Origin of the sequence: Streptomyces atratus (genome assembly GCF_014648655.1) — a bacterium.
Classification (GTDB): Bacteria; Actinomycetota; Actinomycetes; order Streptomycetales; family Streptomycetaceae; genus Streptomyces; species Streptomyces atratus.
The window spans coordinates 261284-372085 of the sequence record NZ_BMRN01000003.1 but is presented as its reverse complement, the minus strand read 5'-3'; the positions used below and the strand labels follow the sequence as shown (position 1 = coordinate 372085).

At 70.0% G+C, this 110802-nt stretch carries 112 protein-coding genes, 3 pseudogenes and 1 riboswitch (2 of these 116 only partly in view); of the genes and pseudogenes, 36 read left to right on the top strand and 79 right to left on the bottom strand.

Annotated features, from left to right (window positions below):
• A protein-coding gene (locus tag IEZ15_RS07370; RefSeq protein WP_189275142.1) for a DUF5691 domain-containing protein crosses the window boundary here: on the top strand, positions 1 to 370 show its 3' end. The gene continues 1223 nt to the left of window position 1, outside the view; only the last 370 of its 1593 coding nucleotides appear in the window; its start codon lies off the left edge, out of view; the stop codon is at positions 368 to 370.
• Between the two features lie 520 nt (positions 371 to 890).
• Here the strand turns inward: IEZ15_RS07370 and icmB are convergent.
• Complete coding sequence (gene icmB / locus IEZ15_RS07365; RefSeq protein ID WP_093899677.1) at positions 891 to 1304, bottom strand: coenzyme B12-dependent isobutyryl CoA mutase small subunit; 414 nt, start codon at positions 1302 to 1304, stop codon at positions 891 to 893.
• Positions 1305 to 1736: 432 nt separating this feature from the next.
• On the opposite strand from icmB, the gene IEZ15_RS07360 reads away from it, so the two are divergent.
• Entirely contained in the window at positions 1737 to 2636 is a 900-nt protein-coding gene (locus IEZ15_RS07360) for an esterase/lipase family protein (RefSeq protein ID WP_189275140.1), read from the top strand.
• Positions 2637 to 2886: 250 nt separating this feature from the next.
• Complete coding sequence (locus IEZ15_RS07355; protein ID WP_189275138.1) at positions 2887 to 4425, top strand: M23 family metallopeptidase; 1539 nt, start codon at positions 2887 to 2889, stop codon at positions 4423 to 4425.
• A gap of 50 nt (positions 4426 to 4475) precedes the next feature.
• Here IEZ15_RS07355 and pcrA read toward each other — a convergent pair whose 3' ends face one another.
• Positions 4476 to 6914 (bottom strand): DNA helicase PcrA, encoded by a 2439-nt coding sequence (gene pcrA, locus IEZ15_RS07350; RefSeq protein ID WP_189275136.1) that lies wholly within the window; start codon positions 6912 to 6914, stop codon positions 4476 to 4478.
• Between the two features lie 257 nt (positions 6915 to 7171).
• Positions 7172 to 7337, top strand: a riboswitch (cyclic di-AMP (ydaO/yuaA leader).
• On the opposite strand from pcrA, the gene IEZ15_RS07345 reads away from it, so the two are divergent.
• Positions 7336 to 8493 carry a C40 family peptidase gene (locus IEZ15_RS07345; RefSeq protein ID WP_189275133.1) on the top strand — a complete coding sequence of 386 codons (1158 nt, stop codon included), beginning with the start codon at positions 7336 to 7338 and terminating at the stop codon, positions 8491 to 8493. (Overlaps the previous riboswitch by 2 nt.)
• Before the next feature lie 81 nt (positions 8494 to 8574).
• On the opposite strand, the gene IEZ15_RS07340 is transcribed toward IEZ15_RS07345, so the two are convergent.
• Entirely contained in the window at positions 8575 to 8928 is a 354-nt protein-coding gene (locus IEZ15_RS07340) for a hypothetical protein (RefSeq protein WP_114246172.1), read from the bottom strand.
• A 353-nt stretch (positions 8929 to 9281) separates the two neighbouring features.
• Here IEZ15_RS07340 and IEZ15_RS07335 point away from each other — a divergent pair, with 353 nt between their 5' ends.
• Both IEZ15_RS07335 and IEZ15_RS07330 read left to right on the top strand, forming a co-directional pair.
• Complete coding sequence (locus tag IEZ15_RS07335) at positions 9282 to 10328, top strand: C40 family peptidase (RefSeq protein ID WP_189275131.1); 1047 nt, start codon at positions 9282 to 9284, stop codon at positions 10326 to 10328.
• 75 nt (positions 10329 to 10403) lie between these two features.
• Positions 10404 to 11177 carry a GNAT family N-acetyltransferase gene (locus IEZ15_RS07330; RefSeq protein WP_189275129.1) on the top strand — a complete coding sequence of 258 codons (774 nt, stop codon included), beginning with the start codon at positions 10404 to 10406 and terminating at the stop codon, positions 11175 to 11177.
• 1 nt (position 11178) lies between these two features.
• On the opposite strand, the gene IEZ15_RS07325 is transcribed toward IEZ15_RS07330, so the two are convergent.
• The gene (locus tag IEZ15_RS07325) at positions 11179 to 11874 is read right to left on the bottom strand and encodes a LuxR C-terminal-related transcriptional regulator (RefSeq protein ID WP_114246169.1); all 696 of its coding nucleotides are present in this window, start codon (positions 11872 to 11874) and stop codon (positions 11179 to 11181) included.
• Positions 11858 to 13156, bottom strand: coding sequence for an ATP-binding protein (locus IEZ15_RS07320; RefSeq protein WP_189275127.1), 1299 nt, complete (start codon positions 13154 to 13156; stop codon positions 11858 to 11860). The genes IEZ15_RS07325 and IEZ15_RS07320 overlap by 17 nt, the downstream gene beginning before the upstream one ends.
• A gap of 203 nt (positions 13157 to 13359) precedes the next feature.
• Here IEZ15_RS07320 and IEZ15_RS07315 point away from each other — a divergent pair, with 203 nt between their 5' ends.
• Positions 13360 to 14697, top strand: a complete 1338-nt coding sequence (locus IEZ15_RS07315; RefSeq protein ID WP_189275125.1) for a PspC domain-containing protein — start codon at positions 13360 to 13362, stop codon at positions 14695 to 14697.
• A 156-nt stretch (positions 14698 to 14853) separates the two neighbouring features.
• On the opposite strand, the gene IEZ15_RS07310 is transcribed toward IEZ15_RS07315, so the two are convergent.
• From IEZ15_RS07310 to guaA, 4 genes are all read right to left on the bottom strand, one after another.
• Entirely contained in the window at positions 14854 to 15372 is a 519-nt protein-coding gene (locus tag IEZ15_RS07310) for a DoxX family protein (RefSeq protein ID WP_189275123.1), read from the bottom strand.
• A gap of 126 nt (positions 15373 to 15498) precedes the next feature.
• Complete coding sequence (locus IEZ15_RS07305) at positions 15499 to 16767, bottom strand: hypothetical protein (RefSeq protein ID WP_189275376.1); 1269 nt, start codon at positions 16765 to 16767, stop codon at positions 15499 to 15501.
• 113 nt (positions 16768 to 16880) lie between these two features.
• Positions 16881 to 17651 carry a class II aldolase/adducin family protein gene (locus IEZ15_RS07300; RefSeq protein ID WP_189275121.1) on the bottom strand — a complete coding sequence of 257 codons (771 nt, stop codon included), beginning with the start codon at positions 17649 to 17651 and terminating at the stop codon, positions 16881 to 16883.
• A 187-nt stretch (positions 17652 to 17838) separates the two neighbouring features.
• Positions 17839 to 19437 carry a glutamine-hydrolyzing GMP synthase gene (gene guaA, locus IEZ15_RS07295; RefSeq protein WP_114246163.1) on the bottom strand — a complete coding sequence of 533 codons (1599 nt, stop codon included), beginning with the start codon at positions 19435 to 19437 and terminating at the stop codon, positions 17839 to 17841.
• Positions 19438 to 19799: 362 nt separating this feature from the next.
• Between guaA and IEZ15_RS07290 the strand changes: the two genes are divergently transcribed.
• Positions 19800 to 20132: a chorismate mutase gene (locus IEZ15_RS07290; protein ID WP_114246162.1), complete on the top strand. Its 333-nt coding sequence runs from the start codon at positions 19800 to 19802 to the stop codon at positions 20130 to 20132.
• A gap of 426 nt (positions 20133 to 20558) precedes the next feature.
• Here the strand turns inward: IEZ15_RS07290 and IEZ15_RS07285 are convergent, their stop codons facing one another.
• Complete coding sequence (locus IEZ15_RS07285; protein WP_189275119.1) at positions 20559 to 22286, bottom strand: COG1361 family protein; 1728 nt, start codon at positions 22284 to 22286, stop codon at positions 20559 to 20561.
• Positions 22287 to 22566: 280 nt separating this feature from the next.
• Here IEZ15_RS07285 and IEZ15_RS46690 point away from each other — a divergent pair, with 280 nt between their 5' ends.
• Positions 22567 to 22812, top strand: a complete 246-nt coding sequence (locus IEZ15_RS46690; RefSeq protein WP_189275117.1) for an LAETG motif-containing sortase-dependent surface protein — start codon at positions 22567 to 22569, stop codon at positions 22810 to 22812.
• 82 nt (positions 22813 to 22894) lie between these two features.
• Here IEZ15_RS46690 and IEZ15_RS07275 read toward each other — a convergent pair whose 3' ends face one another.
• The 5 genes from IEZ15_RS07275 to IEZ15_RS07255 all read right to left on the bottom strand — a co-directional run bounded on the left by IEZ15_RS07275 (position 22895) and on the right by IEZ15_RS07255 (position 33287).
• Positions 22895 to 24724, bottom strand: a complete 1830-nt coding sequence (locus tag IEZ15_RS07275) for a GMC family oxidoreductase N-terminal domain-containing protein (RefSeq protein ID WP_189275115.1) — start codon at positions 24722 to 24724, stop codon at positions 22895 to 22897.
• A gap of 48 nt (positions 24725 to 24772) precedes the next feature.
• Complete coding sequence (locus tag IEZ15_RS07270) at positions 24773 to 26401, bottom strand: succinic semialdehyde dehydrogenase (RefSeq protein WP_189275113.1); 1629 nt, start codon at positions 26399 to 26401, stop codon at positions 24773 to 24775.
• Positions 26402 to 26541: 140 nt separating this feature from the next.
• Positions 26542 to 28206, bottom strand: a complete 1665-nt coding sequence (locus tag IEZ15_RS07265) for a serine/threonine-protein kinase (protein ID WP_189275111.1) — start codon at positions 28204 to 28206, stop codon at positions 26542 to 26544.
• Between the two features lie 130 nt (positions 28207 to 28336).
• Positions 28337 to 31093, bottom strand: coding sequence for a serine/threonine kinase C-terminal domain-containing protein (locus IEZ15_RS07260; RefSeq protein ID WP_189275109.1), 2757 nt, complete (start codon positions 31091 to 31093; stop codon positions 28337 to 28339).
• A gap of 184 nt (positions 31094 to 31277) precedes the next feature.
• Complete coding sequence (locus tag IEZ15_RS07255; RefSeq protein ID WP_189275107.1) at positions 31278 to 33287, bottom strand: serine/threonine-protein kinase; 2010 nt, start codon at positions 33285 to 33287, stop codon at positions 31278 to 31280.
• Between the two features lie 120 nt (positions 33288 to 33407).
• Between IEZ15_RS07255 and IEZ15_RS07250 the strand changes: the two genes are divergently transcribed.
• Entirely contained in the window at positions 33408 to 34490 is a 1083-nt protein-coding gene (locus tag IEZ15_RS07250; protein ID WP_189275105.1) for a serine hydrolase domain-containing protein, read from the top strand.
• Here IEZ15_RS07250 and IEZ15_RS07245 read toward each other — a convergent pair.
• The gene (locus IEZ15_RS07245; RefSeq protein ID WP_114246153.1) at positions 34487 to 36193 is read right to left on the bottom strand and encodes a glycerol-3-phosphate dehydrogenase/oxidase; all 1707 of its coding nucleotides are present in this window, start codon (positions 36191 to 36193) and stop codon (positions 34487 to 34489) included. The two genes, IEZ15_RS07250 and IEZ15_RS07245, sit on opposite strands and share 4 nt — an antisense overlap.
• 300 nt (positions 36194 to 36493) lie before the next feature.
• Between IEZ15_RS07245 and IEZ15_RS07240 the strand changes: the two genes are divergently transcribed.
• On the top strand, positions 36494 to 37756 hold the full coding sequence (locus IEZ15_RS07240) for a nucleotide sugar dehydrogenase (protein ID WP_189275103.1): 1263 nt from the start codon (positions 36494 to 36496) through the stop codon (positions 37754 to 37756).
• 127 nt (positions 37757 to 37883) lie between these two features.
• Positions 37884 to 38486: a hypothetical protein gene (locus tag IEZ15_RS07235; RefSeq protein WP_189275101.1), complete on the top strand. Its 603-nt coding sequence runs from the start codon at positions 37884 to 37886 to the stop codon at positions 38484 to 38486.
• 79 nt (positions 38487 to 38565) lie between these two features.
• Here the strand turns inward: IEZ15_RS07235 and IEZ15_RS07230 are convergent, their stop codons facing one another.
• The 4 genes from IEZ15_RS07230 to IEZ15_RS07215 all read right to left on the bottom strand — a co-directional run bounded on the left by IEZ15_RS07230 (position 38566) and on the right by IEZ15_RS07215 (position 42910).
• On the bottom strand, positions 38566 to 39690 hold the full coding sequence (locus IEZ15_RS07230; protein WP_072486665.1) for a GuaB3 family IMP dehydrogenase-related protein: 1125 nt from the start codon (positions 39688 to 39690) through the stop codon (positions 38566 to 38568).
• Positions 39691 to 39795: 105 nt separating this feature from the next.
• On the bottom strand, positions 39796 to 41298 hold the full coding sequence (guaB, locus tag IEZ15_RS07225; protein WP_114246150.1) for an IMP dehydrogenase: 1503 nt from the start codon (positions 41296 to 41298) through the stop codon (positions 39796 to 39798).
• A gap of 128 nt (positions 41299 to 41426) precedes the next feature.
• Positions 41427 to 42002: a sigma-70 family RNA polymerase sigma factor gene (locus tag IEZ15_RS07220; RefSeq protein ID WP_093893485.1), complete on the bottom strand. Its 576-nt coding sequence runs from the start codon at positions 42000 to 42002 to the stop codon at positions 41427 to 41429.
• 296 nt (positions 42003 to 42298) lie between these two features.
• Complete coding sequence (locus IEZ15_RS07215) at positions 42299 to 42910, bottom strand: response regulator transcription factor (RefSeq protein WP_003948568.1); 612 nt, start codon at positions 42908 to 42910, stop codon at positions 42299 to 42301.
• A 413-nt stretch (positions 42911 to 43323) separates the two neighbouring features.
• On the opposite strand from IEZ15_RS07215, the gene IEZ15_RS07210 reads away from it, so the two are divergent.
• Positions 43324 to 43659, top strand: coding sequence for a WhiB family transcriptional regulator (locus IEZ15_RS07210; RefSeq protein WP_093893461.1), 336 nt, complete (start codon positions 43324 to 43326; stop codon positions 43657 to 43659).
• Between the two features lie 87 nt (positions 43660 to 43746).
• On the opposite strand, the gene IEZ15_RS07205 is transcribed toward IEZ15_RS07210, so the two are convergent.
• On the bottom strand, positions 43747 to 44637 hold the full coding sequence (locus tag IEZ15_RS07205; protein ID WP_114249251.1) for a LysR family transcriptional regulator: 891 nt from the start codon (positions 44635 to 44637) through the stop codon (positions 43747 to 43749).
• Between the two features lie 90 nt (positions 44638 to 44727).
• Between IEZ15_RS07205 and IEZ15_RS07200 the strand changes: the two genes are divergently transcribed.
• Together IEZ15_RS07200 and IEZ15_RS07195 are read left to right on the top strand one after the other, a co-directional pair.
• Positions 44728 to 45402 carry an MOSC domain-containing protein gene (locus IEZ15_RS07200; RefSeq protein ID WP_114249250.1) on the top strand — a complete coding sequence of 225 codons (675 nt, stop codon included), beginning with the start codon at positions 44728 to 44730 and terminating at the stop codon, positions 45400 to 45402.
• Between the two features lie 35 nt (positions 45403 to 45437).
• Positions 45438 to 46211, top strand: a complete 774-nt coding sequence (locus IEZ15_RS07195) for an SDR family NAD(P)-dependent oxidoreductase (RefSeq protein WP_189275099.1) — start codon at positions 45438 to 45440, stop codon at positions 46209 to 46211.
• Positions 46212 to 46216: 5 nt separating this feature from the next.
• On the opposite strand, the gene IEZ15_RS07190 is transcribed toward IEZ15_RS07195, so the two are convergent.
• Positions 46217 to 47761 (bottom strand): right-handed parallel beta-helix repeat-containing protein, encoded by a 1545-nt coding sequence (locus IEZ15_RS07190; RefSeq protein WP_189275097.1) that lies wholly within the window; start codon positions 47759 to 47761, stop codon positions 46217 to 46219.
• Positions 47762 to 47959: 198 nt separating this feature from the next.
• Here IEZ15_RS07190 and IEZ15_RS07185 point away from each other — a divergent pair, with 198 nt between their 5' ends.
• The 5 genes from IEZ15_RS07185 to IEZ15_RS07165 all read left to right on the top strand — a co-directional run bounded on the left by IEZ15_RS07185 (position 47960) and on the right by IEZ15_RS07165 (position 53386).
• Positions 47960 to 49045 (top strand): substrate-binding domain-containing protein, encoded by a 1086-nt coding sequence (locus IEZ15_RS07185; RefSeq protein WP_189275095.1) that lies wholly within the window; start codon positions 47960 to 47962, stop codon positions 49043 to 49045.
• Positions 49046 to 49249: 204 nt separating this feature from the next.
• Positions 49250 to 50578, top strand: coding sequence for an ABC transporter substrate-binding protein (locus tag IEZ15_RS07180; protein WP_189275093.1), 1329 nt, complete (start codon positions 49250 to 49252; stop codon positions 50576 to 50578).
• Entirely contained in the window at positions 50578 to 51471 is an 894-nt protein-coding gene (locus IEZ15_RS07175) for a carbohydrate ABC transporter permease (RefSeq protein WP_114246145.1), read from the top strand. Before IEZ15_RS07180 ends, IEZ15_RS07175 begins: the two co-directional genes overlap by 1 nt.
• Positions 51468 to 52322, top strand: a complete 855-nt coding sequence (locus IEZ15_RS07170; protein ID WP_189275091.1) for a carbohydrate ABC transporter permease — start codon at positions 51468 to 51470, stop codon at positions 52320 to 52322. The genes IEZ15_RS07175 and IEZ15_RS07170 overlap by 4 nt, the downstream gene beginning before the upstream one ends.
• A gap of 35 nt (positions 52323 to 52357) precedes the next feature.
• Entirely contained in the window at positions 52358 to 53386 is a 1029-nt protein-coding gene (locus tag IEZ15_RS07165; RefSeq protein ID WP_114246143.1) for a hydroxyacid dehydrogenase, read from the top strand.
• Between the two features lie 155 nt (positions 53387 to 53541).
• Here the strand turns inward: IEZ15_RS07165 and groL are convergent, their stop codons facing one another.
• Complete coding sequence (gene groL, locus IEZ15_RS07160) at positions 53542 to 55167, bottom strand: chaperonin GroEL (protein WP_114246142.1); 1626 nt, start codon at positions 55165 to 55167, stop codon at positions 53542 to 53544.
• Positions 55168 to 55266: 99 nt separating this feature from the next.
• A complete protein-coding gene (groES, locus tag IEZ15_RS07155) occupies positions 55267 to 55575 on the bottom strand; it encodes a co-chaperone GroES (protein ID WP_093540722.1) in 309 nt (102 codons plus the stop codon).
• A gap of 318 nt (positions 55576 to 55893) precedes the next feature.
• Here groES and IEZ15_RS07150 point away from each other — a divergent pair, with 318 nt between their 5' ends.
• Positions 55894 to 56367, top strand: coding sequence for a DUF6234 family protein (locus tag IEZ15_RS07150; RefSeq protein WP_189275089.1), 474 nt, complete (start codon positions 55894 to 55896; stop codon positions 56365 to 56367).
• Positions 56368 to 56581: 214 nt separating this feature from the next.
• Here the strand turns inward: IEZ15_RS07150 and IEZ15_RS07145 are convergent, their stop codons facing one another.
• Entirely contained in the window at positions 56582 to 57547 is a 966-nt protein-coding gene (locus tag IEZ15_RS07145) for a polysaccharide deacetylase family protein (RefSeq protein WP_229845769.1), read from the bottom strand.
• A gap of 136 nt (positions 57548 to 57683) precedes the next feature.
• Here IEZ15_RS07145 and IEZ15_RS07140 point away from each other — a divergent pair, with 136 nt between their 5' ends.
• Positions 57684 to 58949 (top strand): THUMP-like domain-containing protein, encoded by a 1266-nt coding sequence (locus tag IEZ15_RS07140; protein ID WP_189275084.1) that lies wholly within the window; start codon positions 57684 to 57686, stop codon positions 58947 to 58949.
• 16 nt (positions 58950 to 58965) lie between these two features.
• Here IEZ15_RS07140 and IEZ15_RS07135 read toward each other — a convergent pair whose 3' ends face one another.
• Positions 58966 to 59331, bottom strand: coding sequence for a hypothetical protein (locus tag IEZ15_RS07135; RefSeq protein WP_114246137.1), 366 nt, complete (start codon positions 59329 to 59331; stop codon positions 58966 to 58968).
• Positions 59332 to 59384: 53 nt separating this feature from the next.
• Entirely contained in the window at positions 59385 to 60050 is a 666-nt protein-coding gene (locus IEZ15_RS07130) for a hypothetical protein (protein ID WP_189275082.1), read from the bottom strand.
• A 96-nt stretch (positions 60051 to 60146) separates the two neighbouring features.
• Here IEZ15_RS07130 and IEZ15_RS07125 point away from each other — a divergent pair, with 96 nt between their 5' ends.
• Complete coding sequence (locus IEZ15_RS07125) at positions 60147 to 60767, top strand: class I SAM-dependent methyltransferase (protein ID WP_189275080.1); 621 nt, start codon at positions 60147 to 60149, stop codon at positions 60765 to 60767.
• Between the two features lie 19 nt (positions 60768 to 60786).
• On the opposite strand, the gene IEZ15_RS07120 is transcribed toward IEZ15_RS07125, so the two are convergent.
• From IEZ15_RS07120 to IEZ15_RS07105, 4 genes are all read right to left on the bottom strand, one after another.
• Positions 60787 to 61251, bottom strand: a complete 465-nt coding sequence (locus IEZ15_RS07120) for a VOC family protein (RefSeq protein ID WP_189275079.1) — start codon at positions 61249 to 61251, stop codon at positions 60787 to 60789.
• Between the two features lie 77 nt (positions 61252 to 61328).
• The gene (locus tag IEZ15_RS07115; protein ID WP_189275077.1) at positions 61329 to 62600 is read right to left on the bottom strand and encodes an RNA polymerase sigma factor; all 1272 of its coding nucleotides are present in this window, start codon (positions 62598 to 62600) and stop codon (positions 61329 to 61331) included.
• 41 nt (positions 62601 to 62641) lie between these two features.
• Positions 62642 to 63007 carry a YciI family protein gene (locus IEZ15_RS07110; protein ID WP_114246132.1) on the bottom strand — a complete coding sequence of 122 codons (366 nt, stop codon included), beginning with the start codon at positions 63005 to 63007 and terminating at the stop codon, positions 62642 to 62644.
• Positions 63008 to 63048: 41 nt separating this feature from the next.
• Positions 63049 to 64533: an MFS transporter gene (locus IEZ15_RS07105; RefSeq protein WP_189275075.1), complete on the bottom strand. Its 1485-nt coding sequence runs from the start codon at positions 64531 to 64533 to the stop codon at positions 63049 to 63051.
• 114 nt (positions 64534 to 64647) lie between these two features.
• On the opposite strand from IEZ15_RS07105, the pseudogene IEZ15_RS07100 reads away from it, so the two are divergent.
• Positions 64648 to 65343 (top strand): annotated as a pseudogene (locus IEZ15_RS07100) (TetR/AcrR family transcriptional regulator); the annotation flags it as partial.
• Between the two features lie 94 nt (positions 65344 to 65437).
• Here the strand turns inward: IEZ15_RS07100 and IEZ15_RS44485 are convergent.
• The 4 genes and pseudogenes from IEZ15_RS44485 to tsaB all read right to left on the bottom strand — a co-directional run.
• A pseudogene (locus tag IEZ15_RS44485) lies at positions 65438 to 65701 on the bottom strand (hypothetical protein); the annotation flags it as partial.
• On the bottom strand, positions 65698 to 66798 hold the full coding sequence (gene tsaD, locus IEZ15_RS07090) for a tRNA (adenosine(37)-N6)-threonylcarbamoyltransferase complex transferase subunit TsaD (protein WP_093893479.1): 1101 nt from the start codon (positions 66796 to 66798) through the stop codon (positions 65698 to 65700). The pseudogene IEZ15_RS44485 and the gene tsaD, both read right to left, overlap by 4 nt.
• Complete coding sequence (rimI, locus tag IEZ15_RS07085) at positions 66798 to 67319, bottom strand: ribosomal protein S18-alanine N-acetyltransferase (RefSeq protein ID WP_114246129.1); 522 nt, start codon at positions 67317 to 67319, stop codon at positions 66798 to 66800. Before rimI ends, tsaD begins: the two co-directional genes overlap by 1 nt.
• Positions 67316 to 67978 carry a tRNA (adenosine(37)-N6)-threonylcarbamoyltransferase complex dimerization subunit type 1 TsaB gene (tsaB, locus tag IEZ15_RS07080; RefSeq protein WP_229845766.1) on the bottom strand — a complete coding sequence of 221 codons (663 nt, stop codon included), beginning with the start codon at positions 67976 to 67978 and terminating at the stop codon, positions 67316 to 67318. Before tsaB ends, rimI begins: the two co-directional genes overlap by 4 nt.
• Before the next feature lie 145 nt (positions 67979 to 68123).
• On the opposite strand from tsaB, the gene IEZ15_RS07075 reads away from it, so the two are divergent.
• Entirely contained in the window at positions 68124 to 68693 is a 570-nt protein-coding gene (locus IEZ15_RS07075; protein ID WP_373302514.1) for a hypothetical protein, read from the top strand.
• 396 nt (positions 68694 to 69089) lie between these two features.
• Here IEZ15_RS07075 and tsaE read toward each other — a convergent pair whose 3' ends face one another.
• The 8 genes and pseudogenes from tsaE to IEZ15_RS07035 form a co-directional block, all read right to left on the bottom strand.
• Positions 69090 to 69638 carry a tRNA (adenosine(37)-N6)-threonylcarbamoyltransferase complex ATPase subunit type 1 TsaE gene (gene tsaE, locus IEZ15_RS07070; RefSeq protein WP_189275069.1) on the bottom strand — a complete coding sequence of 183 codons (549 nt, stop codon included), beginning with the start codon at positions 69636 to 69638 and terminating at the stop codon, positions 69090 to 69092.
• Positions 69607 to 70881: an alpha/beta fold hydrolase gene (locus IEZ15_RS07065; RefSeq protein WP_114246125.1), complete on the bottom strand. Its 1275-nt coding sequence runs from the start codon at positions 70879 to 70881 to the stop codon at positions 69607 to 69609. Before IEZ15_RS07065 ends, tsaE begins: the two co-directional genes overlap by 32 nt.
• A 93-nt stretch (positions 70882 to 70974) precedes the next feature.
• Complete coding sequence (gene alr, locus IEZ15_RS07060) at positions 70975 to 72129, bottom strand: alanine racemase (protein ID WP_189275067.1); 1155 nt, start codon at positions 72127 to 72129, stop codon at positions 70975 to 70977.
• 98 nt (positions 72130 to 72227) lie between these two features.
• A complete protein-coding gene (locus tag IEZ15_RS07055) occupies positions 72228 to 72614 on the bottom strand; it encodes a DUF488 domain-containing protein (RefSeq protein ID WP_189275065.1) in 387 nt (128 codons plus the stop codon).
• A 61-nt stretch (positions 72615 to 72675) separates the two neighbouring features.
• Complete coding sequence (locus IEZ15_RS07050; protein WP_189275064.1) at positions 72676 to 74136, bottom strand: NAD(P)H-hydrate dehydratase; 1461 nt, start codon at positions 74134 to 74136, stop codon at positions 72676 to 72678.
• A 4-nt stretch (positions 74137 to 74140) separates the two neighbouring features.
• Entirely contained in the window at positions 74141 to 74509 is a 369-nt protein-coding gene (locus tag IEZ15_RS07045) for a holo-ACP synthase (RefSeq protein WP_093897275.1), read from the bottom strand.
• A 20-nt stretch (positions 74510 to 74529) separates the two neighbouring features.
• A complete protein-coding gene (gene glmS, locus IEZ15_RS07040; RefSeq protein WP_189275061.1) occupies positions 74530 to 76377 on the bottom strand; it encodes a glutamine--fructose-6-phosphate transaminase (isomerizing) in 1848 nt (615 codons plus the stop codon).
• Positions 76378 to 76661: 284 nt separating this feature from the next.
• Positions 76662 to 76992, bottom strand: a pseudogene (locus IEZ15_RS07035) (LysR family transcriptional regulator); the annotation flags it as partial.
• 139 nt (positions 76993 to 77131) lie between these two features.
• Here IEZ15_RS07035 and IEZ15_RS07030 point away from each other — a divergent pair.
• Both IEZ15_RS07030 and IEZ15_RS07025 read left to right on the top strand, forming a co-directional pair.
• A complete protein-coding gene (locus IEZ15_RS07030) occupies positions 77132 to 78376 on the top strand; it encodes an MFS transporter (RefSeq protein ID WP_189275059.1) in 1245 nt (414 codons plus the stop codon).
• A 99-nt stretch (positions 78377 to 78475) separates the two neighbouring features.
• Complete coding sequence (locus tag IEZ15_RS07025) at positions 78476 to 79075, top strand: cysteine hydrolase family protein (RefSeq protein ID WP_189275057.1); 600 nt, start codon at positions 78476 to 78478, stop codon at positions 79073 to 79075.
• Positions 79076 to 79210: 135 nt separating this feature from the next.
• Here IEZ15_RS07025 and IEZ15_RS07020 read toward each other — a convergent pair whose 3' ends face one another.
• Positions 79211 to 79417 (bottom strand): DUF397 domain-containing protein, encoded by a 207-nt coding sequence (locus tag IEZ15_RS07020; RefSeq protein WP_189275055.1) that lies wholly within the window; start codon positions 79415 to 79417, stop codon positions 79211 to 79213.
• Positions 79414 to 80286 (bottom strand): helix-turn-helix domain-containing protein, encoded by an 873-nt coding sequence (locus IEZ15_RS07015; RefSeq protein WP_189275053.1) that lies wholly within the window; start codon positions 80284 to 80286, stop codon positions 79414 to 79416. The genes IEZ15_RS07020 and IEZ15_RS07015 overlap by 4 nt, the downstream gene beginning before the upstream one ends.
• Positions 80287 to 80430: 144 nt before the next feature.
• Between IEZ15_RS07015 and IEZ15_RS07010 the strand changes: the two genes are divergently transcribed.
• Complete coding sequence (locus IEZ15_RS07010) at positions 80431 to 80850, top strand: ATP-binding protein (protein ID WP_189275050.1); 420 nt, start codon at positions 80431 to 80433, stop codon at positions 80848 to 80850.
• 299 nt (positions 80851 to 81149) lie between these two features.
• Entirely contained in the window at positions 81150 to 82034 is an 885-nt protein-coding gene (locus tag IEZ15_RS07005) for a helix-turn-helix domain-containing protein (protein WP_189275048.1), read from the top strand.
• An 87-nt stretch (positions 82035 to 82121) separates the two neighbouring features.
• Here the strand turns inward: IEZ15_RS07005 and IEZ15_RS07000 are convergent, their stop codons facing one another.
• On the bottom strand, positions 82122 to 83636 hold the full coding sequence (locus IEZ15_RS07000; protein ID WP_189275046.1) for an alpha/beta hydrolase: 1515 nt from the start codon (positions 83634 to 83636) through the stop codon (positions 82122 to 82124).
• Positions 83637 to 83795: 159 nt separating this feature from the next.
• On the opposite strand from IEZ15_RS07000, the gene IEZ15_RS06995 reads away from it, so the two are divergent.
• The 6 genes from IEZ15_RS06995 to IEZ15_RS06970 all read left to right on the top strand — a co-directional run bounded on the left by IEZ15_RS06995 (position 83796) and on the right by IEZ15_RS06970 (position 88194).
• Positions 83796 to 84023 carry a hypothetical protein gene (locus IEZ15_RS06995; RefSeq protein ID WP_189275044.1) on the top strand — a complete coding sequence of 76 codons (228 nt, stop codon included), beginning with the start codon at positions 83796 to 83798 and terminating at the stop codon, positions 84021 to 84023.
• A gap of 65 nt (positions 84024 to 84088) precedes the next feature.
• The gene (locus IEZ15_RS06990) at positions 84089 to 84688 is read left to right on the top strand and encodes an RNA polymerase sigma factor (protein ID WP_229845765.1); all 600 of its coding nucleotides are present in this window, start codon (positions 84089 to 84091) and stop codon (positions 84686 to 84688) included.
• Positions 84676 to 85656, top strand: coding sequence for a CU044_5270 family protein (locus IEZ15_RS06985; RefSeq protein WP_189275041.1), 981 nt, complete (start codon positions 84676 to 84678; stop codon positions 85654 to 85656). Before IEZ15_RS06990 ends, IEZ15_RS06985 begins: the two co-directional genes overlap by 13 nt.
• A 145-nt stretch (positions 85657 to 85801) precedes the next feature.
• The gene (locus tag IEZ15_RS06980) at positions 85802 to 86008 is read left to right on the top strand and encodes a hypothetical protein (RefSeq protein WP_189275038.1); all 207 of its coding nucleotides are present in this window, start codon (positions 85802 to 85804) and stop codon (positions 86006 to 86008) included.
• 86 nt (positions 86009 to 86094) lie between these two features.
• Positions 86095 to 87090 (top strand): type I pantothenate kinase, encoded by a 996-nt coding sequence (gene coaA / locus IEZ15_RS06975; protein ID WP_189275036.1) that lies wholly within the window; start codon positions 86095 to 86097, stop codon positions 87088 to 87090.
• Between the two features lie 27 nt (positions 87091 to 87117).
• A complete protein-coding gene (locus IEZ15_RS06970; RefSeq protein WP_189275034.1) occupies positions 87118 to 88194 on the top strand; it encodes a DUF389 domain-containing protein in 1077 nt (358 codons plus the stop codon).
• Here IEZ15_RS06970 and glmM read toward each other — a convergent pair.
• The 5 genes from glmM to IEZ15_RS06945 all read right to left on the bottom strand — a co-directional run bounded on the left by glmM (position 88191) and on the right by IEZ15_RS06945 (position 93703).
• Entirely contained in the window at positions 88191 to 89549 is a 1359-nt protein-coding gene (gene glmM, locus IEZ15_RS06965; protein WP_114246111.1) for a phosphoglucosamine mutase, read from the bottom strand. The genes IEZ15_RS06970 and glmM overlap by 4 nt on opposite strands.
• A 228-nt stretch (positions 89550 to 89777) precedes the next feature.
• Positions 89778 to 90305 (bottom strand): 30S ribosomal protein S9, encoded by a 528-nt coding sequence (gene rpsI / locus IEZ15_RS06960; protein ID WP_189275032.1) that lies wholly within the window; start codon positions 90303 to 90305, stop codon positions 89778 to 89780.
• Between the two features lie 44 nt (positions 90306 to 90349).
• Positions 90350 to 90793 carry a 50S ribosomal protein L13 gene (rplM, locus tag IEZ15_RS06955; protein ID WP_072486702.1) on the bottom strand — a complete coding sequence of 148 codons (444 nt, stop codon included), beginning with the start codon at positions 90791 to 90793 and terminating at the stop codon, positions 90350 to 90352.
• Between the two features lie 295 nt (positions 90794 to 91088).
• A complete protein-coding gene (locus IEZ15_RS06950; protein WP_189275030.1) occupies positions 91089 to 91979 on the bottom strand; it encodes a hypothetical protein in 891 nt (296 codons plus the stop codon).
• 95 nt (positions 91980 to 92074) lie between these two features.
• Positions 92075 to 93703, bottom strand: coding sequence for an ABC-F family ATP-binding cassette domain-containing protein (locus tag IEZ15_RS06945; protein ID WP_189275373.1), 1629 nt, complete (start codon positions 93701 to 93703; stop codon positions 92075 to 92077).
• A 58-nt stretch (positions 93704 to 93761) separates the two neighbouring features.
• Between IEZ15_RS06945 and IEZ15_RS06940 the strand changes: the two genes are divergently transcribed.
• Positions 93762 to 94616: a hypothetical protein gene (locus IEZ15_RS06940; protein WP_189275028.1), complete on the top strand. Its 855-nt coding sequence runs from the start codon at positions 93762 to 93764 to the stop codon at positions 94614 to 94616.
• Positions 94617 to 94731: 115 nt separating this feature from the next.
• Here the strand turns inward: IEZ15_RS06940 and truA are convergent, their stop codons facing one another.
• The 28 genes from truA to rplB all read right to left on the bottom strand — a co-directional run.
• A complete protein-coding gene (truA, locus tag IEZ15_RS06935; RefSeq protein WP_189275026.1) occupies positions 94732 to 95595 on the bottom strand; it encodes a tRNA pseudouridine(38-40) synthase TruA in 864 nt (287 codons plus the stop codon).
• Between the two features lie 87 nt (positions 95596 to 95682).
• Complete coding sequence (gene rplQ, locus IEZ15_RS06930; RefSeq protein ID WP_189275024.1) at positions 95683 to 96186, bottom strand: 50S ribosomal protein L17; 504 nt, start codon at positions 96184 to 96186, stop codon at positions 95683 to 95685.
• Between the two features lie 193 nt (positions 96187 to 96379).
• On the bottom strand, positions 96380 to 97402 hold the full coding sequence (locus IEZ15_RS06925) for a DNA-directed RNA polymerase subunit alpha (RefSeq protein ID WP_024491600.1): 1023 nt from the start codon (positions 97400 to 97402) through the stop codon (positions 96380 to 96382).
• A 107-nt stretch (positions 97403 to 97509) separates the two neighbouring features.
• Complete coding sequence (rpsD, locus tag IEZ15_RS06920) at positions 97510 to 98136, bottom strand: 30S ribosomal protein S4 (RefSeq protein WP_114246105.1); 627 nt, start codon at positions 98134 to 98136, stop codon at positions 97510 to 97512.
• Positions 98137 to 98167: 31 nt separating this feature from the next.
• Positions 98168 to 98572, bottom strand: a complete 405-nt coding sequence (gene rpsK / locus IEZ15_RS06915) for a 30S ribosomal protein S11 (RefSeq protein WP_003956432.1) — start codon at positions 98570 to 98572, stop codon at positions 98168 to 98170.
• 105 nt (positions 98573 to 98677) lie between these two features.
• Positions 98678 to 99058 (bottom strand): 30S ribosomal protein S13, encoded by a 381-nt coding sequence (gene rpsM / locus IEZ15_RS06910; RefSeq protein ID WP_018519286.1) that lies wholly within the window; start codon positions 99056 to 99058, stop codon positions 98678 to 98680.
• 194 nt (positions 99059 to 99252) lie between these two features.
• Positions 99253 to 99366: a 50S ribosomal protein L36 gene (gene rpmJ / locus IEZ15_RS06905; RefSeq protein WP_003956441.1), complete on the bottom strand. Its 114-nt coding sequence runs from the start codon at positions 99364 to 99366 to the stop codon at positions 99253 to 99255.
• 60 nt (positions 99367 to 99426) lie between these two features.
• Entirely contained in the window at positions 99427 to 99648 is a 222-nt protein-coding gene (gene infA / locus IEZ15_RS06900) for a translation initiation factor IF-1 (protein ID WP_003956442.1), read from the bottom strand.
• Positions 99649 to 100163: 515 nt separating this feature from the next.
• Entirely contained in the window at positions 100164 to 101006 is an 843-nt protein-coding gene (gene map, locus IEZ15_RS06895) for a type I methionyl aminopeptidase (protein ID WP_189275022.1), read from the bottom strand.
• Positions 101007 to 101140: 134 nt separating this feature from the next.
• Positions 101141 to 101797 carry an adenylate kinase gene (locus IEZ15_RS06890; protein ID WP_114246103.1) on the bottom strand — a complete coding sequence of 219 codons (657 nt, stop codon included), beginning with the start codon at positions 101795 to 101797 and terminating at the stop codon, positions 101141 to 101143.
• Positions 101797 to 103116 (bottom strand): preprotein translocase subunit SecY, encoded by a 1320-nt coding sequence (gene secY, locus IEZ15_RS06885; protein ID WP_093897253.1) that lies wholly within the window; start codon positions 103114 to 103116, stop codon positions 101797 to 101799. The genes IEZ15_RS06890 and secY overlap by 1 nt, the downstream gene beginning before the upstream one ends.
• 215 nt (positions 103117 to 103331) lie before the next feature.
• Positions 103332 to 103787, bottom strand: a complete 456-nt coding sequence (gene rplO / locus IEZ15_RS06880; RefSeq protein WP_018550610.1) for a 50S ribosomal protein L15 — start codon at positions 103785 to 103787, stop codon at positions 103332 to 103334.
• A gap of 1 nt (position 103788) precedes the next feature.
• Positions 103789 to 103971, bottom strand: coding sequence for a 50S ribosomal protein L30 (rpmD, locus tag IEZ15_RS06875; protein WP_030914154.1), 183 nt, complete (start codon positions 103969 to 103971; stop codon positions 103789 to 103791).
• Positions 103971 to 104576 carry a 30S ribosomal protein S5 gene (rpsE, locus tag IEZ15_RS06870; protein WP_030914151.1) on the bottom strand — a complete coding sequence of 202 codons (606 nt, stop codon included), beginning with the start codon at positions 104574 to 104576 and terminating at the stop codon, positions 103971 to 103973. Before rpsE ends, rpmD begins: the two co-directional genes overlap by 1 nt.
• Before the next feature lie 47 nt (positions 104577 to 104623).
• The gene (gene rplR / locus IEZ15_RS06865; RefSeq protein WP_030914149.1) at positions 104624 to 105007 is read right to left on the bottom strand and encodes a 50S ribosomal protein L18; all 384 of its coding nucleotides are present in this window, start codon (positions 105005 to 105007) and stop codon (positions 104624 to 104626) included.
• A gap of 2 nt (positions 105008 to 105009) precedes the next feature.
• Positions 105010 to 105549, bottom strand: coding sequence for a 50S ribosomal protein L6 (gene rplF / locus IEZ15_RS06860; protein ID WP_030914145.1), 540 nt, complete (start codon positions 105547 to 105549; stop codon positions 105010 to 105012).
• A gap of 21 nt (positions 105550 to 105570) precedes the next feature.
• A complete protein-coding gene (rpsH, locus tag IEZ15_RS06855; RefSeq protein ID WP_037688013.1) occupies positions 105571 to 105969 on the bottom strand; it encodes a 30S ribosomal protein S8 in 399 nt (132 codons plus the stop codon).
• A 224-nt stretch (positions 105970 to 106193) separates the two neighbouring features.
• Positions 106194 to 106379: a type Z 30S ribosomal protein S14 gene (locus IEZ15_RS06850; protein WP_003948630.1), complete on the bottom strand. Its 186-nt coding sequence runs from the start codon at positions 106377 to 106379 to the stop codon at positions 106194 to 106196.
• A 2-nt stretch (positions 106380 to 106381) separates the two neighbouring features.
• Positions 106382 to 106939, bottom strand: coding sequence for a 50S ribosomal protein L5 (rplE, locus tag IEZ15_RS06845; RefSeq protein WP_037688009.1), 558 nt, complete (start codon positions 106937 to 106939; stop codon positions 106382 to 106384).
• Positions 106939 to 107262 carry a 50S ribosomal protein L24 gene (gene rplX, locus IEZ15_RS06840; protein WP_003966949.1) on the bottom strand — a complete coding sequence of 108 codons (324 nt, stop codon included), beginning with the start codon at positions 107260 to 107262 and terminating at the stop codon, positions 106939 to 106941. Before rplX ends, rplE begins: the two co-directional genes overlap by 1 nt.
• A gap of 2 nt (positions 107263 to 107264) precedes the next feature.
• Positions 107265 to 107633 (bottom strand): 50S ribosomal protein L14, encoded by a 369-nt coding sequence (gene rplN / locus IEZ15_RS06835; protein ID WP_003966950.1) that lies wholly within the window; start codon positions 107631 to 107633, stop codon positions 107265 to 107267.
• 107 nt (positions 107634 to 107740) lie between these two features.
• A complete protein-coding gene (gene rpsQ / locus IEZ15_RS06830; RefSeq protein WP_030977953.1) occupies positions 107741 to 108025 on the bottom strand; it encodes a 30S ribosomal protein S17 in 285 nt (94 codons plus the stop codon).
• Positions 108025 to 108249 carry a 50S ribosomal protein L29 gene (gene rpmC, locus IEZ15_RS06825; protein WP_124716937.1) on the bottom strand — a complete coding sequence of 75 codons (225 nt, stop codon included), beginning with the start codon at positions 108247 to 108249 and terminating at the stop codon, positions 108025 to 108027. Before rpmC ends, rpsQ begins: the two co-directional genes overlap by 1 nt.
• Positions 108249 to 108668 carry a 50S ribosomal protein L16 gene (rplP, locus tag IEZ15_RS06820; protein WP_014047785.1) on the bottom strand — a complete coding sequence of 140 codons (420 nt, stop codon included), beginning with the start codon at positions 108666 to 108668 and terminating at the stop codon, positions 108249 to 108251. Before rplP ends, rpmC begins: the two co-directional genes overlap by 1 nt.
• A gap of 5 nt (positions 108669 to 108673) precedes the next feature.
• Positions 108674 to 109510, bottom strand: a complete 837-nt coding sequence (rpsC, locus tag IEZ15_RS06815) for a 30S ribosomal protein S3 (RefSeq protein ID WP_030914139.1) — start codon at positions 109508 to 109510, stop codon at positions 108674 to 108676.
• Positions 109510 to 109857: a 50S ribosomal protein L22 gene (gene rplV, locus IEZ15_RS06810; RefSeq protein WP_004571827.1), complete on the bottom strand. Its 348-nt coding sequence runs from the start codon at positions 109855 to 109857 to the stop codon at positions 109510 to 109512. Before rplV ends, rpsC begins: the two co-directional genes overlap by 1 nt.
• Positions 109858 to 109900: 43 nt before the next feature.
• Positions 109901 to 110182, bottom strand: coding sequence for a 30S ribosomal protein S19 (gene rpsS / locus IEZ15_RS06805; protein ID WP_003966956.1), 282 nt, complete (start codon positions 110180 to 110182; stop codon positions 109901 to 109903).
• A 12-nt stretch (positions 110183 to 110194) separates the two neighbouring features.
• A protein-coding gene (gene rplB, locus IEZ15_RS06800; protein ID WP_093773282.1) for a 50S ribosomal protein L2 crosses the window boundary here: on the bottom strand, positions 110195 to 110802 show its 3' portion. The gene runs 229 nt beyond the window's last position; only the last 608 of its 837 coding nucleotides appear in the window; the start codon falls outside the window, past its right edge; the stop codon is at positions 110195 to 110197.

Here is a 110802-nt window from a genome sequence, read left to right as displayed (position 1 = left end):
ACTTCCCGCAGCCGAACGGGCCGAATGGGTGGCCGACTTCATCGCGGCGCACGGACTTTCGGAGGCCTTCCAGTTGCTGGGCGTCTGCCCGACACCCTGGGCCGAACCACTCGGCCGCTCGGTCGTCGACGCCCTGGACATCGCCCGGGACGCGGGCAGCTATCCCTGGAGTTTCAGCGGCGTGATGGGCCTCGCCGAGCGCTGTCTGAACCCGGCCGAGGCGGACCGCCTGGAGGTCCTCACCACCACCCCGGACGAACCGGAGGACGCCTCACCGGGCGCGAACGGTTACTGGTCGGAGGCATTCCAACGGCTGGTCTCCACACTGCGGCTGCGCTCAGCGATAGACCTGGAACTGATACCGGGCTGAGGGGAGCGGCGGGCTCCGGCCCGAGGGGAATCGGCGGGAACCGGGCGCCTGGGCGAGGGCCGGAGTCCCGGGCGAGGGCCGGAGTCCCGGAGGGACCGGAGCCCGAGTGGGCCGGATCCCGAGAGCCGAGTGTCCGGCGGAGACCGCCGGTCGGCCTCGGTCACCCGGTCCCGGGTAAGCGGCACGGGCGTGCCAGGCCGGGGAGGCCGGGAAGCCTGGGGTCCCGAGCACCAGGGGGCTCGGGGGCCCGGGGCCCGGGGCGGGGCTGGGCGGAGGTCGTGAGCCCAGGTGTCCGGCGGGGCCAGTGGCCGATCCCGGGCGCCCGGCCCCGGGCGCAGCCCGCAGCATCGGCCCCAGGCGGTGACTCCGGGCAGGCAACTCCAGGGGCACCAGCAGCTCCAGGGGCACCAGCAGCTCCAGGGGCACGCGGCCCCCGCCGGCCACCCCCGCGCAGCCGTCACCCGGTGCACCGCGGCGGGCGGGCGGACCTGTCGGCCCGCTGCCCTGCGGTGGGGAGGGTTCAGGCTTCCGCGTGGTGGCGGACGTTAGCGTTGACCCAGTCGACGATCGACGCCGTCGTCGCCCCCGGGGTGAAGATCTCCGCGACGCCCTGGTCCTTCAGCGGTGCGATGTCCGCCTCCGGGATGATGCCGCCGCCGAAGACCTTGATGTCCTCCGCCTCGCGCTCCTTCAGCAGCTCGATCACCTTGGCGAAGAGCGTGTTGTGCGCACCGGAGAGGATCGAGAGACCGATCGCGTCGGCGTCCTCCTGGATCGCGGTGTCCACGATCTGCTCGGGCGTCTGGTGGAGCCCGGTGTAGATGACCTCCATACCGGCGTCGCGCAGCGCCCGCGCGATCACCTTGGCCCCGCGATCATGGCCGTCCAGGCCAGGCTTGGCCACCACCACACGGATCGGACCGGTCACACCCATCACTGCCTCCACATGCGTCTCCCGTGCCTGAAGGGCCGGGGATGTGAACGAACGTTATCGACAGCATCCCGCAACCCGCCGTTTCGCGGTGGACGGGGAGGGGGAAATCACACGTGGGACATGTTCACCGGGCGCCGTTTCCGCTTGACGCGGCACACCTGCCGTGCGGGACCGGCCGCCAGGGGAGCCGCCAAGAGGTCGCCGTACCACCGCGCCGCCAGCCGCGCGGCACGGTGGTACGGGCTGCCGGGCCCATCATCGGGCCCGTCGGCCGACCGTTCGCCGGTCACCACCGGTGAGCAGGGGCCTGCGAATCGGGGCCGAACCCCTGCCGGATGGCCGGGCGGGTCGTCCGCACCTCCGCAACGGCACCCCATGAGGGCATACGGGGACCGGAGCCGCCTCCCCGCTTGCCGAAGCAGGAGGTCGGCCATGAAGGTCCTGCCTTTCCTTCCCCTATCGCTGCGCCGGCCGTGTCTGTGCTGCGCCCGGCTGTCATCCGCGCTGCTCAAGGCCACCGCTCTTGAGCTGGTGGTCCTCGCCGGGCATGTGCTCCTCTACCCCACCGGCATCGCCGGGGAGCGGCGACCCCCGCAGCGCCCGGCCGAACCGACCACCACACCCCCCACCGCCCCGGCCGGGACCTCCGCCCTCCCCGCCGAGGGCGGCGAGCGGCCGCCCGTCGTGCTCCTGCACGGCTTCATCGACAACCGCTCGGTCTTCGTCCTGCTCCGCCGCTCCCTCGCCCGGCACGGCTGGCGCCATCTGGAGTCGCTCAACTACTCGCCGCTGACCTGCGACATCCGTACGGCGGCCGAGCTGCTGGGGCGGCACGTCGAGGAGATCTGCGCCCGCACCGGACACCATCAGGTCGACATCGTCGGGCACAGCCTCGGCGGCCTGATCGCCCGCTATTACGTACAGCGGCTGGGCGGCGATCAGCGGGTCCGCACCCTGGTCACCCTCGGCACACCGCACGGAGGCACGTCCGTCGCCCCACTGGCCAGTGCTCACCCCATCGTGCGCCAGATACGTACGGGCTCCGCGCCGATCGAGGAACTGCGCAGGCCGGCGCCCGGCTGCCGCACCCGGTTCGTGAGCTTCTGGAGCGAGCTGGACCGGGTGATCGTCCCGGCCGAGGCGGCCTGCATCGACCATCCGGATCTCGACGCGCTGAACGTACGCGTCAGCGGCATCGGCCATCTCGCGCTCCCGGTGCACCCCACCGTCGCCGCCGCGGTCCGGCAGGCGCTGGAATCCCGCGAATCGGTGATCGAAGCCACCGGAGCCACCGGAACAGCAGGAGAAGCAGGAGCAGCTTCGGTGGCTTGACCGGACCGGCCCGGCCTCACCCCACTCCGCCGGAGGCCCCAAAAAATAGAACGCGTTTCGAACATAGAGCCAAGGCTGTGTAGACAGCCCGTCGAAAGGCGGCCGATTGCCCGTTTCCTGAGCCGCCCGAGCCTGCCGAAGATTGTCGACGTCACGTACCGCCGGGTACAGTCGCGGCCACTGCTTCCCCTGGGATCCCTCCGCCGGACCCCAGACCACAGGTCCTGCTGCCGAGGCGAGAGAGAAGTTGGTGAACGACCAGCACCCCCACGCCGGGTACGCCGGGTACGACAGCCAAGCCACCGGCGGCTTCGGCAGCGACCCGCTCTTCGGCTCCCTTCCCGGCAGCTACGACGGCACGTACGGCAGCGGCTACGACACCGGCCAGGCCGAGTACAGCGGCCAGTACGACTCCACGCAGTGGGACACGGGTGCACACGCCACCACCTCGTACGACGCCTACGCCCCGTACGCAGCGGAGCCCCAGCAGCAGTACGCCGCGGACTCGACGTACGACACCACAGCCACCTGGACGCCCGGAGCCGACTACGGCACGGCGGTGACCACGGCCGCCACCGCTACCGCCACCTTCGCCGAAGTTCCGGCACAGGGCGGCGCCCCGGACGCCACGGGCCAGTGGGACACCAACGGCTGGTACCAGACCGGCCAGTGGGCGACGACCGGCACGGCCGCGTACGACACCGGCGCGTACGACGCCACCGCCTGGAACACCGGCGCCACGCCCGAGCAGGAACAGCAGACCGCGCAAACCACGCAAATGTTGCACGAGGCGCCGGCGACACACGAAGCACAAGAGGCGCACCAGTCGTACGAGTCCTATACCGACCAGGACTCCTTCGACCCGTACGAACCCCACCGCACCGCCGAGTTCAGCCTCCCGGAGACGGGGGCGGAGACGGAGACGGGGGCGGAGGCCGACCTCGACACCGACGTGCGCGAAGCCGCCGCCGATGACACGGCCGACGCCGCGCCCGACGCCCACCGCCCCATCAGCCGCCCCGCATCCCGCAGCGGTGGCGGCGGCAGTCGCAGTCGGCGGCGTTCCCCCGCGAAGCGTTCCGCGCTCCTTACCGTCGCCGTTCCCTCCGCCTGCGTGATGAGCGTGGCCGGTATCGCCGCGGCTTCCGTCAGCGGACTGGGCGGCGAGGACAAGAAGGACAACAACACCACGATGGCGGCCGCCGACCCCGGCTCCGTCAAGCCGGTGGCCGCCAACAACAAGCTGGACACCCAGCTCGCCAACCTCAGCGCCGACGCGGAGAACTTCGCCGACCGCGCCAGCCGTACCCAGGAACGCATCGACCTGAGGGAGCGGCAGGCCGCCGAGAAGAAGAAGCGCGAGGAAGCGGCCGCCCGCAAGGAGGCGCTGCGCCCCAAATTCCTCCTGCCGGTCGCACAGCACGGCCTCAGTGCGTACTTCGGCCAGGCGGGCGTCAACTGGATGTCCTCGCACACGGGCATCGACTTCCCCGTCTCGTACGGCACGCCCGTGATGGCCGCGACCGACGGCACCGTACGCACCCAACTGAACAGCGCCTACGGGAACATGGCCATCGTCACCATGGCCGACGGCACCGAGACCTGGTACTGCCACCTCAGCAGCACCAGGATCCGCTCCGGCCCGGTGAAGGCCGGCGATGTGATCGCGTACTCCGGGGATTCAGGGAACTCCACCGGCCCGCACCTGCACTTCGAAGTACGGCCCGGGGGCGGAGCGGCGATAAACCCGCTGCCCTGGCTCCGCAGCCACGGCCTCGACCCGACCTGAGCCACCCGGCGGCCGGTGCAACTGCCCCGGCCGCCTGCCCGGCCACCGGACTACAGCTTCTCGACCGGTGCGTACCGCAGCAGCAGCTTCTTCGGCCGCTCGTCCCCGAAGTCGACCGTCGCCTTCGCCTGGTCGCCGACGCCCTCGACCGCCGTGACCGTGCCGAGCCCGAACTGGTCGTGCGTGACCCGGTCCCCGACCACCAGCGTGACCGTCGGCCTGTCCGAGGTGCGCCGGGTCGCGAAGCCCGAGGGGCCCGACCGGGCACGCGACGAGGACAGCGACGACGTGATCCCCGACGTCGGTCCGGCCGGGGCCGCCATCGGCCCGGTCCGCTTCCACTCCAGGTGCTGGTCCGGGATCTCCTCCAGGAACCGCGACGGCGGGTTGTACGAGGGCTGCCCCCACGCACTGCGCATCGCCGCCCGGGTCAGATAGAGCCGCTCGCGGGCCCGGGTGATCCCGACGTACGCGAGCCGCCGCTCCTCCTCCAGCTCCTTCACCTGTCCCAGCGCGCGCATGTGCGGGAAGACGCCGTCCTCCATGCCGGTCAGGAAGACCACCGGGAATTCGAGGCCCTTCGCGGTGTGCAGCGTCATCAGCGTGATGACACCGGAGCCGTCCTCGTCCTCGTCGGGGATCTGGTCGGAGTCGGCGACGAGCGCGACCTTCTCCAGGAATTCAGCGAGCGTGCCCGCGCCTTCCTCCTCCCCCCGCTCCTGCTCGAATTCGAGGGCGACGGCGGCGAGTTCCTGAAGGTTCTCGATGCGGGTCTCGTCCTGCGGGTCGGTGGATGCCTGGAGCTCGGCGAGGTAGCCGGTGCGCTCCAGCACTGCCTCCAGGACCACCGCCGGGCCCGCGCCGGACTCGACGATCGTGCGCAGCTCCTCCATCAGCGTGTTGAACCGCTTGACGGCGTTGGCCGACCGGGCCGCCATGCCGTACGCCTCGTCGACCCGGCGCAGCGCCTGCGGGAAGGTGATCTTCTCGCGCATGGAGAGCGCGTCGATCATCGCCTCGGCACGGTCACCGATGCCGCGCTTGGGCACATTGAGGATGCGGCGCAGCGGGACGGTGTCCTCGGGGTTGGCGAGGACCCGGAGGTAGGCCAGGACGTCCCGGACCTCCTTGCGCTCGTAGAAGCGCACGCCGCCGACGACCTTGTACGGCAGTCCGACGCGGATGAAGATCTCTTCGAAGACACGGGACTGCGCGTTCGTACGGTAGAAGATCGCGACGTCGCCCGCCTTGGCGTTGCCCGCGTCGGTCAGCCGGTCGATCTCGTCGGCGACGAACTGCGCCTCGTCGTGCTCGGTGTCGGCGACATAGCCGGTGATCCGGGCGCCCGTGCCGGCGTTCGTCCAGAGGTTCTTGGGGCGGCGGCTCTCGTTGCGCTCGATGACCGCGTTGGCAGCGGACAGGATCGTCTGCGTGGAGCGGTAGTTCTGTTCCAGGAGGATCGTGGTCGCGTTCGGGTAGTCCTCCTCGAACTGGAGGATGTTGCGGATGGTCGCGCCGCGGAAGGCGTAGATCGACTGGTCCGCGTCACCGACGACGCACAGCTCGGCGGGGGCGTCGCCCTCGCCGGCCGGGCCGACCAGTTCGCGCACGAGGGTGTACTGGGCGTGGTTGGTGTCCTGGTACTCGTCGACCAGGACGTGCCGGAAGCGGCGGCGGTAGTGCTCGGCGACGTCGGGGAAGGCCTGAAGCAGATGGACCGTCGTCATGATGATGTCGTCGAAGTCCAGCGCGTTGGCCTCGCGCAGCCGGGACTGGTACATCGCGTAGGCCTGGGCGAGGGTCTTCTCGAAGCCGTCCGCGGCCTGGCCGGCGAAGGTCTCCTCGTCGATCAGCTCGTTCTTCAGGTTGGAGACCTTGGCCGTGAACGCCTTCGGCGGGAAGCGCTTCGGGTCGAGGTCGAGATCGCGGCAGACCAGGGCCATCAGTCGCTTGGAGTCGGCGGCGTCGTAGATCGAGAACGACGAGGTGAAGCCGAGCTTCTTCGACTCGCGGCGCAGGATGCGTACGCACGCACTGTGGAACGTCATGACCCACATGGCGTTGGCGCGCGGTCCGACGAGTTGCTCGACGCGCTCCTTCATCTCGCCCGCGGCCTTGTTGGTGAAGGTGATCGCCAGGATCTGGCCGGGGTGCACCCCGCGCTCGGCAAGGAGGTGGGCGATCCGGTGGGTCAGCACCCGGGTCTTCCCGGAGCCCGCCCCGGCGACGATGAGCAGCGGGGAGCCCGCGTGGACCACGGCGGCGCGCTGCTCGGTGTTCAGCCCGTCGAGGAGCGCCGCGGAGTCGATGACGGGGCGGTGCGCGCCGTCGCGGTAGTACGCGTCCCTGGGCGGCGGGGGCCCGTCGAATACGCCCGCGAAGAGGTCCTCCGGCACCGCTTCGGGTACGGAGTCCTCGGGGGGTGGCGGGGGCTCTTCCTCCGAGTGCTGGAGGCCGGCCAGGAAGCTGTCGTCAAAGAGGCTGCTCATCGCTTGTCGAGTCTAGGCCGCCGCAACGACACACGACGGCCGCATGGCGAACCGCACCCGCCGACCGGGCACACAAAGGCAGCGGCCACCCACTCCGTGTAAGGGAATTCGGGCCCTCGTCGGCCCTTGCCGCCCCACTTCATCGAGGTCACGAAAACGTATCGGACATATCGAACATCGACCTTCACAGCGGCACCACGGGTTGGCTAGCGTGCTCGACCGGGCGGCCCGTACCCCCTGAGGCGAACCACGCCGAGCGGGCGCCCGCGCCGAATCCGTCCTGCCCTCGCGGGAGTTCGGAACCGGGGACCCACACGCAGCACCGGGGTGAATCGGTCCTTATCCCCCACTCGGACCGTAGGGCAGCCTTCCGTTCCGCCCGAACCCGACAGCTAACCCGGCAGGCGGTCCACGGAAGGAGATGCCGGCCTTGGCGTCGCATCGCAAACCGCGCACCCGGGTGCGCACCACCACACCGGCCGTAGGGCTCACCACGGCGGCACTGGCGTCCGTGACCCTGCTCTCCGCACAGAGCGCCACGGCCGCCCCCGCCCCGAAGCCCGGCATCGAGGACGTCCAGAAGAAGGTCGACGACCTCTACCGGCAGGCGGGCACCGCGACCCAGCAGTACAACCGGGCGAAGGAAGCCTCCACCACCCAGCGCGCCAAGGTCGACGCCCTGCTGGAGGACGTGGCCGAGCGCGCCGACAAGCTCAACGACGCCCGCAGGACGCTCGGCGCCTACGCGGCCGCGCAGTACCGCACCGGCTCCATCGCGCCGAGCACCACCTTCTTCCTGGCCGACGACCCGCAGTCGTACTTCGACGAGAGCCAGCTGATGAGCCGGATGACCGGTCAGCAGCAGAAGGCAGTCACGGACTTCCGTACGCAGCAGGCCAAGGCGTCGAAGAAGCGTGCCGAAGCGGTACAGAGCCTGGAGACGCTGACCTCGACACAGACCACGCTGCGCACCAGCAAGCGGAACGTCCAGGAGAAGCTGGGCGAGGCACGCGCGATGCTGTCGAAACTGACCGCCGAGGAGAAGGCGCGGCTAGCGGCGCTGGAGCGCAAGAAGGAGGCGGAGGCCAAGCGCAAGGCACAGGAGCTGGCGCGACAGCAGGCCGCCGCCCAGGCGGAGGCGGACCGCAAGGCCGCGGAAGCGGCGAAGGAGACGGGATCCGGCAGCGGTACGGGCACGAGCACCGGAACCGGCTCGGACAGCAGTGCCACCACCAAGGCGGAGAAGGCCCTCGCCTTCGCCGCTGCCCAGATCGGCAAGCCGTACGTGTGGGGCGCGACGGGCCCGTCCTCGTACGACTGCTCCGGGCTCACCCAGGCCGCCTGGAAGGCAGCGGGGGTCGGCATCCCGCGCACCACCTGGGACCAGGTGAAGACAGGCACCCGGATCGCGACGGCCGATCTGCAGCCGGGCGACCTCGTCTTCTTCTACGACGACATCAGCCACGTCGGCATCTACAAGGGCGACGGAATGATGATCCACGCGCCGAAGCCGGGAGCGAACGTGCGCGAGGAGTCGATCTACTACATGCCGATCCACGGCAGCGTGCGGCCGTCGTAGCGGCTCACACCCCTACGCCTTCAGCTGCCGGACGGGCTTGAATTCCACGCGCGTCCGGCAGCGTGGGCGGCACGGGCCGGCTCAGGTCCAGAGCGTGGCGATGAAGATGTTGGCGAGCGTCAGCCCGCCCACCGCCGCGAAGGCGCCCTTGTCGACCTTCTCCTCGTCCCGCTTGACGTAGACGAGCGCGAGGATCACGACCAGGAGCAGCAGCTTGACCCCGATCTTGATGTTGTTCACGTGGTGGCCGTCGGCCTCGTTGAGCCCGACCAGCGCGACACCGGTGACCAGCATCGTCAGTGCGCCGTGCAGCATCGCCGGGACGAACCGGGCCGTGCCCGCGCCCATCGCCTTCATCTGGGTCAGGAAACCGCCCAGCAGAGAGGCGATACCGATGATGTGCAGGGCGACGAAGACATTGATGAGTACGTCCATGGTCCGCAGCCTAGCCCCGGCCATATCACCACTCCGCAGGCAGGTGCGACTTCCTGTTCACTCACAGCTGCACCAATTGCCTGACTCTGGTGCAATTTTTCCGAGCAATCAACGACAACGCCGCGCCAAATTCGGGCAATAGTCGTCATTACGACTCTTCCCCGTGCCCCGGGTTTAGCGTCCCTACCCAGGTGACCGACTTCACGGCCGCTCCGCACCCGGACGGCGAACCGGTCACCCCGCCGAGAGATCCGGCGGCGGGCCGCTCCCCCTGTTGGTGACCCGCCGCCGGACCTCGGGCGGGCCCGCCGGTAGTCCCCGGCGGGCAGTCGCCAGGAAGGACGCACGCCCCCGTGGCAGCGCACCGGAAACCCAAGCAGCGCCCGTACACCGGCTCTGCTGCCCGCACCGCAGCCACCCTCGCCATCGCCGGGGCCGCCACCGCTGCCGCCCTGCCAGGTTCCGCACACGCCGATCCCCAGCTCACCCCCGCCCAGGTCAGGGCGGAGGTGGACCGGCTGTACCACGACGCGGAAGTCGCCACCGAGCAGTACAGCGGCGCGAAGGAGAAGGCGACCGCCGCCGCCGATGCCGTCGACACCCTGCGCGACGAGGCGGCCCGCAGGACCGAGCGCCTCAACGCCTCGCGCAACGCACTGGGTTCCCTCGCCGCCGCGCAGTACCGCACCGGCGGCCTGGACCCGGCCGTACAGCTGGCGCTCTCCTCCGACCCCGACCAGTACCTGGAGCGGGCTTCTTACGTGGACCGGGTCGGCGACCGCCAGGCCGCCGAGGTCGACGGGGTGGAGCGGCAGGTCGCCCGGATCGCCCAGCTGCGCTCGCAGGCCAGGGGAAAGCTGGCCGCGCTGGCATCCCGCCAGGCCGAGCTGAAGAAGCACAAGGCGACGATCAGGACCAAACTGGCCGACGCGCAGCGGCTCCTCGCCACCCTGTCCCCGGCCGAGCGCGCCGCCTACGAGAGCTCGGACAGCGCGCGCTCCGCCGGCCGTACCGACCGCAGCACCGCACGCGGCCCCGTCCAGGCTCCCAACTCCCGTGCCGCCGAGGCCATCGCGTTCGCGTACGGGGCGCTCGGAAAGCCGTACGTCTGGGGCGCGACCGGCCCGTCCTCGTTCGACTGCTCCGGGCTCACCCAGGCCGCCTGGCGCTCCGCCGGTGTCTCGCTCCCCCGGACCACGTACACGCAGATCAGCGCAGGCCGGCACATCTCGCGCTCCGAACTCGCCCCGGGTGACCTGGTGTTCTTCTACTCCGGCGTCAGCCACGTCGGGCTCTACATCGGCAACGGCCAGATGATCCACGCCCCGCGCCCGGGAGCGCCGGTCCGGATCGCACCGATCGACCAGATGCCCTTCGCCGGAGCGACCCGGGTGGCATAGGCTCCCGACTCCGATACGGATCAGCCCGCCGTCGGAACGGCCCGCCATCGCTCAGCCGACCGGAGGACACCCCACATGCCCATGGACGTCGAGGTCCAGGTCCATGCCCGTACGCTCGCCCTGCGCTCCCCCGACCATCTCCGGATCGGCCCCTTCACCGTGCGGTACAACCCCGGCTGGTCGCTCAAGTACGCCAATTACGCGATACCCGACCAGGACGCCGAACCGACGGCCGAGGACCTCGACGCGCTGATCGCGGCGTTCCGCGAGCGTGACCGGATGCCGCGGCTGGAGTATCTGCCGGGCTGGGCGCCCGCCGTCGAACCCGCGCTGCTCGCCGCCGGGTTCACCGTCGAGAACCGGGCACCGGTCATGGCCTGCGCCCCCGCCGATCTGCTGCCGCCGAAGCCGGTGGACTCCCTCGTGATCGCCGAACCGGTCACCGACGCGGAGTTCGGCGCCGCGGCACTCGTCCAGCACCACGGCTACGGCGGTACCGGCGAGCCCGAGGGCGGCGAGGCGGCCTGGCTGCGCGAGGCGGCCGGGGGCGGCGGGGTCGCAGCCCTCGCGACCGTCGACGGCGTCCCGGCGGGCGCGGGCGGCTGCTCGGTCCCGGACGACGGTCTCAGCGAGCTGACCGGCCTCGCCGTCGCCGCCGCGTTCCGCCGTCGCGGCATCGGCGCCGCGCTCTGTGCACACCTGACCACTACCGCCTTCGAGCTGGGCTGCCGGGTGGTGTGGCTGGAGCCGGGCGACGCGGATGTGGAGCGGATCTACGCGGGGATCGGCTACCGCCGGGTCGGCGAGAAGCTGAACATCTCGCTCGGCCCCGACCCTGCGGCCGGCTGACTCAGACCAGCCGCCGCGCCGTCGCCCACCGGGTCAGCTCGTGCCGGTTCGACAGCTGGAGCTTGCGCAGCACCGCCGAGACATGCGACTCGACCGTCTTCACCGAGATGAACAGCTGCTTGGCGATCTCCTTGTACGCATAGCCGCGGGCGATCAGCCGCAGCACCTCGCGCTCGCGCTGCGTGAGCCGGTCCAGGTCCTCGTCGACCGGCGGCGCGTCCGTGGAGGCGAAGGCGTCGAGGACGAAGCCGGCCAGCCGGGGCGAGAACACCGCGTCGCCGTCCTGGACCCGGAAGACCGAGTCGACCAGGTCGGTGCCGGTGATGGTCTTCGTGACATAGCCGCGGGCGCCGCCGCGGATGACGCCGATGACGTCCTCGGCGGCGTCCGAGACGGACAGCGCCAGGAACCGCACCGGGTTCTCGGCGGCGCCCATCAGCGGGGCGCAGCGGCGCAGCACCTCGACGCCGCCGCCGCCGGGCAGATGGACGTCGAGGAGGACGACCTCGGGGCGGGTCGCCGTGATGACGGTGACCGCCTGGTCGACGTCGGCGGCCTCGCCGACCACCTCGACGCCCGTCTCCTCGGTGCGGCCGATCTCGGCCTGGACGCCGGTGCGGAACATCCGGTGGTCGTCGACGAGCACGACCCGTACCCGGCGCTCCGGGCCCCCGATCGCCTCAGTGGTCTTGGTCATCGCTCGCCCTCTCCATCTCCAGCTCGACTTCCGTGCCCCCGCCGGGCACCGAACGCAGCCGTGCCGTACCGCCGTTGCGCTGCATCCGGCCGATGATTGATTCTCGTACGCCCATTCTGTCCCCCGGTACGGAATCCAGATCGAATCCCGGGCCCCGGTCGCGCACCGAGACGAAGACCGTGCGGCCCTCGACCTCGGCGTAGACCTGCACGGCGCCGCCCTCGCCACCGTACTTGGCGGCGTTGACCATCGCCTCGCGTGCGGCCTGCATCTGCGCGGCCAGCTTCTCGTCCAGCGGGCAGTCGCCGACGACGACGACCTCCAGCGGAACGCCGTGCTTGTCCTCGACCTCGGCGGCGGCGCGCTTGACCGCCTCGGCGAGGGTCTCGGGTTCGTCGTCCTCGTCCTTGCCGGTGCCCTCGGGGTTGTACAGCCAGTTGCGCAGTTCGCGCTCCTGGGCGCGGGCCAGTCTGCGGACCTCGCCCGCGTCCTCCGCGTTGCGCTGGATCAGGGTAAGGGTGTGCAGCACCGAGTCATGGACATGGGCGGCGACCTCGGCGCGCTCCTGGGCCCTGATGCGCATCGTGCGTTCCTCGGAGAGGTCCTGGGTCATGCGTACGAGGTAGGGGCCGGCCAGCAGCGCGATGCCGGTGAGGACGGCGATCGCGGCGGTCAGGACGTTGCCGAGCTGGGCCGCGGACCCGCGTACCACCATGAAGACGGCCAGGCCCAGGCCGACCAGGGCGACCCCGGCCAGCCCCCGGGCCAAGTGGAGGACCCGGCGGCGGTTGCCGACTTCCATCCAGCGGGCCCGCCGGGCGTTGTCGGCCTGCCGCCACACCAGTACGGAACCTGCGCCGATCAGCAGCGTGGGCCAGATGTAGCGGTCGGCCTCGCTGCCCATGTCGACGTTGCCGACGAAGATGATGGCGCCGATGAACAGCGCGATGAGGGCGAAGACCTGGCCTCTGTCGGGTTTGCGGAGGCGGCGTCTGCCGTCCGGAGCGGTCTCGAAGACGGAGCGCGGCGCCTCCACACCACCGACACCGAGCGGGACGACGATCCAGAACACGGCGTAGAGCAGAGCGCCGAGGCCGTCCGCGAAGAACAGGCCGAGGAAGACGAACCGCACCCAGGCGACGGGCAGACCGAGATGCCCGGCGAGACCGCGCGCGACGCCGCCGAGCAGCCGTCCGTCGGCGCTGCGGTACAGCTTGCGCAGCGCCGGCTCTTCCGGGTCGGCGTTGAGAGAGCTTGTGGCTCGGGGCGTGGCGGCTGGCATGACCCGATCGTCACATGTCCGTACGGGCGACGGCATCAGGGTCCGCCCCCGACTCGACCCTGAGAGTGCGCGGGGGCGCCTCCCTCAAGGGCCACCGGACCGGTACCTGGTTGTCTCCCCCAGGGGACCGCCGGGCCAATATCAGGGATCGGCCAGGGTCGGTGCGGGTCCCGGACGGGCGCCCGGCCCGTCACCATGGAGCCATGACCGTTCCCCAGGACGCCTCCCCCGGTGTCGCACCGACCGCCGGACCGGGACCGCAGCTGCGGCGCAGCCCGCGGCACAAAGTCATGGCCGGGGTGTGCGGCGGGCTCGGCCGGTACTGCGACGTCGATCCGGTGATCTTCCGGATCGTGCTCGGTGTGCTGTCCGTCACCGGCGGCATCGGGCTGATCTTCTACGGCTTCGCCTGGCTGCTGATCCCTCTGGAGGGTGAGGACGAGAACGAGGCGCGCCGGCTGCTGTCCGGCCGCGTCGAGGGTGCGTCGCTGATCGCGGTGCTGCTCGCGCTGATCGGCTGCGGGCTGTTCCTCTCCATGCTGGGCAACGGCGGCACGCTGGCGTTCTCCGCGATGCTGTCGCTCGCGGTCGTCGGCTTCGCCGTCTGGACGCAGAACCGCAGGACGGCGGCCCCCGAGGACCCGCTGCATCCTGCGACCGCGCAGGCGGTGGCGGACGCGCCGCCCGAGGTGAAGGCTCCGCCGTCGCCGGGCAGCCCGTCGTGGTGGCGGGATCCGATCATCAAGGACGGCACCTCGGGTCCGGTGGGCCCCGGCTATCTGTGGGGTCCGGCCGATGCGGCGCTCGACGGCCGGGCGGTACGCCCCGGGGGGGCGACGCCTCAGGACCCGTTCCGCGCGCCCCCGCAGGAAGCCGGCACCCGGGGCCCGGCCTCGATCGGCGGTCTCGTATTCCTGTTCGCGCTGATCGCGGGCGGTCTGGGCACGGGGCTGAGCTGGGACTCCCAGCCGTTCGGCACGAGTCTGCAGATCGGTCTGGCCGCTGCGCTCGCGGTGTTCGGGCTCGGAATGCTGGTCAGTGCGTTCCTCGGACGGACCGGGTTCGGCACGGTCATGCTGTCGATGATCACGGCGGCCCTGCTGGCGGGTGCGTCCGCGCTGCCGAAGGACATCACCACCCAGTGGGTGCGCGAGGGCTGGCAGCCGGCCTCGGTGGCGGCGGTCCGGCCGCACTACGAACTGGGCTCCGGGGTGGCACGGCTGGACCTCACCGAGATCGCGGTTCCCCGGGGCGAGACCGTCCGTACGGGGGTGAACGTCGGGGCTGGCCGCGCCGTCGTCGTCGTGCCGAAGGCGGTGACGGTGACGGTGGACGCGCGGGCGGGCTTCGGCAACATCACACTGCCGGTCAGCCGGACGGGCGATGCGCCGGACGGCCGGCAGCGCGATGTGGACATGGATCCGTCGCAGCGGGAGCGCAGGACGCTTCCGCCGCCCCCGGGCAGCAAACCGGCCGGCACGGTCGAGCTCACTCTCGAAGTCGGCATCGGACAGGTGGAGGTCACCCGTGCTGCGTCATGAGATCCGTCCGGGGCGGGCGGTGGCGGGCCTGGTCATGCTCGCTCTGGCAGCGGGATACGCGGCGGACGCCGCGGGGGTCTGGAACGCCCCGTGGGTCTTCTTCTTCCCGCTGTTCTTCGGCGGCCTCTGGCTGGCCGCCACCGCGACCTGGGTGAACTACATGATCCGTCGCCGTCGTGACGCGAGAAAGGCGTCCACGGAGAACGCCGCGGCCCCGCCGAGCAGCAGCGGCGACCAGGCCATGAGGTAGGCCAGGTCGTTGCCGAAGTAGTACGGATCGACCTGCCAGCTCACGGTCAGCCACAGGCTCAGCGAGATCAGCGCCCCGCCGAGCGCGGCAAGCCGTGCCCACAGCCCGATGAGGGTGCCGATGCCGACGGCGAGTTCACCGATGGCGATGGCGTACCCGAAGGCGCCGGGGTTCTTCAGCGCGAGATCGACGAGGGCCGGGATCGCGGACGAGTCGCGCACCGCGTGCATCGTCTCGCCGATGGAGCCGGCGCCGCTCGCGCGGAAGAAGGAACTGTCCATCAGTTTGTCGAGCCCGGCGTAGATGAAGGTGACGCCGAGAAAGATCCGCAGCGGCAGCAGGGCATGCTCCCGCGCCAGCTCCTTGAGCCCTCTCGGCTCACCCAGACCGCGTACGGTCGTGCCGTAATTCTGAATGTCCTGCATGTGGCTGCCCCACCTTCCGTAGACGCATCAACAGACCATACGTACGCGGTGGACGCCCGGCTCACCTGGTGGGGCGTCCGGTCGGCGGGTATCCGTCACCCCTGAGCCGGACACGGGTTGCGGCAGTCAGTCCGTCACATCGATCTCGACCCGGTTCGCCTCCACCCCGGCAGCGGTCACGACCTGTACCTCCACCAGCCCCGGTTCCACCTCCACCGGTACCGGCACGGTGAGCACGCTGTCGGTCGGGTTGGCGAAGCCGCCGGTCAACGGGATCAGCGGCACATGCACATGGACCCGGCCGATCCGGACGACCATGCGGGCCAGCCCGTCCGGCGCCCCGGCACCGGGCGGCACGAAGCCCGCACCACGGATCTCGATGTCGTCGCCGGTGCGGATCGGCGCGTCCAGATCCCCGGCCTCCCGGGCCCGGACCACCGAGAGCACCACAGGGCGCCCGCCCTCCGCGTACTTCCCGGCGAAGTACGCGAGCGCCGAGACGGTGACCAGCAGCGCCAGACCCCAGGGCAGGTCGGGCAGCTGCTCGGGCCTGCGGGCGAGGCGGACAGCGGCGAACAGTACGGCGACGGTGCTCACCAGTACGTACTGCACATCCGTGAAGCTGCCCCGCCCTGAGTCGTCGGTGAGCAGATCGGCGGCGCGCGGCCGGTCGGCCCGCAGCTTCTGCAGCCGCCCGGACAGCGCCCGTACGGTCACTACCCGGCGCACGACCACGGCGACGGCGCACACCAGAGCAAGCACGGTCACCACCCCGGCGCCCCTGGCCAGATCCAGTCCCTCGATCAGTTCGTCACGCTCGGCGTGGCCGGAGGCGCCCGCCAGCTGGAGCGCCAGCACGAGTACGGAGAAGACCGCGAGCAGCACCCAGGACGCGGCGACCGCCCGGGAGGTGGAGAGCCGGTTGTCCTCGCCGATCACCGGGGCGAGGAGGCCGCCGCGGGCCCGGTGGACATGGGCGGCGCCGGTGAGCAGGCCCGCGGTGACGAGTCCGGCGACCAGTCCGGCCGTACGGGCGTTGGTCCAGCCCGCACCGATGGCGGTGGTGGCCTCGGCGACGACCAGCACGGCGACGCTCCCCCACACCGCGATCAGGGTGCGCCGCCACACCCGGTACAGCCAGGCGTCGCCCGCCTCCCGGCCCCGTTCGGCGACGGTCCTGGCGGACTGGGTCAGCTCGTCCGAGACCCACTGGCGGGTCGCGGAGGCGGACTGGGCGACCCCGGGCGGCAGCCCCTGACCTGCGGCGAGTTCGTCCCGCTTGGCCAGGAAGGCGGCCACCGCACGCCGGTGGCCCTCGCGCGCCCCGTGCGGGCAGTCGCCGCACGTGCAGCCGCCGCCGTGCATGCTGCTCGCCCTCGCCTCGTCCAACGCCACGGAGAACGCCGCCCTTTCCAGCCCCGGTCCAGCCAACTCGGCTGTGATTGCTGCGAATTGTGCCGCACGGAGGGGCTCGGGCCCGCATCGGGGCGGCCCGTCGGCGCGTATCGTCAGAATGTGCGACTGATCCGGCGCCACAGTGGCTGGTAGTTGATCCAGGCCACCAGGTCGCTGCCCAGCTGCTCACGGGTGGTGACCGCGTCCCGGTGCTCGATCAGCACCGGCTTTCCGGCCGCCCGCGCGGCCAGCTGCACCTGGCAGGAGCGTTCGAGCGCGATGAACCACCAGGCGGCCGCGTCCACCGAGTCGCCGACGGTCAGCAGCCCGTGGTTGCGCAGCACGATCGCCTTGTGGCCGCCGAGCGCGGCGGCGATCCGGCGCCCTTCGTCCTCGTCCACGACGACCCCGGTGTACGCGTCGTACAGGACATGGTCCTCGTAGAAGGCGCAGGATTCCTGGGTGATCGGTTCGATGAGCTCGCCGAGCGCGGACAGGGCCCGTCCGTGCGCGGAGTGGGTGTGCGCGACGGCGACGACGTCCGGGCGGGCCCGGTGCACCTGCGCATGGACGGCGAACGCCGCCTGATTGACATGGTGCCGCCCCTCGACGACCTGCCCTTCCCCGTTGACCAGGATCAGCTCGTCCGGCGCGAGCCCGTCGAAAGGGGCCCCGAAGGGGTTGACCCAGAAGCAGTTGGTGAACTCCGGGTCCCGCGCGGTGATGTGACCGGAGACGCCGTCCTCGTACCCGTACTCCCCGAACAGCCTGAGCGCCCCGGCCAGCCGTTCCTTGCGGTACGCGCGCTCGTCCGCCACCGACTCGTGGACGGGCGGCAACGCGAAGTGGAGCTGGTCCACAGGTATGGGTGTGGGCTCGGGCATGGCGACTCCTCGGGACTCCCAGGGCGTACGGGATCGGAAGTTACCGCCGGTTGCCGCAGGTGGCCAGAGGCATCGGGACTCGATTCGGGCACGGGTGCGGGTCCGGGTACGCGACGATGCCGCCGCCCAGGTGAATGAGCGACGGCATCGGCGTCGACCGGGTGTCAGGCAGGGCCCGTCGGGAAGGTCACTCCCACTCGATGGTGCCCGGCGGCTTGCTCGTCACGTCGAGGACGACGCGGTTGACGTCGGCGACCTCGTTGGTGATGCGGGTCGAGATCCTGGCGAGCGTCTCGTACGGCAGGCGCGACCAGTCGGCCGTCATGGCGTCCTCGGAGGAGACCGGGCGCAGGACGATCGGGTGACCGTAGGTGCGGCCGTCGCCCTGGACGCCGACCGAGCGGACATCGGCGAGCAGGACCACCGGGCACTGCCAGATGTCGCGGTCCAGGCCGGCTGCCGTCAGCTCCTCGCGAGCGATGGCATCGGCCTCGCGGAGCAGGTCGAGCCGCTCCTTGGTGACCTCGCCGACGATACGGATGCCGAGACCCGGGCCGGGGAACGGCTGGCGCTGGACGATCTCCTCCGGCAGGCCGAGCTCCTGGCCGACCATCCGGACCTCGTCCTTGAACAGCTGGCGCAGCGGCTCGACGAGCTGGAACTCGATGTCCTCGGGGAGGCCGCCCACATTGTGGTGCGACTTGATGTTGGCGGTGCCGGTGCCGCCGCCGGACTCGACGACGTCCGGGTAGAGCGTGCCCTGGACGAGGAAGGCGACCTCCTCGCCGTCGGCGGCACCCTCGGCGACGATCTCGGCCTGGGCCTGCTCGAAGACACGGATGAACTCACGGCCGATGATCTTGCGCTTCTGCTCGGGGTCGGAGACCCCGGCCAGCGCGGTCAGGAACCGCTCCTCGGCATCGACGACCTTCAGTTGGACGCCGGTGGAGGCGACGAAGTCCTTCTCCACCTGCTCGCTCTCGTCCTTGCGCATCAGACCGTGGTCGACGTACACGCAGGTCAGCTGCGAGCCGATGGCCTTCTGCACGAGGGCTGCGGCGACTGCGGAGTCCACGCCGCCGGACAGGCCGCAGATGGCGCGCTTGGTACCGACCTGCTCGCGGATCAGCGCGATCTGCTCCTCGACCACATTGGTCGTGGTCCAGGTCGGCTCGATGCCGGCGCCGCGGTAGAGGAAGTGCTCCAGGACCTGCTGGCCGTGCGTGGAGTGCAGGACCTCGGGGTGGTACTGGACGCCGTAGAGCTTCTTCTCGTCGTTCTCGAAGGCGGCGACCGGTACGACGTCCGTGGACGCGGTGACGGTGAAGCCCTCGGGGGCGGCGGAGCAGGCGTCGCCGTGCGACATCCAGACCGACTGCTCGGTGGGGGTGCCCTCGAAGAGCGTGGAGCCGGCCTTGGAGACGGTGAGCGGGGTGCGGCCGTACTCACGGGCACCGTTGTCGTCGACGGTGCCGCCGAGCGTGGTGGCCATCAGCTGGAAGCCGTAGCACATGCCGAAGACCGGAACCCCGGCCTCGAAGATCGCACGGTCGAGAGAGGGTGCGCCCTCCGCGTACACCGAGGAGGGGCCGCCGGACAGGATGATCGCCCGGGGGTTCTTGGCCAGCATCTCGGCCACCGGCATCGTGGACGGGACGATCTCGCTGTAGACCCGGGCCTCACGGACGCGGCGGGCGATGAGCTGGGCGTACTGCGCCCCGAAGTCGACAACGAGGACCACGTCGGTGGCGATGTCGGGGGCGGCGGCGGGGGGTGCTGCTGGCACGGGGCGGCCTTCCGGCGGTGAAAGGGGGTCGGTTTTGTCGATTCTACCGGGGTTGCGGAGGCGGCCGTCGTCACGCCCGGACGGGGCTGCGGGAAGCGCAGGTCCCGGGCCGGGGCCGGGCGGTGTCTCAGCATCCGGGCCCCGTGTTGGCCCGCCCGCACAGGCAGGGCCATACTGAGTTCCATGCGACAGCACACGACCTTCGTCTTTACCTATGGCATCCGGCCCGCCGGCTGCCATGGTCGTGCTGCTTGATCCACTGACAAGCAACGTTCCAGGCGCCCCGGGCCGAAAGGCCCGGGGCGTTCTGACGTTCCGGACCGGTCGGATTCGGGGGCCGCACCCCACGAGGAGTCACCACCATGACCAGCACCGCCCCTGTGCAGAGCAGCACCGCGAAGACCGGCGCTGCGAAGACCACCGCCGAGAAGACCGGCGCGCACACCGATGAGGCCGCCGCGCTGATCGACAACGCGAGGTCCCGCATCGACGCCCTCGACGACCGGATCATCGGACTCGTCCAGGAGCGGATGGCCATCTCCGCGGTCATCCAGGAGGCCCGGATCACCTCCGGCGGCCGCCGGATCAACCTCTCGCGCGAGATGGAGATCCTCGGCCAGTACCGGGACGCGCTCGGCAAGCCCGGCACCTCCCTCGCCATGACGCTGCTCGAGCTCTGCCGCGGCCGGGCCTGACACCCCACGGGCAGGGGGTGTCAGGGCGTATCCCAGTTCGGTCCGACTCTCACCCGTACGGCGCGTGACCGGGTCCGCCGCGACTTCGTTGGTCCCGGTGTCCGTGCCAGCCAGGGGCGGCTTTGGAAAGAAACCACGCGTGGCTCCGCTGGAGCGTGTGGCGTACTGCAGGTACGCCGTGGGACCGCGCCCCAGCGTGCGTGACCGGTCGGCAGGGGACAGCGGCCCGGTCACCCCAAGAACGGCCGGCTCCGGGGACGCCCGGAGCCGGCCGTATCCGGTCGAAACGGTCTGCGCGGGGCGCAGCCGTCCAGCTCGGTGCCGAGGCCGCGTCCAGGTGCTGATCGCGCAGGGCCCCGTGGACCGCCTCCCGGTCCGCGGGGCCCTTGCCCATGCCACCTCTGTTGCCCGGCCCCCGGCCGGACGTCAGCCCCGCTGGGGGCGGCGGCGGGCCGTCGCGTACAGCACGCCGCCCGCTGCGAGTGCGACCGCCGCACCGGCGGCCACCGGCAGCGCGACGGTACCGGTCGATGCCAGGGAGCCGCCGGTGGAACCGGCCGTGGTGGAACCGCCCGTTGCGGCTCCCGCGGTGGTCGAGCCGTTGGACGTGGCGCCGGAGCCGGTGGTCGAGCCGCCGGCGGTGGCCGGGCCGGCCGATCCGGAGCCGGAGCCGGAGGCCCCGCCCGAGGCGGTGGATCCGGAGCCGCCGTCGCCGTCGTCGCTGTTCAGGACCAGCAGCGCGGTGTTGTTGCCCGGCTTCGGGTCGAAGGGCAGCTTCGCGGACTCGGCGAGGCGCGGGGCGCGTACGGTGACCGCGCCGGAGGCTCCCGTCACCACCTTGTCGATCTTCAGATGGAAGCGCAGGGCGAAGTCGGCGCCGTCCCGTACGGCCATGGACGTGTCGCAGACATAGCGGGGCGCTCCGCTCCGGCTCTCGCGGTACTGACCGTCGGCCGTCACACCCCGGCAGTCGGCGGGACTGCCGGTGACCGAGGCGCCCTCGGGAACGGTGAAGTCGACCGTGGCGACGGGTTCGCCGGATCTCAGGTGACCGACCCAGGCCGGGCCCTTGTTGCGGAAGCCGATGGTGGCCGCGACGGTCTCGCCCGCGGCGCCCCGCGCCCGGGCGCCGTAGGCCACGAAGTCGGCGGAGTTCGCGGTGACGAAGTCGGCCTCCTGCTGGTTGTCCCGGGGATCGAGGTCCACGCCTCGGACGGTGACGGCCTCCTTCAGAGTGAGCGCGGCGCCCTTGCCCGCGCCGACGCTCGCCGCCGAACGCTGCGCGCCCTGCCCCGGTACGTCCTCGTCGATGCGGTAGACGAATGTGTCGTGGAAGGCGTGCTCGGTGGCCTTGAGGGAGAGCGGTACGGCGAGCCGGTAGGTCGCCCCCGCTTCGTACGTGCCGGGGACGGAGCAGCGGGCGGTGGTTCCGGCGGGGAAGCCCCGGCCTGCTTCGCCCTCGCTGTACTCGCAGTTCGCGTAGCGCTCGACGAAGTCCAGACCGCGCGTGTACATCAGGGTGAGCAGGACGCCGTCGGCCGCCCGGGTGCCGTTGTTGGTGAAGGCGACGGGGACCGGCTGGGTCTCGCCGGGCTTCAGATCCTGCTTCAGCGGGAGCCGCTCCATCACCAGGTCGGGGCCACCGATGACTGCCTCGGTGGAGAAGGCGGTGAACGTCGCCCCGTCCGCCTTGCCGGTGGCCCTGATGGTGCCCGAGTCGCCGATGCGGCTGCCCTCGGCGGCGGAGAGCTCGAGTTCGGCGAGCGCGCTCCGGCCGGGCCCGAGGCCGTAGCCGCGGCAGACGGCCGTGGGGCCGGTGACCTCACAGTCCGCGCCGCCGCTCTCGCCGAAGGCAGCATCGGCGATGCCCGCGATCCCGGTCAGATCGAAGGTCACGGTGAAGTCCCCGTCGAAGGTGCCGGGCTCTCCGTTCCGCGACGGGTTGTCGACCGTGATCCCGACCGTCGACTTCCGCGGTGAACCGCTCGCCCGGTAGGGGTGCAGGGCTGTTGCGGCGGGGCCGCCGATCACCAGCTCCGGACCGGCGGCCTGCGCGGGGGTGCCGAGGGCGAGCGAGCCGGCGGCCAGCAGAACGACGGCGGCGAAACCGCCGGCGGCTCGGCGCAGCACGGCTCGCGGGGAAATGGTTCTCATCGCGGACTCTCTGAGGTCGGTGGGGCGGTGCGACCGCTGTGACAGCGATACGAGTTCGACCGCGTGGCCCGGTGAAGAGTTGCGCGGCCTCAGGTCACGGATTGAGCACGGAGAGAAACGTGAGTGGCGTCACATAAGGGTTCTGTGAGCATCCGGACAACCATTGCGGCGGGCCACGGGTCAACCATGCGGAACCACCGGCCCCGCCCGTGCCCCGGCACGGCAGGCCCGTCCCGACAGCCGTACTGCTCACAGCGGTACGCCGGACTTCTGAGGTCACATGAAGCTTCGCCGCGCCATGGCGCTCACCGCCGCCACGGCAGTGAGCGCCTGTGCCGCGGTCCTGGCTGCCCGGGCCGCGAAGCCGGCCGGCAACCCGACGGGCCTGGTCCCCGGCAGCCTCGCGGAGACGGGTTCGGCCTCCGCGGTGCCGGTGTTCGCCGCGGCGGGCGGCGCGGCCGCAGTACTCGGCGCAGGCGCGATGTTCATCGTGCGGCGCCGCAGGAGCGGTGACACCGGCGCGTAAGGCGTCTGGTCACCGTAAGCGCGGAGGGGCTGCACTCGGAGGGGGGTGCAGCCCCTTCTGCTGTTCCGGTTCGCTGTGGCGGCTACGACTTCTTCTTCGGCGGGACGGCCGGCAGCCCGAGGAACGGCAGTTTCAGCGCACCGAAGGCCTCCTTCGGGACCGCCGGTGCCCGCGGCTCGACCGCGGCCAGCCGTTCGTACGCCTCGCCCTGCTCCGGGCGCGGGTCCGCCTCGCCCTTGTTGGGCCAGAAGGACATCGCGCGCTCGGCCTGTGCGGTGATGGTGAGCGACGGGTTGACGCCGAGGTTCGCGGAGACCGCCGAACCGTCGACCACCGAGATGCCGGGGTGTCCGTAGAGCCGGTGGTACGGATCGATCACCCCCTCCTCGGCGCTCGCACCGATGGGGCAGCCGCCGAGGAAGTGTGCCGTGAGCGGGGTGCCCATCAGCTCGCCGACGTTCGAGCCGGCGAAGCCGTTGATCTCGTCGGCGAGCAGTGAGGCGCTGCGCGTCGCCTCCTCGATCTGCGTCGGGTTGGGCGCGCCGTGCCCCTGCCGGGCGGTGAGCAGGCCCTTACCCATGCCGCCCGGCTTGCGATACGTCGTCAGGGAGTTGTCCAGCGACTGCATGACGAGGCCGATGATGGTCCGCTCCGACCAGCGGCGGTTGGAGAGCGACCGCACGGCGAGCGTCGGGTGCTTGGCCATGTTGCCGAGCCAGCTCAGCACCCGGCGACTGCCGTACGGCACCTGGAGAATCGACATCGCGCCCATCGCGTTGGAGCCCTTGCCGTAGCGGACCGGCTCGATGTGGGTGTTCTCGTCTGGGTGGATCGAGGAGGTGATCGCGACGCCCCGGGTGAAGTCGGCCTTCGGGGTGCCGTGCTTCCTGCGGTAGCGCCGGTCGCTGGTCTGCGAGCCGACGAGCGCCTCGGAGTTGGTACGGGTCAGCTCGCCGAGCCGGTCCGAGAGCCGGGGCAGCAGCCCCCGGTCCTTCATGGTGTGCAGCAGGGTCTGCGTTCCGTACGTGCCTGCCGCGACGACCACCTTGCGGGCGCGCAGCCGCTCGGGCTCTGCCTTCTTGCGGCGGTCGGTCGGGACGGTGGTGACGTGGTAGCCGCCCTCCGGGTCGTCCGTGATCGCGACGACGGAGGTCATCGGACGGATGACGGCTCCGGCCTTCTCGGCGAGGTGGAGGTAGTTCTCGTTGAGGGTGTTCTTCGCGCCGTGGCGGCAGCCCGTCATGCATTCGCCGCACTCGGTGCACGCCTTGCGGGTGGGGCCCGCACCCCCGAAGTACGGGTCGGCGACCGTCTCACCGGGCTTCGCCCTCGCCGTACCGTCGGCGTCCTTGCCGTCACCGAAGAAGACGCCGACCGGGGCGGGATGGAAGGTGTCGCCGACGCCCATGGCCTGCGCGGCCGCCTTCAGATGGACGTCGGAGGGGGTCATCGTCGGATTGAGCCGGACCCCGAGCATCCGTTCGGCCTGGTCGTAGTACGGCTTCAGCTCGTCCTGCCAGTCGGTGATGGACGCCCACTGGCGGTCTTCGAAGAACGGCGCCGGGGGTACGTACAGCGTGTTGGCGTAGTTGAGCGAGCCCCCGCCGACGCCCGCACCGGCCAGCACCATCACCTTGCCGAGCAGATGCACGCGCTGGATGCCGTAGAGCCCGAGCGCGGGGGCCCACAAGTAGTTCTTGATGTCCCAGGAGTTCTTGGGGAGGGTGCCGGGGCCGAAGCGGCGGCCCGCCTCCAGGACGCCGACCCGGTATCCCTTCTCGGTCAGCCGCAGGGCCGCCACCGCACCGCCGAAGCCCGAGCCGACGACCAGGACGTCGTAGTCGTACGCCACGTCGTCATCTGTCCCACCGGCCGGTCCGGCCTGATTCTGGGCAGGACTGTCCTGGGACATGGCTCTCCTCGGTACGAAAAGGACAGAACGTGCTGCGGTGTTACGGGGTCAGCGCAGGCGGAACGCCTTCATCGCCCTCAGGCTGCGGGTCATGAACGCCGCGTACTTCTCGTCGTCCATGCCGAAGGACGGGGCGATCGGGATCAGCCGCTGCTGGGCGACGGTCTGGGCCTCGGTGTACTTGAGGATGCCCTCGGATCCGTGCCGCCGGCCGAGACCGGAGTCCTTCATGCCGCCCATCGGGGACTGCACGCTGCCGTACGCGGGGGCGTATCCCTCGTTGATGTTGACCGTGCCGGTCCGCAGCCGGGCGGCGACCTGGTGGCCGCGCTTCGAGTCCTTGGTCCAGACGCTCGAATTCAGGCCGTACGGGGTGGCGTTGGCGAGGGCGACGACCTCGTCCTCGTCGGTGAAGCGGTAGATGGAGACGACCGGGCCGAAGGTCTCCTCGTTGCAGACGGCCATCGGCGCCTCGACGCCGTCGAGGATGGTCGGCTCGTAGAAGAGCGGGCCGATGTCGGGACGGGCGACCCCGCCCGCGACGAGCTCGGCACCCTTCTCGACGGCCTCCGCGACATGCCGGGTGACGGTCTCCAGCTGGCGCTCGCCGACCAGGGAGCCCATGTCGGCGCCGTAGGCGAGGGAGTTGCCGAGCCGCATGGCCTTCGTGCGGGCGGCGAAGCGGGCCACGAAGTCGTCGGCGACCGACTCGTGGACGTACAGCCGCTCGATGGAGATGCAGAGCTGACCGGCCGAGGAGAAGCAGGCGCGGACGGCGCCCGCGGCGGCCTTCTCCACATCGGCGTCCTTGAGGACCAGCATGGCGTTCTTGCCGCCGAGCTCCAGCGAGACGCCGACCAGACGGGCGGCGGCGCCCTGCGCGACCTCGCGGCCGGTGCGGGTGGAACCGGTGAACGAGACGTAGTCGGCGTGCTTGACGACCTCGGGGCCGACGACCGGTCCGTCGCCGAGGACCACCTGGAAGACCTCGGCGGGCAGCCCGGCCTCGATCAGCAGGTCCCGGGCCCACAGCGCGGTCAGCGCGGTCTCCGTGTCGGGCTTCATCACGACGGCGTTGCCGGAGACGAACGCGGGCAGCGCGTCGCCGACGGACAGCTCCAACGGGTAGTTCCACGGCGCGATCTGACCGATGACACCGCGCGGCTGACGCAGCTCGGTGACCTTGGTGAGGGTCGGTACGACTCCGGCGTGCCGCTTCGGCTTCAGATACGAGCCGGCCCTGCGCCCGTAGTGGCGGGCCGCGACGGCGACGGCCTGCACCTCCTCGTGGGCGTGCAGCCGGGCCTTGCCGGTCTCCAGCTGGATGAGGTCGAGGACCTCCGCCTGCCGCTGGAGCACGAGGTCGTGGAAGCGGAGGAGGACGGCCGCCCTGGCGCGGACGGAGGTCGCGGCCCAGGCCGGCTGGGCGGCACGGGCCCGCTCGAAGGCCTTCGCCACGTCCTCGGGCGTGGACTCGGGCAGATCGGCCAGCTTCTCCCCGGTGAAGGGGGTGTGGTTGGCCGTACGGCCGGAGCCGACCACACCACGGGTCAGCTGGGCGATCACCTCGGGTGTCACCACATCGGCTGCGGTGCGCGCGCCCGCGGGGGCGGGGGCCACGGGGTTGGTGCCGACCGGGGCTGCGGAGGTGGACGTGGAGGCCTGCGAGTCCGTCATGAGGGCGAGAGTACGTCCAGCCGAACACTTTGGGTACCCGTGAGTAACGGGTTTTCACAGTCCCCACAAACAAGCCAGTGATCACTGGCAACAAAGCCCCTGATCAGGACCCCTGTGGCCGCCGGCGCGGTCCGGCAGCCTCAGTCGGAGCTGCCGGGCGCACGCCATCCGCGCAGTATCGTGTCGAACTGTTCCCGGGTCGTGTCCCAGTCCGAAGCCGGACCCGTCATGTACATCGCGTACTCCGGGCCGCCGTCCTCCCCGAAGTACATCTGGTCGATCGCGTGACGCGGCCCCGGATGGTCCTTGGTCTCGGTCCAGGTGAACTCCCAGAGCGAGCCCGCCCGGTCGCGGTACGTGTTGGAGTGCAGGGTCTTGCGCTCGTACCCGGGCAGCCGCTTGGCCAGCTGCTTCTCCAGGTTCAGCATGTGCATGTAGGGGTTCTCGAAGTCGGGCGCCGGGTCGATGCTGATCCGGATGTAATGCAGACCGTTGTCCGGGGTGTAGTCGATCTGGTTGCCGTCCGCCCGGCGCTCCCAGCCGACGGGCACGATCAGGCTGAAGCCCTCGGGGTCGTCCACCCGGTGCCAGCCGTCGGGTACGCCGTTCCCCGAGGGATCGGGCTTCGGTGCGGGCGAATTGCCGGGCTTCCTGGGGGCCGTGGGGGTCCCGCTCGCGTGCGTGCCCGTGCTGCTCCGTTCGGCGGCGCTGTCCGCACGGTCCCCGTACTTCATCGCGGCGAGCCCCGCGCCACCGCCAAGCAGCGCGGCTGCGGCGATGACCAGCACCGCCGTACGCCACCGGCCCCGGCTGCGCCGGGTCACCGGGGGCGGCAACGGGGCGGTGGAAACGGCCACGGGGTGGGGCAGCCGATCCGCACCCGCCCCCGACGTGCCGTCCGGGCCCAGCGAACGCAGAACCTCGTCCGGGACGCGCTGCGTCGGTACGTACGCCTGAGCGGCTCGGGGCTCGCGGCCCTCCATGGCCTCCAGCAGCATCCGCTCCGCCTCCGCCGCCGAAGGCCGGTCCTCGGGGTCCTTGCGGAGCAGCGCGGTGATCACGGAGGCCAGCGGGCCCGCCCGCCCGGGCGGCGGCGGTTCCTCGGTGACGACGGCCTGCATGGTGGAGATCGGGGACGTACGGCGGAACGGCGAGCGCCCCTCGACCGCGGTGTAGAGCGTGGCGCCGAGGGACCACAGGTCGGAGGCGGGGCCCGGATCGCCGCCGCGTACCCGCTCGGGCGCCAGATAGTCGATGGAGCCGACCAGTTCACCGGTCCTGGTGATGGTCGAGTCGCCCTCTATCGCCGCGATCCCGAAGTCGGTGAGCAGCACCTGGCCGTCCTTGGCCAGAAGGACGTTGCCGGGCTTCACGTCCCGGTGCAGGACCCCCGCACCGTGTGCGGCGCGCAGGGCGCCCAGCACATGGAGGCCGATCCTGGCGGCCTCGCGCGGCTCGATCTCGCCGGACTCCTTGGCCGCGTCGGCGAGTGACGGACCGTCGACGTACTGCATGACGATCCAGGGCCGGTCGTCGTACTCGATCACGTCATGGACGGTGACCACGCCCGGGTGTGTGATCCGGGCGGCCGCGCGGGCCTCCTTCTGCGTGCGGGCGTGCAGCACGATCCGGTCGGCCTCGGCGACGTACAGCCCGGCGGTCAGCTCCTTGACCGCGACCGTGCGGTGCAGCACCTCGTCGTGGGCGCGCCAGACCTTGCCCATGCCGCCGCGCCCGAGGACTTCGCCGAGCCGGTATCTCCCGGCCAGTACCAGTCCCGCGTCCGTGCCCTGTGATCGATCCACGTATCCCCGCCCCGTTCCTTCGGAGGCCAGATTACGGAGGGGATGCAGGCCACGGAACCTCGCCTCCCCCAAGAGACCGCACTGTGATGCTTGTCGCTCCGCCACCCTTCGGGTGACGCACCGGGATGCTTCAGGGCGTCACGCGGTAGGAGGCGATGGCTTGTTCATAGATGTCCGAAACCTTGTCGCGCCGGTCCTCCGGGCCGATGACCTGGAGAATGTGGTAGCGGCCGTCGACAATCATCGCGAGATTACGGGCGTACACCTCGCGACCGGAGGCGTCCTGCCAGGTGAACTGCCCCTCGGCCATGGCCTGTCGGCCGACATCGATCCGGCGCAGCCCGCTCGACCCCGACCAGCTGGAGTCGCGGAACGGCTGCAACTCCAGCTCCTTGTCGGCCTGGTACGCCAACGGGTCGTCGCCGTTGGCCTTGACGGTGTCGCGTCCGGGGACGATCAGCAGGCTGAAGCCGTCGCTGCCGTACCGGATCTGACGGTCCGCGTTGGCGGGGCTGCGCTGCCAGCCCTTGAGCACGCCGACCTCGAAACCCTCCGGGTCCTTGCGCAGGGCGTAGCCGGGGGCGAGTGCGACGGCGGAGCGGCTGGTCTGCGGCTGCTGCGCGCCGGACGGCTGCGAGGGCGACTGCCCGCCGGTCGTACCGGCGCCGGGCTCCGGCGAACCGGACGTCGACGACGCCGGGCCCGAGGAGCGGGTGCCGGAGCCGCTGTCCTCCTTGGGCATGAACATCACGGCGTACGCGATGGCCGCGACCAGGGCCAGCAGGATCAGCACCAGAAGCAGCCGCCCGAGCCGTCGCGGCGCCCGCCCCTCGCCCGGCCGGGGTCGGGGCGGCGTACGCAGCGCCTTGGGGCCCTTGGGTTCACGCGGCGCCCTGGGTGCCTTTTCCGCCCGGGGTCTGTCGTGGCGGTCGGACTTCTCCTTCGTGTGGCGGTGGCGGCCGTGGGCCGCGCTCTGCCCCATGCGGCCGCGGCGCCTGCGGACCAGCTCGCCCCGGCGGCGCACGACGGGAAGCCGGGCGCTGTCGGCGGACGGCAGCGGCACGACGTCCAGACCGGCCTCGGGCTCGGGCGCCGACCGTACGAGGGAGCGCAGCCAGCCTTGCAGCTCCTCGAAGTCCGGCCGCTCGGTGGGGTCCTGGCGCAGCAGCGACTCGACGACAGGGCGCAGCGGACCGCACTCCTCGGCGAAGGCGGGCGGCTCCCCGCACACCATCTGGACGAGCTCGGCCGCGTTCTCCTCGGGGTACGGGGCGTGGCCCTGGACGGCGCGGTAAAGCAGCGCGCCCAGCGCCCAGAGGTCGGTGGCGGGGCCGATCGGCGGCGCCAGCTGCCAGTTCTCGTGGACGGGGCCGGCCTGCTCGGGCGCCCAGCGCTCGGTGACCGCGCCGACGACGGCGATCCGGGCCTGCCGGGCGCGCTCGGCGGCGAGGGTGGTGGCGGGGCCGCGGTAGGCGGGGCCCGTACGGCCGTCGGCGACGATCTCGTCCCAGCGGCCCGGCGGTTGCTGCGGCTCGGGCCGGTGCGCGGGCAGCGCCGGGGAGTTGCCCTGGCGGCGGGCATCGGCGCGCAGGGCGTCGCCCGAGCCTCCGGCGGGGACGGGGCGCCCAGATCCCGGGCCGTCGCTCCAGGTACCGGTGAGATGCAGCCGCCGGCCGGGCGGCGACTGGCCGTCGCCTCCGTAGCCGTCGTCGTCCTCGTCGTCGTACAGGTCGTCTTCGTACGGGTCGTCTTCGTACGGGTCCTCGACGGGCCGGTTCCAGGGGCCGGCCGGCTGCGGGTGGCCGTGGTCCGGGCCGGGCGGCCCCGCGCTTTCCGGCCGCGCGGGGCGCTGGACCGGGAGGCTGCCGGTGTCCTCCGCCTCGCCGGCCCCGGCCGGGTGCCGGTCCTCGCCGACGCGGGCGGCGGCGCGGGCGCCCGCACGGTAGGCGGCTATGGCTCCGGCTCGCTCGGCCCGCAGCTGCGCGGCGCCGGCCGCTGCGGGGGCGGGCGCCGGGAGGGCGGGATTCACCGGCGGCCGTACGGCCTCCAGCTCGCCCGGCACACCGTCATGGGGGTCATCGGCGTACCGGTCGCCGGGGTGCGGATCGTCGTGCGGATCGTCATCGTCGTACGGATCACCGGTCGCCCGGCCCGTCTCGATCGCCACCGGGCCGCGCGCAGCCGGCACCTCGGCCGGAGCGACGGGCGGCGGTGCGTACGGCCCGGTCGGGTCCGTCTCGTACGCCGGGCGGCCGCCGTATCCCTCGTCGTACCCGCCGTCGTCCTCGTCGTCGGGCTGGGGCGTCGGTACGTACCCGCAGAGCGCCTCCTCCGCCGCTCCGGCCGCCAGACCGGTCAGCACGACGCGGCCGTCGTCGCAGACCAGCACCGTGCGGACGGTGATGTTGCGGTGGGTCCAGCCATGGGCGTGCAGCACCCGCAGCGCCGTCAGCACATCGGAGCCGATCTCGGCGGCCCGGAAGGGATTGAGCGGGCGCTCCGCCAGCAGGGCCGCGAGCGGGCGGGCCATGACGAGTTCACTCACTATCCAGAGCGAGCCGGCCTCGGCGAACACGTCGAAGACCTGGTCGAGCCTGGGATGGTCGGGGACCTGGGCCGCCGCCTGCGCCGCCTCGATGGCGCGCCGGACCGCCGGGTCCGTGGACCGCCGCACGGCGCGCCCGGTGACCCGCCGGGCCGCCGGGACCGGACCGTCGCCGTCGAGCACCTCGGCGTCCACCACCTCGGGCAACGGCACCTGCCGGAGCAGGACTTCCTGCCCGCTGTAGGTGTCGAACGCCCGGGTCTCGACCAGTTCGTACTCATCGGACGGGGGCAGCGGAAGGCGATAGCGGTCGGCAAGTACCCGACCCGCATAGTCATCCACGACGCCTCCCCAGAGCGCGCTGTTCCCCCGGCCACAAAGACCGCACGAATCCATCAATTGCGGTCACTTACCGTGCAATTGACCCACCGTTCCGGCTGCGTACGGTCTTCAGGCTCTCACGATACGTGGCAAGTACCGGCCGTGCGTCAGGGTCGGCACATCCCGGCCCTTTTCGCCCCATGGATCAGTCGGTGGGCTCGAACGTGTCGAACGCGGTCTCGCGCAGCGTCCGGCACTCCTTGCTGTCCCACTCGCCCACCTTGCAGCTGATCATGATCGCGTAGCCGTGGGTGGCGTCGACCTTGAAGCCCCGGTTCAGCACATGGATCCGCTCACCCTGCTGGGTGCGCTCGAACTCCCAGTCGGCGACGGTCGGGTAGCCGTTGTACTGGACCTTCTTCACGCCGAGGTGGTGGTAGCCGTTGCTGCTGGCCGCGACGGCGCCCTTCGCGGCGTTCCAGGCTGCGGCGGCGTCGCCGCCGGGCGAATCGGTGTAGTCGACCTGGACGCGCGGGAAGCCGCCCCGCTCGACGTTGTAGATGCCGCCGGAGTTGCGACCGGCCGTGTCGGTGAGCCGGAAGTCCTCGGGCATCGCCATCGCGAAGTGGAACTGCTTGTTCTTGATGGCTTTGTATCCCGCGGGCAGCGCGTCGGCGGCGTCCGGGGCGTCGCCCTTCGAACCATCCGACCCCTTGCCCGAGTCGTCGCCCTTGCCCTTGCCCTGATCCTTGTCCTGGCCCTGGTTGCCGCCCTGATCCTGGGCCTTGTCGCCGCCACTGCCGCTGTCGGTGTCCGCGGAGCCGCCGGTCGTCGAGGGCCCGGCCGAGGTGGACTTGTCGTCCTTGCCGTTGCCGCCGCTCGCGTCGTCCTTGCCGCCTCCGTCGAGCGTGAGGGCGAGGACCGTACCGATCATGGCGAGCACGATCACGGCCGCGATGATCGCCAGGGTGCGGCGTGACACCACGTCCGTGATGGACGCACGGGGCGGGGTGGTCGGCGACGTGGCGGGACGCGGCGACGGTACGGCGGCGGAAGCCGCGGCCGGCTTCGCCGGAGTCGAAGGCCGGGCAGGCTTCGAAGAGCCCGTCGAGGGAGCGGTCGACGGAGGTGTCGAGGGAGGCGGCGGCGCAGTGGTCGAGGCGGCGGCCGCACCCACCGCTGCGGCAGGTGCCGCCTTCGCGTTCCGCGCGGAACGCAGTGCGCCCCGCAGCCGGTCCCGGGCACCCTCGCCCGACTCCCCGGACTTCGACGCCGACTTGCTGCCCGGTTCGGCGGCCTGGCCGGGCAGCGCCATGATCTGGGTGGCGTCGGCGGGCGGGGGCACCACCGGGTCCGGCTTCTCGGGAGCGTGGATCACGTCGTTGAGCAGGGCGCGCGCACCGGCGTCGTCGAGCCGCTGATCGGGGTCCCTGGCGAGCAGGCCGTAGATGACCTCCTCCAGCGGACCGGCGTTCTTCGGCGGGTCGAGCGGCTCGGTCATCACCGCGGTCAGGGTGGCGATGGCCGACCCCTTGTCGTACGGCGGCGAGCCCTCGACGCTGGCGTACAGCAGTCCGCCGAGCGACCACAGGTCGGCGGGCGGTCCCGGCTTGTGCCCGCGGGCGCGCTCCGGGGAGATGTACGACGGGGCGCCGACGAGCATGCCCGTCGAGGTGACCGACGGGTCGCCCTCGACCTGCGCGATGCCGAAATCGGTCAGCACGACCCGGCCGTCCTCGGCGATCAGTACGTTGGACGGCTTCACATCGCGGTGCAGGATGCCCTCGCGGTGCGCCGATCGCAGCACGTCGAGGATGGCGAGGCCGACCTCGGCGGCGCGCCTCGGCGTCAGCACCCCGTCCTCGCGGATGGCCTCGGCGAGGGACTTGCCCTCGATGAGTTCCATCACGATCCACGGCCGGTCGTCCTCGTCGACCACGTCGTAGACCGTCACCGCGCCGTTGTTGCGGATCCTGGCGATCGCCTTCGCCTCACGCAGCGTCCGCGTGATGAGCCGGCGCTTCTCGTCCTCGTCGATGGCCGAAGGGAACCGCAGCTCCTTGACCGCGACCGTACGGCCCAGCGTCTCGTCGACGGCACGCCAGACCGTGCCCATACCGCCCCGGCCGAGCACCTCCCCGAGCCGGTACCGCCCCGCAAGAAGACGTCCGTCCTTGTCCCGTTGGGGCTCCCGTGCCTGCTCCGCCTCCGACATGCGTCCCCTCTGCGATCAACCCGCCCTGGCAGAGCGTTCATTGTCCCTCACCCCGGGACCGGTCTTGGTGCCGGGTCCACGGGCCCGTCATGATGTGGCCCGAGGAAGGGATTCCCTGCCATGCCGACACTCAGGGCGCTGCTTGTCGCCCCGTTGTTGCTGGCGCTGCTCGGCCTGGGAACAGCGACCCTGCCCAGCGAACCACACCTCACGCCCGCAGCGGCCTATCTTCCCCGGCTCGTCGCCCGGGGCGGTGCTCCCACGGCGGCACTGCTGGCCCATCGCGCCGCTTCCGCACCGTACGACACCTACCGCTCGACGGGCCCGGGTATCCGCAGGACGGACCGGTTCCGGGCCGGCAGCATCACCAAGACCTTCGTCGCGACGGTCGTACTCCAACTCGCCCGGGAGAGAAGGCTGCAGCTTTCGGACACCGTCGGCCGACTGCTTCCGGGCCTGATCCGGGGCAACGGCAACGACGGCCGCCGCATCACCCTGCGCGCCCTGCTCAACCACACCAGTGGCCTCTACAACTACACCGCAGACACCTCCGCCCATCCCGTCTCCGCCACCGCCGCGGTCCGTGTCGCCCTGGCCCACCATCCGACGAATGCCCCCGGCGGCTACGCCTACTCCAACACCAATTACGTCGTTCTCGGACTCGTCATTCAGCGCGTCACCGGACACGACTACGCCACCGAGATCCGCCGCCGCATCATCACCCCCCTGCGTCTCACCGGTACCTCCCTGCCAGGCGCCCGTACCTCCCTGCCCGCCCCGCACGGCCGCGGCTACGCCCGCGACCCGGCCGACGGCCGCCTGCGCGATGTCACCGCGCTCGACCCGCGCACGGCAGGCGCGGCCGGGGAGCTGATCTCCACACTCACCGACCTGAACCGCTTCTACGCGGCTCTGCTGGGCGGGCGCCTCCTCCCGCCCGCCCAGCTGGCGACCCTGCTGAACACCGGTGCCACGCACGGCGTCTACGGCCTGGGCATCTATCCGCAGAAACTCTCCTGCGGCACCACCGTCTGGGGCCACAACGGCCACATAGCAGGCAGTTACGTCCGTACCGCCGCCACGCGCGACGGCCGGCACACCCTGACGTACCGCATCGACACGGACACCCTGACCGCTGCGGCGACACTCGAACCGGCTCTCCTCGACGCGGAGTTCTGCGGCCGCGCACCTGACGTGGCCTAGAGCGGCACGATGTCCGGCGCCCCGAGCCGCGCGGCGTCCGCGGTGAGGTCGTCCGGCTGCCGCTGCGACTCCCGCTCCGCCTGCACCCGCTTCTCGTAGTGCTCGACCTCCCGGTCGATCTGCCCCTCGTCCCAGCCCAGCACCGGCGCCATCAGCTCAGCACAGATCCGGGCGCTGAGCGTGCCCCGGTCGAAGGTCTCGATGGAGATCCGGGTCCGGCGGGTCAGCACGTCGTCGAGGTGGCGGGCCCCCTCGTGCGAGGCGGCGTAGACGATCTCGGCCTTCAGATAGTCGTCCGCGGACGGCAGCGGCTCACCCAGTGCCGGATCGTCGACAATCAGATCTAGGAGCTCCTCGGTCATGGAGCCGTAGCGGTTGAGCAGATGCTCCACCCGGGCGACATGGAGCCCCGTACGGGCCGCGATTCTCGCCCGGGCGTTCCACAGTGCGCGGTATCCCTCCGCCCCCAGGAGCGGAACGTCCTCGGTGACGCACTCCGCCACTCGCTGGTCGAGACCGTGCACCGCCTCGTCCACGGCGTCCTTCGCCATCACCCGGTACGTCGTGTACTTGCCGCCCGCCACGACCACGAGGCCCGGCAGCGGGTGCGCCACCGTGTGCTCGCGCGAGAGCTTACTGGTCGCATCCGACTCGCCCGCCAGCAGCGGCCGCAGCCCCGCGTAGACACCCTGGACGTCATCCCTGGTCAGGGGTGTGGCCAGGACCGAGTTGACGTGTTCGAGCAGATAGTCGATATCGGCGCTGGACGCCGCCGGGTGCGCCTTGTCCAGGTCCCAGTCCGTGTCCGTCGTCCCGACTATCCAGTGCCGTCCCCACGGGATGACGAAGAGGACGGACTTCTCGGTCCGCAGGATCAGGCCGGTCGAGGAGTGGATGCGGTCCTTCGGGACGACCAGGTGGATGCCCTTGGACGCCCGGACGTGGAACAGCCCGCGCTCCCCGATCAGCGCCTGGGTGTCATCCGTCCAGACCCCGGTCGCGTTGACCACCTGTTTGGCCCTGACCTCGTACTCCCCGCCCGCCTCGACGTCCTCCACGCGGGCGCCGACAACCCGCTCGCCCTCCCGGAGGAAACCGATCACCCGTGCCCGGTTCGCCACATGGGCGCCGTATCCGGCGGCGGTGCGCACCAGGGTCGCCACATAGCGGGCGTCGTCCATCTGGGCGTCGTAGTACTGCAACGCCCCGACCAGGGCGTCCTTCCTCAGCGCCGGGGCGGCCTGCAGGGCGCGGCGGCGGGAGAGGTGCCGGTGGACAGGCAGGCCGCGGCCGTGCCCCGACGACACCGACATCGCGTCGTAGAGCGCCACGCCGGAACCGGCGTAGAGCCGCTCCCAGCCCTTGTGCTGCAGCGGATAGAGGAACGGCACGGGCTTCACCAGATGCGGGGCCAGCCGCCCCAGGAGAAGCCCGCGCTCCTTCAGCGCCTCCCGGACGAGCGCGAAGTCGAGCATCTCCAGATACCGCAGCCCGCCGTGGATCAGCTTGCTCGACCTGCTCGATGTGCCCGAGGCCCAGTCGCGCGCCTCGACGAGGCCGGTCGACAGACCCCTTGTCGCCGCGTCCAGCGCCGTGCCGGCGCCGACCACGCCCGCCCCCACTACCAGCACGTCCAGTTCGCGCTCGGCCATCGCGGCAAGCGCCTCGGCGCGCTCCGCAGGTCCCAGTGTCGCTGTCCTCACCGCTGCCTCCCGGGTAGATCGGGGTGGTCCGGCACGTGGCGCGACCCGACCGAGCGGTCGGGCGACCCGTGCCCACCTCTCGATTCTGTCCGCCGTACACGACTTCGGCCACCGCCTGTGGACAACACCAGGACGGCTGGAGCCGCACAATGCGACATATAGGTCATATTTACGCCTAGTCTGACATTGCGCTGTCCCCAGCGGTTGCGCTTTCCGCTCTCATGGTCTTGGACCGACCGGCAAACGGAGGGTGGCGCCCTCCATCTGCCGGTCGGTCCAAGGGAAGGACGGCCCAGCCACATGCCCGCAGACCTCGCAGTCATCGGACTCGGCCACCTCGGCCTGCCCCTCGCCCAAGCCGCCACCGCCGCCGGAGTCCAGACCGTCGGCTACGACATCGACCCACGCGCCTACGCGGAACTCGCCGCGGGCCACACCCCCGTCGAGGGGTCGCTCACCGCCTCGGACGTGCGCCGGATGCTCTCGGGGGGTTTCCGGCCCACCACCGACCCGGCCGAACTGGGCCGGGTCCGTACCGCGGTGATCTGCGCGCCCACCCCGCTCGGCGCCGACCGCACCCTCGACCTCACCGCCGTCGGCGACGCGGCCCGCGCGCTCGCCGCCCGGCTGCGCCCGCACACCACCGTCCTGCTGGAATCGGCCGTGCAGCCCGGCACCACCGAGAGCTATGTACTGCCCCTCCTCGAAGAGGGCTCGGGGCTGCGCGCCGGACGCGACTTCCACCTCGCCTACTCCCCCAGCCGCCTCGATCCCGGCAACAGGACCCACGTCTACGCCAACACCCCCAAGGTCATCGGCGGCCTCACCCCCGCCTGCACCGAATCCGCCGCCGCCTTCTACGGCCGGCTCACCGACAAGGTCGTCCGGGCCCGCGGGCCGCGCGAGGCCGAGATGACGAAGGTCCTGGAGACCAACTTCCGGCACGTCAACATCGCCCTGGTCAACGAGATGGCGGTGCTCTGCCACGATCTCGGCGTCGACCTCTGGGACGTCATCAGATGTGCTGAGACCAAGCCCTTCGGCTTCCAGCCGTTCCGTCCGGGCCCCGGCGTCGGCGGCCACGGCTCCCCCGTCGACCCGGGCTACCTCCCGTACAACAGCCGCACCCCGGGCCACCCCTTGCGGATGGTCTCCCTCGCCCGGGAGATCAACGACCGGATGCCGCAGTACGTGATCCAGCGCTGCGCCACCCTCCTGAACGAGCACGGCAAGTCCGTGCGCGGCGCCCGGGTGCTGCTCCTCGGCATCACCTACAAGCCGGACCTCGCCGACCAGGAGGCCTCCCCCGCCCGGGAGATCGCGACCCGGCTGATGGACATGGGCGCCCAGGTCGGATACCACGACCCGCATGTCCTGGACTGGCGGGTGCGTGAACTCCCGGTCCCGCGCGCCGACTCGCTGTACGAGGCGGCATCGAGCGCCGACCTCACGGTGCTGCTGCAGCACCACCGTACGTACGACCTCCAGGGCCTCGCGGTGAAGGCCCAGCTCCTCCTGGACACCCGGGGCGCGACCCCGGCGGGGGCCGCACACCGGTTGTGAGAAAGGGGTTCCAAGGGTCGGTGAAGAGCTCCCCAAGGATTTCGGTGGGCGATGTCGTAGGCGACTGCTAGCCTGCGGCGTCACTTCTCGCACAGTCGTGCGTTTCCGTCCCAGGGGGGATTCCACCATGAGCCAGTCCGTGCCACCGGCGAACCAGCCGAACGACGCCCAGCCCGCCGGCGGCAACCCGTACGCAGGCCAGCAGCCCGGCCAGCCCGCCGCCCCGACCGGCAACCCGTTCGCGGGCCAGCAGCCCGGCGCATACGGACAGCCCGGTCAGCCCGGCGTCCCGTTCGGTGGCGCACCGTTCGCCCCGCCGGCCCCGGCTCGCAACAACCTGGGCCTCGGCCTGGTCGCCGCCGTCGTCGCGGCCCTCGTCGCCGCGGGCATCTACGGCGGGATCATCGGTGCCACCAAGCACGAGATCGGCTACGCGGCCGTGGGTGTCGGCGCCGTCGTCGGCTTCGCCGCAGGCAAGCTCGGCGGCCGCAACCCCGTCCTGCCGGTCATCAGCGCCGTCCTCGCGCTGATCGGTGTCTACTTCGGCCAGCTGCTCGGTGAGGCCATCATCATCAGCAAGCAGCTCCCGCTCTCGGTCAGCGAGATCTTCTTCGACCACTTCAGTGACCTGAACAAGGTGTGGAAGGAAGACGCGGACCCGCTGACCTTCGTCTTCATCGTGATCGCCGGAGTCGTGGCCTTCTCGGCCGCGCGCAAGGCGACCGACTGACCGAAGCCGTCGCCCACGACATACGGGAGGCCCGGACCACGCCTGCGGTCCGGGCCTCCCTCCGTGCTGCCGAGAGCGATCAGCGGCGGTGCTGCGAGTCCGCCACCGTCACCTCGACGCGCTGGAACTCCTTGAGATCGCTGTACCCCGTCGTCGCCATCGCCCGGCGCAGCGCGCCGAAGATGTTCATCGAACCGTCGGGGGTGTGCGAAGGACCGGTGAGGACCTCCTCGGTCGTGCCGACGGAGCCCAGGTCGACCAGCTTGCCGCGCGGCACGTCCTCGTGGACGGCCTCCATGCCCCAGTGGCGGCCGCGGCCCGGCGCGTCCGTCGCGCGGGCCAGCGGGGAGCCCATCATCACGGCGTCCGCACCGCAGGCGATGGCCTTCGGCAGGTCGCCGGACCAGCCGACACCGCCGTCGGCGATCACGTGCACATACCGGCCGCCGGACTCGTCCATGTAGTCGCGCCGGGCACCGGCCACATCGGCGACCGCGGTCGCCATCGGGACCTGGATACCGAAGACGTTGCGCGTGGTGTGCGCGGCGCCGCCGCCGAAGCCGACGAGGACACCGGCCGCACCGGTACGCATCAGGTGCAGGGCGGCGGTGTACGTGGCGCAGCCGCCGACGATCACCGGGACGTCCAGCTCGTAGATGAACTGCTTGAGGTTGAGCGGCTCGGCCGCACCCGAGACGTGCTCGGCGGAGACCGTCGTACCGCGGATGACGAAGATGTCCACACCCGCGTCGACAACGGCCTTGGAGAACTGCGCGGTGCGCTGCGGGGAGAGCGCGGCGGCGGTGACGACACCGGAGTCGCGCACCTCCTTGATGCGCTGCCCGATCAGCTCTTCCTGGATCGGGGCGGAGTAGATCTCCTGGAGGCGGCGGGTCGCCGACTCCACGGGCATCTCGGCGATCTCGTCGAGCAGCGGCTGCGGGTCGGCGTGCCGGGTCCACAGGCCCTCGAGGTTGAGGACACCGAGGCCGCCCAGCTCACCGATGCGGATCGCGGTCTGCGGGGAGACCACGGAGTCCATGGGAGCCGCCAGGAACGGCAGCTCGAAGCGGTAGGCGTCGATCTGCCAGGCGATCGAGACCTCCTTCGGGTCGCGGGTACGACGGCTCGGAACGACGGCGATGTCGTCGAATGCGTACGCCCGGCGGCCGCGCTTGCCGCGCCCGATCTCGATCTCAGTCACGATGGTGTGGCCTTTCCCTCTACGTCTGCGTTGTCCAGTATCCCCGACACACGGCTGAGGGGCGGTCCCGGGAACCCCGGGCCGCCCCTCAGCTGCGCTGTTGCGTTACTTCCTGCTGTAGTTCGGCGCCTCGACCGTCATCTGGATGTCGTGCGGGTGGCTCTCCTTGAGACCCGCCGAGGTGATCCGGACGAACCGGCCGTTGGCCTGGAGCTCCGGGACGGTGCGTCCGCCGACGTAGAACATCGACTGGCGCAGACCGCCGGTGAGCTGGTGGACGACCGCAGAGAGCGGGCCGCGGTAGGGGACCTGGCCCTCGATGCCCTCGGGGACCAGCTTCTCGTCGGAGGCGACGCCCTCCTGGAAGTAGCGGTCCTTGGAGAACGACTTGCGGTCGCCACGGGTCTGCATCGCGGCGAGGGAACCCATGCCGCGGTACGACTTGAACTGCTTGCCGTTGATGAAGAGCAGCTCGCCCGGGGACTCCTCGCAGCCCGCCAGCAGCGAGCCGAGCATCACGGTGTCCGCACCGGCCACGAGGGCCTTGGCGATGTCGCCGGAGTACTGCAGGCCGCCGTCGCCGATGACCGGGACACCGGCCGCCTTGGCGGCGAGCGAGGCCTCGTAGATCGCGGTGACCTGCGGAACGCCGATGCCGGCGACGACGCGGGTGGTGCAGATGGAGCCGGGGCCCACGCCGACCTTGATGCCGTCGACGCCCGAGTCGATCAGCGCCTGGGCTCCGTCACGGGTGGCGATGTTGCCGCCGATGACATCGACCGAGGAGTTCGACTTGATCTTGGCAACCATGTCGCCGACCAACCGGGAGTGACCGTGGGCGGTGTCGACGACGATGAAGTCCACGCCCGCCTCGATGAGCGCCTGGGCCCGCTCGTACGCGTCGCCCGCGACACCGACGGCGGCGCCGACCAGCAGCCGGCCTTCCTTGTCCTTGGCGGCGTTCGGGTACTGCTCGGCCTTGACGAAGTCCTTGACGGTGATGAGGCCCTTGAGGACCCCCGCGTCGTCGACCAGCGGCAGCTTCTCGATCTTGTGGCGGCGCAGCAGCTCCATGGCGTCCACGCCGGAGATGCCGACCTTGCCGGTGACCAGCGGCATCGGCGTCATGACCTCGCGCACCTGGCGCGTGCGGTCCGACTCGAAGGCCATGTCACGGTTGGTGACGATGCCGAGCAGCTTGCCCGCGCCGTCGGTGACCGGGACACCGCTGATGCGGAACTTGGCACACAGCTCGTCGGCGTCGCGCAGCGTCGCGTCCGGGTGCACCGTGATCGGGTCGGTGACCATGCCGGACTCGGAGCGCTTCACCAGGTCGACCTGGTTGGCCTGGTCGGCGATGGAGAGGTTGCGGTGCAGCACACCGGCGCCGCCCTGCCGGGCCATGGCGATCGCCATGCGGGCCTCGGTGACCTTGTCCATCGCGGCGGAGAGCAGCGGGATGTTCACCCGCACGTTCTTGGAGATGTACGAGGAGGTATCGATCTGGTCGGGCGTCATGTCGGACGCGCCGGGCAGCAGCAGCACGTCGTCGTATGTCAGCCCGAGCGTCGCGAATTTCTCGGGCACTCCGTCGACGTTTGCAGTCATGACACCTTCCCCAAATGGCCTTGATCGGTGCGGATGTCCATGCTAACGGCCTCCGGGGGTGTCTCATTCCACGAGCAAGATCACCTAGAGGTTCTGTAGCTTCGTACGGAACCTGGACAGGGCCCGGCTCACTGCTCCGCGAGGGCCCGCAGCCTGCTGAGCGCCCGATGCTGGGCGACCCGGACCGCACCCGGAGACATGCCCAGCATCTGCCCGGTCTCCTCGGCGGTCAGGCCGACCGCGACCCGCAGAACGAGCAGCTCACGCTGGTTGTCCGGGAGGTTGGCAAGAAGCTTCTTGGCCCAGGCCGCATCGCTGCTGAGCAGCGCGCGCTCCTCGGGCCCGAGCGAATCGTCCGGCCGCTCGGGCATCTCGTCGGAGGGCACGGCCGTCGATCCCGGGTGCCGCATGGCGGCCCGCTGGAGATCTGCGACCTTGTGGCCCGCGATGGCGAAGACAAAGGCTTCGAAGGGTCTGCCGGTGTCCTTGTAGCGCGGCAGCGCCATCAGCACCGCGACACAGACCTCCTGCGCCAGGTCCTCCACGAAGTGGCGAGCATCACCGGGCAGCCGGTTCAGCCGGGACCTGCAGTAGCGCAGCGCGAGGGGGTGGACATGGGCCAGCAGATCATGGGTGGCCTGCGCGTCGCCCTCGACAGCACGGTGCACCAGTGCACCGATCACCGTCGTCTCGTCGTCGCGCATCGGACCATGGTGCCTCGGAGCCGCGTCATCCGTGCCGCCGCGTCCGTAGTTGTGCACCGAAGCGTTATGAGCGGGTGCGCCGGAAGTCATGTCCTGCGCCCTCCCCTTCCGCTCGACCGAATCGTTCCCGAGGAACTCCACATCTCAAGGATGCGGCATCGGCCGGGAAGCGTCACATACCGCCGGCGCGGAGGGCGCCACCGGCGGGGCGGAGCCCGCCTCGCGCACGTCGGTCGCATTCCCCGTCCGCCGGTGTGCGGACGGGGAATCGATCGACTGCCGGCCATGGCCGGTCCTCAGCGGACCAGGCCCCAGCGGAAGCCGAGCGCCACGGCGTGCGCCCGGTCCGAAGCGCCGAGCTTCTTGAACAGACGCCTGGCGTGCGTCTTCACCGTGTCCTCGGAGAGGAACAGCTCACGGCCGATCTCGGCGTTCGAGCGGCCGTGGCTCATTCCTTCGAGCACCTGGATCTCACGCGCGGTGAGCGTCGGCGCCGCACCCATCTCGGCCGACCGCAGCCGACGGGGGGCGAGCCGCCACGTCGGATCGGCCAGCGCCTGGGTGACGGTGGCCCGCAGCTCCGCACGGGAGGCGTCCTTGTGCAGATAGCCGCGGGCACCGGCGGCGACCGCGAGCGCGACACCGTCCAGGTCCTCGGCGACGGTCAGCATGATGATCCTGGCGCCGGGGTCGGCGGAGAGCAGCCGCCGGACCGTCTCCACACCCCCCAGACCGGGCATGCGTACGTCCATCAGAATCAGATCCGAACGGTCGGCGCCCCAGCGGCGGAGGACTTCCTCGCCGTTGGCCGCCGTCGTCACACGCTCGACGCCGGGCACGGTCGCGACCGCGCGACGGAGCGCTTCTCGGGCAAGCGGGGAGTCGTCGCAGACGAGGACGGATGTCATGACCGTCCTCCGCAGCTGATGCGCGTCACCTTGAGCCTCCAGGCTGTTACAAGTCGTCACCTGAGCGGTTGACGCTCTCGGACATCTGCCCGATCGCTTTTTCTGTCAACCGCCTCCGCCCTCTCAACGATGGTCACTCGAAAGAGTTACGGGTCGGACGGCCGGGTTCGGCACTCTACGTGAGGACCCGTGCACGGAGGAGAGCGGCACGGATCATCCAACCGTCAACCGAAACTTCACGTGAAGGTATGCCCTATTTGGCGGGTTTTCTTCCCTTTTACTGGTGTCTGTGGCTAGATTCGCAATCAGTCATATTTACATCTACTTACACCGTAGATGTAAATGTCATGGGCACGGTCAACAACGGACGACAACGACGATTCCGACTCAGCATGGTTTCGAGGGGACAAGCAATGGCAGATTTCTCCCGGCTTCCCGGACCCAACGCCGATCTGTGGGACTGGCAGCTGTTGGCGGCCTGCCGCGGGGTCGACAGCTCGCTGTTCTTCCACCCGGAGGGTGAACGCGGGGCGGCACGGAGCGCCCGCGAGAACTCGGCGAAAGAGGTCTGTATGCGATGCCCGGTACGCGCCGAGTGCGCAGCACACGCACTGGCGGTACGAGAGCCCTACGGAGTATGGGGCGGACTGACCGAGGACGAACGCGAGGAGCTCATGGGACGGGCCCGCAACCGGCTGATCGCGGCAGCGGCGCCGTCGGGCCTTCCGTCCCCGTCGGGACACGGCTGATCCCACCCCACCCGGCACAACAAATACAAAAACGTTTCCGCATTTCACCCGGCCACCGAGGGGGGCCGGGCCACAGGCAGGCCCAGTTCAGCGGGCGGCCGCCAGGGACAGCTGGTCGAGGGTGGCCGCCACTGCCGGCACCTGGGCCAGGTCCGGCAGGGTCAGGGCGACGATCTCGCGCTCGATGGCCGGCTCCACCGTCACCGTGCGGGCCCCCTTGGGGCGTACCGACTCGATCGCCAGCTCCGGCAGTACGGCGACCCCCAGACCGGCACCGACCAGGCCGATCACTGCCGGGTAGTCGTCGGTCGCGAAGTCGATCCGGGGCGTGAAGCCGGACTCCTCGCAGACTTCCACCAGCTGGCGGCGGCAGCGCGGGCAGCCCGCGATCCACGACTCGTCGGCCAGCTGCGCAATGCCGACGGCGGCCGAACCGGCCAGCCGGTGCCCCTCGGGGACCAGGCCGATCAGCCGGTCGGTGAGCAGCGGGCGTACGACCAGGTCGTCCCACTCCGCGCCGGAGGCGCCGTAACGGAACGTCAGTGCGATGTCGCAGTCGCCCTCTCGCAGCATCTCGACCGAGCGCGGCGGCTCGGCCTCGACCAGGGAGACCCGGGTGCCGGGGTGGGCCGCGCGCAGCGCCGCGAGGGCGCCGGGGACCAGCGTGGAACTGCCGCTGGGGAACGAGACGAGCCGGACCCTGCCGGCCCGCAGCCCGGCGATCGCGGCGACCTCCTCCTCGGCGGCGGTGAGCCCGGCGAGGATTCCGGAGGCGTGCCGGACAAGAGCCTCGCCCGCCTGGGTGAGCCGCATCTCGCGTCCCGTACGGATCAGCAGGGTGGTTCCCGCAGAGGCTTCCAGGGCCTTCATCTGCTGACTGACCGCTGGCTGGGTGCAGCCCAGTTCGCGGGCGGCGGCGGAGAACGAGCCGGTGGCGGCCACGGCGCGCAGGACACGGAGATGACGGGCTTCGATCACCACTCAAACATAAGCGATTCTTGGGTTGCGTGCGAGTTATTGGCGCACATCTTTGGGGGTGGAGTGGTTAGCGTTCTCCGTATGAAGCCGATGAAGCTGCTGACTGTGAATGTGGGACGGCCCAAGGTCGTCGACTGCACCGACGCCCCCGGCGGCGCGACCGGGATCGACAAGCAGCCGGCCGACGGCCCCGTACGCGTCACCGACCCCGGCCCCAAGGGCACCGGCGGCAGCGGCCTGGCCGGGGACACGGTGTGCGATCTGCGCCATCACGGCGGCTCCGACCAGGCCGTGTACGCATTCGCCCGCGAGGAACTCGACGTCTGGGAGCGGGAGCTCGGCCGCCCGCTGGCCAATGGCACGTTCGGCGAGAACCTGACGACCAGCGGTCTGGACGTGAGCGGCGCGAAGATCGGCGAGCGCTGGCGGATCGGTCCCGACCTGGTCCTGGAGGTCACGTCGAGCCGGATTCCCTGCCGTACGTTCGCCGGCCATCTCGACGAGAAGCGCTGGGTCAAGCGGTTCACACAGGCGGCTGCCCCGGGTGCCTACCTGCGGGTGATCGAGCCGGGCGAGATCCGATCCGGGGACCCGGTCGAGATCGTGCACCGGCCGGACCACGACGTCACCGTGAAGCTGGACTTCCTGGCCTCGACGACGCGTCGGGAGCTGCTCCCGAAGCTGCTCCCGGCGCGGGACGCGCTGCATCCCGAGTCGCTGCGTGCCGCTCTGAAGTACGTGGAGAAGGCGGCGGCGGACGACTGATCGCGGCGTGCCGGACAGGCACTAACGTGCCGCGTATGACGACTGCACTGATTACGGGCGCGACCGCAGGGATCGGAGCCGCATTCGCGCGGCGGCTCGCGGCCGATGGGCACAACCTGGTGCTGGTGGCGCGCAACACCGAGCGGCTGCGCGAGCAGGCGACCGAACTGCACGACCGGCACGGCATCGAGGCCGAGGTGCTGACGGCCGACCTGTCCGAGGACAAGGGGATCGCCGCGGTCGAAGCCCGGTTGACGGACCGTCACCAGCCGGTCGACCTGCTGGTCAACAATGCCGGGTTCGGCAACAAGGGCCGCTATCTGGATGTGCCCATGGCCGATGAGCTGAACATGCTGAAGGTGCACTGCGAGGCGGTGCTGCGGCTGACCTCGGCGGCCGCGGCCGGGATGCGGGAGCGCGGGCGGGGCGGGGTCGTCAACGTGGCCTCGGTGGCGGCGTTCGTGCCGCGCGGGACGTACGGCGCGTCCAAGGCCTGGGTCGTGCAGTTCACCCAGGGTGCGGCGAAGGACCTGGCCGGTTCGGGGGTTCGGCTGATGGCACTGTGCCCCGGCTTCGTACGGACCGAGTTCCACGAACGGGCCGGGATGGGGACCGGCAACATCCCTGGCTGGATGTGGCTCGACGCGGACAAGCTGGTGGCGGCGGCCCTGGCGGACCTGGCACGCGGTAAGTCGGTCTCGATCCCGGACCCGCGGTACAAGGCATTGATGGGGCTCGTGAAGGTGACGCCGCGCGGCCTGCTCGGAGGGGTCACCTCCAAGACAGGCCGCAAGTACGGGCCGCAGTGAGTGGGTTACCGGGTGGGCGGTTGCCTCACCCCGCGTCCCGCGTAGGCGCCGATGTTGGGGGCGCCGGGCTTCAGCTCGTTGCCGAAGTAGTCCTTGCCGCCGTTGTTCTCGATGACGGCTCCGGCGGCGAGGGCGGGCGAGCCCGCACCGAGCCGGAAGTCGGGCCGGAGCTTCGGATCGGCCGTGATGCCGCCGGGGTCGGGACGGGTCATGTCGATGCCGTAGAAGGCGTTGTGGTCGAAGGAGAGTCCGGGCGTCGGGTTCTTGAAGGCGTAGCCGCCGGTGCCCTCGCTCACGAAGATGTTGTTGCGGATGGACAGTTCGTGCTGGGTGGTGGCGGGGCTGCCTGCGTCGTCCTGGACGAGGTAGCCGGGGATCTGCTCCTTGTTGTGGAAAGTGTTGTTGTAGATCTCGGTGCCCAGGATCGGGCCCCAGCAGTTCTGGATCAGGCGGGCGCCGTCGTTGCGGCTGACGTTGTAGCGGGCGACCGTGCCGATGGTCTTGGCGCCGCTGTACGGGCAGATCAGCAGGAAGCCACCCTTGTTGTCGTGGCTGTAGTTGTACTGGAAGACCGTGTTCCGCGAGGCGCCGTCGGCGTCGAAGGACATCCCGTCGTGGGTGTTGCCGCCGCCCGAGACCTCGTTGTACTCGACGGTCGTGTCGTCGGTGTTGAAGGTCCAGATGCCCGCGTTGGCGGAGGGCGAGCGCAGCTGGAAGCCGTCGACCCGGTTGTGGTCGACGCGGGCACCGCTGGTGGTGTCGAGCTTCATGCCGTCGCCGGCCAGGGACTTCAGCGTGTTGTGGTGGATGCGGACTCCGGTGCTCGGCGTCCACTCCCCCGGGTAGACGTTCGGGTCCTGCTGCTGGCCCACCAGATCACGCTTGGAGAAGGTCGATTTGAAGTAGATGCCCTCGCGGTCGACGTCCTCGATGCGGTTGTGCCCGATGTCCAGGCCGTCGTACCGGCTCGCCTTCGTCCTGCCCTCGACCGCGATGTGGATCGCGCTGGAGCCGGACACCGTCTTGTAGTCGCCGCCGCGCACATCGTGGATGTAGAGGCCGGAGATGTCGAAGCCGCGGGCGGTGCCGTAGTCGGTGAGGCGGAGGCGGACGCCGTTGCGCTCGCTGCCGGGGTTGTCGGCGTTGGTGATCTCCAGGGCCTTGAGGTGCACGTACTGCATGTTGGAGAGCAGCACGACATCGTGGGCGCCCGCGCCGTCCAGCTTGGCGCGGGCCGGGCCGTTGCCGTAGTCGGCGATGGTGAACGGTGCGCGGGCGGAGCCGGTGCCCTTGGGGGCGAGGGTGCCGGAGCAGGTGGCGCCGCGTTTGAAGAGCAGCCGGTCGCCGGGGCCGTAGGTGTGCGCGTTGGCCTCGGCGAGCGTGGTCCAGGGGTGCTGCTTGCTGCCGGTGGCGCCGGCCGGGGCGGCTGTGCAGTCGACGTGGAAGGTACGGCCGGTGGGTGCGGCCTGTGCGGCACTCTGGCCGGCGACAGTCAGACCGGCGGCGGCCGTCAGGGCCGCGAGCGTCGCAGCAGTGACGCGATGTCTCACAATTCCTCCGTACGAACAGTCAGGGGCGGGACGAGTCGGCATCGCCGGAATCCTGGACTCGGATTGATCGAACGTCAATGGATTGCGTTTGAATGATCGAAACTCCCATCGTTCGATCACGTTGGTCTAGGGTCGGACAACGGCCCCGGCACCGGCCGGGCCGGGGGCCGGGCCACACACTGCGAGGGGACTGCTGCCGTGCGCGAAAGTGCTGCTGAACGTCATGACCGCCTGCTGGGGCTGGTACAGGAACGGGGCTCGGCCCGGGTCTCGGATCTGGCCTCGCAGCTGGGGGTATCGCCCGTCACGGTGCGCCGGGACGTGGAAGAGCTGGCCGGCCGGGGCCTGCTCGACCGGGTGCACGGCTCGGTGTCCTGGCCGCAGGACGCAGCCGGTGCCGCAGGGCCCGGCGGCACCGGCACCGGCCTGGTCCTCGGCATGCTCGCGCCCTCGTCGACCTACTACTTCGCCGAGGTCATCCGTGGGGCACACGAGGCCGCGGCCAGGGCGGGTGCCCGGCTGATCCTGCGGATCTCCGACTACCGGCCGCAGGAGGACCACGCCCGCACCGAGGGCCTGCTCTCCGCGGGCGCCGAGGGGTTGCTGGTCGCGCCGGGCTGGCAGCACCCCGGCGACCCCGCCGCGTTCGGCGGCTGGATCGCCTCGCTGCCCGTGCCGACCGTCCTGCTGGAGCGCAGGCCCACCGCGGGCTCCCCGCTGGACGGCCTGGACCGGGTCTGCTCGGACCATGCGCACGGGGTGCTGCTCGCCGTACGCCACCTGGTGGATCTCGGGCACGGGGCGCCGTTGCTGATGGCCCGGGCGGACTCCCCGACCGCCGTCGCGGTGCGGTCCGGGTACGAGGAGGCCCTGGCCGTGCTCAGGCTGCGCGCACCGCAGGACGTGATCGATTCCGTACCGGCCGAACTCGCCCCGGACGCGTTCGAACAGGCCGTGCAGGCGCTGCGTGAGGCGGTCCGCTCGGGGGTGGCGACGGCGGCGCTGATCCACAACGACGTGGACGCGATCCAGGTGGTGCAGCGCCTGGCCGAGCTGGGTGTACGGGTGCCGGACGATCTGGCGCTGATCGCGTACGACGACGAGGTGGCGGCCCTCGCGGACATCCCGCTCACGGCGGTGGCACCACCCAAGCGCGAAGTGGGCCGTCATGCGACGGAACTGCTGGTGGAGCGGCTCGGCCAGGACACGGACACGCCCCGGCGTCATCTGACGCTGCTCCCGCAGCTGCGGGTCCGGGACTCGTGCGGAGCACCCTTCTCGTAGGCAGTGAAGCAGGCGGTGAAGCCCGCTTGGAGCAGGCGTTCTCGCGGCCTCACGACCCCCTTCCACGGGGGCATTCCGCCCACTTCCGTACGTAACTTATTTGATCTTTTTTCGATCAATCGCTCTTTCGCTCTTGACTTCAGTCACGGCTGGTCCAAGGATCACGGCCAACGCCAATGTCGTCGCCTGTTCAGGAGCCTCGCTGTGAGCCGCAGTTCGAGCAGAACGTCCCTCGCCGTAGTCGGCGCCGCCACCGCCCTCGCCGTTCTCACGGCCTGTGGCGGCAGCGGCGACGACAGTGCCGCCGCCGGAAGCGACGGGAAGCCCGTCAGCATCACCTTCTGGGGCTGGGCCAAGGGGTCCAAGGAGGTCGTTGACGCGTTCAACGCCTCGCACAAGAACATCAAGGTGGTGTACGAGGAGATCCCGTCCGGCAACGCGGGCGGCTACGCCAAGATCTCCAACGCGGTGAAGGCGGGCAACGCCCCCGACCTGGTCTCCATCGAGTACCCGCAGCTTCCGGAGTACGTCAGTCAGGGCGCGCTCCAGGACATCGGCCAGTACTTCACCGACGACATCAAGAAGAAGCTGCTGCCGCAGGCGGTCGAGCTGACGACGCTCGGCGGCAAGAACTGGGCCGTCCCGTTCGACGCCTCGCCGCAGTCCTTCTACTACCGCAAGGACCTGTTCGAGAAGTACGGCGTCGAGGTCCCCAAGACCTGGGACGAGTTCCGCAAGGCCGCCGAGAAGATCAAGAAGGCCGACAAGAAGGCCCGTATCGGCACCTTCTTCCCCGATGACCCGACCACGTTCCAGGCGATGGCCTGGCAGGCCGGCGCCCAGTGGTACAAGCCCGAGGGCGACACCTGGAAGGTCAGCACGGCCGACGCGGCCACCAACAAGGTCGCCGACTACTGGCAGGGCCTGCTCGACGACGACCTGATCCGCGCCAACGCCTCGTTCAGCCCCGAGTGGACCAACTCCCTGAAGAACGGCGGCACCGTCGGCTACCTCGGCGCCGCCTGGGGCGCGGGCGTCCTCAAGGGCACGCTGCCCGAGCAGAGCGGCAAGTGGGCCGTCGCCCCGATGCCCAGCTGGGACGGCAAGCCGGCCAGCGGCATGCTCGGCGGCTCCACCTTCGCGGTGACGAAGACCAGCAAGAAGGCCGAGGCCGCGGTCGAGTTCGCCACCTGGATGTCGACCACCGAGGAAGGCATCAAGGCCCGCATCGAGTCCGGCACGTCGAGCGCCTTCCCGGCCGCGGCGGCGCTGCGCCCGGTGGCCAAGAAGTCCTTCGACGCCGGCTTCTACGGCGGCGAGGACATCTACCAGGTGTTCGAGGGCGCCGCGACATCGATCGGCCCGAACTGGAACTGGGGCCCGACGACCGGCACCACGAACACCACCATGAAGGACCAGTTCGGCAAGGTCGCGAGCGGCGGCACCACCATCAAGGAAGCGGTGAAGGCCGGGCACGACGCCACGGTCGCCGAGCTGAAGAAGCGCGGTCTGAAGGTCGAGGACGCAGGCTGATGAAACGCGCCCGGACGACCAGAGCCGCCGCCATCCTGCTGGGGCCCTTCTTCGTACTGTTCACCGTGGCCATGGTGCTGCCGATCGGATACGCGGTCTGGCTCAGCCTGTTCACCGAGAAACAGTCCGGCCTGGGCTTCGGCGGCACCGAGACCGTCTTCAGCGGACTCGACAACTACACGGCGGCCCTGGGCGACCGGGCATTCCGCGAGGGCTTCGGCGTACTCCTCGGATACTGCCTCTTCTACATTCCGCTGCTGCTCATCGGGGCCCTCGCCCTCGCCCTGCTGCTGGACTCCACGCTGGCCCGCGCCCGCCGGTTCTTCCAGCTCGCGCTCTTCCTGCCGCACGCCGTGCCCGGCATCATCGCCGCGCTGATCTGGGTCTACCTCTACACGCCCCAGCTCAGCCCGGTGGTCAGCGCCATGGAGTCCGGCGGCATCGGCTTCGACTTCTTCTCGCCCGAAGGCGCCCTCCCCTCCGTCGTCAACATCGCCCTGTGGGAGTGGCTCGGCTACAACATGGTGATCTTCTACGCCGCGTTGCAGGCCATCGACCGCTCCGTACTCGAAGCAGCCACGGTCGACGGAGCCGGTGCCTGGCGCACCGCGCTCAGCATCAAGGTCCCGTTGATCCGCGCCTCGGTCGTGATGGTCGCGCTGTTCACGGTCATCGGCTCGCTCCAGCTGTTCACCGAGCCGCTGATCCTCAACAAGGGGACGGGTTCCGCCGTCTCCTCCACCTGGACGCCGAACATGTACGCGTACACCGCGGCCTTCGAACGCAACGACTACGGTCTCGCCGCGGCCGCCTCCATCCTGCTGGCGCTCACGGCCGCGCTGCTGTCCTTCGTCGTCACCCGCTTCACCGGCCGGAAGGGCAAGAAAGCATGAACTCCCCCGCCTCCCGCGGCCGCTGGATGTCGAAGACCGCCGTCAACGGCTTCCTCCTGCTCGCCGTCGTCTACATGCTCTTCCCCCTCGTCTGGCTGGTCACCGCCGCCACGAAGGACACCGGCGGGCTGCTCGCGGGCAACGCGTTCTCCTTCGAGGACTTCAACCTCGGCGAGAACCTGTCGAACCTGGCCTCCTACGGCGACGGCATCTACTTCCGCTGGTACCTCAACAGCCTCTTCTACGCGGGCGGCGGGGCGATCGTCTGTTCGCTGATCTGTGTCGCCGCGGGGTACGCCTTCGACAAGTACGAATTCCGGGGCAAGGAGAAGCTGTTCGGCCTCGTGCTGATGGGCGTGCTCGTCCCCACCACCGCACTCGCGCTGCCGATGTATCTCCTGGCCTCGAAGACCGGCCTGGTCAACACATACTGGTCCGTGCTGATCCCGGTGCTCGTCAATCCGTTCGGCGTGTATCTCGCCCGGGTGTTCAGCACCGGCTACATACCGAACGAGGCCCTGGAGGCCGCCCGTATCGACGGGGCCGGCGAGCTGCGCGTCTTCTGGTCCATCGGACTGCGCATGGTCATGCCGGGCTTCGTGACCGTCTTCCTCTTCCAGTTCACCGCGATCTGGAACAACTTCTTCCTCCCCCTCGTGATGCTCTCGGACCGCAAGCTCTTCCCGCTGAGCCTCGGTCTGTACTCCTGGAACACCAACACCCACGGCGAGCCGAGCTTCTATCCGCTCGTCGTCACCGGCTCCCTCCTCGCCGTCATCCCCCTGATCGTCGCCTTCGTCTCGCTGCAGCGGCACTGGAAGGCCGGTCTGACCGCCGGCAGCGTCAAGTGACTCTCACGCGAGACCTGAGGAGTACGAGTTCCACCATGCCCCACGCCACTGACAACCGGCCGACGGCCCTGCTCGCGATGGGCCCCGGCATCGCCGGACGCCTCCTCGCCGACCGCCACCGCACCCGGCTGGCCACCCTCACCCGTACCGATCCGCACCTCGTCGCCCACGACCTGGCCGACCCGACGCCCGAGGTGGCCGCCGCGCTCGCCGATGCCGAGGTGCTGTTCACCTGCTGGGGTGCGACGCCGCTCACCGCCGAGGTGCTGGCGGCCGCCCCCCGGCTGCGGGCCGTGGTGCACGCGGCGGGTTCCGTGAAGCACCACATCACGGACGCCTGCTGGGAGCGCGGGATCGCCGTCACCTCGGCGGCCGGGGCCAACGCGCTGCCGGTCGCCGAATTCACGCTCGCCGCGATCCTCTTCGCGGGCAAGCGCATCCTGCACTCCGCGGATCGCTATCGCGCCCTGCGCGCCGACCACGACTGGCTCGCTGAGCTCGACGGCTCCGGCAACTACCGCCGAACGGTCGGCATCGTCGGCGCCTCCCGCATCGGCCGGCGTGTGATCGAGCTGCTGCGCCCCTTCGACCTGGACGTCCTGCTGTACGACCCGTACGTGGACGGCCCGGAGGCTGCGCGGCTCGGTGTACGGCTCACCTCGCTCGACGAGCTGTGCGCGAGCAGCTCGGTCGTATCGGTGCACGCGCCGCAGCTCCCGGAAACGCACCACATGATCGGCGCCGCGCAGTTGTCGGCCATGGCGACCGGGGTGACGCTGATCAACACGGCGCGAGGATCGCTGATCGACGAGGAGGCGCTGCTGCACGAGCTGACCACCGGGCGGCTGCACGCGGTGCTGGATGTGACGGAGCCCGAACTTCCGCCTGCGCACTCGCCGTTGTACGACCTTCCGAATGTGCTGCTCACTCCGCATGTCGCAGGTTCGCTGGGCGATGAGCTGCACCGGATGGCCGACCAGGCACTGGACGAGATGGAGCGGTTCGCGGCCGGCCTGCCCTTCGCGGACCCGGTCCGGGCGGGGGCGCTGCCGCGCTCGGCGTGACGGGGGCTCCGCCCCCGGACCCCGGTCCTCAATCACCGGACGGGCTGAAAGATGCCCTCGATCACCGCGCGGGCGTGCTCGATTCGGCCGCACGTGCTGAGGCCCGGTACCCCTCCTCGGGGTACCGGGCCTCAGCGGCTGAGCAGAGCTACACGCTAGTGCGAGTGGCCGTGGCCGCCGTGACCGGCCTCGGCCTCGTCCTCGGCCGGCTTCTCGACGACCAGCGTCTCGGTCGTGAGCAGCAGCGACGCGATGGACGCGGCGTTCTCCAGCGCGGAGCGGGTGACCTTGACCGGGTCGATGACGCCGGCCTTCACCAGGTCACCGTACTCGCCGGTCGCGGCGTTGAAGCCCTGGCCCTTGTCGAGCTCGGAGACCTTCGAGGTGATGACGTAGCCCTCGAGACCGGCGTTCTCGGCGATCCAGCGCAGCGGCTCGACGGCGGCGCGGCGCACGACCGCGACACCGGTGGCCTCGTCGCCGGTCTTGTCGAGGTTGCCCTCCAGGACCTTGACGGCGTGGACCAGAGCGGAGCCACCACCGGAGACGATGCCCTCCTCGACCGCGGCGCGGGTCGCGGAGATGGCGTCCTCCAGACGGTGCTTCTTCTCCTTGAGCTCCACCTCGGTGGCGGCACCGACACGGATCACGCACACGCCGCCGGCCAGCTTCGCGAGGCGCTCCTGGAGCTTCTCGCGGTCCCAGTCGGAGTCCGTGGCGTCGATCTCGGCCTTGATCTGGTTGACCCGGCCCTTGACGTCGCCGGGCTCGCCGCCGCCGTCCACGATCGTCGTGTCGTCCTTGGAGACGGTGACGCGGCGGGCGGTGCCCAGCACGTCCAGACCGGCCTGGTCGAGCTTGAGGCCGACCTCCTCGGCGATGACGGTCGCGCCGGTGAGGGTGGCGATGTCGCCGAGCATGGCCTTGCGGCGGTCACCGAAGCCCGGTGCCTTCACCGCGACGGCGTTGAAGGTGCCACGGATCTTGTTGACGACGAGGGTCGACAGCGCCTCGCCCTCGACGTCCTCGGCGATGATCAGCAGCGGCTTGGAGCCACCGGCCTGGATGACCTTCTCCAGCAGCGGGAGCAGCTCCTGGATCGAGCCGATCTTGCCCTGGTGGATCAGGATGTACGGGTCGTCGAGGACGGCCTCCATACGCTCCTGGTCGGTCACCATGTACGGGGACAGGTAGCCCTTGTCGAAGGCCATGCCCTCGGTGAAGTCGAGGTCCAGACCGAAGGTGTTGGACTCCTCGACGGTGATGACACCGTCCTTGCCGACCTTGTCCATCGCGTCCGCGATGAGCTCGCCGACCTGCGGGTCCTGCGCGGAGAGCGCGGCCACGGCGGCGATGTCGGTCTTGTCGTCGATCGGTCGGGCGGTCGCGAGGAGCTCCTCGGACACGGCCTTGACCGCGGCGTCGATGCCCTTCTTCAGGGCGGCCGGGGAAGCACCCGCGGCGACGTTGCGCAGACCCTCGCGGACGAGCGCCTGGGCGAGCACGGTGGCGGTGGTCGTACCGTCACCCGCGACGTCGTTGGTCTTGGTCGCCACCTCCTTCACCAGCTGGGCACCGAGGTTCTCGTACGGGTCGTCGAGCTCGACCTCGCGCGCGATGGTGACACCGTCGTTGGTGATGGTGGGAGCGCCGAACTTCTTGTCGATGACGACGTTGCGGCCCTTGGGGCCGATCGTCACCTTGACCGTGTCGGCAAGCTTGTTGACGCCGCGCTCAAGGGCGCGACGGGCGTCCTCGTCGAACTTCAGAATCTTCGCCATGGCAGCTGAGCTTTCCTCTCAAACGAACTGCGCCCCCGACCGCCCGGCTGGTTGTTCGCAGGGGGCCAGGGGCGCAGAACATAAGCAAACGTGGGTGAATTACTTCTCGATGATCGCGAGAACGTCGCGAGCCGAGAGGACGAGGTACTCCTCGCCGTTGTACTTCACCTCGGTGCCGCCGTACTTGCTGTACAGCACGACGTCGCCGGTCTTGACGTCGAGCGGAAGGCGCTCGCCGTTCTCGAAGCGGCCCGGGCCCACGGCCAGGACGACGCCCTCCTGGGGCTTCTCCTTGGCGGTGTCCGGAATGACCAGGCCGGAGGCCGTGGTCTGCTCGGCGTCGAGCGGCTGGACCACAATGCGGTCCTCGAGCGGCTTGATCGCAACCTTGGTGCTGGCGGTCGACACGATCCGGTCTCCCCCTTCGGAGATCTCACGGGGTTAAGAGTCTTTGGATGGCGACCAGGTGGATCCGTCGTCGCGGGTGCCGGACCTGCCAGTCGCACAGTACTGCTGGCACTCTCCAGTGCTGAGTGCCAGCACCGAGACTATGACCGGGATTAGCACTCGGTCAAGCGGAGTGCCAATTCACGCGGTCGTGGCGTCCTTCGGCACCCCGCTCCCGCCGTGCACCACGCGCCGGCCGGGGTACCACCCGGACAACAGTCCGGACAACACTGGGACAACGGCCGTACGGACCGCGGCGTTCCGTACGACCGTGTGAACATGACCGAATCTCCGTACCGGCAGTCGACTCCGCGGGCCCCGCGGCCCCGGCACGGCTCGCGCGCCATGAACGGCTGTCTCGATGTGGTGCTGGGTCTGCTGCTGGTGCTCCTGGAGGGGCTGATCTGCGCGGTCGCCGCCTACTCCCTGGCCCTGTCGCGGTGGGACCCCGGTGCTTCGGAGACGACGGGCCCGCCGCCGATGGACTGGACGCCCGTCCTCGTCTTCGGCGGGATCGCGGCGGCGGTCGCGCTGATCGCCGTGGTGCTGATCCGCGAGAACCGGCCCTGGGCGGGGGCGATCCAGATCCCGGTCGCGCTCCTGCTGTGCGTGGCGGCGGTGCAGGTCGGGCACGAGGACTACCGCCGCTCGCACCCGGCGCCGGCCTCCGCTCCTCCGGACGATCCCGGCCGGTCCGGCCACCAGTGCCTCAGCGGTGGCGACAACCGCGAGTGCCTGGACTCCGGCGGCTGAGGGCAGGCGATGACGACCAGCGACCCCTGCGCCCCGTGATCGCCGTGCGGATGCGCCTGCGGGCCCGCCGCGGGGGCCGGCTTCGGGCGGGTCACCTTCTGTGCGGCCTTGCGGCCCAGCCGTTCGATCGGGTCCACCGACTGTGCGCACCCGGCGGTGACGCCCAGGAGCGCACCGGCGGTCAGCAGTCCGGCGAGCAGCCGATGCACCCTTCTCATACGTAGTCCTCCAGCCGGGCCACGGCGTACCCCTTGTCCGTGATGGTCTTCATGACTGCCCGGACCATGTCGGCCATGCTGCCGCCCCAGTCCTTCCGGCCCCGGAAGTGCGTGAGGATGATGTCGCCGGGGTGCAGGTCCTGGTCCGCCTCGCGCCACTTCATGTGGTCCGGGAACGCCTCCGCGTTCCAGAGCGGTACGGCCTTGATACCGCAGGACTTCGCGATGCGGAGCGTGTCCGCGTTGTAGTTGCCGTACGGCGGGCGGAAGAGGGTGGGCCGCTGCCCGTACTGCTCCTCGATGACGGCCTGCTGGTCGCAGATCTCGCTCTTCTGCTCGCTGTACGAGAGTCCGGGCAGGTAGGGGTGGTTGAGCGTGTGGTTGTTGAGGCCGACACCCAGCCGCTGCATCTCCAGGAAGTACCCGTAGCTGTCGCGCACCAGGTAGTCGCTGAGGAACGCGCTGTACGGGATGTCCAGCTCGTCCATCATCTGCAGCAGTTCGGGATCCTTCTCGTCACCGTCGTCCATCGTCAGGAAGACGACCCGGTCCTTGGTCGGGACGGTGGTGAAGACCGGCGGCAGCGAGTCGTCGCCGCCGTTGACCTCGAACCCCTCGCGGGTGGTGATGTGCGGCTTCACGGCGGGCGGCGGGGGTGCGATCAGCGGTGGCCTGTCCAGCCCCCACTTCTTGGCGAGGGCTGCCCGTACGGCCGGGCCGAACCTCGCGTTCTCACGGGACCCGGCGGGTGCGCCTCCCCGGCCGGCAAGCTGTCCGGGGCCCGGTCCGGGGGCGCCCGGCGGTCCGGCGGCAGGCCGGGCCCGGTGCTCGTCGCCGTCGGCGGACCGGCCGCCGGCCCGCCAGGCGCAGCCGGAGCAGACCGCGGCGACCAGGAGTGCGGCCAGGACCGCGCAGGCCGGCCGATGCGTGCTGGAGCCCCGCCCGCCCCCCGGTCCGGACATGACCGATCCGCTCCTTTTCATGGTTAATTTTTCCTTTTGTCGTACAAGTTGCATGGCGTCGCATCCTGCCAGCACGTGAGGGGTGCCCCGGCCCGACACCGCCACCGGGCCCGCCGGTCAACCCGGCTGGCTCACAATGGGGCGCGTGAACGCCTTCGCCCCGAACGACCCGTCCGACGCCGACGACAGGTCCGACGCCCCCGACCCGTCCGACCCCCTCGCCGCTTTCATGGCCCTGCGCACCCCCGAGGGCGCGGCGCTCCTGGACGGGCTGCGGTCGTACGACCCCGCCCAGGAGCTCGCCACCGCCACCCGGCTGCGCCGCACCCACCCGGCCTCGCTGGTCTCGGCGGCGCTGGGGCAGGCGCGGCTGCGGCAGCGGGCGGTGGCGAAATTCGGTACCGAGGACGCGTACCGGATGTTCTTCACACCGAACGGCGTCGAGCAGGCGACGCGTACGTCGGTGGCCACCCATCGCGCACAGCGGTTCGTGGCGGCGGGCGGGGTGCGGAGCGTCGCCGATCTCTGCTGCGGGATCGGCGGCGACGCGATCGCGCTCGCACGGGCGGGCATCTCCGTCCTCGCAGTGGACCGCGACCCGCTGACCGCCGAGGTGGCCCGCGCCAACGCCGCCGCGCTCGGCCTGGACGAGCTGATCGAGGTGCGGTGCGCCGATGTCACCGAGATCGACACCTCGCCCTACGACGCGGTCTTCGTCGACCCGGCCCGGCGCGGCGGCAGGGGCAGGATCTTCGACCCCGAGGCGTACTCACCGCCGCTCTCCTGGGCGACCGGCGCCGCGCTCGAGGCGCCCCGTGCCGCGCTGAAGATCGCCCCCGGCATCCCGCACGAGGCGATCCCGGCGCAGGCGGAGGCCGAGTGGATCTCGGACGGCGGTGATGTGAAGGAGGCGGTGCTCTGGTTCGGCGAAGGCTTCGCGGCCGGTTCCTACCGCGCCACCGTGCTTCCCGCCGGCGCCACCCTGTGGTCCGCGGCTCCGCTGCCCGCCCCGCCCGTCGGCCCGGTCGGCCGCTATCTGTACGAGCCGGACGGCGCCGTCATCCGCGCCCATCTGGTCGCCGACATCGTGGCGCGGTGCGACGGCCGACTGGTCGACGAGACCATCGCGTACGTCACGAGCGACCAGCCGTACGACTCCCCGTACACCACCGGGTACGAGATCACCGACCGGCTGCCGTTCAACATGAAGAAGCTCAAGGCGCTGCTGCGGGAGCGGAAGGTCGGCGTCCTGACGGTGAAGAAGCGCGGCTCGGCCGTCGAACCGGAGGAGCTGCGCCGCAGGATGAAGCTCCAGGGACCGAACGCCGCGACGGTCTTCCTCACCCGGGTGGCCGGAGCCCCGACGATGCTGCTCGGCCACCCGCTGACCGGACCCGCCTGACCGGCGGGGGCGGCCATCAGGCCAGGTCGGTCAGGTCCTCGGCGTACACCTGCGAGAGCGGCTGAGGCCCCACGTACTGCTGGCAGTTGCACTGCCCCGACTCGAAGCGGACCGGCTTCTTGGACTCGTCCCAGGCGGTCGGCACCTCGACCCGCTCATGGCACTTGCCCTGCTTGTCGTGCTTGGCGAGATGGTGCGTGCAGCCGCAGACCGGCTCCGGCGGCTTGTGGGCCGCTTCGACGGCCAGCCGCTCCTGCTTGGCCGCCTCCAGCAGCTCCAGCTTGCGGGTGTGCCGGTTGCGCAGCGCGGTACGGAGGTTGTCGACGGCCCATCCGAAGCCGCCCGTCCAGAAGATGATGAGCACCCACCAGTACCACTCCATGTGACACTCCTCCCCCTGCGTGACTCATGTATCCGGTCAGGATAGGTCCGGGGTCAGCGGTGCGCGCCGCCCCCGACGGAGAACAGCGGCTCCGGAGCAGGCGCCCCGATCAGTACCCGCAGCACCCAACGGCGGTGCGCGAAGGCCTTGATGATGCCGATCAGCCCGATGTTCCAGCCGGTCATCCCGAGTCCCGTGACCAGAGCGACCAGCCCGAAACTGTCCTGGGCCGCCTCGGCGGTCGCCGGGACGGCGATGCACGCGTACAGCCCGAGTGCGCACAGCGTGAAGGACATCAGCAGCCAGACGAGGCTGACGCCCGGCATCCGCAACTGCACGTCCCGTACCGGATCGCGGTCCAACTGGCCCCAGGCGCCGAGCAGTCGGCGGATCTTCTGGTCGCGGCGCAGGCCGATGACGACGAAGACGATCGCCGGCACCGCGCAGCAGGCGCCCATGACGGCGACGATAACGCCGAGGAGGGCGCTGAAGATGTCGTACGTCTCCTCGAACGTGATGAGCGCCGCGCCCACCAGCGACCAGCCCACCGCACAGAGCGCTCCCCACAGCCACAGCGCCACCAGCCGCCCCGGTGAGACATGCATCTTCACCAACTCCCCGAGCACCACGGCCCGGTCGGTGAGCAGCGCCTCACGGTCGGGCCAGGTACGTATCTCCACGGGCGGTGGGGGCGGCGGCAGTTGTGCGCGGCTGAACATGGGCCAGACCTTATCGACCGTGCGTCCCCTGTGGACGGCACGGTGCGTCGGGGCCGCCGGGGTGCCATGCTGGAGAGGAACACACGGAGGTTCGCCATGGGGTTCTATGCCGAACGGATCGTGCCTCGGATCGCCGATTCCGTCGGCGGGACAGGGGCAGTCGAACCGCTGCGGCGGCGGGTCTGCGAGGGCCTGTACGGCGAGATCATCGAGATCGGATTCGGCTCCGGGCACAACGTTCCGTTCTACCCGGAGGCCGTCACCGACGTGGCCGCGGTCGAGCCGTCCGATCTCGGCTGGAAGCTGGCCCGCGAGCGGATCGACGCGGGGCGCCCCCTGGTGCGGCGCGCCGGTCTGGACAGTCAGTACCTGCCGTTCGGGGACAACACCTTCGACGGCGCCCTGTCCACGTGGACGCTGTGCACCATCCCCGACGCCGATGCGGCGCTGCGCGAGGTGCGGCGGGTCCTCAAACCCGGTGCGGCCCTGCACTTCCTGGAGCACGGGCTGGCGCCGGAGGAGGACGAGAACGTACGCCGCTGGCAACGCCGCCTCGATCCTCTGGAGCGGCGGCTCTTCGCCGGGTGCCATCTGACCCGGCGGATCGCCGACATGCTGACGGCCGCAGGGTTCACGATCGTCGCTCTCGACGTGTTCTACGGGAAGGGCGCGCCAAAGCCGATGGCGGCCTATTCGCTGGGCGTCGCCGTGCCCTGACGGGGCCGGGAGGCGGGGCTCAGGCGTTGCGCAGCGCCTCGATGTCCAGCTTCCTCATGCCGAGCATCGCCTTCATCGCCCGTTCGGCCTTCGCCGGGTCCGGGTCGGACAGCGCCTCGCTCAGCCCCCGCGGAACGAGTTGCCAGGACAGGCCGTACTTGTCCTTGAGCCAGCCGCACTGCCCCTCTTCGCCGCCCTCGGTGAGCCTGGACCACAGGGTGTCCACCTCTTCCTGCGACGCACAGTCCACGGAGAGCGAGATCGCCTCGGTGAAGGGGAACTGCGGGCCGCCGTTGAGCGCGATGTACTCCTGGCCGGCCAGCCGGAAGTCGACGGTCATGACCTTGCCCGTCCCGCCCGGCCCCGCCTCGTTGTAGTACGTCGTGTTCAGCACCTTCGAGTCGCCGCCGAAGACGGAGATGTAGTGATGCGCGGCTTCCTCGGCCTGGTTGTCGAACCACAGAAAGGTCTTGATCTTCTGCATGGTCTGCTCCTGTCGGGTGGCGCGGAGTCGGATGGTGCCGAAGCCTGTGCGGGGTAGACGGGTCCGGCACCCGGAACTCATCGGTCGGCGCGGCCCTGAAGTGCCGCGCGGTCCAGGAGCATCGCGCGTTCCCGTTCGTTCCGGGTCAGTCCGGCCGCCCGTACGAACTCCGCCCGCGCCTCGTCCGTACGGCCCGTCCTGGCCAGCAGATCGCCACGGACGCTGGGCAGCAGGTGGTAGTCCTTGAGCGCCGGGTCGCCGGCCAGCGCGTCGACCAGGGCGAGGCCGGCCGCCGGGCCCTGCGCCATCGAGACCGCCACGGCCCGGTTGAGCTCGACGACCGGGGACGGTGCGATCACGGCGAGGCGGTCGTAGAGGGCGGCGATGGTCGTCCAGTCCGTTTCCTCGTACGTCACCGCCCGGGCGTGGCACGCGGCGATCGCGGCCTGCAGGGCGTACGGGCCGAGACCGGCGCCCTCCTCGGTCGCGGCCACGGCCCGCTCCAGGGCCGCGACACCACGCCGGATCAGCAGGTGGTCCCAGCGGGCCCGGTTCTGGTCGGCGAGCAGCACCGGCGCACCGTCCGGCCCGGTCCTGGCGGCGGTGCGCGAGGCCTGGAGTTCCAGCAGTGCGACCAGGCCGTGGACCTCGGGCTCCTGCTCCATCAGGCCCGCGAGCACCCGGGCCAGCCGCAGCGCGTCCTCGCACAGCGCCGGGCGCAGCCAGTCGTCGCCCGCGGTCGCCGCATACCCCTCGTTGAAGATCAGATAGATGACTTCGAGCACGGAATCGAGGCGGGCGGCGCGCTCGGGTCCGCAGGGCACCTCGAAGGGGACGCCCTCCCGGCCCAGGGTCCGTTTCGCCCGGACGATGCGCTGGGCCACGGTCGGTTCGGGGGCCAGGAACGCGCGGGCGATCTCATCGGTGGTGAGCCCGCCGAGCAGCCGCAGGGTGAGGGCGATCCGGGCCGCGGTGGAGAGCACCGGATGGCAGGCGGTGAAGATCAGCCGGAGCACGTCGTCGTCGATGTCGTCCGCTTCGGCGGGTTCGGGCGGCGGCACGTCCTCCAGGGCCCGCCCGACCTCGGCCAGCTTGCGCGCGTAGGTCTCCTTGCGGCGTACGAGATCGATCGCGCGGTGTCTGGCGGTGGCCATGAGCCAGGCGCCCGGCCGGTCCGGGACACCTGACTCCGGCCACTGTTCCAGCGCGGCCACCAGGGCGTCCTGCGCGAGTTCCTCGGCGATGCCCACGTCCCGCACGATGCGGGTGACACCTGCGATGATCCGCGCGGACTCGATCCTGAAGACCGCTTCGACCGCCGTCCTCGCGCTTGCTGCCGTCACGGTCACTCATCAGAGCAGCCGTGCCGGGAAGCGGCAAGCGCGACCGGTCAGAGACCCGTGGCCTCGTCGATCTGGCGGACCTCGGAGGTGACGGTCCAGTTCGCCGGGTGGATCTGCAGGAACCGCTTGGTCCATTCCAGGGCCTCGGCCTTGTCCTTGGCCTGGAGGATGGCGTAGCCGCCGACGACCTCCTTGGTCTCGGTGAAGGGACCGTCGGTACAGCTGAGCTTGCCGCCGGACCAGGTGACCCTCGTGCCCTGCGCGGTCGGTGTGAGCCCGGCCGTCTCCAGCATGACCCCGGCCTTGGTGATCTCCTCGAACAGAGCGCCCATGCGCTTGTCGAACTCTGGGCCCGGGTTCTCGGAGGGGAGGTTCTGCTCGTCGATGCGGATCAGCGACATGAAGCGGGGCATGGTGACTCCTCGGTCGGAAGGGCGGGGTCCTTCCCCGCCTCTCACCCTTGCGTCGAACGGGAGACGGCCGGATCGACAGCTCCACCGGAATTCTTCTGAGAATCTTCCGGAGCGGCCACCGGGGCGGCCACCGCAGCGGTCCGTTCCGGTGCCGGGAGCAGCACCAGGGCCACCAGCGCCGCCGCCGCGAGCAGCCCCGCGCAGACCCAGAACGCCGCCGCGTACCCCGCCGCCAGATCGGCCGGTCGGCGCCCGTCGCCGGTGACCTGGGTGGCGACGGTGACCAGGACCGCGAGCCCCAGCGATCCGCCGACCTGGCGGGCGCTGTTCAGCAGCCCGGAGGCCATCCCCGTCTCGTCGGATGCGACGCCGGTCGTGGCCGCGGTGCCGAGCGGTACGAAGCACATCCCGATGCCGGCGCCGCACACCAGGGACGGGCCGAGGATCGAGTACAGGAAGCTGCCGTCCGCCTGCGCCGTCGCCGCGAACCCGGCGAGGCCGAGCGCGGCAAGAGCACCGCCCGCCGCCAGCAGCCGCCGGGTGCCGAGCGCCGCGACCGTACGGGTGGCGACGACCGAGCCCGCGACGACGCCCACCGAGAACGGCACGAACGCGGCACCGGCGGCGGTCGGCCCGTAGCCGAGCACCTGCTGCATGTAGAGCGAGGCGAAGTAGAACGCGGCGAACTGCCCCGAGCTCAGCAGCAGGCAGAAGAGATTCGCGGTCAGGACCGGCCTCCCCTTCAGCAGACCGAGACGCAGCAGCGGAGTCCCGGCCCGCAGCTCGACGGCGGCGAAGACGACCAGCAGGAGCACGGCGGCACCGAGCGTGCTCAGCGTCCGGGCCGACCCCCATGGGTGGGTAGATGTGCGTACGAGCCCGAGGACCAGCAGTGCCGTACCGGCGGTGGCCAGCAGCGCTCCGGCCACATCGAGCCGGGCGCCGGTCCGGGCGGGACGGCTCTCCAGCCCGGAGCGTACGGCTCCCACCAGCGCGAACACCACGATCGGCACATTCACCAGCATCACCGCACGCCAGCTCGCCGCATCGGTGAGCACCCCGCCGGCGAGCACGCCCACCGCGCCGCCCGCCGCACCCGCCATGCCCCACAGCCCCAGGGCGCGGGAGCGGGCGGGCCCGGCCGGGAAGGCGATGGCGATCAGGGCGAAAGCGACCGGGGCGAGCGCGGCCGCGCCGATCCCCTGCGCCGCCCGTGCGGCGATCAGCCCACCGGGCGACCACGCGAGTCCCCCGGCCAGGCTCGCCGCGCCGAACAGCACCAGGCCCGCCGTCAGGACCCGGCTGCCGCCGATCAGGTCGGCGAGACGCCCGCCGAGCATCAACAGCCCGCCGAACGCCAGCGCATAGGCGTTCACCACCCAGAGGAGCCCCTCCGGGGTGAAGCCGAGATCGCGGCGCATGTCCGGCAGCGCGACGTTCACCACGGACATGTCCAACGCCACCATGAACTGCACGACGAGAGCCACCACCAGTAGCCAACGCGCGTGCTGTGACTGGTCGTTCATGACTTCCCCTTCCCTCGCGGTCACTCGGTCGAGCCATTACTATACGCGTATAGAAATTAGCCCCGCGAGGACCGGGGAAGAGACGGACGCATGGGAACGGGAGACAATGCCCGGGTGTCAGGGACAGAAAAGGCGTCAGGAACGGCGAAGAAGCGAACGGCGGCGAAACGGTCCGTCGGGCGGCCGCGCAGGCTCGACCCGGACGCGATGGTCGCCACCGCGCGCCGCATCATCGAGGAAGAGGGCCTGGACGCCCTGAGCATGCGGCGGGTGGCGAAGGAACTCGGCTCCACGCCGATGGCGCTGTACCACTATGTGCAGGACAAGGACGAGCTGCTGATGCTCACCCTGTCGGGCACCGCGGCCGCCTTCCCTCGCCCCGAACTGCCCGAGGACCCGCGCGAGCGGCTGCTCGCGGTGGCGGTGCACATGCACGGCATCCTGGAGCAGATCCCCTGGGTGCTGGACATCCTGGCGCTGGGCGAGCTCACCGACAGGAACGCGCTGTGGATGGTCGAGGAGATCATCGGCTCCGCGCTCGCCTGCGGCCTCTCCCCCACCCGGGCGGTACGCGCGTACCGGACGATCTGGAGTTACGTCTACGGCGACCTGGTCTTCCGCAGGGCGGCCGAGCGCCGCGCGGAGAACCCGCCGAGCAGGCCGTACTTCCCCGAGATGATCACCGAGGAGGACGCGGCCGCGCTGCCCCGGCTGACGGAGATCAAGGACCGGTGGCGCGAGTACGCCGCCGACTACGAGGTGGCGGAGGAACTCGACGCGATCATCGAGGGGCTGATCAGCCGAGGAACTTCCCGGGGCCAGGGACTTCCGGGGGCCGGGGACTTCCCGGGGCCGGAGATTCCCCAGGACTCCGCGGCTCGACTCGGTCGAGGGACTCGACGGCCCCCAGGGACTCGAAACGCCAGCGGTGCACCGGACGAGTGATCAGCTCGGCGTCCGGTTCGGGGAGCTCGGGCAGCTCGTCGCCGTACGCCCCCTCCCACCAGGTGATGACCAGGACCCGGTCCTGCGGGGCGCGCAGCAGCTCGCGGCGCAGCGGCTCGCGGGCCAGCTCGGCCGAACGGGCGCGCGCCCACTCCAGGAGTTCGAGGCCCCTGCCGTCGGCGGCGCGGGCCTCCCACATCAGCGCAACGGTCGTACCGCTCATGAGTAGAGGTTGTCCTTGCTGATCTCGTGCACATGGTCGTGGTCATGCGCGTGGGCACCGGGGACATGGGTGTCGGTCACCGGCAGCGACGAGTCCGCGGACAGCTCCAGGTCCGACGCCGGCCTGCCCCGGGCCACCATCTCCGCCCCCAGCGCCGCGACCATCGCCCCGTTGTCCGTGCAGAGCCCCGGCCGCGGCACCCGCAGCCGGATGCCGGCGCGCTCGCACCGTTCCTCGGCCAGCGCCCGCAGCCGCGAGTTGGCCGCGACACCGCCGCCGACCATCAGATGGTCGACGCCCTCGTCCTTGCAGGCCCGGACGGCCTTCCGGGTGAGCACATCCACCACGGCCTCCTGGAAGGACGCGGCCACATCCCGTACCGGCACCTCTTCGCCCGCCGCACGCTTGGCCTCGATCCAGCGGGCCACCGAGGTCTTCAGGCCGGAGAAGGAGAAGTCGTACGCGGGGTCGCGCGAGCCGCTCAGACCGCGCGGGAACGCGATCGCCTTCGGGTCGCCCTCCTTCGCCAGCCGGTCGATGACCGGACCTCCGGGGAAGCCGAGGTTCAGCACCCGGGCGATCTTGTCGAAGGCCTCGCCCGCCGCGTCGTCGATGGTCGCACCCAGCGGCCGTACGTCATTGGTGATGTCCGGTGCGAGCAGCAGCGAGGAGTGGCCGCCGCTGACCAGCAGCGCCATCGTCGGCTCGGGCAGCGGGCCGTGCTCCAGCTGGTCGACGCAGATGTGCGAGGCGAGGTGGTTGACCCCGTAGAGCGGCTTGTTCAGCGCGTACGCGTACGCCTTCGCCGCCGAGACGCCGACGAGCAGCGCACCCGCGAGCCCGGGACCCGCGGTGACGGAGATGCCGTCGAGGTCACGGGCGCTGATCCCGGCCTCCTTCAGGGCGCGCTCGATGGTGGGGACCATGGCCTCCAGGTGCGCGCGGGAGGCGATCTCGGGGACGACGCCGCCGTAGCGGGCGTGCGTGTCGACGCTGGACGCGACGGCGTCGGCGAGCAGCGTCGTACCGCGGACGATGCCGACGCCGGTCTCGTCGCAGGAGGTCTCGATGCCGAGTACGAGCGGTTCGTCAGCCATCAGTCAGTCTCTGTTTCCTGTACGAGCTCTTGTACGTGATCGTGTTCGTGGACGTGGAGGCGCATGACGAGTGCGTCGATGTTGCCCGGCTGGTAGTAGCCGCGTCGGAAGCCGATCGGTTCGAAGCCGAAGCGTTCGTACAGCTTCTGCGCCCGGGTGTTGTCGACGCGGACCTCGAGGAGCACCTCGGCGCACTCGAAGGCCGTGGCGTGCTTCAGCAGATCGGACAGGAGCTCGGAGCCGAGGCCGCCGCCCCAGTGGTCGCGGGTGACACCGATCGTCTGTACGTCGGCGAGGTCACCGGCCGCGGCGAGTCCGGCGTAGCCGACGATCCGGCCGGTGGCGGGGTCCTCGGCGACGACGTAGCGGCGGGTGGCCCGAGGGCCGCGGGAGTGCGCCAGCTCGGACCAGAACATGCCGGCCGACCAGGCGTCGTCCGGAAACAGCTCGTGTTCGAGCTCCAGCACCGGATCGATGTCCCACCAGCGCATCTCGCGCAGTACGGCAGTCATGGTCGTCACTTCGGGGTGACCACCTTGTAGTTCTTCGGGACCTGCGCGTCGGGCCTGCGGAGGTAGAGCGGCTGCGGCGGCAGCAGTTCCGCGCCCGCGGCGAGACGCTCGGCGGCGAGGGCTGCCAGCGCACCTGCACGGACGTGCTCCGGGCCCCGGGCGTCGGGGAACGCCTCGGGGTAGAGCACCGCGCCCGCCCCGACGACGGGAAGTCCGGCGAGCTGCTCGGCGATGTCGGCGGGCCGGTCGACGGCGGGCTCCGTGGCGCGTGTGCGGAAGTCCTCGTACCTCGCCCAGTAGACCTCCTTGCGGCGGGCGTCCGTCGCGACGGCGAACGGGCCTTCCAGTCCGTCCTGTCCGGCGGCGTACGCGAGAGAGTCCAGGGTGCACAGCCCGTGCACGGGTACGGAGAGCGCGGAGCCGAAGGTCGCGGCCGTGACCAGGCCGACCCGCAGCCCGGTGTACGGTCCGGGGCCGACGCCCACGACCACGTCCGTCACGGCGTCGAGTTTCACCCCGGCCTCGGCGAGGACCCGGTCGACGGCGGGCAGCAGCAGCTCCCCGTGCCTTCGGGCGTCGACCTGGCCGGACTCGGCGACGACGGAGGTCCCGTCGTGAAGGGCGACGGTGACGGCGGGGGTGGCGGTATCCACGGCGAGCAAGAGCACGCAAACAGCCTACGGCTCCTCCGACCGGGCACGGCCTCCCGTACGGCGTCCTGGTACGACCGGCCCCGGCTGCTACCGTCACCGTGTACACGCGGGTACGACGTAAACGCTTGTACTACATACAGAAGTGAAAGGGGCGCGCACGGTGGCTAGGGGCAGCTCGGGAATCGTGGCCGGGCTCACTGCGGCGGCTCTCGCCGCGGTCGGTTTCCTGGCCTACCAGGCATCGGCGAACGCCCCCGACTCCGTCGCCGCCCCCAAGCCGAAGGTTTCCAGCAGCGCCCCTGCCGCCGGCCATGACAAGCCCAAGCCCAAGGCCGAGAAGCCTCCGGCCGCGCTCCCTGCCGCCTCCGGTTCCGGGAAGCGTGTGGTGTACGCCCTGGAGGACCGTCAGGTGTGGCTCGTCGACGCGACCGGGGATGTGGCCAGGACCTTCGAGGTCATGCCGAGCACGCTGAGTCCGCAGCCCGGGACGTACCAGGTCGGTACGCGCTCGGGGCCCGCCAGCAGGGGCTCGGACGGCGTGACGATCGAGCACGTGGTGCGGTTCGCGATGGCGGACGGCGTGGCCGTGGGATTCAGCGCGGCAGTGGACGGCTCGATGGAGAGCCCGGACCCGTCGCTGAAGACGGGCGGCGTGCGGATGTCCCGGGCCGACGGGGATGCGATGTGGCAGTTCGCAACGGTGCGCACGAAGGTGGTCGTCGTCCCGTGACCCCGGGGGTCTCCCCAATCGCCGGACGGGCTTGAAGTCCGGCCACACGGCTTGCGTACCCCGCGCCGCGTCACCGCGCGTCCGTTCAGCCTGCCCGTCGCTCCGGGGCGGACTCGGCGTGGTCGGCGCCGGAGGGCGGGACAACGGCCGGAGCCCGGTCCGTGGACGGCGGCGGCGTCGAGACCGCCGTGGCCGCGGCGCAAGCCGCCAGCAGGTCTCTCATCGATGGCGGCGGCGGCACTTCACGTTCGGCGGACGTCGTCATGGATGCCTCCCGAGGCTCCGGTGGAAGGCGTGGTTAGGCGGACCTAACCCGCTCTCGCCATCCATGTGACCACGCCCGCCCCGCCCGGCGCAACAATTTGCCGACACGCTGTCGGAAAGCGCACTCCGCGCTCAGCCCTCCAGCGTCCCTCGTGCCCCCCGCAGCCCCGCCCAGCGTGCCCCGATCCCGATCAGCGTGACCGTGCGCCGTTCGTCGTCCGTGTCGCCGACCGCCCGGTGGATCACCACCTGGAGCCGGTCCTCGGACAGCTCCTCGACCTTGCCGTCGCCCCATTCCACGACCACCACCGACTCCGGCAGCGACACATCGAGGTCCAGGTCCTCCATCTCGTCCAGCCCGCCGCCGAGGCGGTACGCGTCGACGTGGACCAGCGCGGGACCGCCGGTCAGCGACGGGTGGACGCGGGCGATCACGAAGGTGGGAGAGGTGACGGCGCCGCGCACCCCGAGGCCCTCGCCGAGCCCCCGGGTCAGCGTCGTCTTTCCGGCGCCGAGCTCACCGGTGAGCATCACGAGGTCGCCGGGGCGCAGTACACCCGCGATCCGACGGCCGAGGGCCTGCATCTGTTCGGGGGACTCGACGGCGAGGCTCACGGTGACGGTGCCCGGCGCGGCGCTCTCGTCCACCTCAGCCGCCAGGCTGTTGTGCGGTGCTTCCATGCCCGCCAACGTTAGCCGCTGCCGGCACCGCGCCGACGCGTACCAGCAGGTCCGCCAGCCGGTCCGTCACCGTTTCCGGGTGTTCCAGCATGACCAGATGACCCGCGTCCGGGACGATGACCAGCTCCGCGTCCGGCAGATGGTCCGCGATGGCCTCGCTGTGCGAGCTGGGCGTCACCAGGTCCTTGTCGCCCGCCAGGATCAGCACCGGGAGGTCACGGAAGGCGGGCAGGACGTGGCTCTTGTCGTGTTCGGTGAAGGCCGGGTAGAACTCGGCGACCACATCGATCGGGGTGGATTCGATGAGCCGCTCGGCGAACCGCTCGACCGCCGGGTCCACGTCCCGCGAACCGAACGAGTACCGCTTGATCAGCCCGGCGAAGAGGTCGGCGGTCGCCCGCCGACCCCGTTCCACCAGCTCGGCCTGGGAGCCGAGCGCCTTGAGCACCCCGGGCAGCACCCGCCGCACGGCGTTCACGCCCGCGATCGGCAGCCCGAAAGTGACCTCGCCGAGCTTTCCGCTCGATGTGCCGACGAAGGCGACGGCGGCGACCCGGTCCCGGATGAGCTGGGGGTACTGCTCGGCGAGCGCCATCATCGTCATGCCGCCCATCGAGTGCCCGACCAGCACCAGCCGACCCTCCGGGGCGGCCGCGTCGATGACCGCCTTCAGATCACGGCCGAGCTGGTCGATGCCGACCGTCACCCCGTCCGCCTGTGCCCGGCCCCGCTCCGAGCGGCCGTGGCTGCGCTGGTCCCAGTGGACGGTGCGGACCAGGCCGCGCAGCGCCGCCCGCTGGAAGTGCCAGGAGTCCTGGCTCAGGCAGTAGCCGTGGCTGAAGACGACGGTGACGGGCGCGGGTGCCTTGCGGCCGAAGAGCCGACGGCGGCGCGTACCGGCCCCCGTGGCGGTACCGGAGGCGCCGGTACCGCTTTCGCCGCCCCCGGCGGCCCCCGAACCGCCGTCCGGTTCGACCTCGTCGACCTCGTAGTACAGCTCGGTGCCGTCGTCGGCCGCGGCCCGGCCCGGCAGCCCGCGCAGCGAGCCGTACGGCCCCGAGGCGTCCAGCGCCAGCCTCGCCCTTCTGCGCATGCCGCGGCCCACGGTCAGCCGCTCGACCGCGACGCCGGCGGCCGCACCTGCCGCGATCACACCTATGGCGGCTCCGGCGATCCCTGCCCGGCGCCAGCCGACCGCCGTAGCGGCCGTCGTCACCGCGTCCCCCGCACCGATCTCGCTCACCGTGCCGCGCTCCTCGTCGGTCGTATCCGTCAGGTCAGGGCTGGTCTGTTCCGGTCGTGCTCAGATCGTGCCTGGTCAGGGGCGCTTGATCGGTCAGGACTCGGCCGGGGTGCCATTCAGATGGACGCGCGGAACACGGCTGCTGATCCGGGTGACGATCTCGTACGCGATCGTGTCGCAGGCCTGAGCCCAGTCCTCGGCGCTCGGCTCGCCCCGGTCCCCCGGGCCGAAGAGCACCGCCTCGGTGCCCACCTCGGTCTCGTCCCCGTCGAGGTCGACGACGAACTGGTCCATGGCCACCCGGCCCGCGATCCGCCGCCGCACACCGCCGACCAGGACGGGTGCACGGCCGGAGGCATGGCGCGGGATGCCGTCCGCATAGCCGACCGGAACCAGGCCCAGGGTGGTCTCGGCGGAGGTCGTGTAGTGGTGTCCGTAACTGACCCCGTGACCGGCCGGCACCCGCTTGACCAGGGCGACCGACGCGACGAGCCTCATGACGGGGCGCAGCCCGAAGTCGGCCGGGGTGCCCAGCTCGGGGCTGGGCGAGATGCCGTACATGGCGATCCCGGTCCGTACGAGGTCGAAGTGCGCCTCGGGGATCGTCAGCGTCGCCGGGGAGTTGGCGATGTGGCGCACCTCGGGGTCGACGCCCTCCTTCTCCGCGTACGCGACCATGTCCCGGAACAGGTTCAGCTGGGCGGCGATGGAGGGGTGGCCGGGCTCGTCGGCGCAGGCGAAGTGGGACCAGAGGCCGGTGATCCTGACAGTGCCCGCGTCCTCGGCGGCGCGGGCGGCGGCGACCAGCTCCGGCCAGTCGGCGGGCTGGCAGCCGTTGCGCCCGAGGCCGGTGTCGGCCTTGAGCTGGACACGGGCCGGAATGCCGGCCTCAGTGGCCGCGGCCACGACCTCGCGCAGGGCCCACATCCCGCTCACCGACACGTCGATGTCGGCCTCGATCGCCTCGCGCCAGGGGCCGCCCGGCGTCCACAGCCAGCACATCACCCGGCCGCCGAGTCCGGCAGCCCGCAGGGCGAGCGCCTCCTGCGGCGTCGCGGTGCCCAGCCAGGTCGCCCCGGCCTCCAGCGCGGCCCGGGCGCAGGGCACCGCCCCGTGCCCGTACGCATCGGATTTGACGACGGCCATGAGTTGCGCGCCGGCCGCCCGCGCGCGAAGTACACGCACGTTGGCGCGCAATGCGGCGAGGTCGATCTCGGCACGGGCTCTCAAGGACGCTGTCTCGTTCATCGCGCCCAGTCTCTCAGAGGCGTACGACAGGACCCTCGGGCGGCGGGCCGGGAAGGGCCCCGCAGCCGGGGTCGCCCGCCGTGCTGGGTGTGTACACCTCAGTGACGGCGCAGCTCGTGTTCCAGATGGTCGACGAGGACCGGGACATGGCTGTGCGGTACGTCCTTGACCGCCGTGACCAGCGTCACCGGCCCGCCCGCGCGGACCAGTTCCACCAGCTCCCCGACGGCCGCCGTGTGGGCGGGGTCGGCCAGCTCGGCCCGGTAGCGGTCGACGAAGTCGTCGTAGCGGGTGCCCGTGCGGTCCTCGTGGTACCAGGCGCGCAGCTCGTTCGACGGGGTGACGTCCTTGAGCCACTTGTCGATCCCGGCCCGGTCCTTGGCCACGCCGCGCGGCCAGAGCCGGTCGACGAGGACGCGGGTGCCGTCGCCGTCCTCCGGCGGGTCGTACACCCGGCGTACACGCACATCGCTGCTGCTGCCCATGATCGGCCCTCCTGTCGACCCCTGTCAGCCCGTGTCGGCGCCTGCCTGCGCCCAGGATCACTCAGGCCCGTACGTCGCGCCATGCCGCCGACATCGCCTCGGCGACGTCCTGCGCGGCGACGGGAGCGCCGTTCGAGGCGTGGCGGGCGGCCAGGCCGTGCAGGTACGCGCCGACGGACGCGGCGTCGCGCGGGGCGAGGCCCGCGGCCAGCAGGGAGCCGGTCAGGCCGGAGAGGACGTCGCCGCTCCCGGCCGTGGCCAGCCAGGCGGTGCCGGTCGAGTTGACCCGTACGGGGGTGTCTCCGGTGTCGGTGGCGACCAGGGTCGTCGACCCCTTGAGCAGGACCGTGGCGCGGTAGCGGGCGGCCAGTTCCCGTACGGCGGCGAGCCGCCCCGCCTCGACCTCCTCGCGCGGGACGCCGAGCAGGGCTGCGGCCTCACCGGCGTGCGGGGTGAGGACGGTCGGCGCGGTGCGCGAGCGTACGGCGGTGGCGTCGAGCAGCCGCAGCCCGTCCGCGTCGACGAGCACCGGAACGTCCGCGGCCAGCACGCCACGGACCGCCTCGACGGCCTCCGTACCGTCACCGAGTCCGGGCCCGACGACCCATGCCTGCACCCGCCCCGCCTTCGACGGCGGCCCCGCGTGGACCAGCGTCTCCGGATGGCTGGCGATCACCGCGCCGGCGCCGGGACCGACATACCGCACGGCTCCGGCACCGCCCCGCAGCGCCCCGGAGACGGCCAGCACCGCCGCCCCCGGGTACCGCGCCGAACCGGCGACGATGCCGACGACACCACGCCGGTACTTGTCGCTCTCGCTGCTGGGAACCGGCAGGAGTGCGGCGACGTCCGCGTACTGCAAGGCTTCCAGGTCGGGTACGTCGGGCAGCTCGGGCCCGAGCCCGATGTCGACGAGGTGCAGCGCGCCCGCCAGGCCGGCGGCCGGGTCGATGATCAGCCCCGGCTTGTACGTACCGAAGGTGACGGTCGCGTCGGCACGCACCGCGTCGCCGAGCACCTCGCCGGTGTCGGCCTCGACCCCGCTGGGCAGATCGACGGCGACGAAGGCCGCACCGGTCGCCTCGAAGGCCCGCACCAGCTCGGCGGCCTCCGCGCGCAGCCCCCCGCGCCCGCCGATGCCGGTGATCCCGTCCACGACGAGATCGATGTGTCCGCCCCAGGCGCTCGTCGCCGCGTCCCCCTCGGCCACGCGCCCGCCCGCCGCGAGCAGCGCCGCGAGCCCGCCCTCATGGGCGCGCCCCGGGGAGGTGAGCACGGCGCGCACGCCCGCGCCGCGGCGGGCCAGCCGGGCACCCGCGTACAGCGCGTCGCCCCCGTTGTCGCCGCTGCCGACGAGCAGGACGACCCGGGACCCGTACACCCGGCCGCGCCGCCGCAGCACATCGGCGCAGGCCGCCGCGAGCCCCGCCGCGGCGCGCTGCATCAGGGCGCCCTCGGGGAGTTTGGCCATCAGGGCCCGTTCGGCGGCCCGTACGGTCTCAACGCTGTACGCAGTACGCATGTGCTCAACCCTCCGCGATCACCACGGCCGACGCCACCCCCGCGTCGTGGCTCAGCGACACATGCCAGTGCCGTACGCCCAGCTCGGCCGCGCGCGCGGCAACCGTGCCGATCACCCGCAGCCGGGGCTGCCCGCTGTCCTCGACGTACACCTCGGCATCCGTCCACAGCAGGCCGCTCGGCGCGCCGAGCGCCTTCGCGAGGGCTTCCTTCGCGGCGAACCGCGCGGCGAGCGAGGCGATACCGCGCCGCTCGCCGCTGGGCAGCAGCAACTCACTCTTCAGGAAGAGCCGGTCGGCCATCTGCGGCGTACGCTCCAGCGCCGCGTCGAACCGTTCAATCTCGGCCACATCGATCCCGACCCCGATGATCACGCGTGTTCCTTCACTGCTCGCTACTCCACGGTCACGGACTTCGCCAGATTGCGCGGCTGGTCCACGTCGTTGCCGCGGGCCGTCGCCAGTTCGCAGGCGAACACCTGCAGCGGCACGGTCGACACCAGCGGCTGAAGCAGCGTAGGCGTAACGGGAATCCGGATCAGATGGTCGGCGTACGGGACGACCGCCTCGTCGCCCTCCTCGGCAATGACGATGGTGCGGGCGCCGCGGGCCCGGATCTCCTGGATGTTCGACACGATCTTGTCGTGCAGCACCGACCGGCCGCGCGGTGAGGGCACGACCACGACGACCGGCAGATCGTCCTCGATGAGCGCGATCGGCCCGTGCTTGAGCTCACCGGCGGCGAAACCCTCGGCGTGCATGTACGCGAGTTCCTTGAGCTTCAACGCGCCTTCCAGGGCTACGGGATAGCCGACATGGCGGCCCAGGAAGAGCACGGTGTCGTGGTCGGCGAGGGAGCGGGCGAGTGCGCGTACGGGTTCCATGGTCGCAAGGACCCGTTCGACCGCCCCGGAGATCTCGGAGAGCTGGCGGATGACGGTCCGGATCTCGTCTCCCCACTTCGTACCGCAGATCTGTCCGAGATACAGGGCGACGAGGTAGCAGGCGACGAGCTGGGTGAGAAACGCCTTGGTGGAGGCGACGGCGACTTCGGGCCCGGCGTGCGTGTAGAGCACGGCATCGGACTCCCGCGGGATGGTGGAGCCGTTCGTGTTGCAGATGGCGAGGACCTTCGCGCCCTGTTCGCGGGCGTGCCGCAGGGCCATCAGGGTGTCCATCGTCTCGCCGGACTGGGAGATCGCGACGACGAGGGTGCGGTGGTCGAGGATCGGGTCGCGGTAGCGGAACTCGCTGGCCAGCTCGGTCTCGCAGGGAATCCTGGTCCAGTGCTCGATGGCGTACTTGGCGATCATCCCTGCGTGGAACGCGGTACCGCAGGCGACGATGACGACCTTGTCGACCTCCCGGAGCTCGCGGGGCGTGATCCGTACCTCGTCGAGGTGGAGCCGGCCCGCGCCGTCGATCCGCCCGAGGAGCGTGTCGGCGACGGCCTTGGGCTGTTCGGCGATCTCCTTGAGCATGAAGTAGTCGTGGCCGCCCTTCTCGGCGGCGGAGACGTCCCAGTCCACGTGGTACTTACGGACCTCGGCGGGCCGCCCGTCGAAGTCGGTGACGGTGACACCTTCCCGGCGCAGCTCCACCACCTGGTCCTGCCCCAGCTCGATCGCGGAGCGGGTGTGCGCGATGAACGCGGCCACGTCGGAGGCCAGGAACGACTCGTCCTCCCCCACCCCCACCACGAGCGGCGAGTTGCGCCGGGCCCCGACCACCGCGTCGGGCGCGTCCGCGTGCACGGCGACGAGGGTGAAGGCGCCCTCCAGCTGCCGGCAGACCTGCCGCATCGCCTCCGCCAGGTCGGCACAGGACGAGAACGCCTCGGCGAGGAGATGGGCGACGACCTCGGTGTCGGTCTCGGAGGCCAGATCGTGGCCGCGCTCGGCGAGTTCGGCGCGCAGGACGGCGAAGTTCTCGATGATCCCGTTGTGCACGACGGCGACGCGGCCCGCATTGTCGAGGTGCGGGTGGGCATTGGCGTCGGTGGGGGCGCCGTGAGTGGCCCAGCGGGTGTGCCCGATCCCGGTGGTCCCGGCCGGAAGCGGCTCCTCGGCCAGCGTCTTCTCCAGATTGACGAGCTTCCCGGCCTTCTTCGCGGCGGCCAGCCCACCGTCCGCGAGGACGGCGATTCCCGCCGAGTCGTAACCCCGGTATTCGAGGCGCTTGAGACCCGCGACAACGACGTCCTGCGCCGACTGCCCACCGACGTATCCGACGATTCCGCACATACCGTTCCCTTCCTGTCGCCCGCCCCTCTTCTTGGCATCGTCGCAGAAGGTGAACGGGGCGGCAGAAAATCGAGCCCCTCCGGAAATCGAGGACAAGGCCCACACCCACCCTCCGCACCGGCACACCGTCCGAAGCCACCGCACCCCGCCGGCTGCAACCCGTCCGGCAGCCGCCCAGGTCCCGGCGGCGTCGTGGCCGGCCGCTGTGGCGGCGAGGTGGGCGTGGAGGGTGGCCGGCGCTGGGTGGGGGTTGTCGCGGCGCCAGAGGAGCGAGTGCGGGCAGACGGGCGCGCGAGGTGGAAGCCGCGCATCAGGCCCGACGCCGCGCGGCGCGAGGCGATCACGTCGACGCGCAGCGGACGGCGGCCGGGGCGCACGGACGCGACCGCGCGCTCGGCGACGCGCAGCAGCTCGCGGGCGTGGGGCAGGAATGCCTGCCCCACGATGGTGAGCTCGACGCGGGGCGCGGGTGAACAACCGCACGCCGAGGTTGCGCTCCAGCGCGGCAATGCGCTTGGAGACAGCCTGCTGGGCGATCGACAGGTCGGCGGCGGCTTTCTGGAACCGGCCCGCTTCCGCGACGGCGACGAAGGTACGGACTGCTTCGAGATCCACACCGATCCACCTGAGTGAACAACCGATGGTTGTGAATGACTGGCAGTGCAGTTGTTTGACCTGCTGTTGTGCTGCTCGCTTAGCTCTCACCGGTCAATGTCGGATTGTTCGGGTGGGACATCAAGGGGGCGCGCCGAGCATGGTGGGCAGGACACCGTTGGGCCGGCAGTTCGGCTGGCTGTGGGCGGCATATGCGGTGAGCGCTTATGGGTCCGGGCTGGGGTTCGGGGCATTGCCGCTGATCGCCGTGCTGGCGTTGCATGCCGGCCCCGCCGAGGTGTCCGCGCTGTCCGCGGTGGGGCCTGCGGTGGGCGCGCTGATCGCGGTGCCACTCGCGCCGTGGGTGGAGTTCCGGCGCAAGCGCCTGGTCATGATCGCGACGGACCTGACCCGGTTCGCGGTCATGGCGACGGTCCCGGTCGCCTACGCCTTCGGTTTGCTCAGTTTCGTCCAGCTGCTCGTGATCTCGGCCGTGGTCGCCGCAGCCAAGATCGCCTTCAACGCGGCGAGCGGCGCCTACCTCAAGGCCCTCGTCCGGCCGGATGACCTGCTCGTGGCCAACGCGCGGTTCGAGTCCACGAACTGGAGCTCCATCGCAGTCGGGCCACCGCTGGGCGGGGCGGCGATCGGCCTGTTCGGGCCGGTCATCACCGTGGTGGTCGACGCACTCAGCTACCTGCTCTCCGCGCTGTGTCTCACCGCGATCCGCGGCCGAGAAGAAGCGCCGCAACCGACCGACAGAAGCCCGGCCCGGGCGGGCGCATTGCTTGACGGCTGGCGACACATCATGGGTCATCCCGGCTTGCGGGCGCTCTACCTCAACCAAATGCTCGTCGCCGGTCTGATCATGGCCACCGAGCCGCTGCTGGCTGTGCTCCTGCTTCGCCGGCTCGGGTTCCCGCCCTGGCAGTACGGCCTCGCCTTCGCCGCTCCCTGCGTCGGCGGACTCATCGGCTCGCGGCTGGCCCGCCGTGTCGTGGCCCGCTACGGCCGGCACTGGGTCTTCCGGACCGTCGGCACCCTGCGCGCCATCTGGCTGATCGGCCTGGCCTTCGTCCGTCCCGGCGTCGTCGGCCTCGTCACCGTGATAGCTGTCGAGCTGGCGATCATCGTCAACATGAGCCTGTACACCCCGGTGCTCGCCACCTACCGGCTCGAACACACCCCCAAGCATCTCGTCGCCCGCACCCTGTCGGCCTGGTCGATCGGCCAGCAGGCGTCCATCGCCGTCCTCACCGCGCTCGGCGGACTGCTCGCCGACGTCACCGGCCCACGCACCGCTCTCATGGTCGCGGGACTGCTCATCCTGACCACCCCGCTCCTGCTTCCCCGACACGACCAGACGTCGCAGCACGAGCCGGAACTGCCCCGTAGCCGCTCATGACACCCCGCAACTCGCCGCTGAAGCCCGCAGGCCGCAGCTGGTCCGCGCCGGTACGCGTCCGCGTCGACCAGGCACACCACCAGCAAGGAGAACACCCGCGTGAGCACTGCCCCCGCACTTGACCCCGCGCACATCGCTCTTCTCGTCATGGACTACCAGCCCGCGATCCTGGCCCTTCTGTCCGAAGGCGGGGACTGCGAAGCCCTGCTCGGTCGCGTGGAAGGGGCCATCGCCGACGTCCGTGCAAACGGCGGCACCATCGCCTACGTACGCGTCGGCTTCACCGAGGCCGACTGGGACGCGATCCCGGCCATCAACAAGTCCTTCGCCCCACTGGCCCGACACCGCGTCATGCACCACGAGGACCCTGCCGCTGCCATCCACGAGCGCCTGGCTCCCCAGGACGGCGACATCGTCGTGCGCAAGATCCGCTACGGCGGCATGTCCACCACCGACCTCGACCAGCAGCTGCGCGAGCGCGGCATCACCACTCTGGTCGTCTCCGGCATCAGTACCAGCGGCGTCGTCCTGTCCACCGTCATCGACGCGGCCGACCGCGACTACCAGCTCTACGTCCTGTCCGACGGCGTCGCCGACCCGGACACCGAAGTCCACAACGTCCTGCTCCATCAAGTTTTCCCCTCACGGGCCCACATCATCGACACCGCCGAGCTGCACGCCCTGCTCCGGGCCGGCTGACTCGAACCACGAGCCGATCCCACCCACGGTCGCCGCATCCACCCGCTGTGGAGGCGACCACTGACGGTCGGCAACGTGACCGCCCCGCTCCCCCAGGAGGAAGGGGAACGGGGCGGGCGTTCGTGGGCGCGGTGGTCAGTTGCTGGAGGCGTACGTGACGAACTCCGCCCACGCGTCCGGCGTGAAGCCGAGGTGCGGGCCGGGGATGTTCTTGGAGTCGCGTACGTGGATGGTGCTCGCGGTCTCCGCGACCTCGACGCAGGAAGGGCCATCGTTGGTGCTGTAGCTGCTCTTGAACCACGTCAGCCCGGGCAGCTCCCCGGCCAAGGGCTTGGCACTCATGTCTCTCCCAGCAGTTTCGTGATGAAGATCCGCGACAACCGAGGCGTGAGCGCCTGGGATCGGACCAGGCCGTACCGCATCTCAAGGATCTGGACTTCCTTCGGATCAGCGATCAGTCGGCTGGTGAGCTGAACCTCGTTGAGCCCCACAGCCGTTCCATCACTCAGCTTAAGCACCCGGTGCGAGCCGGCCAGCCCCGCATGCTCCTCCGTATCCGTCGGCATGACCTGGATCTCGACATGCCTCAACGCGCTCAGCTCTAGCAGGTGTTCGAGCTGCCTGCGCAACACCATTTTGCCTCCGGTCGGCCGCCTCAGCGTCGCCTCTTCCTGGACGAACGTCAGCAGCGGGGCAGGGCGTCGCTCGAAAACCGACTGGCGCGCCATGCGCCCGGCAACCAGGCGATCCATCTGGTCCTCGGTGTACAGGGGACGCCTCTCCCTGTACAAGGCGCGGGCGTACTCCTCCGTCTGTAGGAGGCCGTCCACAACATCGCTGGCGTACGCGCCCATCTCGACCGCACCCGCCTCCAACTTCGCTACGTCACGGACCTTCTTCGGGTACCGCGCCTCCGCCACGTCCTGCTTCATCGCGGCGATCTTGCCGCCCGCACCCAGGACCTCGTCCGCCTTGTCCAGGAACTCCGGCTTGGGGATACGCTTCCCGGCCTCCACCTTGTAGACCTGGTTCTCCCCGTAGCCGATCGCAGTGCCCAGTTCCGCCGCACGCAGGCCGGCCGCCTCACGCCACAACCGGATCTGCCGGCCGACCGCCGCGATCACCGCGCCCGAGTCGTCCTCGACGTCGAACTCCCAGTCAGGGCCGTCCGCCGTGTTGTCTCCGTTGCCCCGGTTGTCCTCGTCCGCCATACGACACCCGCCTCCACCCGTGCCCGCACCGATTCGCGCTCGACGCCGTACCGGATGGACAGACCCGTACAACCGCTGGACAGTCACTGTCCGTACGCACGTCATTACTGTTCAGAGTAGGCATCTCCGGCCACGCTGAGTGACGTGAACCGAGAAATCACCCAACCGCGTGCCCGCAACGGCGAGTTCGCCGTGCAGCTCTCCGCCACCCGTCGGGGTGCCCGACTCGCCAGGCTCCTCGCGACCGAGCAACTCCGCGCCTGGGGGCTGCCTCTGGAGGACGCCGGGCATGTCATCGCCGAGCTGGCGTCCAACGCCGCGCTGCACGGGTACGTGCCGGGGCGGGACTTCCGCATCATGCTGACCGTCACCGGGGACACGCTCCGTATCGAGGTCGCCGACGCTCGCGGGGACGTGCTGCCCCGCCTCCCGGAGCGGAACGACGACTCCGAGGCGGGACGCGGGCTGTTGCTCGTCGAGGCGATCGCCATCCGGTGGGGCGTGCAGGTCGGCCCCTTCCCCCGCAAGACCGTCTGGGCGGAAGTGGCCCTCACCGGATCGTGACAGTCGCGACCCGGTGTGTCACGTCCCGGTGAACCGCGACCCGGCGGGCCCCGACGTAAAAAGCTTTTAAGGCTTTGAAGAGAAGAAACCTCCCAACCCAACCCCACCCCCTACCCCGGCCTCACGCAGGGCACACACGGGCCCCATCACCCACACGGGTGAGATCGCCAACTCAGCTGGGTTTTCGCCCGGTTGGCAGGCATATGCTCGCCCCCACAACCCCAGACATGCGTCGGCCCCCGGCCGGGACTCTCAATCCCGATCGAGGGCCTGACCACCGAGGAAGAAGAGCCTTCCCGATGGATACCCAGCAGATTAGCGCGCCCTCGCGCGCCCCGTCTCCCGTTCGCGGGGACGCCACGCCGTCATCCGGTGTCGTACACATCAACTCCCGCCACACCAGCCACTTCACGGTCGTCGGCAACCACCTCGCCCAGCACCGCGAGCTCTCCCTCCTCGCGATCGGCCTCGCCACCCACATCCAGTCGCTCCCCGCCGGAACGAAGATCGGGATCAAACCCCTCACCGAACGCTTCCCGGACAGCGAGGCCCGCATCGCCGCCGCACTGCGCGAACTGGAAGCCCACGGCTACCTGAAACGCACCCGCGAACGCCTCCCCGACGGCCGCGTCATCACCCGCACCTGCTCCTACAACCAGCCGGGCTCCACCAACACCCGCCCTGTCCCCGCACCCAAACGACGCCCCAAGCCCGCCCACCCGGCCCCGGCACCCGACCCCCAGCCAGCAGAACCACCCTGCATCCCCGCCCCCACCGCGCCCAAACCCCCGCCCCCACCGCTTCCCCAGCCCCGCAACCCCCTCCCCCAACACCAGCACGCCGCCCTCACCCTCCTCACCGACCTCCACCACCACACACCCCAACTCACCCTCACCGAGAGCGACGTCCACCACCTCGCCCCCGCCGTAGCCACCTGGTTCGAACGCGGCGCCACACCCACCGCCCTCCGCCACGCACTCACCACCAACCTCCCCCACCCCCTCAAATGCCCCGCCAAACTCCTCCGCCACCGCCTCACCCACCTCCTCCCACCGCCGCGCGTCCCCGTTCACCAGCCCACCCCCCTCCAGAACTGTGACCGCTGCGACCGCGCCTTCCGCTCCCCCGCCCCCGGCAACTGCCGCGACTGCGGGGAAGCGGGCGGGCCGCCGCTCATGGAGTAGCCACCGGGTGGCCACGCGCGGTTCACGGACGGTCGTCGGCCTCCTGATCGAAGTCCACTGCGACCGCGACGCCGCACCCCTTCCGGTTCAGCCCTTGCGGCTGGTCAGGTAGGTGTCGATCACCCGCATCGCGGCCTCCGAGGAGCCCCGGCGGTAGAGCCAGTGGCCCACGACGTCCATCGTGAACAGGGATGCTTCCGGGAAGGCGTGCGCCATACGGCGCGCGCCCACCAGGGGGGTCGCCAGGTCGTGGGTGGCGTTGACCACGAGGACGGGCGGGAGGCCGCCCTCGGCCTGGGCGGGCCGGGGTTTCGGCGGCATGGTCCAGCCCTGGCAGCCGAGGACGAAGTCCAGGGCCTGACTGCTGTGGCGCACGTGCGGGGCGGCCTTCGCGACCCGCTCGCGGATGGCCCGGTACTGGGCGTAGTCGCGGATGCGGAAGTCGTAGTCCCGGCACAGCACGAGTCGCGTGGCGAGGTCATCGCTGCCGCCGGACCACTGGACCTCGCCCTTTCCGGTCTGCAGGGCGGCCAACTGCTGCGCCGCACTCTCCGGCGCCCAGACGCGGAGTCGGTCGGTGAGGAAGTCGGACAGCCGGTCGGCGTCGACCGTGGTCCGCGTCGGTCCGTTCGGGCCCGGCTCGCGAAGTGTGCCTGCGTCGGCGCGGGCGAACAGCCGGTCGGTGACGGCCGTCAGATCCTGGCCCTTCAGCGCGCAGGCCGCGTCCTTCACGCACCAGTCCGCGAGCCGTTTCAGGGTGTTGTCAAGGGTGACGCTGCTGTCGGTGAGGTAGCGCTCGGCGTCCGGCCGGTCCGGGTCCATCGCGCTGTCGAGGGCCAGCGCGCGGAGGTTCCCCGGGAACAGGCGCGCGTATCGCTCGCCGAGGAAGGTGCCGTAGGAATGGCCGAGGAAACTGATCCGGCGTTCGCCGAGGGCGGCGCGGATCGCGTCCATGTCGCGGGCGACGCTCTCGCCGTCCATATGGGCCGCGAGCGGGCCCGTCCGCTTGAGGCAGCTGGCCGCCAGCCGGCCGTTCAGGGTGCGCAGTCGCTCGAATTCGGCCGCGTCGTGGGGGCGGGCCGGGATCGAGCCGAGGATCGTCTCGTCGCACCGGGCGCCCTGGCTGCGGCCGATACCGCGCGGGTCGAAGCCGATCACGTCGAAGCGGCGGAGCATGGCCGGGGAGTAGCCCCCGACGGGGTCGTCCGCGTACAGCGCGTCATCGGCCCCGGGCACCCCGGGGCCGCCGGGGTTCGACATCAGGACACCGATCCGCCGCGCGGGGTCGGTGGCCCGGTACCGGGCGACGAAGATGCCGGTCTTCGGGCCTTTCGGCTTCGACCAGTCCACCGGCACCTCGACCGTCGCGCACTGCGCCTTCGGGCTGGGGTCGGGGTAGGGCGGATCGCCCTTGGGGCAGGCGCCCCAACTGATCGGCGAGGCAGGGGCGGTGGCGCCGGACGGCTCCGGGGCGGCGGCCGCGCCGGGGACGGCCAGGGCCGTGGAGGCGGACAGGGCCAGGAGTACGGAGAGAACCCGCCGTCTCGTGTTCGGGTTCCTGTTCGGGTTCATGTTCATGTTCACGCGCATGCTCGTGTTCATGCGTGGCACTGTTCCGGCCCCGCGTGATCGCGCCTCCATGGGCACATGACGGGCACGTAACAAGGAGGCCCTCACCGGATGGGTGAGGGCCTCCTGGACCGGGCGCGGTTCAGGCCGCGTCGAGTGCCACCGTCGGGTGAAGGCGGGAGGCGTGAGGCCATGCTCATGGAGCTGGAGGAACCGAACCCGGACGCGGTCACGATCATCCTGATCCGGCTGCTGATCGTCTCGCCGCTGGTCCTGCTCATCGCCCTGCGCAGGGGCCGCGACAAGCGGGACGGCTGCCCCCTCGTCCGTGGTGCCGACGGCCCGCGACCGGTCGGCACCGACATGGCACCGGACCGGCGCACCGGAGTCCTCGCGCCAAGGCACTCCGAAATCCTGTGAACCTTTCCGCGCCCTGCGGGCAACAAGGGATGACACGCTCATCCGCCGAGCCCCCAGGAGCCGATGTGACCGGACCACCAGCCAGCCCCGACGACGATGCCGAGGTCGTCGCACAGTCGCTGGAGCATCCCGAGATCTTCGCCGGGCTCTACGACCGCCACGCCCCGGACATCCACCGCTATGTCGCCCGCCGCCTCGGGGAGGGCGCGGCGGACGACATCACGGCGGAGACCTTTCTCATCGCCTTCCGCTCCCGGCGCCGTTACGACCGCACGCATCGCAACGCCCGCCCCTGGCTGTACGGCATCGCCGCGAACCTCATCGGCAAGCAGCGGCGCAGCGAGGAAAGGGGGCTGCGGGCCCTGGCCCGTACCGGTCAGGACCCGGTGGCCGCGTCCTGGAGCGACCGTTCCGACGACCGGATCGCCGCGCAGGCGCCGCTGGCCGGGGCGCTCGCCTCGCTCTCCCCCGGCGACCGCCATGTGCTGCTGCTCGTCGCCTGGGCCGACTTCGGGTACCAGGAGGTCGCCGAGGCGCTGGGCATCCCGCTCGGCACCGTGCGGTCCCGGCTCAATCGCGCCCGCCGCAAGGTCCGTGAGGCGCTCGACATGGATCCCTCGTTCACGCCCGACGTCATGGAGCTGACCCCGTCATGGACGAAATGACCCAGCTGCGGGAGCTGCGCGCGGACGCGCCTGTCCCTGACCGTTCCGCACTCGCCCCGGGCCGGATGCGACTTACAGAGACCGTCGCTTCGGGCCGCCGTGTCCGCCGGCTGAAGGCGGACTGGCGGATCGCCTCGATCGGTGCGGCAGCGGCGATCACCGTGGCTGCCGTGCTCGGCACCCAGCTCGTCGATGCCGCCGCCCCCGACCGCTCAGGGCCCGCTGCGACCACCGGAACCCTGCGGCTGAGCAGCCCGGCCGAGGTGCTGAACCGGGCCGCCGACGTGCTGGAGAAGCAGCAGGCGGCCCCGGAGCCGCGCGACGACCAGTGGATCTACACGAAGACGGTGATGGCCCAGCCGTCCCAGAACGGCTCGGCCGCCGGCCGCTTCACGTACGTCCCCGACAACTGGGTCCCGTACGACAACTCCGCCGCGGCCAAGACCGGGAAGGACGACGACTACCGCACGTCCCGTCAGGTCTACCGGGCCGCCAATGAGCTGCCCGACGACCCCGCACGGCTGCTTGCGAAGGTCCGCTCGTTCTACCCGACCGGCAACACCGCCGAGAGCCCGCCCGAGGCCGAGGCCCAGCACAGCTTTCGCGCGATGGGTCTGATGGTCGAGGCGTACCCGATCGCACCGGCCGCCCTCGCCCGTATCTACCGCGCCCTGGCCACCGTCCCCGGTGTCCACGTCACCGATCACCTGGTGAAGGACGCCGCCGGACGCGAGGTCATTGCCATCACCCGGAAGGAGGACGGCAGCCACGAACAGCGGGAGATCCTCCTCGACCCGCACGACTTCAGCTACGCCGGGATGCGCTTCGTGGTCAGCGAGGACTACGTGTACACGTCCTCCGCGGGCAAGGTGAAGTTTCCGTCGGAGAAGTTCAAGGCCGGGCAGATCAAGATGAGCGAAGCCCGGGTCGAGGCCGCCGTCGTCGACGCCAAGGGCGAAAAGCCCTGAGACGCCACCGGTAGCCGCGAACCGGGGCCGGTGTCCGCCACAGGGGTGCGGACACCGGCCCCACCGACAGCGGCAGGTACCAGCGGGCGCATCACGTCGCTGCCGGATGTCGGCCCGCCGGCCCAGCACTCGGGGGTGAGCCCGCATGTCCAGTGGAGAGGCCGGCCGCACCACCACGCCCGCCCTGGGACCTCCGGCCTTCTCAGCCGGCTCCCGGGCCGCCTCCGCCCCGTCCACCGAAGCGCGGGCCACGGCCAGGGGCAAGCCCGATTCCGCCCTCCTGTGGACCTTCATCGGTGACTCCGACAGCGGAGAAGTCTGTGTGCTCAGGAAAGCGGACACCCAGCCGTAATCGCCACCGGCACCCCGGAACGAGCACCGCCCCCACGTGACCGACCACACCCCCCACTCCGTTGAAACTCCCGCAACAATGAACACGTGATCACTTCGCCGCCACGGAGCACCCACCGACGCACCGAGCACGCGTCGACGCCGTACGTCGACCTGTCGCGCGCCGAGTGGAGCGCCCTGCGCGACAAGACTCCGCTGCCGCTGACCGCCGCCGAGGTGGAGCAGCTGCGCGGGCTCGGGGACGTCATCGACCTCGATGAGGTACGGGACGTCTACCTGCCGCTCTCCCGGCTCCTCAACCTGTATGTCCAGGCCACCTCGGGCCTGCGCGGCGCCCTGAACACCTTCCTCGGGGAGGCGGGCAACGGGCACGGCGCGCAGCGGGGCACCCCGTTCGTCATAGGGGTCGCGGGCAGTGTCGCGGTCGGCAAGTCCACCAGCGCCCGTATCCTCCAGGCGCTGCTGGCCCGCTGGCCCGAGCATCCCCGGGTGGAGCTCGTCACCACGGACGGGTTCCTGCTGCCGATGGAGGAGCTCCGGTCGCGGGGACTGATGTCGCGCAAGGGGTTCCCCGAGTCGTACGACCGGCGTGCCCTGACCCGTTTCGTCGCCGACATCAAGGCCGGCAAGGACGAAGTGACGGCGCCCGTCTACTCGCACCTGATCTACGACATCGTGCCGGGCGAGCGGCTCACCGTACGTCGCCCCGACATCCTGATCGTCGAGGGGCTCAACGTGCTTCAGCCCGCGCTGCCCGGCAAGGACGGGCGGACCAGGGTCGGGCTCGCCGACTACTTCGACTTCAGTGTGTACGTGGACGCGCGGACCGAGGACATCGAGGCCTGGTATCTCAACCGGTTCCGGAAACTGCGCGAGACGGCGTTCCAGAACCCGTTCTCGTACTTCCGCAAGTACACCCAGGTCTCCGAGGAGGAGGCCATGGAGTACGCGGCGACGATGTGGAGGACCATCAACAAGCCCAACCTGGTGGAGAATGTCGCGCCCACCCGGGGCCGTGCCACTCTGGTGCTGCGCAAGGGGCCGGACCACAAGGTCCAGCGGCTGTCCCTGCGCAAACTCTGATTCTCCGAGACTCCTGGGAGTGGCCGCGTGCTGCATCTGCGCCTGATCGTCCCCACCGACCGTACGGACGAGGTGGTGCACCTGCTGGAGAGCACCGTCGGTACGACGCATCTCGTGGTGATGTCCGGGGTCGCCCGTGACCCGGCGGGCGACATGGTGCTGTGCGATGTGGCCCGCGAGGCGGGCGACGAGCTGATCGGCGCGCTGCGCAGGCTCGGCATCGACAAGTCCGGTTCGATCACCGTCGAGAACATGGACCTGACGCTCTCCGCGCACGCCGACAAGGCCGAGGAGGAGGCGCCGGGCGAGGGCGCGGACGCGGTGCTGTGGGAGGAGCTGGCGGAGGCGACCCACGAGGAGTCGACGTTCAGCGTCACCTATGTGGCGTTCCTCGCGGTCGCGACGATGCTCGCCGCCTGCGGTGTGATGCTCGACAACGCGATCCTGATCGTGGGCGCGATGGCGGTCGGTCCGGAGTTCGGGCCGCTGGCCGGGATCTCCACGGCCCTGGTGCAGCGCGCTCCGCGGCTGGTGTGGCGGTCACTCGTGGCGCTGATCGGCGGCTTCGCCGTCGCGATGATACTGACCGCCGGGTTCGCCTGGCTGATGGACGTCTTCGGGCTGTTCAACCGCCCGATGATCGAGGCGGCCCGGCCCAACACCGCGTTCATCTGGAAGCCGGACGCGATGTCGTTCGTGGTGGCGTTCCTGGCCGGGATCGCCGGGACGCTCTCGCTCACCTCGGCGAAGTCCGGTGCGCTGATCGGGGTCGCCATCTCGGTGACCACCGTGCCGGCCGCGGCCAACGCGGCGGTGGCGTTCAGTTACAGCGACTACAGCCAGATGTCGGGCTCCACGGCCCAGCTGCTGGCGAACCTCGGCGGCATCGTGGTCGCGGGGACGTTGACGCTGCTGGTCCAGAAGATCCTGTGGGCGGCGCACCGCCGCCGGACGGGCTGCATCCCGAGCCCGTCCGCGGACAGCGGGCGGCGCGGCCGGCCCGACCGGTCCCGTCCGGCGAACGGCCCGGCCGGGCCGGGACCTGCCGAGCCCGCACCGGCCACCTCCGGCCCAGCCGACTACAGGCCGGCCGAGCGCGACTAACCGAGTGCGGACTTCACCACATCGGCCAGCCGCTCGGCGACCGCCCGTGCCTGGTCGATGTCGGCCGCCTCGACCATGACCCGTACCAGCGGCTCCGTGCCCGACTGGCGCAGCAGTACGCGCCCGGTGGAGCCCAGCTCGCGCTCGGCCTCGGCGACCGCCGCGGCCAGCTCCGGGGAGGTCCCGACCCGGGACTTGTCGACGTCGGGGACGTTGATCAGCAGCTGGGGCAGCCGCTGCATGACCCCGGCCAGCTCGGCGAGCGTACGGCCGGTGGCCGCGACCCGGGCCGCCAGCATCAGGCCGGTCAGCGTGCCGTCGCCGGTCGTGGCGTGGTCCAGGACGATGACATGGCCGGACTGCTCGCCGCCCAGCGCGAAGCCCTCGGCCTTCATCGACTCCAGTACGTACCGGTCGCCGACGGCGGTCTGGACGAGCTGGATGCCCTCCCGCTCCATCGCGATCTTGAAGCCGAGGTTGGACATGACCGTGCCGACCACGGTGTCCTTGCGCAGCTGCCCGGCCTCGCGCATGGCGAGGGCGAGCACGGCCAGGATCTGGTCGCCGTCGACCTCCGCGCCCGTGGCGTCCACGGCGAGGCAGCGGTCGGCGTCGCCGTCGTGCGCGATGCCGAGGTCGGCGCCGTGCTCGACGACTGCGGCCTTCAGCAGATCCAGATGGGTGGAGCCGCAGCCGTCGTTGATGTTCAGACCGTCCGGATCGGCACCGATCGTGATCACCTCGGCACCGGCCCGCGCGAAGGCCTCGGGCGAGACCCGGGAGGCCGCGCCGTGCGCCTCGTCGAGGACGACCTTCAGCCCGTCGAGCCGGTTCGGGAGGACGGCGATGAGATGGGCGACGTACCGGTCGAAGCCCTCGGCGTAGTCGGTGACCCGGCCCACCCCGGCGCCCGTCGGGCGTGCCCAGGGCTCACCGGTGCGGTGCTGCTCGTAGACCGTCTCGATCCGGTCCTCCAGCTCGTCGGCGAGCTTGTGACCGCCACGGGCGAAGAACTTGACACCGTTGTCCGGCATGGCGTTGTGGCTGGCGGAGAGCATCACACCGAGGTCGGCGCCCAGCGCGCCGGTGAGGTACGCCACCGCAGGGGTGGGCAGCACACCGACCCGCAGGACGTCCACGCCCGCACTGGCGAGGCCTGCCACGACGGCGGCCTCCAGGAACTCTCCGGACGCACGTGGGTCGCGTCCCACCACGGCTGTCGGCCGATGCCCCTCAAAGGTGCCCGCCTCGGCAAGTACATGCGCCGCAGCGACCGAGAGACCGAGCGCCAGCTCAGCCGTCAGATCCGCATTGGCGACACCGCGCACACCGTCCGTGCCGAAGAGTCGTCCCACTGGTGTCCTCCGAAGATGCTCCGAAACCGCAAACCAAACCAACGCAACACGGCAACACGATGCGTACAACGCGGCGCGTCCGTCGCCGGGCAACGCAACACAACGCTGCGTATGAAAGCGTATGAACGTCTTATGCCGTTATACGCCCGAGGGTGCCGATAGACGAACGCCCCGGCAAGCACAAGGTGTGCCGCCGGGGCGAACGTGTAAAGCAAATGAGCAGGCGATTTAGCGCTTGCTGTACTGCGGGGCCTTACGGGCCTTCTTGAGACCGGCCTTCTTGCGCTCGACCGCACGGTCGTCGCGGGAGAGGAAGCCGGCCTTCTTCAGCGGGGCGCGGTTGTTGTCCACGTCCGCCTCGTTCAGCGCACGGGCCACACCGAGGCGCAGGGCGCCGGCCTGACCCGAGACGCCGCCACCCGAGATGCGGGCGATGACGTCGTAACGGCTGTCGAGCTCGAGCACCTTGAAGGGCTCGTTGACTTCCTGCTGGTGCACCTTGTTGGGGAAGTAGTCCTCAAGGGTGCGACCGTTGATCTTCCACTTGCCGGTGCCCGGAACGATCCGGACGCGGGCGATGGCGTTCTTCCGACGGCCAAGGCCGGCGGCGGGCTGCGGGTCGCCGAAGCGGGAAGCCAGCGACTCGCTGGTGTACTCGCCCTCGACGGGAACCTCGGACTCGAAGGTGGTCACCTCGGCGAAAACCTCTTCGCCCTCGGTGCCCTCGACGGGGTTCTCAACAGTGGTCTCGGCCACGATTCTCCTCAGATCTTTCTTTTGGTCTTAGGGGGAGGCCGGAACTACTGCGCGACCTGGGTGATCTCGAACGGGACCGGCTGCTGAGCAGCGTGCGGGTGCTGGTCGCCCGCGTAGACCTTGAGCTTCGAGAGCATCTGACGGCCCAGGCTGTTCTTGGGGATCATGCCCTTGATGGCCTTCTCGACAGCCTTCTCGGGGCTCTTGGCGAGCAGCTCGTCGTAACGGACGGAGCGGAGACCACCCGGGAACCCGGAGTGGCGGTACGCCATCTTCTGGGTCTTCTTGTTGCCGGAGAGGTGAACCTTCTCGGCGTTGATGATGATGACGAAGTCGCCCATGTCCATGTGGGGGGCGTAAATCGCCTTGTGCTTGCCGCGGAGGAGGTTCGCAGCCGTGGTGGCCAGACGACCCAGGACGATGTCCTGCGCGTCAATGATGTGCCACTGGCGCGTCACATCGCCGGGCTTGGGGCTGTACGTACGCACTTCGTAGCCTTCGCTTCTTCAGTGGATGAGGTCCAGACACATGGCACCCCTGAAGCGATCATGCAGCTGGGGCCCACAATGCCGGGAACGCTGTCCGTATGCGAGCCACTGGTAACTGCTCCAGAGAACCTACGTAAGGGCTCTTCGCGTGAGAACGACGAAGCCGATACGTATAACAACCCCCGACAATACCCGCCCCGCCCGGGACGGGTCAAAACGCGTCAGCCCTACCGCTCCCGCTCAACCCTGCCAGGCTTCCGGCCGCCCCGAAGCCCGGCGTTCAGGCGCCTCGAAGTCAGGCCTCGGCCGCCGCGAACAGGTCCTCGGCGACCTCGGCGGTCAACGACCGGTCGAGCCAGTCGCTCAACACATCCAGATCACCACACGAAACGATCCGCTCCCGCACCTGCTCCGACACCGCGACTCCGCGCTTGGACAGAATCCGCAGAATGTCCTCGGCACGCCCCTCGGCACGCCCCTCGGCACGTCCCTCGGACCGCAGCCGCTCAGACGTCTCCGAGCGGAAGAAAGAGAGGTCGACAGACATCAGATCCCTCCAGATCTGTGCGGCCGGAGCAGAGCCCAGGCCGAGTTCGGTGAGTTCGGCGAAGATCATCGCCGTGTCGTCGTCAACGGTCTGCAGCGCGGCAGCCAACGCCTTCAGTATGGCACCCGCATTCGGATCCTTACCATGCGTGATGGCCGAGAGCGTGGCGAGGGGAATGTCTCTGGCGGCAGCGTCCGGGTCGGTGAAGACGGGCACATTGTGCGGCCCGAGCACCAACGGGCGGAGCGACAGTGTCGGCCATGTCGTGGGACCGATGGCCACCGTCTCGGCCGCCCACTCGGCCGTGGCCCTGTCCTGGCACGTCACCAGGAGCAGAGGAGGAAGCCGATACTTCGCGTAGAGGTGAGCCACGTAGTAGGCCCAGCTGCCGGGTTTGCCCCGGTCCTTCTTGCCCTGCGCCTCCACAGCCAGCAGATAGCTGTCACCTTCCGCCGCGTCGATCCGCAGAAGGGTGTCCACCCGTCTTTCGAGTGGCTGGATCTCGGTGAGATCGGTGGGCATGAGGGACACCGCGACGGGTTCCGGGAAGGGAAGCCCCAGCGTGCGGAAGGTCCGAGCGAAGACTCCGGGATCCTCCTGGAAGATCCGGTGCATCGCCTCGTGTGATGAGCTGACCATGCGGCCACGCTATGCACACGGCATCGGACACGTCGGCCCTTCGCGCAGCGCTCACCCGGACGGGTGAGCGCCGCCCCGGCGCCCCCACCGCCCCCTCACCGCACCCGCTCCACCCTCCGCTCGTCCCACACCGGCTCCCTCGTCTCCCGTACGACGCCGTCCGAGCCGAACACCAGATACCGGTCGAAGGACTTTGCGAACCAGCGGTCGTGCGTGACGGCCATCACCGTCCCCTCGTACACCTCAAGACCGTCCTGCAGGGCCTCCGCCGACTCCAGGTCCAGGTTGTCCGTCGGCTCGTCCAGCAGCAGTGCCGTCGTACCGGCCAGCTCCAGGAGCAGGATCTGGAACCGCGCCTGCTGCCCGCCGGACAGCTTCTCGAACGGCTGGTCCCCCTGCCGCTCCAGCTCGTACCGCCGCAGCACGGACATCGCCCCGCCGCGGTCCTTGGCGTGCTCGGTCCACAGGATCTCGACGAGCGTGTGGCCCAGCAGCTCCGGATGGGCGTGCGTCTGGGCGAAGTGACCCGGCACGACACGCGCCCCGAGCTTCCACTCCCCCGTGTGCGCCACCGGCTCGCCCGCGAGCAGCCGCAGGAAGTGCGACTTCCCGGAGCCGTTCGAGCCGAGGACGGCGACCCGCTCCCCGTAGAAGATCTCCAGGTCGAACGGCTTCATGAGCCCGGTCAGCTCCAGCCCCTTGCAGGTCACCGCCCGTACGCCGGTCCGGCCACCGCGCAGCCGCATCTTGATGTCCTGCTCGCGCGGCGGCTCCGGCGGGGGTCCCGCGTCCTCGAACTTCTTGAAGCGGGTCTGCATCGCCCGGTAGCGCGACGCCATGTCGGGGCTGATCGCCGCCTGCTGCCGCAGCCGGTGGACCAGCGCCTTCAGCCGGGCGTGCTCCTCCTCCCAGCGCCGCAGCAGCTCCTCGAACCGCGCGAACCGGTCCTTGCGGGCCTGGTGGTACGTATCGAAACCGGCGCCGTGCACCCACACGTCGCTGCCCGCCGGGCTCGGCTCGACGCTGACGATCTTCTCGGCGGCCCTGGACAGCAGCTCCCGGTCGTGGGAGACGAAGAGGACCGTCTTGCGGGTCTCCTTCAGCTTCCCCTCCAGCCACCGCTTTCCGGGGACGTCGAGATAGTTGTCCGGCTCGTCGAGCAGCAGTACCTCGTCCGGCCCGCGCAGCAGTGCCTCCAGCACCAGCCGCTTCTGCTCACCGCCGGACAGCGTGCGCACCTCTCGCCACTGCGCCTTCTCGTACGGGATGCCGAGCGCGGCCGTGGTGCACATGTCCCACACCGTCTCGGCCTCGTACCCGCGGGCCTCCGCCCAGTCGCTCAGGGCCTGCGCGTACTTCATCTGCGCGGCCTCGTCGTCGACGGTGAGGATCAGTTCCTCGGCCTTGTCGACCGCCAGAGCCGCTTCCCGGATACGGGGCTGGGCGACGGAGACCAGCAGATCCCGGACGGTACGGTCGTCCCGCACGGAGCCCACGAACTGCTGCATCACCCCGAGCCCGCCGCTCACCGACACGGAGCCGCCGTGCGGCTGGAGCTCCCCGGCGAGCAGCCTCAGCAACGTGGTCTTCCCGGCGCCGTTAGCCCCCACGAGGGCGACCACGGCCCCGTCCGCGACCCGGAACGAAGCATCGCCGAGCAGCACCCGCCCGTCCGGTAGGTAGTACTCCAGATGGCCTGCTTCAAGATGTCCCATGCACAGCATTGTCACGGGCCGCGAAGCCCTGGCCCAACCGGATTATGTTCCGTCTAGGATTCGCCGCATGAGCTTTGGGCAAGGGGGGCCCTCCTGGGGGCCCGGGGGCACACAGACTCCGGACTGGGCAGCGCTGGCCGACGAGTCCGCCGCGCGCAGCCGCCGCAAGAAGTGGCTGATGATCGGCGGCGGCGTGCTCGCCACCGCGGCGGTCGGCGCCATCGTGGCGACGGCGGTCATCTCGACCAACAAAGGCAACAGCTCCACCGGCTCCGGCAAGAACGCGAGCGAGCTGCCGGCACCGAGCGACCTGCCGACCAACACCGCCGAGCCCGAACCGTCCTTCTCCTCGGTGGCACCACTGCCCCCGCCGGACCCGAAGGACTACATATCCGATGTCAAGAAGGACAAGGCGCCGATCACCGTCGACGCGTTCTTCCCCGGCAGGAAGCTGACGATGGGCGACCGCGTCTACGCCAAGGGCGCGACGCAGCAGACGAAGAACTGCGCCGCCACCACCAAGGGCGCGCTCGGCTCGATCCTCGTCAACAACGGCTGCGACCAGGTCATCCGGGCCACGTACAGCAAGGACGGCGTCGCCGTCACCGTCGGCCTCGCGGTCTTCGAGACGGAAGCCCAGGCGAAGAAGGCGGCCCAGCAGTCGAGCGGCAGCATCGCCACGCTGAGCGGCGCGGGTGTGCCGGCCTTCTGCCCCGCCGGATCGGTCTGCCGCCGTACCGCCAACTCCTACGGCCGCTACGCCTACTTCGCCATCAGCGGATTCACCAGCGGCAAGAACATCACCAAGGCCGACCAGAACGCCTTCGCCACCGGTGACGACCTGACGAACTTCACGTTCCGTCAGATCCGCCACCGCGGCGAGCTCCAGGCATCGGCGGCGGCCACCGCACCCGTCGGCTGACCCAGCGCGGAGGGGACGCCGACAACGGAGGGGAGTCCTCGTCCATGGACGGGTCGTCGCCCTGAAAGGCGGACCACGACAGGGTCAGCGCAGGGGACAGGCCCGTCACCGGGTCTCAGCAGCAGCCCTCACCACCGGCTCCGGGGAGCGTGCGCACATTGCGCGCCTCCTTGGAGCGGGCGGCCAGCAACTCATCGGCCGGGTAGGCCACTTCCTCCAGCGTCAGCCCATGGGGGCGGACCACATGCACGCCGGGGTCCCGCAGCCGTGCCGCCAGCACCTGTGCGGGCCACTCGGCCGGGCGGCGCCCGTCGCCGACGAACAGCGCGGCCCCGATCAGCGCCCGCACCATGTTGTGGCAGAACGCGTCGGCCTGCACGGTCGCCGTCGTGATCCCGGACGCCTCGTCCCGCACCCAACTCAGCTTCTGCAGCGTACGGATGGTCGTCGCACCCTCGCGCTTCTTGCAGTACGCGGCGAAGTCGTGCTCCCCGACCATCCGGGCCGCCGCCTCGTTCATGGCGTCGACGTCCAATGGCCGGTCGTGCCACAGCACATGCCCCCGCAACAGCGGATCCACCCCACCGGGGCGATCGGCGACACGGTACGCGTAACGCCGCCACAGCGCCGAGAACCGGGCATTGAACCCGGCGGGCGCCTCGGCGATCCGCCAGATCCGCACATCGGGCGCCATCCGTCCGGCCATCCGCCGCAGCAGCTTGTCCGCGTGCTCGGCCCACACCTCGTCCGGCAGATCGACATGGGCGACCTGCCCCCGGGCGTGCACCCCGGCATCGGTGCGCCCGGCGACGGTCAGGTCGTACGTCCGCGAGGACCGCGTCACGGTCCGCAGCGCGTCCTCGATCTCCCCCTGGACGGTCCGCCTGCCGGTCTGCTTGGCCCAGCCGGAGAAGTCCTTGCCGTCGTACGCCAGGTCCAGCCGCACCCGTACGAAGCCGGGCTCTACCTCGTCACTCACCGAAGGATCCTTTTCTGCCAGTACATACGGAACGGGCCCGCACCGCCCCGAAGGGTGATGCGGGCCCGTCCAGTGGTCTCAGAACGCTCAGGCGTCCTTGGACTCCGCGTCGGCCTCGGCCGGCTTGGCGTCCTCGACGACCTCGGCCGGAGCCTCGTCCTTCTTGAGGGCGTCTTCCTTGACCGCACGCTTGGTCGCGGCCTCGGCCTCACCGGTGGCCTGCTGGGCCACGGTCAGCGCCTCGACCAGCTCGATGACGGCCATCGGGGCGTTGTCGCCACGACGGTTGCCGATCTTGGTGATGCGGGTGTAACCACCGGGGCGGTTCTCGTACCGCGGGGCGATCTCGGTGAAGAGCGTGTGCACGATGCTCTTGTCCGTGATCGACTGCAGCACCAGGCGACGGTTGTGGATGTCGCCCTTCTTCGCCTTGGTGATGAAGCGCTCGGCGACCGGACGCAGGCGGCGGGCCTTGGCCTCGGTCGTGGTGATGCGGCCGTGCTCGAACAGCGACTTCGCAAGGTTGATGAGAAGAAGCTTCTCGTGCGCAGCGCTGCCGCCCAGACGGGCACCCTTGGCGGGCTTCGGCATGGTTTTTCTCCTTGTGTGCTGCACCGGCCGTATCAGGTACCGGTGTCAGTTCCCGCACGGCGGACGCCGCACGGAAGATCAAGAGCCGACCAGGATCTCGATCGAAATCAAGTCCGTCCGGCGATCGAGGACAGAAGGCCCTCACCCCGGTCCGGGGCACCCGCAGAACCCGGGCACCCCAGCCGGAGGCGAATCAGTACTGCTCGGTCTCCACGAAACCGGCGTCCGCGTCGTCATCCGCGCCGAACGCGTCGGCCGCGGCCGTCGGGTCGAATCCGGGCGGGCTGTCCTTGAGCGCCAGGCCCATACCGGCCAGCTTCGCCTTGACCTCGTCGATCGACTTCGCACCGAAGTTGCGGATGTCGAGCAGGTCGGCCTCGGAACGAGCCACGAGCTCACCCACGGAGTGGATGCCCTCGCGCTTGAGGCAGTTGTACGAACGGACCGTGAGCTCGAGCTCCTCGATCGGCAGCGCCAGATCGGCAGCGAGCGCGGCGTCCGTCGGGGACGGGCCCATGTCGATGCCCTCGGCGTCGATGTTGAGCTCGCGCGCCAGACCGAACAGCTCGACCAGGGTCTTACCGGCCGAAGCCATGGCGTCACGGGGACGCATGGCCTGCTTGGTCTCGACGTCGACGATCAGCTTGTCGAAGTCGGTGCGCTGCTCGACACGGGTCGCCTCGACCTTGTACGTGACCTTGAGCACCGGCGAGTAGATGGAGTCGACCGGGATACGGCCGATCTCCTGGCCCACCTGCTTGTTCTGGACGGCGGAGACGTAGCCGCGACCGCGCTCGACGGTCAGCTCCATCTCCAGCTTGCCCTTGCCGTTCAGCGTGGCCATGACCAGGTCCGGGTTGTGGACCTCGACACCGGCCGGCGGGGCGATGTCAGCAGCGGTGACCAGGCCGGGACCCTGCTTGCGCAGGTACATCACGACCGGCTCGTCGTGCTCCGAGGAGACGACCAGCTGCTTGATGTTGAGGATGAGGTCGGTGACGTCCTCCTTGACGCCCGGCACGGTGGTGAACTCGTGCAGGACACCGTCGATCCGGATGCTGGTGACAGCAGCGCCGGGGATCGAGGAGAGGAGCGTACGGCGAAGAGAGTTGCCGAGGGTGTAGCCGAAGCCCGGCTCCAGCGGCTCGATGACGAACCGGGAGCGGAACTCGTCAACGACCTCTTCGGTCAGCGACGGACGCTGAGCGATAAGCATGTTGCGTTCCTTCAGTCGTGGGCGCCCACTATTTGACGCCCCCAGATACTGACAAGGGTACGGGCGGCACGACCCGAAAGAGCCGTACCGCCCGGACCCACGAGCTACTACTTGGAGTAGAGCTCGACGATCAGCTGCTCCTGCACCTGGGTGTCGATCACCTGGCGCTCGGGCAGGGAGTGCACGAGGATCCGCATCGTCGACGGCACGGCTTCGAGCCACGCCGGTACGGTGCGCTCGCCGGCCTCGGCCTGGGCCACCTGGAAGGGGGTCAGGGCCTTGGACTTCTGACGAACCTCGATGACGTCGTTCACAGCGACGCGGGCCGACGGAATGTCGGTCTTCGTGCCGTTCACGGCGATGTGTCCGTGACGCACCAGCTGACGGGCGTGGTCGCGGGACTTGGCGAAGCCTGCCCGGTAGACCACGTTGTCGAGGCGGGTCTCAAGGATGCGCAGAAGGTTCTCACCGGTCTTGCCGGTCTTCTGGTTCGCTTCCTTGTAGTAGTTCACGAACTGTCGTTCAAGAACACCGTAGATCCGCGAGCACTTCTGCTTCTCACGAAGCTGAAGAAGGTACTCGCTTTCCTTGGTGCGCCCGCGTCCGTGCTCACCCGGGGGGTAAGGACGGATCTCGATCGGGCACTTCGCGCTCTCGCACTTGCTGCCCTTGAGGAACAGCTTCTGCTTCTCCCGACGGCAACGCTTGCAGTCGGCCCCGGTGTATCGCGCCATTTTCCAGTTGTCTCCGTTGCTTCAGACGGAATCAGACGCGGCGACGCTTGGGCGGCCGGCATCCGTTGTGCGGAGTGGGGGTGACGTCCTGGATCGAACCGACCTCCAGGCCGGTGGCCTGGAGCGAACGGATCGCGGTCTCGCGGCCGGAGCCCGGACCCTTGACGAAGACGTCAACCTTGCGCATGCCGTGCTCCTGCGCGCGGCGGGCGGCCGACTCGGCGGCCATCTGCGCGGCGAAGGGGGTGGACTTGCGCGAGCCCTTGAAGCCGACGTGGCCGGCGGAGGCCCAGGAGATCACGTTGCCCGAGGGGTCCGTGATCGAGACGATCGTGTTGTTGAACGTGCTCTTGATGTGCGCGTGGCCGTGAGCGACGTTCTTCTTTTCCTTGCGACGCACCTTCTTGGCTGCGCCCTGACGACCCTTGGGGGGCATGTCTTGACTCCAGATGGAGAGGGGAGGTGATCGGTCCTACAGCGAAGACCGCTGGTTGCTGCGGATGGCCGGTGGCCCGGGTGCCCGCAGTGCGTCCGCTGAGGACTACTTCTTGCCCGGCTTCTTCTTACCGGCGATCGCGCGACGCGGGCCCTTGCGGGTACGAGCGTTCGTGCTGGTGCGCTGGCCGTGGACCGGCAGGCCGCGGCGGTGACGCAGGCCCTGGTAGCAGCCGATCTCGACCTTGCGGCGGATGTCGGCCTGGATCTCGCGACGGAGGTCACCCTCGGTGCGGAGGTTGGCGTCCACGTACTCGCGGATCTTGACCAGGTCCTCTTCGGCCAGGTCACGAACGCGGGTGTTCGGGTTCACGCCAGTGGTGGCGAGAATCTCCTTGGACCGGGTGCGCCCGATACCGAAGACGTAGGTGAGGGCAACCTCCACGCGCTTTTCGCGCGGGATGTCAACACCTGAAACGCGTGCCATTCAATGGCTCCAGTTGTTATTTCGGGGGTCTTCCGCAGCGCCACTCCCGATCGCCGACCTCTCATGACGAGAGGTGGTACGCCCGGGTCCCCGGCCCCCGCCGGAGGTGTCGTCAGCCGAAGCTTGGACGGACTCTGCGTATGTACGTATTACGTGCGTCGCGCGAAGTGCTGCGAGATGCAGGGGGTCGTGCGTCAGCCCTGGCGCTGCTTGTGGCGCAGGTTGTCGCAGATGACCATGACCCGACCGTGACGGCGGATCACCTTGCACTTGTCGCAGATCTTCTTGACGCTCGGCTTGACCTTCATGGGATGTCAGGTTCTCCGGGTCAGTGCCATCACCACGCCGAAGCGAGGTGCGGGCAAGATCTACTTGTAGCGGTAGACGATCCGGCCACGCGTCAGGTCGTACGGAGAGAGCTCCACGACGACCCGGTCATCCGGAAGGATTCGGATGTAGTGCATCCGCATCTTGCCGCTGATGTGCGCGAGGACCTTGTGACCGTTCTGGAGTTCCACCTTGAACATGGCGTTCGGGAGGGACTCGATCACGGTGCCCTCAATTTCGATGGCACCTTGCTTCTTGGCCACGCTTCGCCTTTCGAATCGGCTACCTTGATCGACTTCCGGCATCGCATGTGGACATGTGGACACACTGATGCACGAGAGCCGACGCGTCAGTCTACGTCAGCGGACCCCAAAAGACGAATCCGTCAAGTTTGCCCACCCCAGGAGATCCTTAGACCTGCCCAAGGGGGTCAAATCGGCCTATGGGGCCTCCCCTGGTCCTTAAGACCCTGGGGAAAGGGTCCGGCGCCGCCTCGATCCCGGCCCCACCCCCCCACAGCCCTCGCGGGCTCGGCGCCAGGGCGCCTCACAAGCTTCGGCCGGCCGCGGCGGACTCCGCCCGCCGGGACAGTGATCAGCCGGTGGGGCCTCCCCCGGTCCTCAAGACCTCGGGGAAGGGTCCGGCGCCGCCTCGATCCCGGCCCCACCCCCACACAGCCCTCACGGGCTCGGCGCCAGGGCGCCTCACAAGCTTCGGCCGGCCGCGGCGGACTCCACCCGCCGGGACAGTGATCAGCCGGTGGGGCCTCCCCCGGTCCTCAAGACCTCGGGGAAGGGTCCGGCGCCGCCTCGATCCCGTACTGGGCCAGCTTCGCCTTGCCGCAGTCGGGGGCCGTCAGGACCAGCGGGCCCTGCTCGGTGAGGGCGATCGAGTGCTCCCAGTGGGAGGACCAGGTGCCGTCCGTCGTGATCACGGTCCAGTCGTCCTGGAGCACCTCGGTCTGCGCCGTACCGAGCGAGACCATCGGCTCGATGGCCAGGCAGACGCCGGGCACGAGCTTGATGCCCTTGCCGCGCTTGCGGGCGACATAGTTCAGCAGGTGCGGGTCCATGTGCATCTCGGTACCGATGCCGTGGCCGCCGTAGTCCTCGATGATCCCGTACTTACCGGTGGCGGGGCGGGGCTGGCGGCGGATGTAGGACTCGATCGCCTTCGAGATGTCGACGAGGCGGTTGTTCACCTTCATCGCGGCGATACCGGCCCACATGGACTCCTCGGTGACCCGGGAGAGCTCGACCAGCTCCGGAGCGTGACCGGTGCCCACGAAGGCCGTGTATGCGGCGTCACCGTGCCAGCCGTCGACGATCGCGCCGGCGTCGATGGAGATGATGTCGCCGTCCTTGAGGACGGTCTTGTCGTCCGGGATGCCATGGACGACGACCTCATTGACCGAGGTGCAGATGGTCGCGGGGAACCCGCCGTACCCGAGGAAGTTCGACTTCGCACCGTGATCGGCGATCACCTTGCGGGCGACCCGGTCAAGGTCCAGCGTGGTGGCGCCGGGGACCGCTGCCTCGCGGGTGGCCGCGTGAATGGCAGCGACCACCAGCCCCGCCTCACGCATCTTCGCGATCTGCTCGGGGGTCTTGATCTGCACCATTGCACGGCGCCTCTCTGCATCGGACTGCATAGAACGGTGACGGCTGCGGCCGTACTCAACGATACGGCGCAAACAGTCGGCCGCGGCGCCCATGGACGCCGCGGCCGACTGCACAAGTACTGCGGGGTTTCCTCTCAGCCCTTGGCGGACTTGAGAGCCTCCATCGCCCGCTCGGTCACATCGGTGACCTTGCCGAGCGCGGAGATGGTGACCACCAGGTTCTGGGCCCGGTAGTAGTCGATGATCGGCTCGGTCTGCGTGTGGTAGACCTCCAGCCGAGTACGAACCGTGTCCTCGGTGTCGTCGTCACGCTGGTACAGCTCGCCGCCGCAGGTGTCGCAGACGCCCTCGGTCTTCGGCGGGTTGTACGTCACGTGGAAGACGTGCGAGCCGTCGTTCCGGCAGATCCGGCGGCCGGCGATGCGCTTGACCACCTCGTCCTCGGGGACCTCCAGGTCCAGGACCGCGTCCAGCTTGGTGCCCTCGTCCTTGAGCATGGCGTCAAGAGCCTCGGCCTGACCCACATTTCGCGGGAAGCCGTCCAGCAGGAAGCCGTTCTCGGCGTCCGGCTGGGACATGCGGTCCTTGGCCATCCCGATGGTGACCTCGTCCGGCACCAACTGCCCGGCGTCCATGAAGGCGCGGGCCTGCTTGCCAAGGTCGGTGCCCTGGCTGATGTTGGCACGGAAGAGATCGCCCGTGGAGATCTGCGGAATCGACAGGTTCTTGGCAAGGTACGCAGCCTGCGTTCCCTTGCCGGCACCGGGCGGCCCGACGAGGACGATTCGCATCAGCGGAGGAACCCTTCGTAATTGCGCTGCTGGAGCTGACTCTCGATCTGCTTCACGGTCTCCAGCCCCACACCCACGATAATCAGGATGCTCGTCCCGCCGAACGGGAAGTTGGCGTTCGCACCACCGAAGCCGGCCAACGCCATCGTCGGCACAAGAGCGATCAGACCCAAGTACAGCGAGCCCGGCCAAGTGATCCTGTTGAGCACGTAGCTCAGGTACTCGGCAGTAGGTCGACCAGCCCGGATACCCGGGATGAAGCCACCATACTTCTTCATGTTGTCGGCGACTTCCTCGGGGTTGAACGAAATCGCCACATAGAAGAAGGCGAAGAAGACGATCAACAGGAAGTACGCCGTGATGTAGTACGGGTGGTCGCCCTTGACGAAGTTGTCCTTGATCCAGGTCGCCCAGCCCGCAGTGGAGTTGGAGAACTGGACGATCAGGGCCGGGATGTAGAGCAGCGAAGAAGCGAAGATGACGGGAATCACACCCGCCTGATTCACCTTCAGCGGAATGTACGTCGACGTACCGCCGTACGACCTGCGGCCGATCATGCGCTTCGCGTACTGCACCGGGATACGGCGCTGGGCCTGCTCGACGAAGACGACGAGGCCCACCATCACGAAGCCGATCAGGATGACGGTGCCGAACTCGATCCAGCCGTCGGCCAGCTTGCCGCTGGTCTTGATGGCCCACAGGGCACCGGGGAAGCTGGCGGCGATCGAGATGAACATCAGGATCGACATGCCGTTGCCGATGCCGCGGTCGGTGATGAGCTCACCGAGCCACATGACGGCCGCGGTACCCGCGGTCATCGTGATCACCATGACGATGGTCGTGAAGATCGACTGGTTCGGAACGATCTGGTCGGCGACCGGGCAGCCGCTGAACAGCGCGCCACTGGTGGCCGTGGCCACCAGGCCGGTGCCCTGGAGGATCGCGAGCGCGACGGTCAGATAACGCGTGTACTGCGTGATCTTGGCCTGGCCGGACTGCCCCTCCTTCTTGAGCGCCTCGAGTCGGGGAATCACCACGGTCAGCAGCTGAAGAATGATGCTGGCCGTGATGTACGGCATGATGCCGAGCGCGAAGATCGTGATCTGCAGCAGTGCACCACCGCTGAACATGTTCACCAGGCCGAAGAGGCTGTTGTTGCCCTTGCTGGCCTGATCAACACAGGTCTGGACGTTCTCGTAGCTCACTCCCGGTACGGGGATGTGTGCCCCGAGCCGGTAGATCACGATGATGCCGAGCGTGAAGAGCAGCTTCTTGCGCAGGTCGGGCGTCTTGAACGCCCGGGCGAACGCGGTGAGCACGGTGCCTCCTGCGACCCCCGCGCAATGCGAAGAGGTGACGGTCTTGAGGATCGACGAATACGTAACAGTCAAAAGTCCCCGGGCGGGTGCCCGAGGGGTTACCACACAACAACGCACGCCACCTTACCGGCGACCATGCCCACCTAGGAACGACCAACCGGGGATGCCCCAAATAAGAGGCATCCCCGGTCGGATGTTCAGGCCATCGAGTTGTCTCAGACGAGCTCGGTGACGGTGCCGCCGGCGGCGGCAATCTTCTCCTTGGCGGAGCCGGAGACGGCGTCAACCGAAACCTGCAGTGCCACGGAGATCTCGCCCTGTCCGAGGACCTTGACGAGGTGGTTGTTGCGCACCGCACCCTTGGCGACCAGGTCGGCCACGGTGACCTCTCCACCCTCGGGGTAGAGCGTCGCGAGCTTGTCCAGGTTCACGACCTGGTACTCGGTGCGGAACGGGTTCTTGAAGCCCTTGAGCTTCGGGAGACGCATGTGGAGGGGCATCTGCCCACCCTCGAAGCGCTCCGGAACCTGGTAGCGGGCCTTCGTGCCCTTGGTACCACGACCAGCGGTCTTACCCTTGGACGCCTCACCACGACCCACACGGGTCTTGGCGGTCTTGGCGCCCGGGGCAGGCCGGAGGTCGTGGGCCTTCAGCGGCTTGTTCTCCGCCATGTCAGTCGACCTCCTCAACCGTCACGAGGTGGCGGACGGTGTGAGCCATGCCGCGGAACTCGGGACGGTCCTCCTTGACAACCACGTCGTTCAGGCGCTTGAGCCCGAGCGAACGCAGGGTGTCGCGGTGGTTCTGCTTGCTGCCGATGTACGACTTCGTCTGCGTGATCTTGAGGCGAGCCATTACGCACCCGCTCCCGCACGTGCACGAAGCAGAGCCGCGGGGGCGACGTCCTCGAGGGGCAGACCACGGCGAGCCGCGATCTCCTCGGGACGCTGCAGGCCCTTGAGGGCCGCCACGGTCGCGTGCACGATGTTGATCGCGTTGTCGGAGCCCAGCGACTTCGACAGGATGTCGTGAACGCCGGCGCACTCCAGAACGGCGCGCACCGGGCCACCGGCGATAACACCGGTACCGGGGGAAGCAGGCTTCAGCAGGACGACGCCCGCAGCCTTCTCGCCCTGGATCGGGTGAGGAATGGTGCCCTGGATACGCGGAACCTTGAAGAAGTTCTTCTTGGCTTCTTCCACGCCCTTGGCAATGGCCGCGGGAACTTCCTTGGCCTTGCCGTAACCGACACCGACGGTGCCGTCACCATCGCCCACCACGACCAGCGCGGTGAAGCTGAAGCGACGACCACCCTTCACAACCTTGGCGACGCGGTTGATCGCGACAACGCGCTCAACGTACGCGGTCTTCTCGGCGGCAGCTGCGCCGCCGTCACGGCCCTTCCGGTCCCGCCGCTCGCCGCCACCGGCACCGCTTCCGCGGCGCTGGGGTCCAGCCATTGGATTTACCTCTCTCTGTTACGTCCGCTGTGCGTAGGAACCGGGGCTTAGAACTTCAGCCCGGCTTCACGGGCGGCGTCAGCCAGAGCGGCAATCCGCCCGGCGTACTGGTTGCCACCGCGGTCAAACACGACGGCCTCGACGCCTGCAGCCTTGGCGCGCTCGGCGACCAGGGCGCCGACCTGCTTGGCCTGGGCGCTCTTGTCACCCTCGCCACCACGGATGGACACGTCCAGGGTCGACGCCGAGGCGAGCGTGTGGCCCGCGATGTCGTCGATCACCTGAGCGACCATGTGGCGGTTGGATCGCGTCACGACCAAGCGGGGACGCTCCGGCGAACCGGAGATGTGCTTGCGGACGCGGATGTGGCGACGCTTGAGGGCGGCACGCTTGTATGCGTCGCCCTTGGCGATCTTTACGCCGTATGCCATCGCTACTTACCAGCCTTTCCGACCTTGCGGCGGATGACCTCGCCGGCGTACTTGACGCCCTTGGCCTTGTACGGGTCAGGCTTCCGCAGCTTGCGGATCTTGGCCGCGGTCTCGCCGACCTTCTGCTTGTCGATGCCCTCGACGGAGAACTTCGTGGGGGACTCCACCTTGAAGGTGATGCCCTCCGGGGCCTCGATCAGGATCGGGTGGCTGTAGCCCAGGGCGAACTCCAGGTTGGAGCCCTTCGCCTGGACGCGGTAACCGACACCACTGATCTCGAGCGCCTTGGTGTATCCCTGGGTCACACCGGTGATCATGTTCGCCACCAGCGTGCGGGACAGGCCGTGAAGGGCCTTGTTCTGACGCTCGTCGTTCGGGCGGACGACGTTCAGGACGCCGTCCTCACCCTTGGTGACCTCGATCGGCGACGCAACGGTGTGCGAGAGGGTGCCCTTGGGGCCCTTCACCGCGACCGTGCGGCCATCGATGGTGACGTCCACACCGGCGGGAACCTGGATGGGGAGCTTGCCGATTCGCGACATGAGCTATTCCTCCGTTCCCGACTACCAGACGTAGGCGAGGACTTCCCCACCTACGCCCTTCTTGCTGGCCTGCTGGCCGGTCAGGAGACCGTGGGACGTGGAGATGATCGCCACGCCCAGGCCGCCGAGGACCTTCGGCAGGTTGGTGGACTTTGCGTATACACGCAGACCCGGCTTCGAGATTCGCTTGATGCCGGCGATCGAGCGCTCGCGGTTCGGGCCGAACTTCAGCTCGAGGACGAGGTTCTTGCCGACCTCGGCGTCCTCGACCTTCCAGCCGGTGATGAAGCCCTCCTGCTGGAGGATCTCCGCGATGTGCGACTTGATCTTGCTGTGCGGCATCACGACGGAGTCGTGGTACGCCGAGTTCGCGTTACGCAGACGCGTGAGCATGTCTGCGATGGGATCAGTCATGGTCATGAATTGGCCTTCGGCCTCTCTCGCCGGGGTTTCCTGTATGCGCCATCCCTCTCCCCACTCAGAGGCAGGACGGGTGCGGTGCGGGGACCTACGGCGTAGTAAGTCGGTCTTGGGCGGCAGGCGCCCAACCCCACAAGCCTACGGCATGTGAGGCCGGGCTCCTGCCGACCAGATGCTTACCGAGAGCTTCCGTCAATTCCCAACGCCCAAAGGGCGAAGGAGAATTACCAGGAGCTCTTGGTCACGCCCGGCAGCTCGCCGCGGTGAGCCATCTCACGAAGGCACACGCGGCACAGGCCGAACTTGCGGTAGACGGAGTGGGGCCGGCCGCAGCGCTGGCAGCGGGTGTACCCGCGAACGCCGAACTTCGGCTTACGGGCGGCCTTAGCGATCAGAGCCTTCTTCGCCACGGTCAGTTCTCCTTGAACGGGAAGCCGAGGTGACGAAGGAGGGCACGACCCTCGTCGTCATTGGTCGCCGTGGTGACCACGGTGATGTCCATGCCCCGGACCCGGTCGATCTTGTCCTGGTCGATCTCGTGGAACATGACCTGCTCCGTGAGACCGAAGGTGTAGTTGCCACGGCCGTCGAACTGCTTCGGCGACAGGCCACGGAAGTCACGGATACGCGGCAGCGCGAGCGACAGCGTACGGTCCAGGAACTCCCACATCCGGTCACCACGAAGGGTGACGTGGCAGCCGATCGGCTGACCCTCACGCAGCTTGAACTGCGCGATGGACTTGCGGGCCTTGGTGACAGCCGGCTTCTGGCCGGTGATCGTGGTGAGGTCGCGCACGGCGCCATCGATCAGCTTGGAGTCGCGGGCGGCGTCGCCCACACCCATGTTGACCACGATCTTGACCAGGCCGGGAATCTGCATGACGTTCTCGTACGAGAACTCCTCACGCAGCTTGCCGGCGATTTCCTCGCGGTAGCGCGTCTTGAGACGCGGCGCAGTGGTGGCAGTCATCAGATGTCCTCACCGGTCCGCTTGGCAACGCGGATCTTGTTGCCCTCGTCGTCAAAGCGGTAGCCGACGCGGGTGACGACCTTGTTGCCGTCCTTCTCCACGACCAGCTGAACGTTGCTGACGTGAATCGGGGCCTCGGTGGTGACAATGCCACCCGTCTGCGAGCCGCGAGCCGTCTGACCGGCCTTGGTGTGCTTCTTGACCCGGTTGACACCCTCGACGAGGACGCGGTCCTGAGCGGGGTAGGCCACGATGACCTTGCCCTGCTTGCCCTTGTCCTTACCGGTGATGACCTGAACCAGGTCGCCCTTCTTGATCTTCATGCTTACAGCACCTCCGGCGCGAGCGAGATGATCTTCATGAACTTCTTCTCGCGCAGCTCACGGCCCACCGGGCCGAAGATACGGGTGCCGCGGGGGTCGCCGTCGTTCTTCAGAATGACGGCGGCGTTCTCGTCGAAGCGGATGTACGAGCCATCCTGACGACGACGCTCCTTGACGGTGCGAACGATGACGGCCTTGACGACGTCACCCTTCTTCACGTTGCCACCGGGGATCGCGTCCTTGACGGTGGCGACGATGACGTCACCGATGCCCGCGTAGCGGCGACCCGAACCACCGAGAACACGGATGGTGAGGATTTCCTTCGCACCCGTGTTGTCGGCGACGCGAAGTCGCGACTCCTGCTGGATCACGTCTATCTCCTGATCGTCTGCCGGTTCCCGGCGGGGGCCACTCCGTTACCGGAGCGGGCCCCCACCGAGCCTGGCGGAACTTGCCTGAGGGGAATGCCCCTCAGGAATTACTTGGCCTTCTCGAGGATCTCGACGACGCGCCACCGCTTCGTGGCGGACAGCGGCCGGGTCTCCATCAGGAGGACGCGGTCGCCGACGCCTGCGGCGTTCTGCTCGTCGTGCGCCTTGAGCTTGTTCGTACGGCGGATGACCTTGCCGTACAGCGCGTGCTTGACACGGTCCTCGACAGCGACGACGACGGTCTTGTCCATCTTGTCGCTGACGACCAGACCCTCACGGGTCTTGCGGAAACCGCGGTCGGTGTTCGTCTCAGTCACAGTCTTCTCGCTCATCAGGCGCTCTCCACCGTCTCGATGCCCAGCTCGCGCTCGCGCATCAGGGTGTAGATCCGGGCGATGTCCTTACGGACGGACTTGAGCCGACCGTGGTTCTCGAGCTGGCCCGTCGCCGCCTGGAAGCGGAGATTGAACAGCTCTTCCTTGGCCTCGCGGAGCTTGTTGAGAAGCTCCTCGCCGCCCAGTTCGCGCAGCTCGGACGCCTTGGTACCGGCCGACATCACGACTCACCTGCCTCGCGCCGAACGATCCGGCACTTCATCGGAAGCTTGTGAGCAGCGCGGGTAAGCGCCTCACGAGCAATCTTCTCGTTCGGGTAGGACAGCTCGAACATCACCCGACCGGGCTTGACGTTCGCGATCCACCACTCGGGAGAACCCTTACCGGAACCCATGCGGGTCTCGGCAGGCTTCTTCGTCAGGGGGCGGTCCGGGTAGATGTTGATCCAGACCTTGCCGCCACGCTTGATGTGGCGGGTCATCGCGATACGAGCTGCCTCGATCTGGCGGTTCGTCACGTACGCCGGGGTCAGCGCCTGGATGCCGTACTCGCCGAACGCAACCTGCGTGCCACCCTTGGACATACCGCTGCGCTTCGGGTGGTGCTGCTTGCGGTGCTTGACCCTACGGGGGATCAGCATTTCGGTCAGGCCTCCGTTCCGGTGCTCTCAGCCGGAGCAGCGGCGGCGGGAGCCTCGGCCTTGGGGGCCTCGGCTGCCGGCGCGGACTGCTGCGGCTTGCGACCGCGACCGCCACGCTCGCCACCGCGGCCACCGCGGCCGGCCGGGCGGTCAGCGCCGCCACGGGCCGGGCGGTTGCCAGCGCGGGCAGCAGCGTTCTCGGCGCGGACCTCGGCGATGTTCTTGACGTCGCCCTTGTAGATCCAGACCTTCACACCGATGCGGCCGAAGGTCGTCTTGGCCTCGAAGAAGCCGTAGTCGACGTTCGCGCGGAGCGTGTGCAGGGGCACACGGCCCTCGCGGTAGAACTCCGAGCGGGACATCTCGGCGCCGCCGAGGCGGCCACCGCACTGGATCTTGATGCCCTTGGCGCCGGCCTTCATCGAGCTCTGCATGCTCTTGCGCATGGCACGACGGAAGGAGACGCGGGAGGAGAGCTGCTCGGCGACGGCCTGGGCCACCAGCTGAGCGTCCACCTCGGGGTTCTTGACCTCGAGGATGTTCAGCTGGACCTGCTTGCCGGTCAGCTTCTCCAGCTCGCCACGGATGCGGTCGGCCTCGGCGCCACGGCGACCGATGACGATGCCCGGGCGGGCGGTGTGGATGTCAACGCGGACGCGGTCGCGGGTGCGCTCGATCTCGACCTTCGAGATGCCGGCCCGCTCCATGCCCTTCGTCATCATGCGACGAATGGCGACGTCTTCCTTGACGTAGTCCTTGTACAGCTTGTCGGCGTACCAACGGGACTTGAAGTCCGTGGTAATGCCGAGCCGGAACCCGTGCGGGTTTACCTTCTGGCCCATTACCGGGTTCCTTCCTTGCTGCTGACGACCACGGTGATGTGGCTGGTCCGCTTACGGATCCGGTAGGCACGGCCCTGAGCACGCGGACGGAACCGCTTCAGGGTCGGGCCCTCGTCCACGTACGCCTCGCTGATGACCAGCGAAGAGGCGTCGGTGTGGTCGTAGTTGTGTGCGGCGTTGGCAATGGCGCTGTCCAGCACCTTGCCAACCGGCACGCTCGCGGCCTGCGGGGCGAAACGCAGGACCGCCTGAGCCTCCGTGGCATCCATGCCACGGATGAGGTCCACCACGCGGCGGGCCTTCATGGGCGTGACGCGGATGTACCGCGCCTGGGCCCTGGCTTCCATGGTTGTCCCTTCGGTGTAAGTCATAGTCGTTTCCACCCCGCGGTTAGCGGCGCTTCGACTTCCGGTCGTCCTTGACGTGGCCGCGGAAGGTGCGAGTCGGCGAGAACTCGCCGAGCTTGTGGCCGACCATCGACTCGGTGACGAACACCGGGACGTGGATCTTGCCGTTGTGCACCGCGATGGTGTGACCCAGCATGGCCGGGACGATCATCGAGCGACGGGACCAGGTCTTGATGACGTTCTTGGTGCCTGCCTCGTTCTGTACGTCCACCTTCTTGATGAGGTGGCCGTCGACGAAGGGCCCCTTCTTGAGACTGCGCGGCATCTAAACCCGCTCCTAGCGCTTCTTGTTCGTCTTGCGGCGGCGGACGATGTACTTGCTCGATGCCTTCTTCGGCGAGCGAGTACGACCCTCCTTCTGACCCCACGGCGAGACCGGGTGGCGACCACCGGAGGTCTTGCCCTCACCACCACCGTGCGGGTGGTCAACCGGGTTCATCGCGACACCGCGGACGGTCGGGCGGACGCCCTTCCAGCGCATGCGGCCGGCCTTGCCCCAGTTGATGTTCGACTGCTCGGCGTTGCCGACCTCACCGATGGTGGCGCGGCAGCGGGCGTCGACCAGGCGGATCTCACCCGACGGCATACGAAGGTGGGCCATGGTGCCCTCCTTCGCCAGCAGCTGCACGGAGGCACCCGCGGAACGGGCGAACTTCGCGCCGCCGCCGGGCCGCAGCTCGATGGCGTGGATGGTCGTACCGACCGGGATGTTGCGCAGCGCCAGGTTGTTGCCGGGCTTGATGTCGGCGGCCGGGCCGTTCTCGACACGGTCGCCCTGCGTCAGGCCACGCGGCGCGATGATGTAGCGCTTCTCGCCGTCCGCGTAGTGCAGGAGCGCGATGCGCGCGGTGCGGTTCGGGTCGTACTCGATGTGCGCGACCTTGG

What these genes read in the sequence shown, in the direction of transcription:
- rplP (WP_014047785.1), bottom strand. Translation starts at nt 108,668, where the DNA reads ATGCTGATCCCCCGTAGGGTCAAGCACCGCAAGCAGCACCACCCGAAG.
- IEZ15_RS07270 (WP_189275113.1), bottom strand. Translation starts at nt 26,401, where the DNA reads ATGACGGACTCGCAGGCCTCCACGTCCACCTCCGCAGCCCCGGTCGGC.
- IEZ15_RS07275 (WP_189275115.1), bottom strand. Translation starts at nt 24,724, where the DNA reads ATGTCCCAGGACAGTCCTGCCCAGAATCAGGCCGGACCGGCCGGTGGG.
- IEZ15_RS07120 (WP_189275079.1), bottom strand. Translation starts at nt 61,251, where the DNA reads ATGCAGAAGATCAAGACCTTTCTGTGGTTCGACAACCAGGCCGAGGAA.
- IEZ15_RS07345 (WP_189275133.1), top strand. Translation starts at nt 7,336, where the DNA reads ATGCCGGCCTTGGCGTCGCATCGCAAACCGCGCACCCGGGTGCGCACC.
- rplQ (WP_189275024.1), bottom strand. Translation starts at nt 96,186, where the DNA reads ATGCCGAAGCCCGCCAAGGGTGCCCGTCTGGGCGGCAGCGCTGCGCAC.
- IEZ15_RS07250 (WP_189275105.1), top strand. Translation starts at nt 33,408, where the DNA reads ATGCCGACACTCAGGGCGCTGCTTGTCGCCCCGTTGTTGCTGGCGCTG.
- IEZ15_RS07235 (WP_189275101.1), top strand. Translation starts at nt 37,884, where the DNA reads ATGAGCCAGTCCGTGCCACCGGCGAACCAGCCGAACGACGCCCAGCCC.
- IEZ15_RS07290 (WP_114246162.1), top strand. Translation starts at nt 19,800, where the DNA reads ATGACCAGCACCGCCCCTGTGCAGAGCAGCACCGCGAAGACCGGCGCT.
- IEZ15_RS07135 (WP_114246137.1), bottom strand. Translation starts at nt 59,331, where the DNA reads ATGGAGTGGTACTGGTGGGTGCTCATCATCTTCTGGACGGGCGGCTTC.
- rpsQ (WP_030977953.1), bottom strand. Translation starts at nt 108,025, where the DNA reads ATGAGCGAGAAGACTGTGACTGAGACGAACACCGACCGCGGTTTCCGC.
- rplV (WP_004571827.1), bottom strand. Translation starts at nt 109,857, where the DNA reads ATGGAAGCCAGGGCCCAGGCGCGGTACATCCGCGTCACGCCCATGAAG.
- IEZ15_RS06940 (WP_189275028.1), top strand. Translation starts at nt 93,762, where the DNA reads ATGAGCTTTGGGCAAGGGGGGCCCTCCTGGGGGCCCGGGGGCACACAG.
- icmB (WP_093899677.1), bottom strand. Translation starts at nt 1,304, where the DNA reads ATGGGTGTGACCGGTCCGATCCGTGTGGTGGTGGCCAAGCCTGGCCTG.
- rpsK (WP_003956432.1), bottom strand. Translation starts at nt 98,572, where the DNA reads ATGCCCCCCAAGGGTCGTCAGGGCGCAGCCAAGAAGGTGCGTCGCAAG.
- IEZ15_RS07175 (WP_114246145.1), top strand. Translation starts at nt 50,578, where the DNA reads ATGAAACGCGCCCGGACGACCAGAGCCGCCGCCATCCTGCTGGGGCCC.
- rpsD (WP_114246105.1), bottom strand. Translation starts at nt 98,136, where the DNA reads ATGGCGCGATACACCGGGGCCGACTGCAAGCGTTGCCGTCGGGAGAAG.
- glmS (WP_189275061.1), bottom strand. Translation starts at nt 76,377, where the DNA reads ATGTGCGGAATCGTCGGATACGTCGGTGGGCAGTCGGCGCAGGACGTC.
- IEZ15_RS07140 (WP_189275084.1), top strand. Translation starts at nt 57,684, where the DNA reads ATGGGGCGCGTGAACGCCTTCGCCCCGAACGACCCGTCCGACGCCGAC.
- groL (WP_114246142.1), bottom strand. Translation starts at nt 55,167, where the DNA reads ATGGCGAAGATTCTGAAGTTCGACGAGGACGCCCGTCGCGCCCTTGAG.
- IEZ15_RS07030 (WP_189275059.1), top strand. Translation starts at nt 77,132, where the DNA reads ATGGTGGGCAGGACACCGTTGGGCCGGCAGTTCGGCTGGCTGTGGGCG.
- rplE (WP_037688009.1), bottom strand. Translation starts at nt 106,939, where the DNA reads ATGACTGCCACCACTGCGCCGCGTCTCAAGACGCGCTACCGCGAGGAA.
- IEZ15_RS46690 (WP_189275117.1), top strand. Translation starts at nt 22,567, where the DNA reads ATGAAGCTTCGCCGCGCCATGGCGCTCACCGCCGCCACGGCAGTGAGC.
- IEZ15_RS07340 (WP_114246172.1), bottom strand. Translation starts at nt 8,928, where the DNA reads ATGGACGTACTCATCAATGTCTTCGTCGCCCTGCACATCATCGGTATC.
- IEZ15_RS07110 (WP_114246132.1), bottom strand. Translation starts at nt 63,007, where the DNA reads ATGCCCCGCTTCATGTCGCTGATCCGCATCGACGAGCAGAACCTCCCC.
- IEZ15_RS07300 (WP_189275121.1), bottom strand. Translation starts at nt 17,651, where the DNA reads ATGCCCGAGCCCACACCCATACCTGTGGACCAGCTCCACTTCGCGTTG.
- IEZ15_RS07165 (WP_114246143.1), top strand. Translation starts at nt 52,358, where the DNA reads ATGCCCCACGCCACTGACAACCGGCCGACGGCCCTGCTCGCGATGGGC.
- IEZ15_RS07360 (WP_189275140.1), top strand. Translation starts at nt 1,737, where the DNA reads ATGAAGGTCCTGCCTTTCCTTCCCCTATCGCTGCGCCGGCCGTGTCTG.
- rpsC (WP_030914139.1), bottom strand. Translation starts at nt 109,510, where the DNA reads ATGGGCCAGAAGGTAAACCCGCACGGGTTCCGGCTCGGCATTACCACG.
- rplO (WP_018550610.1), bottom strand. Translation starts at nt 103,787, where the DNA reads ATGGCGGAGAACAAGCCGCTGAAGGCCCACGACCTCCGGCCTGCCCCG.
- rplX (WP_003966949.1), bottom strand. Translation starts at nt 107,262, where the DNA reads ATGAAGATCAAGAAGGGCGACCTGGTTCAGGTCATCACCGGTAAGGAC.
- IEZ15_RS07000 (WP_189275046.1), bottom strand. Translation starts at nt 83,636, where the DNA reads ATGAACACGAGCATGCGCGTGAACATGAACATGAACCCGAACAGGAAC.
- guaB (WP_114246150.1), bottom strand. Translation starts at nt 41,298, where the DNA reads ATGACTGCAAACGTCGACGGAGTGCCCGAGAAATTCGCGACGCTCGGG.
- IEZ15_RS07215 (WP_003948568.1), bottom strand. Translation starts at nt 42,910, where the DNA reads ATGACATCCGTCCTCGTCTGCGACGACTCCCCGCTTGCCCGAGAAGCG.
- rpsS (WP_003966956.1), bottom strand. Translation starts at nt 110,182, where the DNA reads ATGCCGCGCAGTCTCAAGAAGGGGCCCTTCGTCGACGGCCACCTCATC.
- IEZ15_RS07255 (WP_189275107.1), bottom strand. Translation starts at nt 33,287, where the DNA reads ATGTCGGAGGCGGAGCAGGCACGGGAGCCCCAACGGGACAAGGACGGA.
- IEZ15_RS06995 (WP_189275044.1), top strand. Translation starts at nt 83,796, where the DNA reads ATGCTCATGGAGCTGGAGGAACCGAACCCGGACGCGGTCACGATCATC.
- IEZ15_RS07130 (WP_189275082.1), bottom strand. Translation starts at nt 60,050, where the DNA reads ATGTTCAGCCGCGCACAACTGCCGCCGCCCCCACCGCCCGTGGAGATA.
- rpsM (WP_018519286.1), bottom strand. Translation starts at nt 99,058, where the DNA reads ATGGCACGCGTTTCAGGTGTTGACATCCCGCGCGAAAAGCGCGTGGAG.
- rplR (WP_030914149.1), bottom strand. Translation starts at nt 105,007, where the DNA reads ATGGCATACGGCGTAAAGATCGCCAAGGGCGACGCATACAAGCGTGCC.
- IEZ15_RS07195 (WP_189275099.1), top strand. Translation starts at nt 45,438, where the DNA reads ATGACGACTGCACTGATTACGGGCGCGACCGCAGGGATCGGAGCCGCA.
- IEZ15_RS06950 (WP_189275030.1), bottom strand. Translation starts at nt 91,979, where the DNA reads ATGGTCAGCTCATCACACGAGGCGATGCACCGGATCTTCCAGGAGGAT.
- IEZ15_RS07050 (WP_189275064.1), bottom strand. Translation starts at nt 74,136, where the DNA reads ATGCGTACTGCGTACAGCGTTGAGACCGTACGGGCCGCCGAACGGGCC.
- IEZ15_RS07015 (WP_189275053.1), bottom strand. Translation starts at nt 80,286, where the DNA reads ATGGCGGACGAGGACAACCGGGGCAACGGAGACAACACGGCGGACGGC.
- IEZ15_RS07210 (WP_093893461.1), top strand. Translation starts at nt 43,324, where the DNA reads ATGGCAGATTTCTCCCGGCTTCCCGGACCCAACGCCGATCTGTGGGAC.
- tsaE (WP_189275069.1), bottom strand. Translation starts at nt 69,638, where the DNA reads ATGGAAGCACCGCACAACAGCCTGGCGGCTGAGGTGGACGAGAGCGCC.
- IEZ15_RS06945 (WP_189275373.1), bottom strand. Translation starts at nt 93,703, where the DNA reads ATGCTGTGCATGGGACATCTTGAAGCAGGCCATCTGGAGTACTACCTA.
- IEZ15_RS07020 (WP_189275055.1), bottom strand. Translation starts at nt 79,417, where the DNA reads ATGAGTGCCAAGCCCTTGGCCGGGGAGCTGCCCGGGCTGACGTGGTTC.
- IEZ15_RS07285 (WP_189275119.1), bottom strand. Translation starts at nt 22,286, where the DNA reads ATGAGAACCATTTCCCCGCGAGCCGTGCTGCGCCGAGCCGCCGGCGGT.
- IEZ15_RS07055 (WP_189275065.1), bottom strand. Translation starts at nt 72,614, where the DNA reads ATGGGCAGCAGCAGCGATGTGCGTGTACGCCGGGTGTACGACCCGCCG.
- tsaD (WP_093893479.1), bottom strand. Translation starts at nt 66,798, where the DNA reads ATGGCTGACGAACCGCTCGTACTCGGCATCGAGACCTCCTGCGACGAG.
- IEZ15_RS07330 (WP_189275129.1), top strand. Translation starts at nt 10,404, where the DNA reads ATGCCCATGGACGTCGAGGTCCAGGTCCATGCCCGTACGCTCGCCCTG.
- IEZ15_RS07325 (WP_114246169.1), bottom strand. Translation starts at nt 11,874, where the DNA reads ATGACCAAGACCACTGAGGCGATCGGGGGCCCGGAGCGCCGGGTACGG.
- IEZ15_RS07105 (WP_189275075.1), bottom strand. Translation starts at nt 64,533, where the DNA reads ATGAACGACCAGTCACAGCACGCGCGTTGGCTACTGGTGGTGGCTCTC.
- IEZ15_RS06890 (WP_114246103.1), bottom strand. Translation starts at nt 101,797, where the DNA reads ATGCGAATCGTCCTCGTCGGGCCGCCCGGTGCCGGCAAGGGAACGCAG.
- IEZ15_RS07320 (WP_189275127.1), bottom strand. Translation starts at nt 13,156, where the DNA reads ATGCCAGCCGCCACGCCCCGAGCCACAAGCTCTCTCAACGCCGACCCG.
- pcrA (WP_189275136.1), bottom strand. Translation starts at nt 6,914, where the DNA reads ATGAGCAGCCTCTTTGACGACAGCTTCCTGGCCGGCCTCCAGCACTCG.
- IEZ15_RS07170 (WP_189275091.1), top strand. Translation starts at nt 51,468, where the DNA reads ATGAACTCCCCCGCCTCCCGCGGCCGCTGGATGTCGAAGACCGCCGTC.
- alr (WP_189275067.1), bottom strand. Translation starts at nt 72,129, where the DNA reads ATGAACGAGACAGCGTCCTTGAGAGCCCGTGCCGAGATCGACCTCGCC.
- IEZ15_RS07310 (WP_189275123.1), bottom strand. Translation starts at nt 15,372, where the DNA reads ATGCAGGACATTCAGAATTACGGCACGACCGTACGCGGTCTGGGTGAG.
- rpmD (WP_030914154.1), bottom strand. Translation starts at nt 103,971, where the DNA reads ATGGCTCGCCTCAAGATCACGCAGACGAAGTCGTACATCGGCAGCAAG.
- rpmC (WP_124716937.1), bottom strand. Translation starts at nt 108,249, where the DNA reads ATGTCGGCCGGTACCAAGGCGTCCGAGCTGCGCGAACTGGGCGGCGAG.
- rpsE (WP_030914151.1), bottom strand. Translation starts at nt 104,576, where the DNA reads ATGGCTGGACCCCAGCGCCGCGGAAGCGGTGCCGGTGGCGGCGAGCGG.
- IEZ15_RS07005 (WP_189275048.1), top strand. Translation starts at nt 81,150, where the DNA reads ATGGATACCCAGCAGATTAGCGCGCCCTCGCGCGCCCCGTCTCCCGTT.
- IEZ15_RS07220 (WP_093893485.1), bottom strand. Translation starts at nt 42,002, where the DNA reads ATGCGCGACGACGAGACGACGGTGATCGGTGCACTGGTGCACCGTGCT.
- IEZ15_RS06985 (WP_189275041.1), top strand. Translation starts at nt 84,676, where the DNA reads ATGGACGAAATGACCCAGCTGCGGGAGCTGCGCGCGGACGCGCCTGTC.
- IEZ15_RS06925 (WP_024491600.1), bottom strand. Translation starts at nt 97,402, where the DNA reads ATGCTTATCGCTCAGCGTCCGTCGCTGACCGAAGAGGTCGTTGACGAG.
- IEZ15_RS07200 (WP_114249250.1), top strand. Translation starts at nt 44,728, where the DNA reads ATGAAGCTGCTGACTGTGAATGTGGGACGGCCCAAGGTCGTCGACTGC.
- rpsH (WP_037688013.1), bottom strand. Translation starts at nt 105,969, where the DNA reads ATGACCATGACTGATCCCATCGCAGACATGCTCACGCGTCTGCGTAAC.
- IEZ15_RS06980 (WP_189275038.1), top strand. Translation starts at nt 85,802, where the DNA reads ATGTCCAGTGGAGAGGCCGGCCGCACCACCACGCCCGCCCTGGGACCT.
- map (WP_189275022.1), bottom strand. Translation starts at nt 101,006, where the DNA reads ATGGTGCAGATCAAGACCCCCGAGCAGATCGCGAAGATGCGTGAGGCG.
- IEZ15_RS07145 (WP_229845769.1), bottom strand. Translation starts at nt 57,547, where the DNA reads ATGTCCGGACCGGGGGGCGGGCGGGGCTCCAGCACGCATCGGCCGGCC.
- IEZ15_RS07240 (WP_189275103.1), top strand. Translation starts at nt 36,494, where the DNA reads ATGCCCGCAGACCTCGCAGTCATCGGACTCGGCCACCTCGGCCTGCCC.
- rpmJ (WP_003956441.1), bottom strand. Translation starts at nt 99,366, where the DNA reads ATGAAGGTCAAGCCGAGCGTCAAGAAGATCTGCGACAAGTGCAAGGTG.
- rplF (WP_030914145.1), bottom strand. Translation starts at nt 105,549, where the DNA reads ATGTCGCGAATCGGCAAGCTCCCCATCCAGGTTCCCGCCGGTGTGGAC.
- IEZ15_RS07125 (WP_189275080.1), top strand. Translation starts at nt 60,147, where the DNA reads ATGGGGTTCTATGCCGAACGGATCGTGCCTCGGATCGCCGATTCCGTC.
- IEZ15_RS07315 (WP_189275125.1), top strand. Translation starts at nt 13,360, where the DNA reads ATGACCGTTCCCCAGGACGCCTCCCCCGGTGTCGCACCGACCGCCGGA.
- IEZ15_RS07150 (WP_189275089.1), top strand. Translation starts at nt 55,894, where the DNA reads ATGACCGAATCTCCGTACCGGCAGTCGACTCCGCGGGCCCCGCGGCCC.